Raw genomic sequence first — 115,343 nt, forward strand, 5'->3', positions numbered from 1 at the left:
CCGGGACCGACGAGAGTCCCGGCGATCTGGTTCTGGTCGGAGGGCGGCGGTACAAGGAGTACCGCGGGATGGGCTCGACCGACGCCATGCGCGAGGGGTCGGCCGACCGATACTTCCAGCGCGACGAGGAGCCGACCAAGCTGGTGCCCGAAGGGGTGTCCGGGCTGTTGCCCTACCGCGGGTCGGTGGGTGAGGTCATCGACCAGCTGGCCGGCGGCCTGCGCTCCGGGATGGGGTACGTCGGGGCGCCCAACCTGCGTGAGCTCTCCACCCGAGCGCGATTCGTCAAGCAGTCCGCGGCCGGAGCCCGGGAGTCCCACGTGCACGACCTCGACGTGGTGCACGAAGCACCCAACTACCAGGTGCCCGGCAAGAGCTAGGCGCACCGGGCCTCGGAACCGGGATGGACTTCCCGACCCACGTCGCAGACGAATCGGCACGATTCGAGGCGGTCTTGCGTGACGCCGTGCCGACCACCGCAGTGCCGACGTGCCCCGACTGGACCGCAGCCGATCTGCTGTGGCACCTGACCGAGGTCCAGCTGTTCTGGGGTGCGATCGTGCGGGACCGCCTCGACGATCCCCAGGCCGCCGAACGCGCCAAGCCCGGCCGGCCGAGTGACCCGGACGAGCTGGCCAACCTCTTCTCCACCGCATCGGCGACCCTGGTGGAGGTGCTGTCGACGACGCCGGCGGCGACACCGATGTGGATGTGGAACGCCGACGGTCGGCACGCCGGCTACATCGCTCGCCGGCAGGCGCACGAGGCCCTGATCCATCGAGTGGACGCCGAGATGACCGTTGGGCGGCCCTCACCGCTCGATCCGGAACTCGCAACGGACGGGATCGATGAGGTGCTGTCGATCATGTACGGCCCCGCTGACTGGGGGACCGTCCTGCCGTCCGGTCCCACCGGCCAGATCCTCACGACGGACACAGAAACCAGCTGGACCTTCCGAGTTGCGCAGTTCCGCGGCACCGACCCAGATTCGGGCAAGACCTACTTCGAGCCGGTCGTCGAGTTGCTCGATGGGCGGTCTGCACCGTCATCGATCGACTTCACGGTTCGTGGAACGGCCGGTCAGCTGGATACGGCGCTGTGGAATCGGGCGCCGCTGGCCGACCTCGACGTGCGCGGCGACAACGCCGCCTTCACCGCCCTGGCCGACGTGATCGGGCAGGGCATCGACTAGCGGTGCGTCTACCTCTCATCGCCCGTGCAAGTCTCACGTCAGGGGCGGTCGGCGACCCAGCCGGCGATCCGCCGGCCCGCCTCGGCGATGACGTCGGGAGACTCCGAGACGCTGAACCGCATCCACCGGTGACCCTGCTCGGGGTCGAAGTCGATGCCCGGCGTCGCGGCCACGCCGATGTCGTGGAGCCACGCCGTCGACAGCTGTCGAGAATCGTCGGTCAGATCGCTCACGTCGACCCAGAGGTAGAACGCGCCGTCCGTCGGTGCCATCCGGTCCAGGCCGCACGCCTCCAGCGACGCCCGGAGCGTTGCGATGTTGGCGGAGTAGCGCGCGACGTTCGACTCCAACTCCTCCCGACAGTCGAAAGCGGCGATGCCGGCGACCTGCGACAGGGCCGGCGGGCAGATGAACAGGTTCTGGCTGAGGCGTTCGGTCGCGACACGCAGATCGGCCGGAACCACGTTCCAGCCCAGCCGCCAGCCGGTCATCGAGAAGTACTTGCTGAAGCTCTGCACCACGATCGCGCGGTCCGTGTGGGCCAGCGCCGTGGGGGCGTCGTGGGCCGTGGTGATGCCGTGGTAGATCTCGTCGGAGATCATCCGGACGTCGTTCCTGTCGCACCAACTGCCGACCGTCGCCATCTCCTCCGCCGTCATCGTCGTCCCGGTGGGGTTGGACGGGGAGGCAACGACCACACCGTCAAGCGGTCCCGCGGCCTCCAGGGCGTCCGCCGCTGCGACCCAACGGGTGGTCTCGTCGACCCGAATGGGGACGACCTCCAGGCCCAGGGCATCCAGGATGTTGCGGTAGGCGGCGTAGCCGGGGAACGTCATCGCCACGCGGTCGCCGACGTCGAAGGCGGCCAGAAGGGCAATCACGAACCCGCCGGACGCGCCCACCGTTGCGACGACCCGATCGGGGTCGACGTCCACGCCGTACTGCTCGGCGTAGAAGGCGGCGATCCGCCCACGCAACTCCGGGATGCCGGTGGCACCCGTGTACCCCAGTCTCTCGGTCTCCAGGGCTCGAGCGGCTGACGTGAGCACGCCCGAGGGGGCCGGAGTCATCGGCTGGCCGACCTCGAGGTGCAGGACGTCCCCTCCGGCGGCCTCGCGCTCCTCGGCCGCCCGCATCACCTCCATCACGACGAAGGGGGAGACACCGCCGCGGTCTGATGGGCCCATGGTCGGCAACGCTACCTGGCCATCGGGCCGACAACGCCTACGGGCCGGAGCGGAGCAGACGCCAGATCCCGACGGCGGGACCGTGGCCGGGGAGGGTGAGGAGTCCGGCCACAAGGTCAGGTTCCCCGCCAGAGTCAGGTTCCCCACCAGGGAGGTCAGGTTCCCCACCAGAGTCAGGTTCCCCACCAGAGTCAGGTTCCCCACCAGGGAGGCCAGGTTCACCGGCGAGCAGGTCGACCAGCCCGGAGGTGTCCAGGTCGGCGGCCCGGACGGAGACCGGTGAGACCGCGGCGCGGCGCAGGTGGACCAGGACGCGCTCGTCGGGGTGCTCCCGCAGGAAGGTCACCGAGTCCGCCGTCGCGTCCAGCGGTCGGAACCCGCCGTGCAGCAGCGCCGGGCTTGCTCGCCGGACGGCCAGCGCCTGCCGGTAGGTCTCGACCAACGACGGGTCCGGCTCCTGACCGCCATCAGTGGACTGGTCCCAGGGCATGGGCACCCGCGACTCCTCGCCGTCCCAGCCCTGCAGGCCCCACTCGTCACCGGCGAAGACCACCGGGACCCCGGGCAGCGTGACCAGGCACCACACCGCGAGCCGATGCACCTCCGGGTCGCCGGTCAGGGTCGCCGTGCGCATGGTGTCGTGTGAGGCGAGTTGGTTCCACTGGCGGGTGGCCACGGACCAGGGGATGGCCCCGAGGAAGGCTCGCAGACCGGCCAGCATCTCGACCCCGCCGTGGGGATCCAGCCAGGGCATGCTCTGCTCCGGCCCGAAGGCCTCCGTGCCGGTGACCGGGTGGGTCAGGTCCTCCGCCCGCAACCAGCCCCACACCGGCCCGGCGAACCCGGCGTAGTTCATCGCCGCATCCCACCCGTCGCCCTGCAGCGATGACGACGCGTCGTAGCCGTGTTCAGCTACGACGACGGCGTCCGGATCCGCGGCGCGAACGGTCGCCTGCAACCCCCGTGCCACGTCCGCGTTGTGATCAGCGGCACCAAACCGACCGGTCTGGTTGGCAACGTCGACCCGCCAGCCGTGGAAGCCGTCCGGTCCGATCCACCGGGCCGCCACCGATCCGGGACCGTCCCACAGGCGCTGACGCAGCGCAGCCGAGCCGTGGTCGAGCTTCGGCAGCGACGGCACCCCGAACCAGCGGGCGAAGCCGTCCGGATGTGCCTCGGCAGCGGTGTCCCGGACGTAGTAGTCGGCTTCCTCACTGGTGGGATCGGTCACGGCGGCGGCGAACCACTCGTGCGCGCTGCCCGTGTGGTTGGCCGTCAGGTCGCCGATCAGTCGGACGCCGGCCGCGTCGCAGGCTCGTCGCAGTCGTCGCAGCGCGTCATCCCCGCCGAGGAGCGGATCGACGGTGTCGAAGGAGGCTGCGTCGTAGCGGTGGTTCGACTCCGCCGGGAAGATCGGGGTCAGCCAGATGGTGTCGACGCCGAGTCCGGTGATGTGGTCCAGGTGGTCCGCAATCCCATCCAGGTCGCCGCCGAAGAGCTGCTGGGACCGGCCGGGCTGCTCTCGCTCGACCGGGTCTCCCCACGTGGCGGGAATCGCCCACTCCGGCCAGGAGCGGTGCGCCGCGAGGGCTGAGCGAGCGAAGCGATCCGGGAAGACCTGGTACACCGCCGCCTCGGCCGTCCAGGCTGCGGGTGGCGCGTGAGTGCTGATGACGAAGTCGGTGGCGTCGGTCGGGGTGTGACCCACCTCACCGATCGCCGTCACCCACGTGGTCCGACGACGACCACCCCGTGGGCGCCGCAGCTGCCAGCGGTAGCGCACGACCGGGTTGTGGACGGGCAGGTCGGCAGACCACCACGCCGTGTGCCCCTGCGACCGGTGAGGATCCTCGGTCGCTCTGACGACGGACCCCTCACCGTCGTGGGTGTAGCGCAGCAGGACCTCGGCCACGGCAGCCGACCGCGGCACGGTCAGCCAGACGGTGAGCCTGTCCCCGAGCTGGGGTGACCCCTCCGGCACGTACATCGGCGAGCCGTCGTGGTGTGGTTCCACCACGACGGTCCGCCCACCCGTCGACCGAGGAGCCACGCCGTCAGCCCATCACCCGGTCAGCCCTTCACCGAGCCCTGGGTGAGCCCACTGACGATGTACTTCTGCAGGAACATGAACAGGAACACGGTGGGGATCGAGCCGATCACGGCACCGGCGCTGAACGGGCCCCAACGCGCGCCATAGCGGTCGTCGATGTAGCGGAACAGCCCGATCGAGAGGGTCCACGAGTCGGAGTTCTGGCTCAGCACGGCGTTGGCGATGACGAAGTCGTTCAGGATCGCCACGAATGCCAACAGCCCGACGACGGCCAGGATCGGCGCGGCCAACGGCATGATGATCCTCGAGTACACCTGCCAGTGGGTTGCCCCGTCGACCAGCGCCGACTCGTCGAGGTCCTTGGGGATGGTGTCGAAGAACCCCTTGATGAGCCAGGTGTTCACACCCATCGCCCCGCCCAGGTAGACCAGGATGAGGCCGGCGATCGTGCCGGTCCCGATGGCAGGAGCGACGTCCCCGATGGCGATCATCATGAGGAAGATCGCCACGAAGGCCAACAGCTGCGGGAACATCTGCACCAGCAGCAGGGACAGCAGTCCCGTCCGGCGACCCCGAAAGCGCAGCCGCGAGAAGGCGTAGGCGGCCAGCGCCGCCAGCAGTACGGTGCCGAGCGCCCCGGTGCCCGCGACGATCAGCGAGTTCCGGAACCACAACCAGAAGTCGGTCGCGAAGAGGGCTCGGAAGTTCTCCAGCGTCGGTTCGGCGGGGATGAGCTGCTGCCCGGCCAGGGTCCCGGTCGGGTTGACCGAGGCGGACAGCACCCAGGCGACGGGGAAGAGTGCGAACAGCAGCGCCACGACCCCGACGAGGTGTCGCCAACCGATGTCTTGGAACCAGCGGGTCATGCGATCTCCTCCAGTGCCTGGGTGTAGCGGAAGCTGTAGGCCGAGATGCCGGCGACCATGATGAAGATGAGGACCGCGATGGCGGCGGCGAAGCCGTAGTCGGCGCCTCGTCCGGACTCGAAGGCGATCCGGTAGACGTAGCTGACGAGGATGTCGGTGTGGCCGGCTGGCGTCTGGGCGCCCTGGATCGGCGGCCCACCTCGTGTCACCAGGTAGACGGTGTTGAAGTTGTTGAAGTTGAAGGCGAACGAGGCGATCAGCAGCGGGGCGACGGTGATCATCAGGTTGGGCAGCGTGATCCTGGAGAACTTCTGCCACACCCCTGCCCCGTCGACGGAGGCCGCCTCGAGCATGTCACTCGGGATCGCTTGCAGCGCCCCGGTCGTGACGAGGAACATGTAGGGGAACCCGAGCCACAGGTTGACGAGCAGGATCGAGATCTTGGCCAGCCACGGATCCGTGAGCCACGGCAGGTCCGCGCCGAGCAGCCCGTTGACGGCCCCGAACTCGGTGTTCAGCAGGCCGGTCCACACCAGGGCGGTGAGGAACGAGGGCAGGGCGTAGGGGATGACCAGCAGCGAGCGGTAGAGCCGGCGGCTGCGCATCCGCGGCTCGTTCAGCGCGAGCGCGAGCCCGAGCCCGAGGACGAAGGTCAGGAAGACCGACCCGATGGCGAAGGCGTAGTTCCAGATGAAGACCCGGATGAACGGGCCGCGGATCAGCGGGGACGTGAAGGCGCGGGTGAAGTTCTCCGTCCCCTTGATGGCCACCCAGCCGGGCGTCAGCACATCACCATCGTCGGAGACGAAGTTGCCTTCGACGGGCCGGTACTCAACGCCGGTGACCGTGTCGGTCACCAGGTCTTGCTCCTCGTCGTAGACCCGGGTGCTCTCGGCGCGAGCGGCCGTGGTCAGCGACTGCAGTTGGATCGCGCCGTCGTCGGTCGGGACTCGGAGCTCCTGCAGTTCGGACGCGAACTCCTGCGCGTCCACCAGGCTGAGGCGCTCGAAGGCGCCGACAGCAGTCACCTGCTCACCCTCGGTCGTGACATCGCCCAGGTCGTCGAGCGGTGTCAACTCCTCCGACGTGCCGAACAGCTGCTCGCCGTCGGGGTCGGTGAGCAGCAGGGCCAGTGCACCGGTCTCATCGGCGAAGGCGGTGCTGTCGTAGCGAATGGCATCGGGGGGGACCCGTGTGGCCTGCGCCTGGAGCTGCTCGATGGCCGTGGGCTTGTCCAGGACGTTGCCGGTCCCGAAGTTGGTGAAGGCGATGTAGCCGGTGTAGAGCACCGGGTAGATCTGGAAGACCAGCAGGAAGATGGTGCCGGGGACGATGAACTTGGCCGGGATCCGACCGGGCCGCGTGAACAGCCAGACCAGACCCACGGTGGCCAACCACATGGCCCCGAGCGCCAGCCACGCGCGCTCGTCGACCAGCCGCGCGGTGAAGACGACGGCGTTGTAGACGACCAGTCCGAGCAGGCTGATGCGGAGCAGGACGACCAGGGGGGACCCGCCGCCGGTGATCCGCTCCAACCAGCTGGGATCGGACCCGTCGCCGGACCCCCGGCCGGGGGAGCGCGATGCTCCCCCGGCGGGGTCGACCTTGGTGTCGGTTGTCGACATGTCGAGGAGCTCCTCGATCGTCAGCGGTGGCCGATCAACCTTCCGCGATGAGGTTGCGGATCTGGGCGGCAGCGGCCTCGAAGTTCTCCGTCGGCGTACCTTCCTGGTCGTAGATCAGCTCGTAGGCGTCGGTCCAGGCCGTCCAGACCGACCCCATCTCGGGGATGGCGGGCAGCGGCTGACCGTTCTGGCCGGCTTCACCGAACCCTTGGACGTCGGGGTCGTCGGAGACCTGCTCGAACGCGGACAGCAGTGCCGGCGGGCGACCGCCGTTCTCGAAGAGCGCGAGCTGGACCTCCTCGGTCCCGATGAAGTCCTGGACGAATGTCTGGGCCAGCAGGCCCTGCTCGGAGAAGGAGGAGATCATCAGACCCTGGACACCGACGAACGGAGCGGGTGTGCCGCCGTCCACGGGGGGAATCGGGGTGATCTCGTAGTTGACGCCCTGGGCGCGGAACCCGGGCGGGTCCTCCTGGCTGACCGCCCAGGGGCCGGTGATGGCGAAGGCGGCGTTGCCGGAGGCGAAGGACTCGACCATCACGTCGTAGGTGACGGACGGATTGATGAGGCCGGACTCGACCCACTCGCCGAACTTCTGAGCCGACTCGAGGGCCTCGGGGGAGTCGATGCCGAGCTCGTCCGGGTTGTAGGTCCCGTCGTCGTTGATGCCGAACACGCTGGCGCCGGTGGAGGTGAAGAGCGGGTAGTTGTGGAAGGGGTCGGCGGGGTCGGCCTGCAGCGCGAGACCGATCTCGACCTCACCGCTCTCCTGCAGCTCGAGCGCGGTCTGCTCCAACTCCTCGAAGGTGGCGGGCACCTCCGGCACCAGGTCGGTGTTGCGGACCAGTGCGATGTTCTCGATCGCGTAGGGAACGCCGTAGAGCTGACCCTCGTAGGTCATGGCCTCGATGGCCACGTCGGCGTAGTCGTCGGGGTTGGCCAGGTCGACGGGAGCAACGAGGCCGTTGGTGACCAGCTGGCCAAGCCAGTCGTGGGCGCCGACGATGATGTCCGGGCCCTCACCAGCCGGCCCGGCGGTGGAGAACTGGTCGCGGATCTCGTCGAAGGCGAGCTCCTGCAGGGCGACGGTGATGCCGTTCTCCTCACCGAACTGGTCGACGAAGGGCTGGAGGGCATCCACGCGGGTGTCGTCGGCCCAGATGACAAGGTCGGCGTCGGCGCGGACGACGGCCTCGGTGGCCTCCTCCTCAGGAGCGGCCTCCTCCTCAGCGGCCTCCGCTTCGGTGGCCTCTGCCTCGGTCGCCTCCTCGTCCATCGCCTCGCCGTCGGCTTCGGCGTCCTCGGTCCCCTCGTCCTCGGCGGCCGACTCCTCGGTGGCCTCAGCCCCGGTGTCGGCGTCGTCGGTGCTGTCCTCTGTGTCTCCCCCACTGCAGGCGCCCGCGAACAACGCGAGGACCAACAGCAGGGCGGCGAGTGTGCGCGTGCGCATCGTAGTGGCTCGTCTCCTAGGTGGTTGTGAGTAGTACGTCGGCGCACCATAACCCAAGAAAGAACAAACGTAAACAAGAACTGCAAGAAATTTCAGGTTAGACTGCACTGTATGCGACCCAGGCTGAAGGATGTTGCAGCGCTTGCGGATGTGAGCACTGCGACGGTGAGCCGTGTCGTCAACGACCGCCCGGGAGTCAGTGACACGGTCCGGGACCGGGTGACCGATGCCCTCCGCCAACTGCGCTGGGAGCCATCCGGCATCAAGGGCGGACGACAGGCACGATCGGTCGGACTGCTGTTCCCCGAGTTGACCAACCCCATCTTCCCGATCTTCGCACAGGGCATCGAGTGGCGTCTGGGGCTTGGCGGGATGATCACCGTCCTGTGCACGTCCTCACCCGACGGGGTCAACGAGCAGGAGCACGTGGACGAACTGCTCGACATGGGCATCGCGGCGCTGGTGTTCGTCGCCGGGAGTCACGCCGACAACTCCGCGGATCACGGGATGTACACCTCGATCGTCGAGCGGGGTGTCCCGACCATCGTCGTCAACGGTCGAGCTGACGGGCTCGAGCACGTCGCCAGCGTCACCTGTGACGACGTCGAGTCCGGCCGGATGGCGACCGAGCACCTGACTCGGCTGGGGCACCGCCGCGTCGGCCTGGCGGCGGGTCGGCTCGACTACGTCGCGGGGCGAAACCGCCGCGCAGGCTGGGAGCGGGCGCTGGAGCAGGCCGACGTGACGGTGGATGGTCGGACCCCGGTGCATGAGGACTCCTACACCGTCGATGGGGGTCGGCGGGCGGGAGAGGCGCTCCTCGATCAGGGCGTGACCGGCGTCGTGTGTGCCTCCGACGTCATCGCCATCGGTGTGATGGAGGCCGCCCAGGCTCGAGGTCTGCGAATCCCCGAGGACATCTCCGTGGTCGGGTATGACGACAGCATGCTGATGCGTTACCTGAACCCTCCACTGACCACGGTGCGACAGCCGATCGACGCGATGTGCAGCGCGATCGCGCGGCTGTGCACGGACGCCACCGAGGGCCGTGACCTGGCCACGCAAGAGTTTGCGTACCTGCCCGAGTTGATCGCCCGCAGTTCGACCGGCCCGGTGCAAGCGGTGGTCAGCTGAGGTACTTCCCGGCGAGGCGCACGACGGTGTTCCTGGTGCGGACGGTGCAGGGTCCGATGATGGCATCGAGCGCCGTGAGGTCGAGCGAACTGGTCGAGATGCCGCTCTGAGGTAGCCAGTGGAGGTGACGACCGTCTGGGACGAGCAGCTCCCCGGCAGGTGTCAGCTCGGCAAGCCGGTCGTGGTGATCCTCGCGGATCGGAGACGTCAGGAACATGACCTGTGGCTTGCCCTCGGGACTGCCGCCACGCCCCTGGAACGGCGTCGCGGCCGACAGCTCGCGCACCTCGGCAGCGGGACGGACGAACGCCGGGACCTCATACCCCAGCGAGCCCTCTAGCCCCTCCTCCAGTGCCGCGACGACGTCCTCCTCGTCACGGACATCCGAGCCGAAGACCACGTTGCCGCTGGCCAGGAACGTCCGGACGTCACGCATCCCGCAGGCCCCGACGGCCTCGGCCAGCTGCTGGTTGGTCAACCGACGACCACCCACGTTGAGCGCCCGCAGGAACGCAACCCAGGTGGTCATGTCGAGAGGGTAGGGCCTCGGTCAACGCTTGGCGGGTTTCGATCCCAGGGGCGGCGGGTTGCAGCCGCCGTCGTCGTCACTCACCGGCTGCGCGAGCCGCCACCCACTCGTCCAGGTCCATGACCTGTCCCGCAGGCTCTGAGGCGTCGACGTCGACGACGTAGTCGATGTCGAAGAGTCGGAGATCATCGATGTCGACCAGGTCCGCGTCGCCGATCTTGCCGAGGTAGGCGCAGTCGGCACGAACGCACACCGCCAGCGTCTCGGCCCAGGCGTCGGTGGCGACGACCCGTGCCCCGTCGAGTTGGGTGTGCTCGGCCGCGATCGCATCCAGCTCCTGATGGTCGCCGAGGCGTGTGAGCATGGCCTGACCCGACCCGAGCCACGACGTCGCGATCACGCCGGTCAGGAGTGTCATCGTCAGCGCGCGACGTCGTCGTTCTGCGTCCGCGGGAACCAGGCTGGCGCCGAAGGTCGCCACCAGGGTGAGCGCGATCATCGTGAACCAGAGATAGCGCTCGATGACCAGGACGACCGCATAGCCGGCCGTCGTGCCGGCGGCGAGCAGGACCACGGAGACGAGCACCGGGGGGAGCCGTCTCCACGCCAACAGGACGGTGGCGGCAGCGAGCACCAGCGCGACGGGAACGCGTCTGCCCAGGCTGCCGAGGGCGACGCGGACGCTGTCGACCAATCGCTCGGGGCGGGTGCGCTGCTCTGCGGGCAGGTCCAGGTCCCCCGGCGGCGCCCACCGCGTGGCGTCGATGGTCTCCGTTGGGTCGTCCCACGCGCTGCGGGCGTCGTCGAACGGGAGCGGGTATAGGCCGGCATAGAGCAGGGGGTTCCCTCGTGAGCCGACCAGGTCATCGTTGAACCCGACGGCCGTGGAGAAGGTGGGACGGTCGTAGGTGGCGGACAGGACGCCGATCCATGGTCCGGCGACGACGGCCAGGCCGACGAGGGCGGCCAGGAGACGTCGGACGGCCGTCGTCCGGCGGGTCACGGCGGCCACGAGCAGCACGAGGATCAGATGGCCGGTGATGAGCGGCAACGCCGCCGCCTTGCACAGGTAGGCGATGCCGCCCAGTGCGCCCGCCGCGGCCAACCGTCGCGCTGATGCCTGCATCGGGTCCCCCAGGGCCAGGCAGTAGGCCAGCAACGCGGCGATGAGGAGCGTCTCCGGGTAAGCCCCGAAGCTCGCGCTCCAGACCGCGACCGGTGCCACCGCCAGCGTGCCCGCGCCCGCCCAGGCCGGTCGCAGGCCAGCCCGGTCCAGCAGTCGACGACTGATGACGACGACCAGGACGGCTGCCAGGCCGAGGACGACGCGGACGGCCACGAGTGGCTCGACGCCGATCCGGAGGACCGGAACGAGCAGCCAGGAGTACAGCGGACCCCAGTAGCCGCTGACGGCATCGTCGAAGGCTCCGGCGGCCCACTGGTCGGCCAGTGACAGGTATGCCGCACCGTCCGGGTTGAGGTACTCACCGGCGACGAGGCCGGCCGCGATGAGGGCTGCGAGTGTGACGAGCGGGGCCGTGCCCGGCGCCGCAACGACCCCTACCACACCGCCCCGAGGCACCACTGACCATCCCGCCGGTTGCGGTGCAGGGCCGAGCCGGCGATGCTCTGTGCTCAAGATCGCCACGCTAGGGGTGTTCCGTCAGGGTCGCAAAGGACCCTGCCGGACAGCGTCGGCCAGACCCGGGAGAGCACCGTCTGGCGTCACCGTTGGGCCTCCCACGCGTCGGAGTGCCCCTCCACTACGTTCAAATCCTTCCCCATCACAAGGATTCATCCATGCGCCAGCACCTGGCCCCCGTCCGCAGCCGCATCGTGGACATGGGGTCCCGCCGTCCCCGTGTTGTCATCGCATCGCGTCAGGGTCGCGCCGGTCTCGAGCGACACGGTCTGTCCGACCTCGAGGCCGTTGCCGACCTGCGGTTCCTCAGCGCCGAGTCGACGATCCCGACCGAGGAGGCGATCTTCGGCCTCCGCGACGCGGAGATCGTGGCCGTCACACCACTGGTGTCCCCCGACTGGAACGACCGGCTGCTCGGTGCGCTTCCGAACTTGCGGGCGATCAGCCTCCACGCCACGGGTTATGACTTCATCGACATCGCCCGGCTGTCCGAGTACGACGTCAAGCTCACCGTTCTGGGGGAGTACTCCACACGCGCCGTCGCCGAACACACCATCGGGATGCTCCTGGCGTTGGCGCGCCGGATCCACTTGGCCAACGATCGGTCCCGCGGGCTGGTCGCCCACGAGGTCAGTCTTCGCGGCTTCGAGTTGGCCGGCCGGACACTCGGCGTCATCGGACTCGGACGAATCGGCTCCGTCGTCGCCCGCCTGGCCCTGGCCTTCGACATGGAGGTGGTGGCCACGGACCGGCACGAGCGGACCGTCGACGGGGTCACCATGGTCGACTTCGACGAGCTGCTCTCCCGATCGCACTGCGTCGCCATCACGGCGTCGATGGACCATGACGCCCAGCCGATCATCGGTCGAGCCGAGCTGTCGCGGCTGCCGAAGGGCGCGGTCGTCGTGAACACCAGCCGGTCCGGCCTGGTCGACACCGAGGCCATCGCGGGCGCTCTGCGGTCGCGGCACCTGCGTGGGTACGCCGTGGACGATGCCATCTTCGACCCCCTCGAGCACGGCGACCTGCTCAGGGAAGGGCGTGTCATGCAGACGGGTCACAGCGCCTGGTGGGCGGACGAAGCCCTGGATCGCGGGTCGCGCCACTGGGTCGAGAGTCTGTGCGCACTCGCGGAGGGTCGTCCTGTCCCGGTCATCGACGGCCGGCCCAGGTCTGCGGCCAGCAACACCGCCTGACGCGTGCGAGAGTCCTGACGCGGGCGAGGTCAGTCGGTCGGGTGCGGTGAGCCGTTGGCGACGAAGACCTCGATGGCATCCACGGTCCGCTGGGCTGCACGTCCGTCCCACAGCGCTGGTCGCCGCGGCTCGCCTGGGTTCTTCAGACGGGCCTCGATGACGGCGCGGACGACGGTTGGACGTGTTCCCGCGATCTGGTTGGTGCCGTCGGTCACCGTGATCGGCCGCTCCGTGCTCGGCCGAACGGTGACGCAGGGCACGCCGAGAGCGGTGGTCTCCTCCTGGATTCCGCCGGAGTCCGTCACCACGATCGTCGCGGCCGCCTGCAGCGCGAGGGAGTCGAGGTAGCCGACGGGCTCGAGCACCGTGAGTCGCGACACGGTCGACACCAGCGCGCTGTTCGGCGGCTGTGCAGCGACGATGGCCCGCACCCGCGGGTGCATCGGGAACACCACATCGCGACCTGCGGCCGCGTCGGCTACGGCCGCTAGCAGGTCGGCGAGGTGAGCCGGGTCATCGACGTTGGCCGGCCGGTGCATGGTCAACAGGACGAAGCCATCTGCCAATCCCAGGTCGGCCACCACGGGTCGGCGGACGGCCCGGTCGCGCTGCTGCAGCAGCGTGTCGATCATGACGTTGCCGACCAGATGGATCCGTGAGGCCGCCATCCCCTCGGCCCGCAGGTTATCCACCGCATCGGCCGACGGTGCGAACAGCAGGCTGGACAGGCGGTCCGTCACGACGCGATTGACCTCCTCCGGCATGGCCCAGTCCCGGCTGCGCAGGCCGGCTTCCACATGACCGACCGGGATGGTCAGCTTCGCGGCCGTCAGCGCTGCCGCCACCGTGGAGTTGACGTCGCCCACGACGATCAGCACATCCGGCGACTCGGCTCTGAGGAGCGGGTCGAGCGCGAGCATGACGCCGGCCGTCTGCGCTGCGTGGCTTCCCGATCCCACGACCAGGTGGTGGTCGGGCTCAGCGATGCCCAGCTCGTCGAAGAAGACCTCGCTCATGGCATCGTCGTAGTGCTGACCGGTGTGGACCAGCGACGCCGCGTGCTCGCGCTCACGCAGCGCCCGGAGGACCGGTGCGACCTTCATGAAGTTCGGACGTGCTCCGGCGACGACCATCGTCGACAGCCGCGACGCGGGCACTCGCCGGCTCATGGCTGGCGCACGTGGTCGAGCGCCCTGGTCACCGTCGCGCGGGTCACGCCGACGGCCACTGCGGCCTGGCTGAGCACGACACGCGCGGACAGCCCCGCACCGCCGCTCCGCCAGGCCGTGCGGAGCATGCGTGCCCGGTCGGATGCCGACATGCGACGAGCGTCGGCAGCATCGTCGTCGAGTGCGGCGGCGGCACGGCCGAACCGCTGGTGCTGCCGCCAGAAGCCACGCAGATCGAGCTGATGGGCATGCCGGACGACGGCGTCGGGGCACCGCACGATCGCTCCACCGGCTGCGACGAACGCGGCTGCCAGTGCGCGGTCCTCTCCCGCGGGTCCGTCGAACGCCTCGTCGAAGCCGCCGATGTCGACCAGTCGCTGTCGCGCGGCGGCTGCATTGTTCGATGTGACGAAGTTGGTTGCCACCTCCGCTGATTCGGCGATGAGCTCACTGGCTGCAGACCAGTCGTTGTCCGCGAGGACGTTGATGCAGCGACCTCCGAGGAGCGCATCCGGATGGGCGGCCGCACACCGGTCGAGGGCCATCAACCAGCCGGGGGCTGGCGCACAGTCATCATCGGTGAAGGCGATCCAGGTACCCCGACTGGCGCGCAGCCCGGTGTTCCTCGCCGCCGCGGGCCCTCGATTGACCTGCTGCTCCAGTCGAAGGTCGAGCAGCCCGGCGAACTCCAGGATGCGGTCGGCGTAGGGCTGTTCGCTGCCATCGTCGACGACGATGACCTCGAAGGACCCAGGTGCGGGATCCAGCCGGGTGAGCGCATCCAGCAGTCGGCAGATCTGCGCGGGACGATCCTTGGTCGGGACGACGACGGACCACCGGATGGGAGCGGCGGCGCTCAAGCCCGCCATCCGTCGGGACGGTCATCCGGGTCGATGCCGAAGAGCCGGCAGGGGGTGTACCACCCGATCTGCTCCAGGAGCGCGTCGTCCTGCACCGCGACACGGAGGTGATGCCAGGCCACGAGCGGATGGGTGAGGGGCGCGTCGGAGCCGAACACCAGCTTCTCGCCGACCTTCTCGGCCGCGTAGGTGAGGAACGCCGCCAGCCACACGCCGGAGGTGTCGAGGTACACCCGCTCGTGGCGGCGCGCGACCGTGACGGCCTGCACGAGTTCGTGGTCACCGGCCGGGAAGGCGCCGAGGTGTGCGATGATCACAGGCCCGGTGGTCCGCGACACGACCTCGGACTCGATCCACTCGGCGGTCACGTGGATGCCGCCGTGGACGATGATCGGGAGGCCGAGCTCGTTGATCCGGTTGAACGTCGCATCGTCGGGCAGACCGTCGAGGTGGGGCAGCAGCTTGACGCCGGCGAAGCGGGACAGGTCGCCGACATCGGGCCGTCGGATGCTGAGCTTGCCGCGCAGCTTGCGGCGGAGCTGCCAGAGCTGGTGTGTCGTCCACGGGATCTCCCCGCCCAGTCGGGCCACGGGGAGGACCGCCCCACCGGTACCGGCAGCCCAGTCAGCCAACGCCTCGTTCGCCCGGAGGTAGGAGTCACGCAACGGCGGGAAGACACACGATCGGGCCACCCCGCCGGAGGCGATGATGGTCTCCCACTCCGAGGGCTGCATGTTGGGGTAGAAGAGCTCACCGGTGTCGCTCGGACCGACGTGGACGTGGACGTCGAACAGCGGCGTGGCCGGTGGTGCCAGGTCGGGACGGAGGACGGTGACGGCTGGCGGCTCAGACATGGCTCGTCTCCCACCGTTTCGCCGCAGCACGGTAGACCTCCTCGTACCGCGGGATCTCACGTCTCCAGGACCGTTCGAGCTGCTCTGGCCGGCTACGGGGCAGGGGGTCGTCGACGGCGGCGGCGATGGCGGCGGCCAGCCCCTCGGTGGTCGGCGGGCAGAACCGGACAGCGGGATTGTCGCCCAGCAACTCGCGGAGTGCAGGAAGGTCGGTGGAGAGGACGGGAACGCCGCACGCCAGTGCCTCGAGCGGCTTCAGCGGCGTCGTGTCCTGGGCCACGGCTGCGTGGCGACGCGGCACGACGAACAGGTCGAGGTCTGCCAGCAGCTCCGGCATCTGGTGGTAGGGCACGAATCCGGGTAGCGAGAGCCACGACTCCGCAGAAAGGTCACGACGCAGCTGCTCGATGGCTGGCCACTCTCGTCCCGTTCCGGCCAGGACGACGTCGGGACGTGATGCCTCCGGCAGTCGCGACCGGGCCAGGTCGAGCGCCCGCACCAGACCATCGAGTGCCTCGATCGGCTCGAAGCGGGTGGCGTACCCGATCCGCAACCGGCCGGCATCGGGTGCGGTCGCCGGCGGACGGAAGCGGGTGACGTCCACGGAGTTGCGCACGACGTGGACCTGGCTGATGCCCTGGCCACGGATGCGGCGGGCCAACCCCTGGGAGATGGTGACCACGGCATCGGCTTCCTGACAGCGGCGGTACTCGAGCTGGTTGTACCGAGGGCCGCGCACCGACCGGAACCAGGGATGACGCCGATCCAGGTCGTAGTCGCCGTTGAAGCAGCGGACCTCATAGACCCAGGGGACCTCCAGTTCGGCGGCAGCATCGCGTGCAGCGGCCCCGATGACGTGGGGATGGTGGGCGTGGATGACGTCTGGCCGCCACGTCCGTCCCAGCGTCACGAGATCGTCGACCATGCTCCGGTGTGCGTGTGGCGCCAGGCCGATCCCGGGTCGCTCGATGACCAGCGCCTCACCGATCGGGATCTGCTCCGGACCCCACGCAGCCGTCCTGAACTGCGGGTCGACCGCGTCGGTGAATGGTGGGAAGGGCCCGACGGCGACACGGGTGTCGTAGCCGAGGTGGCGGCTCTGCGCGTCGACCAGACCCGAGGTTCGGACGGTGTATCCGTCGATGGCCGGCCAGCCGTAGTTGACGACGTGCAGGACCCTCATCGGTGCATCACCTCGCCGAAGGTGACCCGGTCGTCGGCCTCATCGACCCAAGGACAGCGGCGGTGGGAGATCACCAGCGTCACCCTACGTCGACACCACTCCATCAGCGCAGCCTGCACTCGAGCCTCGCTCGGCATGTCCAAGGCCGACGTCGCTTCGTCGAAGATGACGAACCCCGGGTTCCGGACCCAGGCCCTGGCCACCCCCACGAGTTGGGCCTGCCCGGAGGAGAGCCCGGTCCCGTTCGGTCCGATCAGCGGCGCAGCGAGGTCCAGCGGGTCACCGTCGAGCAGCCCGAAGAGGTCCTCGAGCGCCGCGAGGTCCAGCCGGTCCGTGGGGCGGAACAGATTGTCCAGGATGGATCCCTCCATCAGCGTCGGCCGGGATCCGATGTAGAGGCAGTCGGGACGCTGCCCTGGCTCGAGGCCGGTTCCATCGACGACCACCTGACCCGAACCTGGCTGCAGGATGCCGGCGAGCACCAGAGCCAGCGTGCTCTTGCCTGCGCCGCTGGCCCCGGTCATGGTCGTCACCGAGTCGGACCGCACCGTCAGTGACGCGTCCTGCAGGACGTCGTGCGTTCCGTCGTAGGAGAAGCTCAGCCCCACGCCCTCGACACGATCCTGGGGGCGCCGCACCAGGCCGTCATCGAGCCGAACAGGGTCGGCGTCCCAGTAGGCCAGCAGCCGACGCCCCGCCTTGGCGGTCTCGGCCGCACGATAGGAGAACTCACCCAACTGCTGCACGGCGACCAGCAACTGCGAGACGACGTAGAGGACGACGATGAGCTCGGCCACACCCAGCCCACCGCCGGAGAGTTCGGCAGCCCCGACCACGATCGTGATGAGGAAGGCAACACCGTTCAGGCCGAGCAGCGACGCCCGAAGGGTTGCGGTGATCCGCTCCTGCGCCAGGCTGACGTCGACGTAGGTGTGGTGTGCGCGGAGGAAGGTGTCGACGAAGCGTTCGCCCAACCCCAACTGTCGCGCCAGGATGACACGCTCGACCTCCACCACCTCGCGGGCGCGCTGGGACAGGTCCGCAAGAGCCGCGAATCGATCTCCCGCGAGATCCAGGTGGCGACGCACCGACCGGGCCATGACCGTGCCGATGACCAGGGCCGCAAGCGCGAGGACCGCCAGGAGGGGAGGGCTCAACACAGCGGTGACGACCACCGATGCCGCCATCCAGGCGCCGATGACCACGGTGCTCGCCACCAGGTCGACCCCGAACCGATAGGCGAAGTCGACGTCGGTCATCAGGATCTCTCTTAGTGCGGCCATGGGCACCGCCATGAGATCCTCGGCCGGAGCGCCGTTGATGCGCCGGGCCAGCCGGTCGACGGCACGCTGTCGACAGGCGAAGACGATGCGCTGCTGGGTGAGGTGCCGCTGCCGTGCAGCCGCGAAGGACCCGACCGCGGCCACCGCGGCGATGCCGACCCACGCCCACGCCACGCCCGGAGCCCCGTCCGTCGCTCGACCGATGAGCACACGTGCGGAGAGTGCGACGACGATCCCGGCACCGACCTCGGCCGCAGTCAGCGCGACGATGGTCCCGATCGCGCGACGAGCCTGCGGGACCTCCTCACGCAGTGCCAGCAGGATGATTCGCAGGTCCCCCAGGCTCGGTCTGCCGCGCAGCACCTCTTCGATGGTGATCGCTCGGCGTGAGGTGCGGTTCACAGTTGCTCAGCCCAGTGATCATCGGTCGTGTAGCCCCAGTGCCGACAAGCGCTCAGCACCTCGGGAGCCCGTCGGACGACCTCCCGCATTCGCTCCCGGTGGGACGCTGCGGCCCATCTGCCGGTCGGGGGCGGCTGGAGCGGACGCACACCGCCCAGGGCGCCGACGTCGATGGCAGGCAGCTCGGTCGAGGCACGGGCTCGCTCGTGGAACCGCTCGAAGGGGATGGAGAGCGACCAGCCGAGCTCGGCACCGAGCCGAGCCTCGACGTCCGAGGGCTGGCCGGTGAGCTCTTCGTACGACACGACCACGACGTCGGGGTCCGCCTCGATCGCGCGGATACGCCGATGCACGTCCTGCCAACGCTCGATCTCGCAGTAGTAGCCCCGGCTGGGCGGGTAGCCCTTGTGGGTGGACGTGAGCACCTCACGCGGGTCCCGCACGGTGACGAGGAACACGGCCCGGCCCGGGTTGCGGGTGTACCAGCAGCGGACATCGTCGACGGCGGTGATGTCAGCTGGGCGCTTGGTCAACAACCAGCGGTGGTTGCGGTTGGCGAACTGCGCAGCCCACCGCGCCTCCACCTCACCGACGAAGGAGCAGACGTCGTGGACGCAGGCGTCCACCACCAGCTGCAGCAGCGTGGATCCCGAGCGCGGAAAGCCACAGATGACGAGATGGGCGTCGAGGGGGGTGGTCCCGGGCAGGCCGCGATCGACGGCGGCGCGGAGCAGTCGCTTGGCCACCCGTCGGTGGACTGGTGTGGGGGGCGCCACCCCGACCGGTCCCGCGTCCGTCGCCCGTAGATCACCCGGCCACTCACCCATCTAGTGGTCTCCAACGACCCGCGACGCCAGCCTCCGCTGACCGGCGAGGCGTGGCGGTGGGCAGCGGCATCGGCGAGGCGCTGATCATGCGGACCAGTAGGTTACCGTCCGCCATGGCCGCTCCCCGACCCACCCCGATCAACGACGCTGCCGCCCCTGCGCCGGCCCTGATCTCTCCCGACCGGACCGGTGCCGTGGCTCGTGCGGTGTCCGGCGTCGTCCGCGTGACCGATGATGTGCTCGTCAGGGCGACGGGCCGCCGTCCCCTCGCCTCAGCGTTGATCGATCGGACCCTGTGGGGTCCGCTCCAACGGGGCGAGCCCGTGATCCGGCCCGCCCGGCCGCTGCTCGGGCTGTCGTTCGACTGCGACTACCAGGAGGACACCGATGCGCTCCCGCTGCTCGGGGAGGTGCTGGCCGAGGTCGGCGTCACCGCGAGCATCTGCGCCATCGGCAAGCTCGTGGAGCGCGACCCGAATCCGTATGGTGCGCTGGTGGCCGCTGGCCACGAGTTGGTGAACCACACCCACACGCACCCGGACAATCCGGTGCTGAACCCCGACCGGGAGTTCTGGGATCTCTCGGAGGCCGAGATGGCCGAGGAGATCGGCACGGCCCAGGACGCCTTCGAACGGCAGGTGGGAATCCGTCCGACGGGCTTCCGCTCGCCGCACTTCAAGGACGCACACCGCATGCTCGCCGCGATCGAGCGGTTCGAGGAGATGGCGTATCTGAGCACGGTGCTGCAGGGCAAGACCCCCAGCGGTCTGCCCTACCGACCGGCACGTGACGCTGCCGTCCTGTCTGACCGCTCACACTTCGTCAGCTCACCGGACCCCGCAGGCAACTCCCGACTGGTCCAGCTGCCGCTCACACCATGTCCGGACCACCGGTGGTCGCCGCTGTGCTCCTACCACACGATCCGTCGTCCGCGGCTTGACGCCACCGGGCAGGGCATGCATCCGGCCGAGCAGTTCCCGCAGCTGTGGGAGCGGATGCTCGACCGGGCCGCGTCCGACCGCTACGCACTCGTCTACTTCGACCCCAAGGACGTGGCCGGATCCGCCGAGGCCGCCAGCGTGTTCGGCGAGATGCTCCGCATTGCCGTCGCAGCGGGTTGGCAGGTCACGACGATGGCTGCCGTGGCAGACCTCTGGCCTCTGCCGTGACCACCAACCGCGTCCTGCACGTGGTGGAGAGCTGGCCCCCGGTCCCCTCGGGCTACGCCCGGCGCAGTCACGCGCTGGTCGCTGCGCAGTCCCGCCAGGCGGCCATCGATCCCGCTGTCCTCGTGACCTCCCGTCAGTGGGTCTACACCGACGACGTGACCAGCACGCCGGACCACGACCTCGTCGTCTGCCGGTCGTCGCCGAGCGAAGATCGGTGGCGTCGCATCCGGCCCTTCCACGTCGATGTCGCGCGACTACGAGACGAGGTCGTGTCGGCAGCCAGGGCTCACGATGCGACGATCGTGCACGTGCACTGGTCCAGTGGGATCGGTCGGGCCGCAGCCATGGCAGCGACGAGGCTGGGGCTGCCCCTGGTGGCCGAGGTGCGCTTCGACCTCGCCGGCGCTGTCGTGGCCCAGGGAGCGGTGACGCCGGAGGTCATCGAGTCCGCCCTTCGACGCCGCTTCGAGTCCCACCTCGACGACGCGGCGGTGGTGATCGCTGCCTCGCATCCGACCGCCGAACTCGTGCGACGGACCACAGGCCTCGCCGTCGAGGTCGTGGAGAACGCGGTCGAACCGGGGGGCTTCGAGGCCCCCGACGGGGCGGGCGCTGCAGAGCGCCAGGACCTCGGCATACGGCCTGAGCGGGTCGTTGTCGGCTCCACCGCCAAGCAGTTGCGCTACGAGGGCCTGGATCTGCTGCTCAGCGCTGCCGCGGCCTGCGAGTCCCCGCCGGTCGTCCTGTTGATCGGCACCGGTCCGGAGGCGTCTCGCCTGCGCCGGGAAGCGGCGACGACCGGCATCGACGTCCGGCTCACGGGTGCGGTGCCGGCCGCCAGGATTCCGGGTCTGCTTGCTGCCATGGATCTCTTCGTGGCCCCTCGACGCGACACGTCCATCACGCGCTGGGCCAGCCCCCTCAAGGTCCTCGAGGCCATGGACGCCGGCGTGGCCGTCGTCGGCAGTGCGGTCGGCGACATTCCGCGCCTCCTCGCAGGTGGACGGGGGTTCATCGTGGCAGCTGGTGCCGTGCACGAGCTAACGGCCGTGCTCGACGAGGCGATGACGCGACCCGACCTGCGTCAGGGTCGTGCGACCGCCGCCCAGGCCTGGATTCGTCAGCAGGGTGACTGGGACGCCGCCGCCGCCCGATACGCCGAGATCTACCGCACGGTGCCGCGCGTCCAGCGTTGATGTCCTCGCCGGCTCCGAACACCGGTCGGCAGATTCAGATTGGCACGACGGGGTAAGGCCAGGTGTGTGCCGACGCCATCGCCCGCCGTAGTTGACACACCAGCACCGCCCGATCGACGACCCCGCATCGCAGTCGTCATGCCGGCCCATCGCGCCGGACCAGAACTCGACATGTGCCTGGCACACCTGCACGCGCTCGACCCCGCGCCCGATGAGATCCGCATCGCGGTCGATGGTGCCAACTCCGCCGTCGTCCACGCCGCGGCCCGGGTCACCAACCGGATTGTGACGCTCCCGCAGCAGTCAGGACCTGCCGCGGCACGCAACCTGGCCGCGTCCGGGTCGAGCGCCGACGTGCTGCTGTTCGTCGACGCAGACGTGGCGGTCCCACGCGATCTCGTCGCCCGTGTCGCCGCGGCGTTCTCCGACGATCCCACGCTGGATGCCCTGGTGGGGAGCTACGACGCCGCACCGACCGCTCCCAACCTGCTCTCCCAGTACAAGAACCTGCAGCACCACTACACCCACCAGCACGCGTCTGAGGATGCCCAGACGTTCTGGGGTGCGTGTGGGGCCATCCGTCGCCAGATCTTCGAGTCCCTCGACGGCTTCGACGCCGAGCGCTACCGGCATCCTTCCGTGGAGGACATCGAGCTCGGCTACCGGCTCCACGCGGCCGGGGGGCGCATCCGGCTGGACCCCTCCATCCAGGTCACGCACCTCAAGACCTGGCGGGCGTGGGACCTCCTCCGCACCGAGGTGCTGCGGCGGGCGATCCCGTGGAGTCGGCTCATGCTGGAACGAGGTGAGCTCCAGTCCGACCTCGGCGTCGGAGCGGCAGGCCGTGCCAGGGTGGGCGCCGCCTGGGTGCTGACACTCAGCGCTCCGGCCGCGCTCCGCTCACGCCAAGCACGCCGCATCGCGGCCGCGGCCGTGCTGGCCCTGGTGGGGCTGGACTGGCAGCTGGCCCGATTCCTCTCCGCTCACCTCTCGCCGACCAGGCTCGCCGCCAGCCTGGCGTGGCACTGGTTCGCCCATCTCTACAGCGGAGTCGGGTTTGCCTGGGCGGTGGGCGAACGCCTGTGGGGAGCAACCCAATCGACGTCCGGACGCCGCAGTGGGTGAGTCCGCGGACCGTCGTCCGGCGAGGCTCGAGGAGTCCGTGATCGTCGACCGACGCACAGACCGACCTCCGGTGCAGGCACCCGACGTGTCGGTCATCATCCCGACGCGAAACCGGCCGCAGTGGCTGGGACGATGCCTGACCGCACTGGCTGACGCGACGGCGCCCTCCACGAGCGTGGAGGTCATCGTGGTCGACGACGCGGGCGAGCACCCCCTGGCCCCCGTGCTCGATCGGGTGAGCGACGGGTTGGACATCACGCTCCTGCGCCGGCCCTCCAGCGGAGGTGCATCGCTGGCATGCAACACGGGGGCATCGTTTGCCCGAGGCGAGGTCCTGGCATTCACCAGTGCCGACTGTGCACCACAACGCGGGTGGGTCGAGGCCCTCAATCTTGCGGCCACCCAGTACCCGGGCAGCCTGATCGCCGGTCGGACGGAGACGGCGAAGACGGCCCACCGGTGGGTCCTGGTGAGCGACGCCATCACCCAACACCTGCAGCGCTGGTCGGCCGTCCACAACGTCCCACCGTTTGCTCCGATCCACAACATGGCCCTTCCCCGCCGACGGTTCGAGGCGATCGGCGGCTTCGCCGGGACCGCTGACACGCCCCGCGGCGAGGACCGCGACCTGGTGGCGCGGTGGGCCGAGAAGGGCTGGGAGACTGCCGTCGCCGAGCAGGCACTGGTGGTCCACGACCGGGACCTCTCCTACCGCGACTTCCTTCGGCAACACCATCGATATGGCCGTGCGAGCTTCCACTTCTCCGAACAGCTTCGACGGCGCCAGCAGGACCCCCGACTCTTCAAGGGCATCTGGTTCTACCTGGTGATGCTCTACCGTGCGTATCGGGCCGCCGGATGGCTGGGACTGCCGGCCGTCGCCGTGGCCCAGATCGCCACCGCGGTCGGCTACCTGCGGGAGCGTGTCTCGCAACGGACCTGACCGGCCACGATGGCCTCCGCTGTGGCAAGGTCCCGCGCCGATAGGGTCGTGTGGACGTCCTTCCCGTGGGACCGACGCCGACCGGAGGATGGCGTGCCGAACAAGACGAGAACTGCCGCCGTGATCGGGGCCGGGCCCGCCGGCCTGACGGCCGCCCACGAACTGCTCTCGCGGACGGACGTGGTGCCCGTGGTGTTCGAGGCGACCGACCGCATCGGGGGCATCTCCTGCACGGTCGAGCACAACGGCAATCGGCTCGACATCGGCGGCCACCGCTTCTTCTCCAAGTCCGATCGGGTCATGTCGTGGTGGCTGGAGCGAATGCCGCTGCAGAAGCTTCCCGAGGACCACATCGACATCGCCTACCAGGGTCAGCAGCGCGGTCTTGCCGTTCCCGACGCCGGGGTGGATCCGCACACGACGGACCGCGTCATGCTGCTTCGAGAGCGGACGTCGCGGATCTTCTGGCATGACCGGCTCTTCGAGTATCCCCTCAGTCTGAGCGGGTCGACGATGCGAAACCTCGGGCCGGAACGGCTCTTCCGGTCGGCGGTGAGCTATCTGCGGTCCATGTCAGCACCCATCCGGGATGAGGACACCCTCGAGGACTTCTTGATCAACCGGTTCGGCCGTGAGCTCTACCAGACCTTCTTCCAGAGCTACACCGAGAAGGTCTGGGGCGTGGCCTGCGACGAGATCCCCGCGGAGTGGGGTGCGCAGCGCATCAAGGGACTGAGCATCCGGAAGGCACTGCTGCACGCGGTCGACAAGGCCCGCGGCGGCGTCGCCTCGGATGCGGTCGCGCAGCGGGAGGTCGAGACGTCACTCATCGAGCGGTTCCTCTACCCCAAGTTCGGGCCCGGCCAGATGTGGGAGGTCGTGGCCCAGGAGGTCCGCGATCGTGGCGGCGAGGTCCTGATGAACCAGCGGGTGGTGGGCGTCCGGACGACCGAGGGACACGTCACCGCCGTCGTCTCGGCGGACACCCGAACCGGGGAGCAGACGACCACCGCGGTCGACATGGCGGTGTCGTCGATGCCGATCCCCGCACTGGTGGACGCCATCGACATCGCGGCACCACGCTCAGTTGCGGACGTCGCCCGGGGCCTGCCCTTCCGTGACTTCTTCACCGTGGGACTGTTGGTCGACGGCCTGCGGCTGCCGCCAGCACCCGGCGACGACCTGATCAAGGACAACTGGATCTACATCCAGGAACCCGGGGTGCAGATCGGGCGCCTGCAGATCTTCAACAACTGGAGTCCGTGGATGGTGGCTGACCCGTCCACGGTGTGGCTGGGGCTGGAGTACTTCTGCTACGACACCGATCCGATCTGGCGTCAGCCCGATGCGGAGCTGACCAGGCTGGGCGTCACGGAGCTGAGCAAGATCGGCATCATCGAGCGCGAGTCGGTCCTCGACAGCTGTGTCGTCCGGGTCCCCAAGACCTACCCCGCCTACTTCGGCAGCTATGGCGACTTCGACGTGGTGCGGGGGTGGCTGCAGGAGATCCCGAACCTGCACTGCGTCGGCCGCAACGGTCAGCACCGCTACAACAACCAGGACCACTCGATGCTGACGGCCATGCTGATGGTCGATCAGCTGACCGGCGAGGACCCGACAGCAGACATCTGGGACGTCAACACCGAAGAGGAGTACCACGAGCAGCGCTCGTCATGACCCCCGATCCCGCTTGACCAACCACACCCCACCCAGTATGGCGAACCCGCCGATGACCTGGATCAGTCCGAGTCGTTGGTCGAGGAGGACCCAGGCGAAGACGACGGCGAAGACCACCTCGGACAGGCCGACGAACGAGGCGACCCGCGCCCCCAGCCGCTTCGCCGCGGCGATGCCGAAGGTGTAGGCGGCCACCGTGGAGATGAGGATCATGGCGGCCGCCGCCCAGGGCCAGGTCATCGTCACGCCACCGAGCTCGACCGGCGCCTCCGAAGCAGCCAACGGGAGCACCTCAGCGACCCCGAGGATCGCCAGGACCAGGCTGCCGACGAGGAGTCCGGTGCCGGCCAACGTGAGCGCCGACATGGTCGGCAGCTCGCGAGCCGACAGCGTGTAGTAGGCCGCCAGACCCACCGCCGCAGCGAGCGCCCAGGCCAGGCCGCTGGCGCTGATGGACGCGACCCCCGTCAGGTCGAGGACCAGCACCAGACCGACGAGGGAGAGAGCGGTGCCGGCCACGGTGGGGGAGGCGGGCGGCTTCCTCGTGCGAGCCCACGTGGCCAGCACGATCAGCGTCGGTGCCAGGTACTCGATCAGCAGGGCGATGCCGACGGGCAGTGTGGCGATGGCGTTGAAGAACGCGAACTGCACGCCGGCCACCGCCACCACCCCGTAGACCATCGCGACCCGCAGGTCGGTCGCGCTCGGTCGTCGGCGGGCGAAGCCGATGACGGTGACGGGCAGCATGACGACGGCGCCACCGCCAAGCCGAAGCAGTGCGGTGGCCGACGGCGACCAGCCCGCCTCGAGCAGGGCCGCCGCGATCGGACCCGAGCTGGCGAAGGCGGCTGCTGACACGACCGCCATGAGCAGGCCGGCACGCGTCGTCCTGCGGTCCTCGAACACAAGAGATCCGGGGATGTTCTCGACGGTCACGGTCGGCCGACTTCCCGCGTGAGGATCCGATGCCGGATCCCCGATGTGTGGGCCCATCCCGGAAGCATACGAAGACGACGATCCTCTATGCCATGATGCGACCGATGGCGCAGGGATCGACGCATCGTGGAGGGCCGGACCGGGGCGTGGTGTTCGCCCGGGATGGGAACGGGCGCAGGAGCACATCAGCCGTCGGGCAGACCGTGGTCTCGACGGCGTTGGCTGAGGTGGATTCGACGGGCGCCGAGGCCGCCCGCCGCGAGACCAGCTGGCGATCCGGGTACCTGCCGCACATCCGTCGGCTGACACTGGCAGGCCTTGGGTCCCGACCTGACGCGGAGCAGTTCGCCCGCGACGGTCTGGCCGCCTTGGATCTGGGGATGGCCTGGGCGGCGCCGGACGGTGATCGGCCCATCACCGACCTGCTGTCGGCCGAGCCCGACGTGGGGGTGGCCCAGTCCGAGGTCGCCGGGTCTGGGGATCCGGAGGGTGAGCTCACGGTGCCCTACCGCGGCACCCGTCTGGCGGGGACGTCGTTGCGCGACCGACTGGAGAGTTGGGTCGCCGATGGGATCGTCGAGCCGTCCTTCGCCGACGCCATCACCACCGTCATGGACAACCCCGCGTGGCTGCGGTTGGACGGTCGGACCGTTGCCGTCCTCGGTGCCGGTGCCGAGATGGGGCCCGCCCAGGCGCTGTTGCGGTGGGGTGCCAGTGTGGCGGCGCTGGACCTGCCCGGGGCGCCCGGTTGGGAGCCGCTGATCGAGCACGCGCGGCGCTCGGGCGGGCGGCTGCTGGTCCCCACGGCGGAGGGGGCCTCCGGTCCTGGTCTGGACCTGATCGAGCACGTTCCGGCCATTGCGAGTTGGCTGGTCGACATCGATGACGACCTGGTGATCAGCAACGACGTCTACGCGCCGGGATCGGCGTTCGTCAGGGTGGCCCTGGCCGCGGACGCCGTCAGCCGCCGGGTCGCCACGGCCAGGCCGACGACCGCGCTCGCCTTCCTGGCCACACCGACCGACACCTACGGGGTGCCGGAGCGGGTCGTCGAGTCGGCGGTGGCGGAGTACCGCGGCCGGTCGCGCTGGGCCAAGCTACTCGGTCGACCACTGCGGACGCTCAGCGGCGGGCGACTGCTGCGGCGTCCGTATGCGGAGTCGGTCAAGCCGGGCATCTGCGACGCGCTGGTCCCGCAGCAGGGCCCGAACTACGCACTGGCGAAGCGCCTGCAGCGGTGGCGTGCGACGGAGGCTCGGCGATCGGGAACGGTGGTCTCGCTGCACGTCGCGCCGGCCACGCGGACCCGGTCGGTGACGAGGAATCGGGCCTTGGCGGCGGCGTATGCCGGGGCGCACCGCTTCGGCGTAGAGGTCTTCGAGCCCGGTACGACCAACACGTTGATGGCGGCGTTGCTGGTCCACGACCTGCATGCAGGGCCATTGTCGCAGGGGCGATCCAGTCTCGATCAGGTGTGGCAGGACGAGGCGTACGCGGCGGCGCACGGCGGGATCTGGACGTGCCGGTACGCCCCGCGGAGCGTCCTGGGCATGGCCGCACTGCTGGGCCTGGGCGGCGCCCGGGGCTGAGGATCAGGCGGAGCGGCGGGCCGCCGCACCGGACCGCGGGTCGAAGCCGAGCGGGAGCTCCAGCCGGTTGGCGTGCAGCAGCGCCTCGTCCGACAGCACCTCGACCACGGCGTCGTCCGCCACCACCCGCCCATCGTTGACCACAACAGCGCGGTCGCAGAGTTCCAGCGCGAACGGCAGGTCGTGCGTGATCAACACCTGGGTGATGTCGAGGGAGTCCAGGACCGCGGCGACCTCGCGTCGGCCGGCCGGGTCGAGGCCGGACGTGGGCTCATCGAGGACGAGCACGTCCGGCCGCATGGCCAGAACCGTCGCGAGCGCCACCCGACGTCGCTCGCCACCGCTGAGGTGGTGGGGCGTTCGGTCGATCAGCGCTAGGGCGCCGACCTGCTCCAGGGCCTCGGCCACTCGCTGGTCCAACGCCGCGCCCTCGACGCCGAGGTTGGCGGGTCCGAACTCGACGTCCTCTCGGACGGTGCCCATGAACAGCTGGTCGTCGGTGTTCTGGAACACCAGGCCGACCCGCCGCCGGATGTCCCGAAGGTTCCGGTCGGTGACGGCGAGTCCGGAGACGTGGACCGAGCCCTCCTGGACCTCGTGGATTCCGTTGAGGTGCAGCGCCAACGTGGTCTTCCCGGCCCCGTTCGGGCCCAGCAGCGCCACCCGTTCACCCTCTTCGATGGAGAGGTCGACCCCGTCCAGCGCCGTGTGGCCATCGGGGTAGGTGAACCGCAAGCCGGTCACCAGGAGCGTCGGGGTCGCGGTCACGACACCACCACCCCGATGAGGAGTGCGACGAGCGCCGCGACAGGCAGGGCCAGCGCTGCCAGCCACTCCCGAGGTGTCGCCGTCGGGTGTCGTGAGGCCGGCATCTGACCGGTGAACCCACGCGCCAGCATGGCGTTGTGGACTCGCTCGCTGCGCTCGTAGGAGCGGATGAACAGCGTCCCTGCCGACTGGGCGATCGGCTTGGCCTGCCACAGCCACCGGGGGTCGTAGGCCCGGGCGGTCATGGCCGTCCGCATGCGGCCGAGCTCCGCGGTGAGGGTCTCGAGGTAGCGAAGCATGAACATCGCGATCGTCGTGAGCAGCGAGGGGACCTTGAGTCGGTTCAGCCCGCGCATGATGGCCGGTAACTCGGTCGTGGCTGCCAGGATGATCGAGACGGTCACACCGATGAGCGAGCGGATCAGGATGGTCCGAGCCGCCGCGAGACCTTCAGCCGACACCGAGAGACCGAGGATCTCGGTCCGCTCCCCACTGGCCACGAACGGGATCAGCACGATGAATGCGATGAAGGGCAGCACAACAACGGCACGTTTGAGGACGAAGAGCGGTCGGAGGCGGGCCACCACGACCACGGCCACGAGCAACCCGGCATGCGCAGCGAAGACCCAGAGCCGGTCTGCAGGGGTCACCGCTACCACGGCGACGAACGCAAACGCTGCCGCCAGCTTCGCTTCGGGTGCCAGGCGATGGACGGGGGAGTGCCCGTGGACGAACAGTGGGTGGGCATGACCCGCGGCCATGTGTGCGGGCCCTACGAGGCGGGGGTGACCGACTCGTCAGGCAGGTCGGCCGGCTCGGCAGCCCGCCGGTCACGCACGGCGATCGCCAGGCCGAGGCCCACGGCGCCCGTCACGATGACACCCACCAGACCCGCCAGGGCGAGGCTCAGGGTCTCGTTACCGACACCGGCCGTCGCGTAGTCCGAGAAGATGAAGGAGTCGAGCGCGTGGTCCTCGCCCGCCTCGATGAAGCCCTCATCCTCCGCGACCCGCTCCAACCCGTCCGGGTTGTCGACCGCGAACTGGCTGACCACGGTGGCGAACAGCACGCTGACCAGAACCCCCGCGATGATGAACGCCTTGGCTCCGACCTTGGGTCGGTCGGCCATCTGCGTCCGGTCCAGGTCGCGGGCGCCGTAGACCAGATCGGGCCGAGCCGCCATCACGGCGCCGATGGCCAGCCCGGTGATGATCCCCTCGCCGATGCCGATGAGCAGGTGGACCCCGACCATCGCCCCGAAGACGGTGTCGAAGGGCACCGGAGCCGAGGCGCCGAACAGCCACTGGATGCTGAAGGCCATCGCGGAGAACACCACGCTCAGGCCTGCGGCGATGCCCGAGGCGGCGATCACGCCGGCGGCGTTGGCGGGGAAGACCCGACGCAGCAGACGGAAGGCGGCGTAGCCTCCGAAGGCCGTGACGATGGCCATGTTGAAGACGTTGTAGCCCAGAGCCGTCAACCCGCCGTCGGCGAAGCCGAGCGCTTGGACGATCACCACGACGCTGACGACGATCGCCCCCATCGAGGGGCCGAGGAGGATGGCGGCGAGAGCCCCGCCGAGCAGATGCCCGGTCGTCCCGGCCGCCACCGGGAAGTTGAACATCTGGGCGGCGAAGATGAAGGCTGCGGCGATTCCGGCGAGCGGGACCTGCTTGTCCTTGATCGTCTCCTTGGCCTTCGCCACCGAGACCCCGATCGCAGAGGTAGAGATCACGCCCGTCGCAACGGCCGTCCCGGCGGTCAGGAACCCATCTGGTGCATGCATGGGCCGCAGCTTACTGCGACCTGTTCGCAATTACGAGGCAACGACGCACCGCGTGCACAGGCCAGTGACGATCAGCTCCACCTGTTCGGCTTGGAACCCATGCCCCGCAAGGTGGTCCGTCACCGCCTGAACCAGGCTGCCGCGGTGGTGGTCGACGGTGCCGCACGCCCGGCACACCATGTGGAAGTGCTCGTCAGGATGCGCGATCTCCCAGCGCGCACCACCGTCGCCGAGCTGGCTCTGTCGGGCGATGCCGAGCTCCTCGAACAGCCCCAGGGACCGGTAGACCGATGCCACGTTGACCGTCGGGTCGATGGCCTCGACGTGGCCGGCCAGCTCCTCCGCGGTGAGGTGCCCATCGGATTCGGTCAGCGCGCGCCAGACAGCCAACCGGGGCCCGGTGACCCGGTGTCCCTCGGACCGCAGGGCGGACTCCACGTCGGATGCGCTCACAGCCTCACCCTATGACCTCCACCCAGCGGGCGTCCCATGGCCACCTCCGCTCTCGCAGCGGTCCATAGGTGTTGCGAACTGTTGACGGCCCACCCCTACGGTCCCGCGTCCGCCATGTCCAGAGGAGGACGACGACATGTCCATCGCGAGAGCCATCAGAACCAGCCCATGGTGGCGGGCGGTGTCCGCCGCGCTTGTCCTGGCCCTAGCCGCCGCGCTGCTGAGCTTCGGCGCTGCCGAGGCGCAGGAGATCTCCTGCGACGTCCAGATCACGGACCCGATCGAGGGCTCCAGCACATCCAGCAATGACATCGCCGAGGCCTGTGGACTGGTCGAGGACGGGGAACTCAGCCTCGCCATCCGCACCCAGGACCGCGTCGAGCGTGGCTGGGAGGCCTACGTCAACGCCGACGGCCGCGAGTACGACGTCGCCGTCGAAGCCGACGGCGCCACCTTCCGCTCGGTCGTCACCTCGCGGGACAGCGGGGCGTTGACCTGCACCGGCGATGCGACGTTCGGCGGCGACACGTGGCGCTACAGCACGGGTCTGGTCCTTGAGGAGTGCTTCGGCGGCGAGGACACGACCCCGCTGTCCGTGGTCTGGAGGTCGGGCAGCGACTCCGCCCCGGACGACGCGGCCGAGGAGGTTGCGGCCGGGGACGGCGACGACGACGGCAACCCCGACGGGGACGGACCGCTCTCGGGTGGCTGTACCACCCGGGTCGCCGACCCGATCGAGGGCTCCAGCACGGCTAGCAACGACATCGCCGAGGCCTGTGCGGAGTACGACGGAACAACCCTCGACCTCTCGATCCGCACGCAGGGGTACGTGCGCCGCGAGTGGTCGGTGCAACTGCAGGTCGACTCGCAACCCTTCACCGCCGCGGTGCAGGTGGCCAGAGAGACACCGGCTCGGGCCATCCTCACCAACGCGGCTGGCGACGTCATCTGCGAAGCCGACGTCGCGTGGGGGCCAGGAGACGAGTTCCGCCACATCCGAAACATCGATCTGCAGTCCTGCTTCGGGGCGACCGACCTGCCCATCTCCGCCCGGTGGGTGTCGGGTAATGACACGGCCCCGGACGGTGAGCAGGACGAACCGATCGAGGGTGGGGACGGCACCGGCTCGCTGCCAGGCGGCCCGGGCGACCCGGGCGACCCGGGTGACCCGGGTGACCCTGGCGATCCCGGTGATCCCGGCAGCCCCGGCGACAACCCGAACCCGTCATCGCCCACGCTGCCCGCGGCGCCTGACGGACTGCGGCTGTCCGGCGCGAGCCGCTTCGAGACATCGGCCAACGTGGCCCTGTACGCCTGGCCCGACGGCGCGGCCGAGGTCTACCTGGCCCGGGCCGACAATCCGGCCGACGCCCTTTCCGGGGGATCCCTGCCCTACGGGCCGGTCCTGCTGGTACCGACCTGCGACGGCATCCCCGACCCGATCGCGGCTGCCATCACACAACTCGGACCTGAGCGAGTCATCGCCCTGGGCGGCGAGGCAGCGGTGTGCCAGGCAACCCTGGACGCGGCCAACGCACTCTGACCGAGATGCCTTGAGCGTCGGCGGAGGGGCCTGCTGAGCTGCACGTCAGCAGGTTCCTCCAGCTACCGGAGCGGTCGGGCGGTCGGCGGGATCGGGAACGGGAGCGCCGTCGTGCCCATGAGGTGCTCATCCACGGCCGAGGCGCAGGCCCGGCCCTCTGCGATGGCCCAGACGATCAGGGACTGACCGCGACCCATGTCGCCGGCTACGAAGACGTTCTCGACGTTCGTGGCGTACTGCTCGTCCCTGACCGCATTGGACCTGCCGTCACGCTCGACGCCGAACTCGTCCAGCACGCCTCCCTCGTCGGGCCCGAGGAAGCCCATCGCGAGGAGGACCAGGTCCGCGTCGTAGGTGAAGTCGGTCCCCTCGACCTTGTGGAACCGGCCATCGCGGAACTCGACCTCGTGGCCCTTCAAGGCCGTCACGCGACCGTCCTCGCCGATGAACTCCTCGGTGTTGACCGAGTACACTCGTTCCCCACCCTCGTCGTGGGCTGAGGTGACCTTGTACGTCATCGCATAGGTGGGCCACGGCTGGGAGCTCGGCCGCTCGTCCGGTGGGCGAGGCATGATCTCGAACTGTCGGATCGACGCGGCCCCCTGCCGGTGGGACGTTCCCAGGCAGTCTGCGCCCGTGTCGCCGCCGCCGATGATGATGACGTGCTTGCCCTCAGCGGTGATGGGCACGTCGCGGGGGTCGAGGTCGCCCTCTTGGGCCTTGTTCGCCCATGGCAGGAACTCCATCGCCTGGTGGATGCCGTCGAGCTCCCGACCGGGGACGGGCAGGTCACGCCAGTTGGTGGCACCCCCGGCCAGGACGATGGCGTCGAAGCTCTCCTGGAGCGAGCTGACCGAGACGTTGCCTCCGATGTCGGCGTTGGTCCGGAAGACCGTCCCCTCCTCGGTCATCTGCTCCAGCCGCCGGTCCAGGTGGCGCTTCTCCATCTTGAACTCGGGGATCCCGTAGCGGAGCAGGCCCCCGATGCGGTCGGCTCGCTCGAACACGGTGACGTCGTGGCCGGCCCGGGTCAGTTGCTGGGCAGCTGCCAGGCCCGCTGGCCCCGATCCGACGACAGCGACGGACTTGCCGGTCCTGATCGACGGGGGCAGGGGCTTGACCCAGCCCTCTTCCCAGGCCCGGTCGATGATCTCGACCTCGACCTGCTTGATCGTGACGGGCGGCTGGTTGATGCCGAGCACACACGCCTGCTCACACGGTGCGGGACAGAGGCGACCGGTGAACTCCGGGAAGTTGTTGGTTGCGTGCAGACGGTCGATCGCCTTGTGCCACTGGTCCCGGTAGACCAGGTCGTTCCAGTCGGGGATCAGGTTGCCGAGGGGACAGCCGTTGTTGCAGAAGGGGATGCCACAGTCCATGCAGCGGCTGGCCTGCTCCTTCAGCACCTCCTCGTCGTGGTCGGTGTAGACCTCATTCCAGTCGTTCACGCGTTCGTTGCGTGCCCGATAGATCGGGAGCCGGCGCTCGCGGACCTTCAAAAACCCTCGTGTGTCACCCATTGGTCGTCTCTCCTATCCGTGCGCCGACGCCATGATCGCCTCATCGACGTCGCGGCCTTGCTCTTCTGCGAGGGCGGCTGCGTCCAGCACCCGGCGGTAGTCGGCCGGCATCACCTTGCGGAAGTGCCGCACGTTGGTGCGCCAGCGGTCCAGGATCTTCGCCGCCACCAATGAGTTGGTCTCGCGGAGGTGACTGCGCACCACGTCGCGGAGGAACTCGATGTCGTCCTCCTCCATCGACTCCAGGTTCACCATGTCGGTGTTGACGTCCTTCTCGAAGTTGTTCGACGGGTCGTAGACGTAGGCGATCCCGCCGCTCATCCCGGCCGCGAAGTTCCGCCCGGTGTCGCCGAGCACCACCACACGTCCGCCGGTCATGTACTCGCACCCGTGGTCACCGATCCCCTCCACCACGGCCAGCGCACCCGAGTTGCGGACGCAGAACCGCTCGCCGACGACGCCGCGGATGAACATCTCTCCACCAGTGGCGCCGTAGCCGATCACGTTGCCGGCGATGATGTTCTCGGACGCGACGAAGTCCTCGTGCCGGTCATCGGGGGGCCGGACGATCACACGACCGCCGGAGAGGCCCTTGCCGACGTAGTCGTTGGCGTCACCCTCCAGCCGCAGGGTCACGCCCTTCGGCAGGAAGGCACCGAACGACTGGCCGGCCGAGCCGGTCAGGTTCACCTCGATGGTGTCGTCTGGCAGGCCAAGGGAGCCGTACCGCTTGGAGATCTCATGCCCCAGCATCGTCCCAACCGTCCGGTTGAGGTTGCGGATGGGCAGGTCGATCTGGACGCGCTGCCCCCGTTCCAGCGCCGGCTCGGACGTGCGGATCAACTCCACGTCCATCGCCTTGTCCAAGCCGTGGTCCTGCCCCGTGGAGCAGAACGAGTTCTGTTCCCACGGGGACTCGGGCCTCGCCAGGATGGGGGAGAGGTCGAGGCCGGATGCCTTCCAGTGGTCCTCAGCAGCGGAGGTGTCGAGGGCGTCGACCTGCCCGATGGCCTCCTCCAGCGTCCGGAAGCCGAGCTGGGCCAGATACTCCCGGACCTCCTCGGCGATGTAGGTGAAGAACGTCTCGACGAACTCCGGCTTGCCGGTGAAGCGCGCCCGGAGCTCCGGGTTCTGCGTGGCCACGCCCACCGGACAGGTGTCGAGGTGGCAGACCCGCATCATGATGCAGCCGGACACGACCAGCGGCGCTGTCGCGAAGCCGTACTCCTCCGCCCCCAGCAGCGCCGCGATCATCACGTCCCGGCCGGTCTTCAGCTGCCCGTCGGTCTGGACCACGATCCGGTCGCGCAGTCCGTTGATCATCAGGGTCTGCTGCGTCTCGGCGAGGCCCAGCTCCCACGGCGTCCCGGCGTGCTTGAGGGAGTTCAGTGGCGACGCGCCGGTCCCACCGTCGTGTCCAGAGATCAGGACCACATCGGCCTTGGCCTTGGAGACCCCGGCCGCGACCGTCCCCACGCCGACCTCACTGACCAGCTTCACGTGGACCCGCGCCTTGGGGTTGGCGTTCTTCAGATCATGGATCAGCTGCTTCAGATCCTCGATCGAGTAGATGTCGTGGTGCGGCGGCGGCGAGATCAACCCTACGCCCGGGGTCGAGTGCCGGGTCTTGGCGATCCACGGCCACACCTTCTGCCCGGGTAGCTGGCCGCCCTCGCCGGGCTTGGCGCCCTGGGCCATCTTGATCTGGATGTCGTCGGAGTTGGTCAGGTAGTTGGAGGTCACCCCGAACCGGCCGGAGGCCACCTGCTTGATGGCGCTGCGCCGCAGGTCACCGTTGGAGTCGGGGACGTAGCGCTCCTCGTCCTCCCCGCCCTCCCCGGTGTTCGACTTGGCACCCAACCGGTTCATGGCGATGGCCAGGGTCTCGTGCGCCTCCGCGGAGATGGACCCGTAGCTCATCGCGCCCGTCGAGAACCGGGCGATGATGCTGGAAGCCGACTCGACCTCCTCCAGCGGGATCGGCGGGCGCACCCCCTCGGCGAAGCCGAAGAGCCCACGGAGGGTCGCGAGCTTCTCGGCCTGCCCATCGACCAGGGCGGTGTACTCCTTGAAGATCTCGTACTGCTTGGACCGGGTGGCGTGCTGCAGCTTGAACACGGTCTCGGGGTTGAACAGGTGGTACTCGCCTTCGCGGCGCCACTGGTACTCGCCACCCACCCACAGGTCGCGGTGGGCGGCCTCCGTCGGGTTGTCCAGGTAGGCGAAGCTGTGCCGGGCCGCGACCTCCTCCGCGATGAGGTCCAGGTCGATGCCGCCGAGCTTGGTCGAGGTGCCGGTGAAGTAGGCGTCCACGACGCCCGTCGAGAGCCCGACGCACTCGAAGACCTGCGCACCGCGGTACGACGCGACGGTCGAGATCCCCATCTTCGACATGACCTTGAGCACGCCCTTGGTCATCGCCTTGATGTAGTTGCGCACCGCCTTCTTGACCGGCAGTCCGCCGAGTTGGTTCTCGTCGGCCAGCACCTGGATCGACTCGAACGCCAGATACGGGTTGATCGCAGCGGCGCCGTAGCCGATCAGCAGCGCCATGTGCTGGACCTCGCGCGCGTCGCCGCACTCGATGACCAGCCCGCAGCGGCTGCGAAGCTTCTCCCGGACCAGATGGTGGTGGACTGCTCCGGTGAGGAGCAGGGAGGGGATCGGAGCCAACTCCTCGGTGGAGTACCGGTCGGAGAGGATCACGGTCGCGGCCCCGTCACGGACGGCCTGGGCGACCGTGTCACAGATCTCAGTCAGTGCCTTCTCCATGGCGTCGCCGCCACCCTCGACCGGGAAGAGGCCGTCGATGGCGAAGACCTCGAAGCCGGGCCGGTCACCATCGTCGTTGATGTAGGCGATCTTGGCGAACTCGGAGTTGGAGATGATCGGCGTCGACAGCACGATCTGCTGGCAGGCCTCGGGGCCCGGCTCGAGGAGGTTCGACTGCGGCCCCAGCGTGGTCATCATCGAGGTGACCATCTCCTCCCGGATCGCGTCGAGCGGCGGGTTGGTGACCTGCGCGAACATCTGCTTGAAGTAGTCGAAGAGCATGCGCGGCCGCTCGGAGAGCACCGCGATCGGGGTGTCCGTTCCCATCGAGCCGATGGGCTCGGCGCCCGTCCGCGCCTCCGGACCGAGCAGGATCTTGAGATCCTCGTTGGTCCACCCGAACGTCCGCTGGTGGGTGATGACGGAGGAGTGCTGCGGCGTCAGCATGAAGCGAGGCGGGAGGTCCTCCAGGTAGACCGACCCGGCCTCCAACCAGTCGCCGTACGGCTCGGCATCGGCCAGGGAGCGCTTGATCTCCTCGTCCTCGACGATCCGGCCTTGTGCGGTGTCGACCAGGAACATCCGCCCCGGCTGCAATCGACCCTTGCGGATGACCGTCGACTGATCGATGTCGAGCACGCCGACCTCGGAGGCCATGACGACCAGCCCGTCCTCGGTGACCCAGTAGCGGGAGGGGCGTAGACCGTTGCGGTCCAGCACCGCACCGACGACCGTGCCATCGGTGAAGGTGATGGAGGCCGGGCCGTCCCAGGGCTCGATGAGCGCGGCGTGGTAGCGGTAGAAGTCGCGCTTCCAGTCCGGCATCGCGGGCTGGTTCTCCCACGCCTCCGGCACCATCATCAGGACGGCGTGCGGCAGGCTGCGACCGGCCAGGTGCAGCAACTCGAGCGCCTCGTCGAAGCTCGCGGTGTCGCTGGCGTCGGGCGTCATGATCGGGAACGCCTGCTCGAGTTGCTCGCCGAAGACCTTCGACTTGAAGCGCCCCTCGCGACTGCGCATCCAGTTGCGGTTGCCCATGACGGTGTTGATCTCACCGTTGTGGGCGACCATCCGGTAGGGGTGGGCCAGCGGCCAGCTCGGGAAGGTGTTGGTGGAGAAGCGGGAGTGCACCAGTGCCAGGCCCGTCTCGTACCGCTCGTCGGAGAGGTCATCGAAGAACTCGCGGAGCTGCTGCGTCGTCAGCATGCCCTTGTAGACCAGCGTGCGGCAGGACAGCGACGGGAAGTAGACGTCCACCTCGTGCTCGATGCGCTTCCGGGCGACGAAGGTGAGCCGGTCGAGGTCGATCCCGCCTGCCCCGTTCTCGGCGGCCAGGAAGAGCTGGCGGAACACCGGCTGGGCGTTGCTGGCGAACGACCCGATCCCACTGTCGTCGATCGGCACCTCCCGCCAGCCGAGGACCTCGAGTTCCTGCTCGGCGGCGATGGTCTCGATAGCCGCTGCGGCCTCGTCGGTGCCCTCCGTGGGCAGGAAGGCCATTCCCACGGCGTACGACCCGGGGCCGGGCAGCTCGAAGTCGCAGACCTCGGCGAACATCCGATGGGGGATCTGGGTGAGGATCCCCGCGCCGTCGCCGACGTTCTCCTCCGCGCCGGTCGCCCCGCGGTGGTCCAGGTTGTGCAACGCGGTCAGCGCCTTGACCACCATGTCGTGGCTCGCGGTGCCGTTCAGGTCGGCGACGAAGGCCACCCCACAGGCGTCGTGCTCGTATGCGGGGTCGTACAGGCCGAAGGTCGGGTGGGTCATGTCCACATCCAGTGCAGTAGTCGAACGTTGCGGTTCAGGCTCTTGCAGTGTGGGACATCGTTGGCCCAACAGCGCACCGAATCACAACCGTAGCGCACACCGGAAAATCGGGCCAATCGACCCGCTCCGGAGGTTGTCCACAGGTGGGAACCTCGTGGGTCGCGGCGACGTCCTACGGTGTGTCATGCTGGATTCGAGCGCGCGACCGCGCCCGCAACGGACGGAGAAGATGATGGGGCAGTCGGCGAGGAACGGGACACGAGCGGGGGTAGTAGTCCTGCTCATCGTGGCCATGATCATGACCCTTCCTGGTGGTGTGGAGGCTGCGGACGGTGAACGCGCGGGCGGCATCGATCGGGTTGCGACGGCGGTCCGGATCGCTACCGAGGCGTTCCCCGACGGGTCGGCCAATGTCGTCCTCGCGCGGGCCGACGACTACCCCGACGCGCTGACGGCCACCTCGCTGGCCGGGGTGCTGGACGCCCCCGTGCTGCTGACCTACGGCGACAGCCTGCCCAGCGACACGCTGCAAGCCATCCAGCGACTGCGGCCCCAGGAGATCTTCCTGCTCGGCGGGTCCGGGGCCGTCAGCCTGACCGTCGAGAACGTGCTCCTGCGGAACTACATCGTCCGGCGGGTGTCCGGGGGCGATCGGTACGGCACCGCCGCGGCGATCGCGCGCGACACCATCAGCAGGAACGGTGGCGAGGTGGGGACCTATCAGGGCAGGACCACGGTCCTCATGGCATCGGCCGAGAGCTTCGCCGACACGCTGACCGGTGCGCCCCTGGCCTACGGCAACAACCTGCCGGTCCTGCTCACCCGCGCCGAGGCCATGCCGACGAGCACCAGGGCGGCGCTGACGGCCGCAGACCCCGAGGCCGTGATCATCCTGGGCGGCACCGCCGCGATCTCCGGTGACGTGGCCACTTCGATCCAGGCCATGGGCATCGAGGTGAGCCGCATCGGCGGCAACAACCGGTCAGAGACGTCACTGCAGTTCAACGAGTTCGTCTCGGCGACGTTCGATCAGGAACGGCCCAACGTGATCGTCGCACGGGGCGACAACTTCCCCGACGCGCTCGTGGGGGCAACCCTGGCCGGCCGAGCATCCACGCCGATCATCCTCGCCGACTCCCCGGCCGTGCTCGGACGCTCAGCCGAGACCTACCTGCGGGACCGGTGCGGACGGATCGAACAGGTGCAGGCACTTGGTGGGAACCTCGCCGTTTCCGAGAGCGTGCTGAACCGGGCCGTCGGGTTGGCGACGGACTGCCCCTAGGTCACGCACTTACCCCGGGTTCGTGATCGCTCAGCGCTCCAGGGCCAGGGCGCTCATGATCGCCGTTGCCGCGTCCGGGCCGTAGGAGGCTTCCAGCCGTTCGTCCAAGGCCTGGGGCTTGACCTGGTAGCCCTGCGGACCGGGGGTCTCCAGGGCCATCGTGGCGATCGCACAGCCCAGGTGCGCCGAGCGGACGTCGTCCATGCCCGCCGCAAGGCCGGAGAGGAACCCTGCGCGGAAGGCATCCCCTGCACCGGTCGGCTCGAGCACGGCGTCCTCGGCCGGGGCCACCGCCGGGATCGTCGTGGTCTCCACGCCCGCCACCGTCACCCCCTTGGCACCGTGCGTGGTGATGAGTGTGGTCACCCGGGCGCGGAGCTCGTTGTGATTCCAGCCGGTCTTGCCCACGATCAGCTCCCGCTCGTAGTCGTTGCAGACCAGGTACGCCGCCCCCTCGATCAGCGGTCGGATCTCGGGCCCACTCATCCGCGAGAGCTGCTGCGACGGGTCGGCCACGAGGGGGACGTCGAACTCGTGAGCCTGCCGGGTGTGGTGGAGCATCCCCTCGGGGTTGGCGGGTGAGACGATGAGCAGGTCGGCTCGATCCTGACCCGTCAACACCGGCTCCAGGTCGATGAGGTGGGAGTCCCCCATCGCGCCGGCGTAGAAGGTCGCGATCTGGCTCTGGGCGTCGTCCGTGGTGCACATGAACCGGGCCGTCGCCTTGTCGGAGATGTACACACCCGAGCAGTCGACGTCGTGCTGCTCGAGCCACTGCCGGTAGCCGTCGCCGAAGTCCCGGCCGACGGCGCCCAGAAGACGGGGCCGGGCCCCGAGTTGACCCATGCCGAACGCGATGTTCGCGCCGATGCCACCGCGGTGGTGGGTCAGGTCGTCGGCCAGGAAGCTGAGGCTGAGCCGGTCGAGCTGATCGGGGATGATCATGTCGGCGAAGCGCCCGGGGAAGGTCAGCAGGTAATCATCGGCGATCGAACCGCTCACGGCGATGCGCATCAGGTGTCCTCGAGGGGTGGGTCTGCGGGCGGAACAGCAACAGCATAGGTCGATGGTTGCCGTGGTGACCCGACTCCCCGATCAGGTGCCGCCCTCCCCCCAGCGCCACGCGACCGTGACGATCACGACGACGATCATGGCCTCGGCGGCGAGGAACAGGATGTCGTCGGCGTCGTGCACCCCACCGGCGATGACGCCGGCCAGCGTGAGCGGGCCGACGACGAGGCTGGCGAGCCGAGCCGCTGCGCGCGGTGCGGACCTGGTGACGGGCAACATCCCGATGCCGAGGAGCACACCGATGCCGCCGGCCACGAGTACGCCGTCACCGATGGCCGTCCCGTTCACGACACCGGCCCGGATCTGGTCGATCAGCCCTGGGCGGAAGAACTCGTGGACGTCCCGGAAGAGGACGGCGAGGAGCAGAGCCGTCCACAGCGTGACCAGCGTGCTGCGGGTCGTGCTGCGGGCGGAGTGATCCGGCACGGCTGCCGGCGCTGCGCTCGAGCCGCTCACGACCGGGTTCCCGCCATGATCGACGGCGTCTCCGCGCGGAGGTCCGCGGCTGGCCGGTCAGATCGGCCACGCCGCAGCCAGAGCTCCGCAAGCAGGAGGTTGAGGACCCAGGCCGCGCCCATGCCGACGGTCCTCGGCAGCGGATCCATGTCGGTCGGGCTCTGCCCGGCCAGGAGCAGCGGTGCCAGCGTCAGGGGCTGAGTGGCTGCGCCCATGCCGAGCGCCCACCCACGCGTGATCCACCGACGGTGGGATGCCAGGTCACCCCGTCGCGCGGCCGCCACCCCGAGCACCAGTGCCGTGCCCATGGCAGACGACACGATGACCCGGATGGCGTTGAGCGCATCGCTGTCGTGCTCCGGCAGGTCATACCGCAACGCCATCCAGGCGCCGCTGACCGCCAGCGCCAGCCCCGAGACGACGACGGCCCGGCCCAGACGGCGGTGCAGTCGGGGCCAGCGCCGGCGCACCCCAGGATGGAACTTCCCCACGCCGCCGAAGACGAAGATCGGGACCCCGACCAGGTGGGTGGCGATGGGCCATGGGGACCGCACGAACCGCGCAAGCTCCTCGGGGGCAACGATGCCGCTCCCCGTTCCCGCAGCGATCAGCTGCGTTGCCCGAATGGCACCGGCACCGACCGGGATCAGGCTCAACAGCACGATCGTTCCCAGGGCAACGGTGTGGCGGGACCACCGGTCGTGGCGCCTCGACCGGGCGGCTGGCCTTACAGTGTAAGTCTTCATGGTGCCGAACTTACGCTGTATGCTGATCGGCGTCAAGTCCAAGCGCTGGGGAGTCATGGCGAACGAGGAGGTACGGCCGCCGCTGTCCCGGCAGCGCGTCATCGATGCCGGTCTCGCGACCGTGGAGGAACGGGGTTTGCCGGGCTTGTCCATGCGCGAGGTGGCCGCACGGCTCGGGTGCGAGGCCATGTCGCTGTACAACCACGTGGCATCGAAGTCCGATCTGCTGGACGGCATGGTCGACGCCGTGGCGGGACACGTCAGCCTTCCGGATCCCGCCGCGTCCTGGGACGTCGCGCTGGCAGAGACCTCCCGCTCGACCCGTGGCGTGCTGCGAGCCAATCCGTGGGCGGCGGGCCTGTGGCTGGGCCGGACACCTGGCCCGGCCCGACTCCGCCACACCGAAGCCGTTCTCGAGACACTGCACCGCAGTGGGCTGCCGCAGGCTGACATCGACCGTGGCTTTCACGCCCTCACCAACCATGTGGTCGGTCACGCGATCCAGACTGCGACGGCGGACCAGGGCGACCCCATGGCCGCCGAGACCTTCCTGGCGCAGATGGATCGCAACCGCTTCCCCCGCTTCGCCGAACACGTGGAGTGGCACGTGACCGGGCAGGTTGACCCGGACGATGCCTTCGAGTTCACACTTGCGGCCATCCTCGAGGGCTTGCGACGCACGGCTGCCGGAGCCGAGGCCTGACCTCAGCCGGCGGGCCCGACGTCGCTGTCCCGACGCGGCCGAGTCGATCGAGCCAGCGCCGTCAGCCGTCCCTGTGCGACGAGCGCGAACGGATCACGGTGCACCGCACCGGCCCGGCGGAGCGCTGCAGCCGGGAGCGGCGCCGCGGAGGCCAGCAGGAAGACGTTCCCCGGGTCGACCAGCCGTGCGACACCGCGTGAGCCGACTGCCGCGATGTGGTCGAAGACCGTCTCTGCAGCGGCCGCGTGCGCGCCGAGTCGGGACCACGGCTGCTCGTCGACGATGTTGACCACGTAGATGCCGCGTGCCCCGACTGCCCGTCGGACCTCGGTCAGGAACTCCACCGTCATCAGCGGCGGCGGCGTCTGCTGGCCCACGAAGGCATCCCCGACGACGACATCGACCGCGTCGTCGGGAAGTCGACGCACGGCCGCGCGACCGTCGCCCTTGCGGACGACGAGGGTCGGTGATCGCCGGAGACCCAGCGACCGCTCCGCCAGACGGATGATGGCTCCGGACCGCTCGACCACGGTCTGGGTCAGGTCGGGTCGGTGGACCTGGAGCGCACGGGGCACGGCGAAGGCACCGCCGCCGATGTGGAGAACACGGCCACCATGTGGCACCTCGAGGGCCACCAGGATCTGGCAGAGACGCGACTGGTAGTCGACAGCCAATCGGGTCGGGTTCTCGAGATTCACCTGCCCGTGGATCTCCTCATCCAGCGTCAGACGGCGCTCACCCCCACCCAGGTCGACGACCTCGGCACGGCCCACACCGGTCTCGACGGTCAAGACGTTCGACGACACCGACCCGGATGACCTCTCATGCCGTCGTCGACCCATCAGATCGAGTGTGGAAGAAATCAGTCGAACCGACCAATCCACATCACTTTCAGTCGCGAACTAGACACAAGTAGTCACAAGCACCAGTGGCTCACATCATCGAAAGGGACCCGTCATGCAGACCATCGCTCGCACCATCATCCGGATGACGCTCCTCAGCGGACTGCTCTCCGCCACCCTGGCCCTCACGGCCATGACGTTGCTGGCGTAGTGGTCGACGTGAGCGCCCGGGCCTACCAGGGCGCATGAGCGAAGTGGGCCGTGCCCCGGCCCGACACGGTGACGGTGTCCTCCGCACCAACCAGGACGGCCTCTCCCGTCCTGACCTCACGAGCGGTGTCCTCATCGGACGTCTGCAGCCTCGCCTCGGTGACGAGCAAGATCCCAGGCCCCCGAAGGACGACCGGCGAGGCATCGTCGACGAGCTCCAGGCGGGTCAGTCCGAAGACCCCGCCAGGGACCTGATAGCTGTGCACTCGACCCGCGGGGGTCTGCACGTCGGGCAGCGACGGCTGGGTGTCCAGCAGCGCCAGCAGCTCGGCGGTGTCGATGTGCTTGGACGTGAGCCCCGCCCGAACCACGTTGTCGCTCGGACCCATGACCTCCACCCCGACACCGTCCAGGTAGCTGTGGATGGTCCCGGCACCGAGGAAGAGCGCCTGGCCAGGCTGCAACACGATCAGATTCAACAACAGCCCGACGATGACTCCCACATCGCCCGGGTACGCCGCCGCCAGACGAGTTGTCCAGCGCAGGACCTCGTCGAAATCGGTCCCCGGACCGACTGACTCGGCAGCCGCTGCAACGGCGTCCGACAGCTCGGCAACCTCGTCTGGCGGCGAGGAGAACAAGCCCTTCAGAGCCGTCCGGTAGACGGTGGCTGCCCCGCCATCGCTGGCCAGGACCGCTCGCAGCCCATCAAGTCGGGGCGTTGGCAGCAGTGCCAGCAGCGCTCGCGCATCGGCAAGCTCCCTGAAGCCGCACAGCGCGGAGAAGGGCGTGAGGGCACAGATCAACTCCGGCTTGGCATGGGGATCCCGGTAGGTGCGCTCCGATGCGTCGCGAGGGATTTCGGCCGCGTTCTCGCGCTCGAATCCAGCTGCCGCCTGCGCATCGTCGGGGTGGACCTGGATCGACAGCGGTCCACCTGCGGCGAGGATCTTGGCCAGGAACGGGAACGCCTCATCCTGCGGGCGGAGCAGTGACGGGTCGGCCGCCACGGCCGCGTCCAACGCCTGGCCGGTGGCGGCGATGACCGAAGGGCCGCCCGAGTGCGCGCCGAACCAGAGCTCAGCATGAGGGGTGCCATCGGGTTCGCGACCCAGCCACCGGGGGATGAAGTCGGGCCGCCCCCAGTGGTAGGTCTTGATCGCGCCGTCGAGGAGGTCCATCCGGAGCCCGCTACTTCTTCTGCCGTCGGCTGCCGCCGTGCCAATCCTCGGTCTTGCCGACGTCCGACTCGCTCACACCCAGGGCCGGCAGCTGCGGCAATTCCCGAAGCGACCGCTTCATCTCGGCGAAGCCCGGGAAGGCCGCGAGAGCCACGACGTGGTCCCACAACTCGGCGGCCTGCGCCGGGCTCGGCATCCGACTGATCACGGGGCCGAAGAAGGCCACCGATGTGCTAGCGCCATCGGTGTCGGTCGGGTGGAAGTTGATGATCGGCGTCCCCACGTCTTTGCCGGTCAGCGCCAACGCCTCATCGGTCTCGGCCTGGATGGTGGCGTCGTAGGAGGTGTCGTCCAACGCGGTGGCGAAGGAGCCGTCCAATCCGGCCGCCGAGAGGATCGGTGTGACGTGCGCCGGTCGCCCCATCTGGTCGCGCTGCTCGCGATCCGGGGGAGGGATCTCGAAGATGTGATCCCCGAAGGCTCGCTGCAGTCGATCCGTCGCCTCCTGCCCCTCGGCCTCGCGCACCGCCGCCGCCATCCGGAGCATGCGGAGTCCGGCACTGTGTCCGGCCTCGTACTCCGGCGGGAAGTGGGCGTCGTAGTCGATGTGGCTGTTCAGCAGCCGGAGCGAGATGAAGCGCCACTCGACCTCGTACTCCCGCTCCTCCTGGACCTGGCGGACCCACTTGCTGGTCATCCACGCGAAGGGGCAGACCGGGTCGAAGTAGAAGGTGATGTCGCTCATTGACTCAGGATACGGTCGCTGATGTGTTGCGGCTGTCCCGGTCCGACATGGCCTGGTTGGCTGGCCAGGTCGTCCTCTTCCTGCTCGCGTTCGTGATCCTGCCGCGCCTCGACGGCGGACCGGGCCGCGTCGCGCTGGACGCTGCCCGGCCGATCGGTGTGGCGATCATGGGCCTGGGGGTGGTCGTGTTGGTGATCGCGTTCGCCACGCTCGGCCGGCAGTTGGTCCCTCAGCCGACACCCATCGAGGGTGGTGAGCTCGTGGATCACGGGATCTACGGACTGGTTCGCCATCCGATCTACACCGGAGTCCTGCTGCTCATCGTCGGTGGCCTGGTCCGCACGCCGAGCATCTCCGGGTTGCTGGTGATCGTCGCGTCGTGGGCGTTCTTCGATGCCAAGTCCGCACACGAGGAGCGTCTGCTCAGTGACCGGTACCCGACCTACCAGGCCTACCGTCAGCGCACCCGCTACAAGGTGATGCCCGGCATCCGCTAGTTGACCAGGGTGGTCAACCAGCCCAACCCGACGAGGACCGCGACGGTCAGCAGGAGCACGACCACGCCGACGAGGCCGGTTCGCTTGAACACGACCCACTCCTACCCTGTTCAGCGGCGCGTCGATGCGTTACAATCTGTTCCGCTTTGTAACATTGCTGTTGTGCCAGTTCGATGGAGCCGAACCATGACCGACGACGCACCGCTCACCCTGCGCAAACTGCCGAAGCCGGACGTCCCACGCCCTGCAGTTGCGTGGCCGACGGTGGGGCTGGCCGTCGTCAGCATCGGAGTGTGGGTAGCGGTCGCAACGCTGGTCGTGAGCGGGGCGGTCCCGACCGCGCTGGCCATCGTCATCAACACGGCGTGTTCGTTCGCGCTGTTCACCGTGCTGCACGACTCGGCGCACCGAGGCCTGGGCCGTCTTCGGGTCGCAAACGAGGTCCTGGGACGGCTGGCCGCCCCGTTCGTGACGCTGTACGCGTCGTTCCCGATGTTCCGGCACATCCACCTCACCCATCACCGATTCGTCAACGAAGGTCCGGACGTGGACCCCGACGACTGGATGGCGCACGGTCCGGTCTGGCAGTTGCCACTGCGGTGGATGATCGTGGACCTGCACTATCTCCGGTGGTACCTGCCGCGAGCGTCACGCCGACCTCGTGCGGAGCGGCTCGAGTCGTTGCTCGTCCCCGGCCTCACCTTCGGTGTGATCGCGGCGCTCACTGCGGCAGGGTTCGGCGGCGCGTTCCTCGTGGCCTTCCTCATCCCGCAGCGACTGGCCCTGATCGTGCTGGCGTGGTGGTTCGACTACCTGCCGCACCACAACCTGGAGGGCACGAACCGCCACAACCGCACCCGGTCGACCCGGAACATCATCGGCCTGGAGTGGCTGCTGACCCCCCTGATGTTCGGTCAGAACTACCACCTGGTCCACCACCTCCACCCGATCATCCCGTTCTACCGGTACGTCTCGGCGTGGCGACAGAACGAGGAGGCCTACCTGACACATGATCCGGCGCTCTCCACGATCTCGGGCAGACCGGTCAGCCCCGAGGAGTACCGGGCCATCAGGGGTCTGGCGGAGACGACCTAGCCCAACCTCGGCCAGAGCACCGCGCCGACCGTCTCGTCGTGTGATCGCGTCGGTGATCGGCCCTGGCCGAGGAACTCCACGATCGCGCACCATCAGCGACGGCAGGACGTGACGTGGCACTGTGTGCGGCGTGCTGGACGTGGTCGAACGCCGGGCGCTGCGGGCGGTCGCCGCGCAGTTCTTCGTCAACGGCTTCATCTACGCATCGTTCGTCCCCCGACTGCCCGAGATCCGAGACCGGATCGGGGTCGATCTGGCGGGAATCGGGGTGCTGCTGACCGTCGGCGGACTGGCCGGCTTTGCCTCGAGCGTCCTGGTGGGACGGCTGGTGACCCGGTTCGGGACACGCCGACTGCTGATGGGCGCAGGTGTCGCCCTGTCCCTGAGCCTGCCGGTCATGGGGTTCGCAACCACACCGGCCGTCTTCCTCGTGGGCGCTGCAGCCCTGGGCGCCAGCGATGTCATCGTCGATGTCGCGATGAACGTGCAGGGTTCACGATTGTCGGAGAAGCGGCACACCCCGGTCATGAACCGCCTCCACGCCCTGTGGAGCGTCGGAACGGTCCTGGGTGGGCTGCTCGCCTCGTGGCTGGCTGGCCAGGACGTCCCCCTGGAGGCGCATCTGCTGACCGTCGGCCTGGCGTTCACCGCACTGGTCCTCCTGCTGGGTCGGCTGCTGCTGGCCAACGACGACCCCCTGGTGGAGCAGGTGGACGTGAAGGCACCCGGCTCCCCCCCGACCTCAAGGCGTCGAGTCGCCATCGTCTTCGGGCTGCTGGGATTCGCCGCGATCATGCCGGAGATGGGAACCAGCGACTGGGTGTCCTTCCGCCTGACCGATGACCTCGGCCTGGCCGCTGGCCAGGCCGGCCTGGGCTTCGTGGCCTTCACGACCGGGATGGTCGTCGGACGGTTCAGCGGGGACACCGCGCAGCTCCGCTGGGGCCGGGAGCGCGTCTCGGATGTGAGCCTCGGGCTGGCGGTGGTCGGCATCATCACGTTGGCGGTCGTGCCGGCGTTCCCCGCAGTGCTGGCCGGAGCGGCGCTGAGCGGGCTCGGCATCTCCGTCCTGTTCCCGTTGCTCTACGACGACGCTGCGCGAGCTGGCGGCAGCAACGCCGGTGCGCTCGGTGCCATGACGGCCGGCAGTCGGGTGGCCGTCCTGGTCCTGCCCTTCGCGGTCGGCGGTCTGGCGAGCACATCGGTTGTTGGCGTCGGCGGGGCGATGGCCGCGGTGTCCCTCCCGGCGATCGCGATCATCTTCGTGCTCCAGCGTCGGTTCCGCTGAGCCGAATCCGCGCGGGCCAGATCTGCTATGAACGGATGAAGCGCGGTTCCGGTTATTTGGAACCCTGACGTCAACGTTGACGCAATCTCAGCCGCTTTTAGCCTGTTGACACTCCGTTCCGGCCGGACCTAGGTTCTTTTGCCTAGCCATTCGTCGATGGTCCCAGGTGACCTGGATAGACGTTCGCCTGGACCGGTAGGAGCCTGTGAATGTTCAGTTCGCGTCGGTTGATGTCAGCAGTGGTTGTCCTGGGGGTCGTCCTCGCAGGGTGTTCCGTGAACGTCTACGAAGCTGGTTCGGGGGGAGCCGCCGGCGGAGGCGGGGGCGGTGGCGGTGGCGGAGTCGCACAGGAAGAGAACACCGGGGCGGTGTCGATCGCCGGGGCTGCTACCGGTGTTGACGCCGAAGCCATCCAGGCCGTGATCGATCAGGGCGTCAACGAGGCGCAGGACGAGTTCACCGCCACCTACACCGGATCGGACTCCTTCGAGCAGAACATCGTCATCCAGATCGAGGGCGGCACGCCGCCTGACATCGGCTTCTACCCCCAGCCCGGCGCCGTCATCGATCAGGCGGAGCAGGGCAACCTGGTGTCACTCGAGGACCTGGGCTTCGACATCGCCGATCTCGAGGCGCGCTTCGGGTCCTACCTGATGTCGCTCGGCGAGTTCGACGGGCAGCACTACGGGTTCCCCGACACCATCAACTTCAAGAGCGCCATCTGGTACAACGTGCCGGAGTTCGAGGCGGCTGGCTACGAGATCCCCGAGACCTGGGAGGAACTGATCGCCCTGTCGGACCAGATGGTGTCCGACGGCAACACCCCGTGGTGCATTGGCACCGGGTCGGAAGCCGCCACCGGCTGGCCGGCGACCGACTGGATGGAGGACATCGTCCTGCGGCAGGCCGGCACCGAGGCGTACGACAACTGGGTGGCCGGGACGCTGCCCTTCGACTCCGAGGAGATCCGAGGCGCAGCCGAGACCTTCGGGCAGATCGTCTTCACCGACGGGTATGTCTTCGGTGGATCCGACAACATCACCGGCACCGACTTCCGTGACGCACCGGACCCGATGTTCAACGACCCGCCGAACTGCTACCTGCACCGGCAGGCAACCTTCATCACCAACTTCTTCCCCGAAGGTCTGACGCCGCTCGAGGACTACGACTTCTTCCCGTTCCCGACCATCGACGGGAACAGCGGGACCCTGATGGCCGGTGGACTGTCGGCCGTGTTCAGCAACCGCCCGGAGGTCCGGGACTTCCTGGAGCTCTACAGCTCCCAGGAGTCGCAGTGCCGCTACGGCTCCGTCGTGGAGGGGGTCAGCCTGATCTCAGCCAACCTCGAGGTCGAGGGTGACTGCTACGACAACCAGCTCATCGCCCAGGCGGCAGACACACTGATCGCCGACCTCCGGGACGAGGTGGCCCGCTTCGACGCCTCGGACCTGATGCCCCCGGCCGTGGGGTCCGGTGAGTTCTGGAACGGCATGAACAACTACACCAACAACGGGCCGGACAACCTCGACGAGGTGATGTCATCGATCGACGCGGCGTTCCCCGCTCCCGGCGAGGAGGCGGCGCCAGAGGAGGAGGCGTCAGAGTGAGCGATTCCAGCATGACCCATAGCCCCTGGGACAGGCCACGCGATGAGTGAAACGACGGTCGCCGAGGCCCCGGTATCGGAGGACGAGGAGCCGACCCGCCGTGGTGTCGCCTCGACGTCGGACAAGATCATCGGCGGGATCCTCGCCGTGGTCGCCGCGTTCGCCGTCCCGGCCCTGACCTACCTGCTGCTGAACGCCACCTTCGAGACGCTGAACAACCGCGTCCCGGACATCGTGGTCGGCCTGGTCGCCATCCTGATCGGCGTCGTCGGCGTCTTCCTCATGTACACCGTGGTGGACTTCGGGATCAAGGCGCTACCGGTCGGCATCGGCAACATCATCCAGCCGTACGCCTGGGCGGGACCGGCGGTGATCGTACTGGGCGTCTTCCTGGTCTATCCGGCCGTCAACACGGTCCAGCTCTCGTTCCTCGACGCCCGCGGGGAGAACTTCGTCGGCTGGGACAACTACCAGTACGTCTTCACCGACCCGGCGATGCTGCGCTCCCTGCGCAACACCGTCATCTGGATCTTCGTCGTCCCGGTGGCGGCGGTGGCCATCGGTCTTGGCTTCGCCGTCCTCGCGGACAAGCTGAAGCGCACCGAGTCGCTGGCCAAGTCGATGATCTTCCTGCCCATGGCCATCTCCTTCGTCGGCGCCGGCATCGTGTGGCGCTTCGTCTACAGCTTCCGCGTCGAGGGTGGCGGTGAGCAGATCGGGATCCTGAACGCCATTCGTGTCGGATTGGGAAGTTCTCCCGTCGACTGGCTCGGCGTGGTCCCGTGGAACAACCTGCTGCTGATGGTCATCATGATCTGGCTGCAGACCGGCTTCGCGATGGTGATCCTGTCCTCGGCCATCAAGGGCGTGCCTGAGGACATGCTCGAGGCGGCCCGCCTCGACGGCGCCACCGAGATCCAGATCTTCTGGCGGATCATCGTCCCCTCGATCATGTCCTCGATCGTGGTCGTGTTCACCACGATGATCATCGCGGTCCTGAAGGTCTTCGACATCGTCTGGGTCATGACGGGCGGTCAGGACGGCACCGAGGTCATCGCCGAGCGAATGATCAGGAACATGTTCACCTTCAGGGACTTCGGGCGAGGAGCCGCCGTCGCGGTCTTCATGTTCCTCGCCGTGATCCCCGTGATGATCATCAACGTCCGACGGTTCCGCGAGGAGGAGTCCATCCGATGAGTGCAACTGCACCCCCCGCCGAGCTGTCCAAGGAGCAGATGGCAGCCAAGGCCAAGGGCTCCGAGGGCGGCGTGTCCGACCCAGCAAACCTGCGCATCGTGCGCATCATCGTCCTCGTGATCGTCGTCCTGTGGTTGATCCCGACCATCGGGCTGCTGATCACCTCCCTCCGGGAGCAGGGGGCAATCGAGTCCTCCGGCTGGTGGACGGTCTTCACCTCGCTGGGCGACACCTCGCAGTGGACGCTGGCCAACTATCGAGAGGTGCTCGGCTCTGGCGGCTTCGACAGCGCCTTCGTGAACACCCTGATCGTGAGCGTGCCAGCCACGGTGATGCCCATCACCATGGCAGCGTTCGCCGCGTACGCGTTCAGCTGGATGGAGTTCAGGGGCCGCTACTTCATGTTCGTCTTCGTGGTGGCGCTGCTGGTCGTGCCACTGCAGGTGGCCCTCATCCCGATCCTGCGGCTGTACGCCGGCGGGCCCGAGTTCGACATCAGCTTCCTCAGCGGCATCGCCGGGGCGCTGACGGGGCGTGAGATCGAGACGGTCACCACGGGGATACCCCTGTCGTTGAACGGGTCGTTCCTGGGGGTGTGGCTGGCCCACACCGGCTTCGGCCTGCCCCTCGCGATCTACCTGCTGCGCAACTTCATGGGGTCTTTGCCGTCAGAGCTGATCGAGTCGGCGCGCATCGACGGCGCCGACCACTACGCGATCTTCACGCGGCTGATCATCCCCCTCTCGGTCCCGGCGCTGGCCTCGTTCGCGATCTTCCAGTTCCTCTGGGTGTTCAACGACTTCCTGGTGGCGCTGGTGTTCTTGGGTGAGACACGGGATGTGCGAGTCCTCACGATTGCCCTGAACAGCCTGAATGGCTCGTTCGGCGAGGCCTGGCACCTGCTGACCGCCGGCGCGTTCATCTCGATGGTCCTCCCCGTTGCGGTGTTCTTCAGTCTGCAGCGGTTCTTCGTCCGTGGCCTCACAGCTGGGGCGGTCAAGGGATAAGACGGACCGAAGACGCCACCAGCGCAGTCGACCCGGGGCTTGACCGTTAGGCTCCGGGTCGACGTATGTGACCAGCCCGCGTCCTGACGGGACGCGCGTGATCAGGAGGTGATGGCATGGCCGAGGCAACCAAGACGACCGCGCCGAACCGTCAGTGGCTGGCCATCGGCATCGGAACGTTCTTCGTCACGGTGAGCTTCTGGGCGATGGCCTACGGGCTGGCCGTGGCGTCAGCTGGCACCCCAGCCGATCCAGGTGCCGACGGAGCAAGCATCGCCACCGCGGGCGTTGCCCTGTCCGTGGCGCTGATGCCACTCGGTTTCGGCGTGACCGCCTGGGTCTCCAAGCGACCGGATTGGCCGATCGCCGTGCTGAGTGCCATGGGTCTGGCCCTTGCGGTCGGTCTTCCGACCCTCATCTTCCGCAACCCCCTCGCCTCACTCATGGCCGGCTACGCAGCTGGCGCCGTGGTTGCGCTGGCGCGGCCACTGGGCACCACCTGGCACAACCGGGCCATTGCGGCGGCGATCGCCACGACGGTGGTGCTCATCGGCATGTCCATGCTGTTCCTGCCCACTGCGATCATCGCACCGGCCTTGCCGTTCACCGCGATGGGGCTCGCTGATCTCTTCACCGACCAGGACAAGGCAATCAGGCCTGCCCCGACACCCTCCATCGAGTAGTTCGTGACCGACTCCACCTGGTGGCGCCACTCCGTCACCTATCAGATCTACATCCGCAGCTTCGCCGACGGGAACGGGGACGGCCTTGGTGACATCGCCGGGATCCGCAGCCGACTGCCGTACCTGGAAGAGCTCGGCGTCGACGCCATCTGGATCAACCCCTGGTACCCCTCGCCCATGGCGGACGGCGGGTACGACGTGGCCGACTACCGGGCGGTCGAGCCCACCTTCGGCACCATGGCGGAGGCGGAGGCGATGATCGCCGAGGCGCACGAGCACGACATCCGGGTGATGCTGGACGTGGTCCCGAACCACTCCTCCGACGAGCACCGCTGGTTCGTCGAGGCGGTGGCGGCCGAGCCCGGCTCACCGGAGCGGGATCGCTACTTCTTCCGCGAGGGCACCGGTCCCGACGGCGCCGAGCCACCCAACAACTGGCTCAGCTTCTTCGGTGGCCCAGCCTGGACGCGGCTGGAGGACGGGTGGTGGTACCTGCACCTGTTCGACGCGAAGCAACCTGATCTCAACTGGTCGAATCCCGAGGTGTGGGCGGAGTTCGACGACATGTTCCGCTTCTGGTTCGACCGGGACGTGGACGGCTTCCGCATCGATGTCGCCCACTCGCTGATGAAGGACTGGGATCTGCCGGACGTCGACGACCCGGTCGCTGCCCCGGACCCCGACTCCCACGACGATCATCCGTACCTCGACCGCGATCAGGTCCACGACGTCTACCGACGGTGGCGGAAGCTGGCGGACAGCTACGACCCGCCGCGTGTGTTCGTCGCCGAGGCGTGGGTGCCCGACCCGGTGCGTCTGGCCGACTACGTCCGCAGCGACGAGTTGCACACGACGTTCAACTTCCCGTTCCTGGAGTCGCGCTGGACCGCCGCCGACATGCGAACGGCCATCGACCGGACCACCGCGGCACTCCGTGATGTGGGCGCGCCCGCCACGTGGGTGCTGTCGAACCACGATGTGGCGCGGACGGTCTCCCGCTACGCCCGTGAGCAGGCCGATGTCGACGGGCACAACCTGGATTCGATCCTCGGCAAGCCGGCCGACTTCGCGGTCGGGGTTCGTCGTGCCCGAGCGGCAGCGCTGCTGATGCTCGGCCTGCCCGGTGCGGTGTACCTCTACCAGGGCGAGGAGTTGGGTCTTCCGGAGGTGGAGGACCTCCCTACGGAGCTGCTCGCCGACCCGACGTGGGAGCGTTCCGGTCGCGAACTCCGAGGCCGTGACGGCTGTCGGGTCCCCCTGCCGTGGGCCGACGAGACCCCCTCCCTGGGCTTCGGGCCACGCGACGGTGCGGCGCCCTGGCTGCCGCAGCCCGAGGCCTGGGGTCCGCTGTCCGCGGCCGAGCAGGCGGAGGACCCCGACTCGATGTTGTCGCTGTATCGCGACGCGCTCCGGATCCGAGGAACGGACGAGCGGTTCTCCGGCGACTCGATGTCCTGGCTTCCGGCCGACGAGCAGGTCCTGCTGTTCTCCCGGACCGACACCCTCGCATGTCTGGTGAACTTCGGCCCGGAACCGGTCGACGTGCCAGACGACTGGTCGGTGCTCCTGTCCAGCTCCCCGGTCGTGGATGACGTCGTCCCAGCCGACACGGCGGTGTGGCTCGGCCGCTGAGTGGGGGCCGGGTCAGCGATCTCCTGCGTCGAGGCCGGGCAGCCAGCGCGTGACCTCCGCGCGCACGGGGACGGTGGCCCGCAGCTGACACAGCACGCCGACGACGCCCAGCCACACCCGGTGCGTGAACAGGTGCTCTGGCGGCATCCGGAGTTGGAGTGCGACGGCGAAGTCGGGATTCCGAGGGTCACCCAGCCGGCCGAAGTGGGTGCTCAACCACTCGGGCGTGAACGTGAACGTCTCGTGCCGGCTGGGTTCGGTGAACGGGGAGAGGTAGTCCCGGAGCTTCACGGCATCGACGCGCGAGCCGGGGCTGATGAACCCCTCCCGCTCCAGCGCGTCTCGAAGGTCCGCGTCGATGCCGGTTGTGCCGACGCCGCGAGCGGAGGACGGGGTGGATCCGGCCTCCTGCAGCAGACGGATGAGCGTGCCAAACGTCGCCGGCATCCCGTCCGGCATGGGCAACGCAGAGCCGAAGTCCAGCACACCCAGCTGGCCGTCGGGCGTCCAGCGGAAGTTGCCGGGGTGGGGGTCGGTGTGCAGCCAGCCGGAGCGCTCGGGGCCCGAGACGGCGAAGCGCATATAGGCCAGCGCGGCCGCGTCTCGCGTTGACTGGTCGGCCTGGCCGGGCGACCCGTCCGCCGGGTTGCGGGGAGCGAGGTCGGTGAACGGGGTGCCATCCAGCCACTCGGTCACCAGCACCCGCTCGGTGGCGTGGACCACCTTGGGTACGATGACGTCGTCGTCGGCGTAGGCGCGGACGAACGCGCGCTGGACCGTGGCCTCCCGCCGGTAGTCAAGCTCTTCGGAGAGCCGGTCGCGCATCTCTGCGACCAGTGGCGGGAGGGCCATACCCGGTGCGATCAGGGCGGCGAAGCGGGTGAACACCGAGACGGCGGCGATGTCGACGCGCAGGGCCTCAGCGATCCCGGGGTACTGGATCTTGACGGCCACGTCGCGGCCATCGTTCCAGCGGGCTCGATGCACCTGGCCGAGGGAGGCGGCTGCGGCGGCGGCGGTGGAGAACTCGGTGAAGTGCTGGCGCCAGTCCTGGCCGAGCTCGTCGATGAGCGTCGGCTCCAGATCGGCGAATGGCATGGCCGGGTTGTCGGCCGGCAAGGTCGCCAGCGCCGACTGCCAGGTGGCCTCCGGGTCGGCGGGGAAGAGCGCGTCGACGGTCGCCAGGAGTTGGCCGGCCTTGAGTGCCCCGCCCTTGGCCTCGCCCAGGACGCTGCGGGTGCGGTCCGCGCCGCGCCGGCGAAGATCGGCGGTCACCGCACCAGGGGCTTCGCCCCGCCAGCGTCGGACGGCGCCCTCTGCCGCGTCGCGCAGGGAGCCGAGCGGCAGCCGGCTCAGGCGCGCTATCCGGCCCACTACCAGAATGGTTGCACGGGCCATTCGAGCAAACCGTGCCGTTAGTGCTCGAGCGAGTCGCCCTTCGCCATCATCCCGTGGACCTGCCGTCACGCAGCGGGGTGGTCCTGGTCGGCCGCGCGGTCGCGGTCGGTCGACCGGGCGAGGGCCGGCAGCACCTCGCTGAGGCTGGCATCCACCTTCACGGTGGCCAGGTGGTCCCCGCGGCTCTGGCCACGGGTGACGATGGCGATGGGCAGTTCGGCCTTGTCGGCTTGGAGCACGAGGCGATAGCCACTCATGACCGTCAGGCTGGACCCGAGCACCAGCAGGCCGGCCGACTCGGCCAGCAGGGCCGATGCGTGGTCCCGCCGAACGCGTGGCATCGACTCGCCGAAGAAGACGACATCCGGTTTGAGGACCCCACCGCAGTTCAAGCACGGGGGGACCCGGAAGGTCTCCACCTCGTCGTCGGGCAGGTCGGCGTCGCCGTCCGGTGCGATGGTTGCGCTGCGGGTGTGGAAGTCCGGGTTCAGCTCCGCCAGTCGCGCCGCGAAGGATCGGCGCGTGGTCAACTGCCCACACGAGGTGCAAATCACCCGGTCGACGCTGCCATGCAGTTCGACGACGTCCTCGGCGCCAGCCCGCTGGTGCAGCCCATCGACGTTCTGGGTGAGGACCGGCCCGACCAAACCCTCGGTCTGCAGTGCCGCCACGGCGCGGTGGCCGTCGTTGGGCTCTGCTGCTGCCATCCAGCGGTAGCCGACGTGGCTACGGGCCCAGTACCGCCGTCGGGTGTGCGGCTCGCGCATGAACTCGCGGTAGCGGATGGAGGGGCGCCTCCGCTGATCCACACCGGAACCCCGGTAGTCGGGGATCCCGGAGTCGGTCGAGATCCCGGCGCCGGACAGGACGGTCCATGGCCTCGTCCCGGCCACCAGCTGCTCCAGGTCCACGACGCTCATCGACGTCCCACCGTAGCCAGGGACGCCGCACGCCGAACCAGGCCCGTGGTCAGAGTGCGAACCCGGCGACCTTGGTCTCGAGGTACTCCGCCAGGCCCTCGTGGCCACCCTCCCGACCGAGCCCCGAGTCGTTCATCCCACCGAACGGGACGGTGGCCGAGGTCGGGTTCACGTCGTTGACGCCGATGATCCCGAACTTCAGCCCCTCGACCGCTCGCATGGCCGTCTTCAGATCACTGGTGTACACGTAGGCCGCAAGGCCATAGTTGGTGTCGTTGGCCGCCTCGATCACCGTGTCCACGTCGTCGTAGGTGATGACGGGCGCAACCGGCCCGAAGGTCTCCTCGCGGTAGATGGCCATGTCGTCGGTGACGTTGTTGAGGATGGTCGGGGCGTAGAAGTGACCCGCTGCCAGATCACCATCCGTGACCCGTCGACCCCCGACCGGCACCGCGGCACCCTTGGCCCGGGCATCCTCCACCTGCGCCTCGACCTTGGCCACGGCGGCCTCGTTGATCAGCGGCCCGACCTTCACCCCATCGGTGGTGCCGACTCCGACCGAGATCTTCTCCACGCGCGGGACGATCGTGTCGATGAACGCCTGCTGGGCGGAGTCGTGGACGTAGAGCCGGTTGGGGCTGATGCACGCCTGCCCGGAGTTGAGGAACTTCAGGGCCGCGGCCCCCTTCGCAGCGTGGACGGGGTCGGCGTCGGGGAAGACGATGAAGGGCGCGTGACCGCCGAGTTCGACCGACACCCGCTGGAGGTTGGACGCGGCCTTGCCGGCCAGGACCCGCCCCACCGCTGTCGAGCCCGTGAAGGTCAGCTTGCGGACGCGAGGGTCGCCGGTGAAGACGTCGCCGACGGGCTTCGGGTCGCCCGTGGTCACCAGGTTCACCACACCCGGCGGGAACCCGGCGTCCTCGAAGACGTCGATGACGGCCTGGGCGCACAGCGGCGTCGCCTCGGCGGGCTTGAGCACCATGGTGCAGCCGGCTGCGAGCGCCGGCCCCATCTTCCTCGTGAGCATCGAGATCGGGTAGTTCCACGGCGTGATGGCCGCGACGACCCCGACGGGTGCGTGGGTCTGCAGGAACCGTTGGTCGGCTCGTCCACTGGTCAGCCACGCGCCCTCGATGCGGCGGGCCTCCTCGGCGAACCACCGGAGGAAGTCGGCGCCGTAGATGACCTCCGCCTTGCTCGCACGGAGGGGCTTGCCCTGCTCGGTCGTCATCAGTCCGGCCAGGTCGTCAGCCCGGTCGAGCATCAGCTGCCAGGCCGTGTGGAGCAGGTCGGCTCGCGCGAACGGCGGGGTCCCCGCCCAGGCCGTCGCCGCATCAGCGGCCGCGTCGATCGCCGCGGTGGCGTCAGACGCCGCACCGTCCGGAACGCGACCGATCACCTCGCCCGTGGCTGGGTTCGTCACCTCGAAGGTGTCGCCGGATGCCGCGCTGACTCGCTCGCCGTTGATGTACATGGCCTGCAATCTAGTGGCTCCGGCTGTCCTCCGAGCCGGCGGGATAGGTTGTCGCGGTGCCCACCGACGTCGTTGCCCCGTTCGCCGCCACCGTCGCAGAGATCGCCGTCGAGGTGGGTGCCACCGTGGAGGAGGGGCAGACACTGCTGTTCCTCGAGATCATGAAGATGGAGCAGCCGGTCACGGCCGCGACCGCTGGTGCCGTCGACCGGATCTCGGTGGAGGTCGGTGACACGGTTGAGGCGGGGACCGTTCTGCTGGTCCTCGCGACCCCCGAACCCTCCGCCCTTGAGTCGGCCGCGCGCCAGGCCGACGATCCGGGGCCACGGGCCGATCCGGGGCCACGGGCCGATCGAGGTACCCGCGGCGACCTCGCCAGGGTCCACCGGCGACGCGCACAACTGGAGGACCAGGCCAGGCCAGAGGACATGGCCAAGCGACATGGTCGTGGCCACCGCACCGCTCGGGAGAACATCGCCGACCTGGTCGATGAGGGCAGCTTCAGCGAGTACGGGGGGCTGGTGATCGCAAGCCAACGCTCCCGACGGTCGCTCGAGGATCTGCAGGAGCGCACCCCGGCGGACGGCATGATCACCGGCACGGCCACGATCGGCGCCGCGGTCCACGGGGCGGAGCGGTCGCGGGTCGCAGTGGTCGCCTACGACTACACCGTCCTGGCCGGGACACAGGGCTGGGCCAATCACCGCAAGCTGGACCGCCTGCTGGACCTCGCGGACCGGGAGGCGTTGCCGCTGATCGTCTTCGCGGAGGGCGGCGGGGGACGACCGGGCGATGACTACCTCGGCGCCTCGCTGCTCGAGGCGCAGGCGTGGGAGCTGCTGTGCCGTCTGTCGGGCCGGGTGCCCCTGCTCGCCGTCGTGAACGGTCGGTGCTTCGCCGGCAACGCGGCCCTTGCCGGTGCGTGTGACGTGATCATCGCCACCGTGGGGTCGAGCCTCGGCATGGCCGGACCGGCGATGATCGAGGGCGGCGGGCTGGGGTCGGTCCACCCCGACGAGGTCGGGCCCATGCACGTCCAGACCGCCGGAGGTGTCGTGGATGTGCTGGTGGAGGATGAGGCGGCCGCCGTCGCCGAGGTCAAGCGGCTGCTCGGGTTCTGGCAGGGCCCGATCGATCACGGCCAGGATCCTGGTGCGGGCCCCGACCCCGAGGTGCTGCGCGACGCGGTTCCGGAGAACCGCAAGCGGGTGTACGACATGCGTGACCTGCTCGACGGGCTGGTGGACCCCGGCTCGATGCTGGAGCTTCGCGGGCCAGTCCGCGTCGGCGACGGGGCGGGGGGTTCATGGCAGGAGTACGCGCCGGGAATGGCCACCGGCTTCGCGCGCATCCAGGGACAGCCGGTCGGCATCCTCGCCAACGTCCCCACCCACCTCGGCGGGGCGATCGATGCCGAGGCTGCCGACAGCGCGACCCGCCACCTCCAGCTCTGCGACAGCTACCGACTGCCGCTGGTCGTGGTGTGCGACACCCCGGGGTTCATGGTCGGGCCGGACGCCGAGCGTGATGGCGGGGTTCGTCGGTTCTCGCAGATGTTCCTGGCCGGCTCGCGGCTGACCGTCCCGGTGATCGTCGTCATCGCCCGCAAGGGGTATGGCCTCGGCGCCCAGGCCATGATGGGGGGCCACCTGAACGTCCCCCTCCTCACGGTGGCCTGGCCGACGGCCGAGCTCGGCCCGATGGGCCTGGAGGGAGCGGTCTCGCTGGGGTACCGGCGCGAGTTGGAGGCGATCGAGGACCCGGTGGCCAGGGCGGCTCGTGAGGCGGAATTGATCGATGAGGCCTACGCCGCCGCGGGTGGTCTGAACGTCGCCAGCTTCGGCGAGATCGACGACGTGATCGACCCCGCCGACACCCGCCTGAGGATCGTGCAGGCACTCGCGGCCGCTCGTCCTCGGTAGACGTCAGGAGAGAGACTCTGCCAGCGCTGTGAGGTCCGCCGCGGCGCCCGTGACCGGGAAGCCGTGGAAGACGTTGATGGTCGAGACGTCGAACCCACCCAGCTTCGCAACGCTCTGGATGGCCGTCGGGAGGTCATCGGTGAACCGCTCCGAGGGCCCGGCCAATCTACCGTCGCCCCCGCCCACCAGGGCGTCGCCGGTGTAGAGGACACCGTCGTCCAACACGCTGATGTGGCCCGGCGTGTGGCCCGGGGTCTCGATGATGTCCATCCCGAACACCTGGTCGCCGTCCCCGACTGCGACGATCTCACGGCCCGCGTTCATCCGGTCCAGGTCCGCGGCGCCGGCCCAGATGGCCGCGTCGGGGGCCCGCTCGGCAACGGCAGCCAAGCTGCCCGCGTGGTCGCCGTGCGAGTGGGTGACGACGACGTCGCTGATGCTGGCCCACTCCAGCCCAAGACCGGCCAGGACCTCCTCGATCGCGCCGGCCGACCCCTCCACCCCGGTGTCGATGAGCGCGGCCTCACCAGCGCGGCTGACGATGTAGGCGGCGACGAAGCCCAACTCGACGATGGCACGTTCGGTTCCCGCTGCCGCCGTTGCGGCCGCGCTCGAGCTGTCGGTCGCCTCGGGGACCGGCTCGGACGGGCCGCCCGACTGGTCGGCACGATCGGGGGAGCCCGCCACCACGGGATCACTCCCGCTCTCGCAGCCGCCGAGGCCCGCGCCGACGACCAGCAGTCCGACGCTGGTGCGCCCGAGGTCGCGGAGCACGGCACGACGAGAGCGGCGTGATGGGGGTGACGGCGTCATCGGTCGAGTCCTCGCACGATTGACTCAACGACGCGACCCGCCCGATCAGTTCCCGCTGCTCGAAGAGGGCTGCACGAACGGGGGTTTCGCCGTACGGAGTGGGAATTGACACAGCGTGAGCAGCCGGTCTCAACGGGTGAGGCCGAGCGGGCACAACGCCACGCCCAGCCGGACTCCTACTGCTGAGCTCCCTGCACCGCGGGCCCCGGCCCCACGGTGCCAACCGGCTGCTGCAGCGGGCTGCCTCCTCCGACCCGCCGCACATCAACCGACACCTCGAGCGACGTCGTCTCCCCTTCGGTGAAGATCACACCCTTGAGTGGCGCGACATCGCCGTAGTCCCGGCCCCACGCCGTGGTGATGTACCGGTCGGTGACGAACTGGTCGTTGGTCGGGTCGACGTCCACCCACCCGATCTGGGGCACGTAGACCGACACCCAGGCGTGGCTGACGTCAGCACCCTGCAACTTGGGCTGGCCAGGCGGCGGGTCGGTCTCCAGGTAGCCGCTCACGTACCGGGCGGCCAAACCCATCGCTCGCAGCCCGGCGATCGTCAGGTGTGCGAAGTCCTGGCACACCCCGGCTCGTCTCGCCAGGACCTCGTCCACCGGTGTGCCGACCGTCGTCGCCCCGGCGTTGAACTCGAAGTCGGCGTGGATCCGGCTGGAGAACTCGGCGACGGCGTCGAGGATGGGTCGTCCGGGCTCGAAGGACGGCCACGCGTAGGCCGCCGCCGCAGCCGTCGTCATCGCCTGCGGTGAGTCGAGCAGGAAGTCCGCCACGCCATGCAAGCCGGTTCGGGACGTGGCGAACGCCGCGTCGCGCAGCAGGTCCCGGACGGCCTCCCAGGGCTGCGCCACCAGCAACTGCTCGGAGGGGTGCTGGCCGGCCGCCACCCGACCGCGAACCTCGACGGTGCTGGTCGCGGTGACCGTCAGGTCACGATGGCCTTCCTGCAGCACGAAGTGGGTCACTCGGTTGCCGAAGTAGTCCGCGCGGTCGACGCGCTCGGCCGGCTCGGGCGTGATGAGGAGTTCGGCCCCGAGCACTCGCTGACCGGGCAACTCGCGGGGCAGCAGGTGAGCTTCGCCATAGCTGGACGACACCTCCGACTCGTAGTCGTAGGCCGTGTGGTGGGTCACCTGGAAGCGCATCACCCGCTCCCGTCGACGCTCGGCACGTCCTCGCCGGCCAGCAGAGTTCGCTGGGGCTTCTGGTGGACGAAGTAGGTGGCGCTGATCTGCTCACCCGTGACCACCAGCAGGTTGTAGAGGTGGGCGAGGAACTCGTCCAGCTCGGCACGGAGTGCCCCATCGACCCCGGTCGCCAGCGACCTGGTGTCCGCCACCCGGAGGGCTGTCGACGCCTCCAGCACACCCCGTTCGGCCGCTCCGATCCGGCCCGAGCCCGGATGGCCGGGCAGCGCTCGCAGATCGGTGGCGAGCCGGTCGATCTGGTACGTCAGCGACCGTGGGTTGTCCGGGTCGACCAGCAGCAGATCGAGCAGGGTGCCGACCTGGCCTCGCGACCGGTAGCGGCGGCGATAGGTGATGATCGACTCCGACACGCGGAGCACCGACTCGAGCATCAGGCTGTCGGCTGGGGTGTCGCGCACGTACGTGGTCGTCGCACGGAGCAGCGCGATGACCTGGAGTGCCCGCTCCAAGCGCCGTCCGGCATCCATGAAGTGCCAGCCCACGTCACGCAGCATGTTCTCCGCCCCCAGCCCCTGGATGGCCAGCAGGCCGTGGAGGATCTGGGCGATGTCACCCGACGGCGTGCCGGTGAGCCCGCCCACCGCGAACCCGCTGCGATCTGCCGGGTCGGCGGGTCTGACACGACGTTGCAAATCGGTGACCACCAGCCAGGTGTCGCCGGACAGTTGGTCGCGGACGGCATCGACGCAGTCCAGCAGCTTGCTGATCGCATCGGCGAGCGTGCCGGGGCGGGTCTCGTCGGAGGCGATCATCTCCAACTCGTCGTCGGGGTCGGCCAGGCGTTCCTGGCCACCCTCGCCGATGAAGCCCGGGTAGGTCGTGGTGATCTGCGTGAGGGCCTGGAGCAGCCCATGGATGCCCGCGATGCCGGGGCCGTCGACGGCGTCGTTGAACTCGGTCCGGCGGTCCTCGACCTCGCGGAGGAGCCGTGCCACCCCCTCGGCCCGTTCGGCGTAGCGGCCCAACCAGAAGAGATTCTCGGCAGCACGGGCCGGCATGCCGGCGGCCGGGATCTCGAGGTCGTCGGACTCCGGCGCGATCCAGAACCCGGTCAGCGTCTCGGGCTTGCCGGCGAGGACCCAGGTGTCCTTGCTCAGGGCGGCGGCGAAGTCCGACGTGATGGCGTCCGTCGTCACACCGTCGTCGCCCGAGGCAACCCGGGTGAGGCCACCCGGCATCACGGTGTAGCCGGCACCGTCGGCCACGGCGAAGGTCCGCAGGACCGACTGCCGAGGCACCACCCCGATGTCGGTCAGCGACGGGGCGGTGGCCAGCGGTCGCCGTTCCTGGGCGACCCACCGGTGTGGTGCCGCGGCGATGGCTGCGCGCAATGCCAGCAGCTGCCGCTCGTCGAGCAACGCGCCGACCAGCGGAGCGTCGGTGGCGTGCTGGCGGGAGGTGCGCCGGAACACCCACTCACTCGGTTCGGCCAGCGCCTCGGCGCGGTGGGCCGAATCGCCGCACCACAGGGATCGGGGCGCCGGCAGCCGCAGCGACTGGCCCAGCACGCGCTGGGCGATCGTCGGCAGGTAGGCCTGAAGTGCCGGGTTCTCGAGGACGCCGCTGCCAAGCGTGTTGACCACGGAGACGCGACCGCTGCGCACCGCCTGTCCGAGACCCGGCACGCCGATCAGGGAGTCGGGTCGAAGCTCCAGCGGATCACACCACTCGGCGTCCATGCGGCGCAGGATCACGTCGACGGCTTCGAGGTTGCCCAGGGAGCGCAGCCACACCCGCCCGTCCCGCACCACCAGGTCCGAGCCTTCGACCAGGGAGAGACCCAGCCGCGCGGCCAGGAAGGCGTGCTCGAAGGCGGTCTCGTTCCGCGAACCAGGTGTCAGCAGGACCGTCCGTGGCAGTCGGGTCTGGGCCGGTGCCACCTCCGCCAGCCCCTGCCGCAACGCGCGGAAGTACGGCGCAAGTCGCTGCACCTGGCTCTGGCGGTGGAGCTTCGGAAACACCCGCGACGTGACCACGCGGTTCTGCAGGGCGTAGGCAGCCCCGCTGGGCGCCTGGGTGCGGTCACCCAGGACCACCATGGCACCGCTGGCGTCCCGAGCCAGGTCCACGGCGTAGCTGAAGAGCTGGTAGGAGCCGGGCAGTCGGACGTCGGACTGCTGACGCAGGTAGCCCGGGTGGTCCAGCACCAGGACCGGCGGGATCAGCCCCTCCTCCAGCAGCCGACGCGGCCCGTACAGATCGGTCAGGATCAGGTTCAGCAGCTCGGCCCGTTGGACGACGCCGGACTCGATCTCGGCCCACTCCGATGCGTCGATGAGCAGGGGGAGGGGGTCCAACTGCCATCGCAGCCGCTCACCCGTCCGGGGGACGTGGTAGGTGACGCCGTCGTCGTCGAGGAGGCGGGCGGCCTCGGCCCGGCGGGCCCGCAACTCACCGATGGAGAGATCGGCGAGCGCTCGTCCGAGGTGTTCCCAGGGGGGGCGGATCGACCCGTCGGGGGCGAGCATCTCGTCGTGACCAACCTGCGGCGGGGCGTACGCGACGGTGCTCACGGCCTCACCACGGTGCTCTCCACCTGCTCGATGGTAACCATCTGGGTAGGCGAAGCCGCCTCCCCGAGCTGACGATCACCGGGGTCGTCGCAGGTCCAGCGTCCGGGGATACTCCCCGCCCTGAGCGGCGGCCATGCGATCCAGGTCCTCGATGTCGACCGGGCCGGGGGTGTGCCCGCGGGTCTCGAACCGGTTGACGCGCCGGGAGTCCGCCTCGACGGCGTTCACGGGCGGGTGGTCGTAGGCCAGACCGCCCTGGTGGACCACATGGTAGGTCGCACCACCCAGTGACCGGCGGTTCCACCGGTCGACGAGGTCGAACGTCAGCGGCGACTGGACGCCGATCGTGGGGTGCAGTCCCGATGGCGGCTGCCACGCCTTGTAGCGCACCGCTCCGACGGCAACCCCGTCGGTCGAGGTGGCGGTGAGCGGGACCGGCACGCCGTTGCAGGTGACGATGTGCCGCTCTGCCGTCATTCCGGTGACCGTGACCTGCATCCGCTCGACCGAGCTGTCGACGTACCGGGCCGTGCCACTGCCAGTAGCCTCCTCACCCAGCACCTGCCAGGGCTCGACGGCCTTGCGCAACTCGATCTCGACGTCGTCGACGACGGCGGTGCCCATGCGGGGGAAGCGGAACTCCACGAACGGATCGAGCCACGCGGCATCGAACGCGTAGCCGTGGTCCTGCAGGTCGGCGGCGACCTCGGCGATGTCGGCCGAGGCGAAGTGGGGGAGCAGGAACCGGTCGTGCAGCAGCGAGCCCCAGCGGACCAGCGGTCCGGCGTACGGCGACTCCCAGAAGCGGCTGACCAGTGAGCGGACCAGCAGCGACTGGACCATCGCCATCTGGGGGTGAGGCGGCATCTCGAATCCCCGTAGCTCCAGCAGTCCCAACCGTCCTCGTTCGGAGTCGGGGCTGTACAGCTTGTCGATGCAGAACTCGGCCCGATGGGTGTTGCCGGTCAGGTCGGTCAGCAGGTGACGGAGGGAGCGGTCCACCGCCCAGGCGGGGGGCTGGCCGTCGTAGGTGTCGGCCAGGCGGTCCAGTTCGGCGAACGCGGTCTCGAGCTCGTGCAACGTCTCGACCCGCCCTTCGTCGACGCGCGGCGCCTGCGACGTGGGACCGACGAACTTCCCGCTGAACAGGTAGGACAGGGACGGGTGGTGCTGCCAGTAGGTGATCATGCTGCGCAGCAGGTCGGACCGCCGCAGCAGCGGCGAGTCCGCGGGCGTGACCCCACCCAGGGTCATGTGGTTGCCGCCGCCCGATCCGGTGTGTGAGCCGTCCAGGTCGAACTTCTCGGTCCCCAGGCGCGCCTGGTGCGCCTCGGCGTACACCCCGTCGGTGATGCTCTCGAGCTCCTCCCACGAGGCTGCGGGCTGGACGTTGACCTCGATCACGCCGGGGTCGGGGGTGACCATCAGTGTGCGGAGCCGGGGGTCGCCCGGTGGTTCGTAGCCCTCCAGCACGACCGGCGTTCCGAGGTCCGCGACGATGTCCTCCACGACCTCCAGCACGTCGAGGCTGTGCTCCAGGTGGGTCAGGGGCGGGAAGAACACGTGGAGGCGTCCGTCGCGCCGCTCGACGCAGACGGCACTGAACGGCCCGTCGTCGATCGCCACCTGGTCACGGACGATCTGCTTCTGGTCGAGCGGCGCAGTACCGCCGGTGGGCAGTCGCCGCAGGGCCTCGCGCGGCTCGAAGCTGGACCGCTCCGGCTGGATGACCCCGTCGGACCAGCTCAGGCCCGGAAGGGGCAGCCGGAGCCCCATCGGGGAGTCGCCGGGCATCAACATCAGCCGGCCACGCCGGAACCGCCACGTCGCGGTCGCCCACTCCTCGCCGGTGTGGTGCAGCGGCACGGCGTACCCGACCGGGTCGGTGGAGCGGCGATCCAGGGCCTCGACCAGCCGGCGCCGCTCATCGGCGGCCACCTGTGCCGGGTCGGTCGGGTCGACGTCCACCTCGGGCGGAACGCCGATCGGCAGCGTCGCCTCCTTCCAGGCGCGATACAGCTCGTCCTCGAAGGCGGGGTGGACGTTGTCCTCGGGGACGCCGAAGGCCGCCGCGAGTCGCTCGGCGAGGCGTCGGGCGTCATCGGCCGCGGCGGAACCCGTGGCCCACGGGTCAGCAAGCAGCTCAGGGTCGCGCCACAGCTGTCCGCCGTCGGCGCGCCAGTGGATGCTGGTCTGCCACCGTGGCAGTGGCTCCCCGGGATACCACTTGCCCTGCCCGTGGTGGATGACGCCGCCCTCGGCGAACCGGTCGAACAGCCGATGTGACAGATCCCAGGCGCGCGCCTGCTTGTGCGGCCCGTCAGCGGCGGTGTCCCACTCGGCCGACGTCTGGTCGTCGATCGACACGAACGTGGGCTCGCCGCCCTGGGTCAGCCGCACGTCCCCCGCTTCCAGTGCGGCGTCGACGCTGCGGCCGAGCGCATCGATCGACTGCCACTGCTCCGGGGTGTAGGGCCGGGTGACGCGAGGGTCCTCGTGGATCCGGGCGACGGTGTTGGAGTGCTCGAAGACGACCTCCGCGTCGTCGACGGCGCCCTCGACGGGTGCGGCGCTGCGAGGCTCAGGGGTGCACGCGAGCGGGATGTGCCCCTCACCGGCGAACAGCCCCGACGTCGGATCCAGACCGACCCAGCCAGCCCCGGGGAGGAACACCTCGGTCCAGGCGTGCAGGTCGGTGAAGTCCGCTGCGGGGCCGCTCGGCCCGTCCAGCGACTCGACGTCCGCGGCCAACTGGACCAGGTACCCGGACACGAACCGCGCAGCCAGTCCCAACCGACGCATGATCTGGACCAACAGCCACCCGGAGTCGCGACACGAACCGAGCGCCTTCTCCAGTGTGGTCTCGGGGTCCTGGACGCCGGGCTCCATCCGCGTGGTGTAGGCGATGTCCTGTTGCAGCCGGCTGTTGAGGGCGACGAGGACGTCGATGGTCCGCATGCCCTCGTCGGCGTTGACCAGATCACGGGTGCGATCGTTCAGCCACTCGGTGAGCAGCGGTCCCGGCTCGTCGGCCTCCAGGTAGATCGCCAGGTCCCGCTTCAGCGCCGGGTCGTAGGTGAACGGGTAGGTCTCGGCCGTCTCCTCGACGAAGAAGTCGAACGGGTTGATGGTGGTCATGTCGGCGACGAGGTCGACGGTGAACTCGAGGGTGTCGGCCTTCGACGGGAACACCAGCCGACCCAAGTAGTTGCCGAAGGTGTCCTGCTGCCAGTTCAGGAAGTGCTCCTCCGGCTGGACCGAGAGTGAGTAGGCCAGGATCGGCGTTCGGGTGTGCGGCGCCGGTCGAAGGCGGACGATGTGCGGTCCGAACGCGACGGCGCGGTCGTAGCGGTAGGTGGTGCGGTGGGTGAGGGCGACGTGAATGGCCACGGGTGGCTCCTAGCAGGGGTGTGGCGGCAGCTGGTGAGACGGGTCAGACGGCGGTCTGCGCCTGGGTACCGAGCGGCATGATCTTGGGCAGGTCGTCGGGATCTCCGCTGAACCAGGTCGTCTGTGCCGCGTCGTGGACTCGGGCGAGCTGCGTCTGCAGGGTGTCCATCAGGGCGTGCAGCTCTCGACCGGAGAGGTCGGTGATGACCGCGTTGACCAGCGATGACTGCGCGTCGGCGCACGCCGCCATGGTGAGTTCGTGACGTGGCAGCTCGAGCAGTTCCTGGCTGAGCGCCGTCAGGTTGAACTCGACCGAGCGGGGGAACTGGTGGTCGCTGAGCAGGAACGCCAGCGCATGGGGGCCGTTGACACCGGCTCGGGCAACCCGCCGGAACATCTGCATGGCGGACAACGACCTGAGGACCGCCATCCAGGTGATGTCGGCGTAGGGGTTCTTGCCGTCGCCCACGCGGTAGCCGAGCAGCGTGGTGGCCTGGACGTCGATCACCCGGGTCGTCATGTCGGCACGTTCGAGGTGCCGGCCCACCTGGAGGAACTTGTAGGCGTTGTCGTGGCTCATGGTGCCGTCGAGCACGCCGCTGAGGGTCTGGCACTTCTCGATGATGTCGGTCAGCCACTCCAGCCGTGAGCGGCGGGGGACGGCGAGATCCTTGCTCCCCTGGGCGAACAGGTGCAGTCGGTTGGCGACCTCCCAGCCGGACCGGGGGAGCAGGGCCCTGACCGATCGCAGGTTCTGGCGTGCGGCGGCGATGCACTGCAACACCGAGCCCGGGTGGTGGGAGGAGGTCGTGAGGAACCGGACGATCTGGTGCTCCTCGGTGGCGGAGACGCCGTCGTCGTACCACTCGTCCTCCTCGACGAATGCGTCGGCCGAGCCGGTGACGGCGAGCATCGGCCGGAACCCCACACCCGCGGAGCTCGGCAGGTCCAGGAACAGCTCCGTCTGCGCTCGCACGAGACGCGCCGTGGCCTCGGCACGCTCGAGGTATCGACCGGCCCAGTAGACGTGTTCTGCGAGTCGGGAGAGGAGCATGTCTGGCCTAGCAAGAAGTTGGGGCGCCATCAGGCGTCGATACCCGCTGAGCATAGACATCACGCGTGACCGGCATGTTTCGCGGGGAGTTGACAACCCCCGTGGACGGCGAGGAGCCCTCATCGCATCACCGCCCCGGTCGCACTCGTGCGAAACCGGGGCGGCATGGAGTGGGCGGCTGGTTACGACCCGATGGCCGCGTCGAGGATCGAGTTGCTGATGGCGTCCACGCCACCGAGCGCGATCACCTCATCGGGGTCCACCCGATCGATCTCTGCGTCGACGATTGCTGGCAGGTCACCGTCGCCGGGCACGAGCAGGACCGGGCCGTCGGTCAGCGTGCCGCCGGCGACGGCATCGACGAAGCTGTCGGCGTTGGCCAGGTACACCACGTCGGCACCGTCGGGGAAGGCCCGATTGCTGATGGCGATGGCGGTCTCGATTCGAGTCGCGCCGTCCAAGCGACTCCCCGTCCGCTCGCCGCTCTCCGCGGTGAGGGCGGTGATGGTGACACGGTTGACAGTACCGGAGGTGTCGTGGACGACGGCGTCCAGATCCGCATCGGCCGCACCGATGATCGGGTGCGGGGTGATCACGCCGCCCTCGGCCAGGTCGGGATTGGACTCGCCGGTGCCCTCGTCGTCGCTGGACAGCCCGGTCAGTGCCTGGCACGGCGGGACGATGTCGGCGAAGTCCTCGGTGTTGACCTCGGTGCCGGCGTCGTAGGCGATCGTGTCGACGGTGACGGTCTCACCGGCAGCGGGGAGCGCCACGGAGTTCGCCGCAGAGAAGCCGTCGTTGGTGCAGATCTGCATCCACACCAGGGAGATCACGTCGGCCTCGACCTCCGGCGCGAGGACGGTGGTCAGGCTGGAGGCGAACATCTCCTCGCCGGGGGTATCCGGTGCCGGGATGGGACGTGGGTCCTCGCCATCGGTCAGGACGCCGGCCCGCTGGACGGCGTCGATCCCGTCGAGTGCCTCGAGCAGCGGCGTGTTGTTGCCGTTCTCGGCGACCTGTGCGATGCCCTCTGTGGCGGTGTCGCCGACGCTGAAGAGGCTGACGGCGTCATCATGGAAGGCGTAGACCGGCGGGGTGTTGGGCTGCCCGGCCGTCAGGTTCTCGACCGTGATCTCATACCCGGTGATCTCATCGTCCTGGGCCAGTGCGGGGAGGGCCAGTGAGCCGAGGGCCAACAGGCTGACCATGAGCATGGTCAGACGGCGAACGAGGGGCATCTTCATTGGGTTCTCCTTGACGAGGGCACAGGTGCCGGCGATGCGGCGAGAGGGGTCCTGTGCGACTGATGAGTAGAACGCTAGGAACGCAATTCAGACATTTGTCTTACGCAAGAATTACGCCGATCACTCAGCCCGGTGTCCTGCTGATTTGCGCAAAAGTTCCCTGCTCAGAGGGTTTTTTGGGCTGCCTGTGAGCCGCTGCTGGCGTCGATGATCCAGGTGTCCTTGCTGCCACCCCCCTGTGATGAGTTGACCACCAGCGAGCCTTCGGTGAACGCCACACGGGTGAGTCCACCCTGGGTGACGTAGGGCGCCGGGCCCGAGAGGATGAAGGGTCGCAGGTCCAGATGGCGTGGGACCACCTTGCCGTCCCGGAGTGTCGGGGCGGTCGAGAGTTGGAGGGTGGGCTGGGCCACCCAGTTGCGAGGATCGGCCAGCACCTGCTCGCGGATCTCGATCTTCTGCCTGGCCGTCGCCCGGGGGCCGATGAACAGGCCGTACCCGCCCGACTCGTTGGCGGGCTTGAGCACCAGGTCGTCCAGGTTCGCCAGCACGTGGCTGCGCTGGTCCGGGTCCGAGCAGAGGAAGGTCGGGACGTTGGGGATCAGCGGGTCGGCATCCAGGTAGAAGCGGATGATGTCGGGGACGTAGGCGTAGACGACCTTGTCGTCGGCCACGCCGGCTCCGGGTGCGTTGGCAAGGGCCACGTTGCCGGCGTGCCAGGCCCGCATCAGACCCCGAACGCCCAGGGCCGAGTCCGGTCGGAACGCCTCGGGGTCCAGGAACGCGTCGTCGATGCGCCGGTAGATGACGTCAACGCGGACGGGCCCCTCCACCGTGCGCATGAAGACGACATCGCCGTCCACGAACAGGTCGTTGCCCTCGACCAGGTAGGCACCCATCTCCTGGGCCAGGAAGGCGTGCTCGAAGTAGGCGGAGTTGTAGATGCCGGGGGTCAACACCACGATGACAGGTCGTTCCCCGTCCTGAGGTGAGAGCCCGGCCAGGGTGTTCCTGAGTGCGTTCGGGTAGCCGTCGACCGGGTGGATGTTGAGATCGAAGAAGGCCTCGCCCAGCACCCGCTTGGTGATGGCCCGGTTCTCCAGCATGTAGCTGACGCCGGAGGGGACCCGGAGGTTGTCCTCCAGGACGTACATGGTTCCCTCGTTGTCGCGGACCAGGTCCGAGCCGGAGATGTGCGCCCACACCCCGCCCCTGGGCTTCGCTCCCACGCACTCCGGCCGGAAGTTGGTCGAGGACTCGAGCACCTCGCGGGGGAACACGCCGGCGTCGATGATCCGCTGCTCGTTGTACAGGTCGTCGATGAAGGCGTTCAGCGCGGTGAGGCGCTGGATCAGCCCGTCCGAGACGGCCGACCACTCCTCGGTGGTGATGACCCGCGGGATGATGTCGAAGGGCCAGGCCCGGTCGATGTTCTCACCCTCGGAGTACACGGTGAACGTGATCCCCATCGCCTGGATCGCGAGCTCAGCGGCGGCCTGCCGGTCCTCGATGTCCGGACCGAGACCTTGGATGATCTCGGCCACCCGCTCGCAGCCCGGCCGGGGACGGCCATCGGGGGTCAGCAGTTCGTCCCAGCACTCGGGGCTCGCGTAGGCGCTCAGCATGTCCACCAGGTCTACTCGAACTGGCCGGCGAAGGCCGTCATGCCCTCCATCAACGCGTCCTCCGCCGGAGCGTCGAGCGGCGTGCTCGCCGCTGCGAAGGTGCTGCCCGTGACCACGTTGCTGGCCGCGTAGACCATCTGCCCGGTGTTGGTGAGGCTGCCGGTTCCGATCACGATCCGGCCGGTGTAGGGCATCGTGAACTCGATGCGCGCGTTGGGGGCGCCGCCCTCGTCGTTGCTCTCGGCCAGCACCTGGAGATCCTCCTCGGTCTCCGCGTCGTTGAAGACGACCATGAACGGGTCGGTGTCGTCGAACGTCGTCTGGCGGAGCTCCAAGACCAATTGGTCGCCCTGCGTCCCGTCGTAGGTGAAGAACTCGAACTCCTCCCCCTGCTGGTCGAAGACCTCCACGTCCTGCACGAAGACCGGCCACGGGTCGACCGCGACGAGGTACTCACCGGTGGAGTCGCCGAAGCCCGAGACGCCGAGGCAGTACTCGCCGGCAGGCAGCGTTGCGTCGATCACGCTGCCCGTCAGCACGCCGAGTTGCTCGTCGTCGTTCTCCGCCAACTGATTGCCGTCGGAGTCGAACAGCGTGGCGACCGGGTCCAGACCGTCACTCGTCGGACCGAACGGGTTGTTGGCTCGAATCCGGACTCGCGTCTCCTCAGCCAGGCTGAAGGTGTGGTACGTCGTCGAGCCGGCTACTTCCACGGTGCCGCCACCCTGCATGCCGACGGTCAGCGGGGTGCTCAGCTCACAGACCTGCTGGCCGGGCGGCTCGGGCCGTGGGTTGGCCAGGATCTGCAGTGACACCAGCGTCGGCCGAGGGTCGGCCAGCGTCGTGAACTCGAGGTTCGCGGCACTGACCACGTCGACATCGGGCTGCACCAGCAGGTAGTTGACCGTGTTGGTCACCTCCTCGACGACGCAGCTGACGCCCGGTCCCGGCTGCGACGGCCCGGAGGGAAGGAGCTCCCCGTTGCAGACGATCGGCAGGCCGTCCCGGTTGACCACGACCCCTTCAGGACCGCCGAGGGGCGGCGGTGGCGCAATCGGGCGTTCGTCGGTGACCCGGAGCACCCACTGGATGGCCAGGTCGGACAGGTCGGCACCGGCGGCATCACCGAGTGCTGCGAGATCGAACGAGGCTTCCGTCCCGGTTCCCAGCGCGAGCGGGATCCGTAGCCCGGAGTCGGTCTGGGAGTACACACCCCAGAGCACCTGGCCGACGCCGGTCGGCGGGGTGATCGAAGCCTCGCAGACGGCGTCCCGTGTGGTGATCACCTGGTCGCTGCCGGCAACCAGCACGTCCAGCCCGGGTGCGTCCTCCTGCTGGTACTGAGCGGTCACCGCGAAGGCCTCACGGCTGACGGGGGAGCCGCCGGGGGGTGTGCAGGTGATCGTGTCGTTCACGTACACGGGGGTGCGGGGCACGATGTCGCCGTAGGGCACCACACCGGAGGAGAGGAGGACCTGATCGGCCGTCCGGAACGGCGCACCCTCGGTCACGTAGGCGGTGCTGGTTCGCAGGACGGCACCCGCCTCGCCCTCGTAGGTGATGTTCAGCACGCAGGTGCTGGGTGGGAGTTGACTGGCCGCCATCACCTGGGCCTGACCGGCGGCGGTGACCTGGACCAACTCGGAGGGGGCCTCGATGCAGTTGCCGTCGAACAGCACCTCGGAGTCCGCTGCCTCCGCCGCCGGCGTCAGCGTCGCGGTGATCGGCTGGCCCGGCCGGATCACCTGGCCTCGGAGGGGGGTCATGCTGAGCAGCGGGTAGTCCGAGAGGCCCAGGGCCCGTCGTCCTTCGGTGCACGCCAACGGGTGGACGACACAGGTCACCGACAGGCCGTTCTCCTGGGCGAAGCCACTGCGCGACCCGACCGGCTCCAGGAACTCGCGGGTCTCCGGGAGCAGCCGGACCCCATCCGCCAGCAGGATCGGGGCTTCCAGCAGCGCCGCGCGTCCGGCGGCCGCGAACCCGCCGGCCCAGCCGTTCTCGCTGGTGCCGTCGACCAGGATGATGTGGTTCACGTCGGTGGCGTCGTCGGCGCCCTGGGCCTTGGCGATCTCCAGCGCCGTCTCAGCGCGGTTCTCACCGGCGATCCGCTCGGTGGAGATCCCCATGCCGTTGATCTGCCCCTCCACCGTCTGGGACAGCGCCGCGGTCCCACCGACGATCTGCACCTCGGTGATGTCGGACTCGGCCAGGTAGTCCATCGTGGCCGCCGAGAGCTCCTCGGTCGAGGACAGCAGGATCGGCCAGCCGTTGCGTGCGGCCAGTGCGCCGGCCCCGAGCGCGTCGGCGAACGCTTGCGTCGGGTTGTCCGGGTCGGCGGCGAACGCCCGGGCCAGGATTGCGGTCGTGGCGTTCGGGGCCTCGTTGCGGGCGATGTCGATCGCCGTCTCGACTCGGCTGCCGCCCTCGCGGCGGTTGACGGTCAACCCCTCATCGGTGAGTTGTGTCGTCACCTCGTTGCCGACGGCAGCAACCCCGCCCAGGATGGTTGCCGAGTCCGCACCAAGCCGATCGATCTGGGCCAGCACCCGGTCGCTGACCGGGCCGGAGCTGGGCACCAGCAGCAGCGGTGAGTTCGACTGCATCAGCCCGCCCGCCAGTGCGTCGGCGAAGTTGTCATCCCGACTGATGAGCACTCGCTCGACGTTGGTGAACTCGGTCTCCTCGGTCAGCCGGGCTGCGATCTCAGCGTTGGAGGGTGCCTCGTTGTCCTTGATGACCGACAAGTTGTTGTCGGACTGTGCGGCTGCGGGGGAGGCCGGAATGGCGAGCAGCGCGAACACGAGTGCCACGACCAGCAACGCCAGCGGGCCAGCCCGGAGAGCCCGAGAAGAGGTGCGAATCATGCGCTGCAGCCTAATCCTGCCGCGAGGCGCAAACCACCCGAGGTCGGCAGGCGTTACCGGCCCGTTAGCAGTGGGCGACCTCAGCCGAACCGACCGGTGATGTACTGCTGGGTCCGGTCGTCCTCGGGGTTGCTGAACAGCGTCTGAGTCGGGGCGTACTCGACCAGCCGTCCGGACCGGTGGTCCTTGCCGCTGGTGTCCTCGACGACCTCGGTGGTGAAGAACGCGGTCCGATCGCTCGCTCGGGCCGCCTGTTGCATGTTGTGCGTGACGATCACGATGGTGTACTCGTCCTTGAGCTTGGCCATCAGATCCTCGATGCGATGCGTCGCCACCGGGTCGAGGGCCGAGCAGGGCTCGTCCATGAGGATCACGTCGGGCTCGACCGCGATCGCACGGGCGATGCACAGCCGCTGCTGCTGTCCACCGGAGAGGCTGTAGCCGCTCTCGTCCAGCTTGTCCTTGACCTCGTCCCACAGCGCCGCGCCCCGCAGCGACTTCTCGACGATGTCGTCCATGTTCTCCTTCATGCCCTGGGCACGAGGTCCGTAGGCGACGTTGTCGTAGATCGACTTGGGGAAGGGGTTGGGCTTCTGGAAGACCATGCCGACACGTCGCCGCACCTCGACCGGGTCGACCTCGTCGGCGTAGAGGTCGTTGCCGTGATAGGTGATCGTGCCCGTCATGTGCGAGGAGGGGATCAGGTCGTTGGTCCGGTTGTAGGCCCGCAACAGCGTCGACTTGCCACAGCCCGAGGGACCGATGAACGCCGTGATCTCGTTCTCGTAGATGGTGAAGTCCACCTCGCGGATGGCCGGTACGTCGCCGTAGAAGATCGTGACACCGGCGGTCTCGAAGACGGCAGGACGCTCAGGGAGCGGATCACGCTCGTCCAGGTCCAGCTCCGGCGCGAGATTGGTCGTGATCGCGGTCGACTGCTCGGTCTCCTGAGCTGCGGCCTGGTTGATGTCGGTCATGATCAGTATTCCTTGGTGTATCTGTTGCGGAGGTAGATGGCGATGGAGTTCATGCTGAGCAGCAGGACCATCAGGACGATGATGCCTGCGGCAGACACCTCGATCTGGAACTCCGGCTGGGGGCGCTTGACGAAGTCGAAGACCTGGATCGGCAGTGCGGTGTAGCGATCGGTGACGCCCCACGGCACGTTGTCTGCCCGGCGGCTGAACACCGCTCCCGCGACCAGGATAGGAGCGGTTTCGCCGATGGCTCGGGACAGCGCAAGAATCGTGCCGGTGAACACGCCGCTGATCGCGGCCGGCAAGGTGATCGTGAAGGCCACCTGGATCGGGGTGGCACCCAACGCGAGCCCACCATTGCGCATCTCCTGTGGGACCGCCCGCAGAGACTCCCGCGCGGCCACGATGATCACCGGGAGGATCAGCAGGCTCAGCGTGATCGCGCCGACGATGAGTGAGCGGTCGAAGCCGAGGATGCCGACGAAGATGCCGAAGCCCAGCAGCCCGTAGACCACGGAGGGGACGCCGGCGAGGTTGTTGATGTTGGCCTCGGCCGCCCGCGTCCAGCGGTTCTGCTCGGCGAACTCCTCCAGGTACAGCGCGGCCGCGACTCCGATGGGGAAGGCCATCAGTGCCACGAGCACCATGAGGGACAACGTTCCGGTGATGCCGGCCCGGACCCCGGTCTCCTCGGCGAATCGGGAGGTGTACTCGGTGAACAGGGTGGCGTTAACCCGTCCGGCGCCGTCGGAGACGATGTCGATGAGCAGCCAGGCCAGGACGATGACGCTGACGATGGTCGCGATCAGCAACCCGACTTCGAACCGCCGCGCTCGTGCGCGCTTCTTCGGGCTGGACTGCAGGTCGGGGCTGGTGTCGCTCTCGCGCTGCAGCAGGCTTGCGGGGCTTGACATCAGTACGCCTCCCGGAAGCGGCGGACGAAGCGTTGGGCGGCGATGTTCAGGCCCAACGTCATCAGGAACAGAGTGGCCCCGACCGCGAAGATGGACTCATACGTCACGGAGCCGCGTGGCGCCTCACCTTGTACGGCCTGGACGATGTAGGAGGTCATGGTCTGGACCTGCTCGAAGGGGTTCAGCAGGCCGAGGGCCCCGTCCGAGAGGTCCCGGGGGAGGTTGCCGGCCGCCAGCGCGACGATCATCGTCTCGCCCACCGCCCGGCCCATGGCGAGGATGATGGCCGCCACGATGCCGGAGAGGGCGGCGGGGAAGATCACCTGGGTGACGACCTGTCGCTTGGTGGCGCCCAAGCCGTAGGCGCCCATCCGAAGGCTGTCGGGGACGGCGCTCATCGCGTCCTCCGAGAGCGAGGCGATCGTGGGGACGATCATGATCCCCATCACGATCCCGGCGCTCATTGGGTTGAAGAAGTCGACCGTGCCCTCACCGAGGATGCTGCGGAGCAGCGGCGTCATCGCCGTCAGCGCGAAGTACCCGAGCACGACGGTGGGGACCCCGGCCAGGACCTCGAGCGTCGGCTTGAGGATCTTGCGGACCCGCGGCGCGGCGTAGTCGGCCAGGTAGACCGCCGAGGCCAGCCCCAGGGGGATGGCCACGACCATGGCCACGAGCGTCACGATCAGCGTTCCGTGGATCAGCGGGAAGATGCCGATCTGGAACGCGTCGCTCTCGGGGGAGCTGAACGGCCGCCACGCCGTGTCGGTCAGGAAGGACACGAACGACACCTCGGTGAAGAAGAAGAACGCCTCTTCGAAGAGGATGAAGACGATGCCGACGGTCGTGAGGATCGAGAGGTACCCAGCTGCTCGCAGCAGCCAGAAGATGATCGTCTCGCCGACCCGGGGTGACTGCTGTGTCAACGGGTTGGACTTGGTGACAGAACTCAACGGGTGTCCGCTCCTTCGGGTTGCCTGCCGTAACACGCGGCGACGCCCGGATCTTAGCCATCCGGGCGTCGTCGTAGTTGTCGGCGAGGTGAACTTTGGCTAGGCGCCCAGTTGCTCCTCGACGGTTGCGGTCGCCTCGTCGATCACCTCTTGCGGGGCCGGCACGTAGCCGACGTCCTCGATGACGTCGTTGACGGTGTCGAGGTAGAAGGTCACGAAGGCCTCGACCTCGGGGCGGGTCAGCGCCTCGTTGTTCACGTAGATGAACAGCGGGCGGGTCAGGCCGTAGCTGTCGTCCTGGGCCGTCTCGACGGACGGAGCGACGCATCCGTCGCCGGCGTCGTACTCGATGGCGGCCACGCCGTCGGGGTTGTTGGTGAAGTAGGCGAAGCCGAAGTAGCCCCAGCTGCCCGGCGTGCCCTGGACGCCCTGGGCGATGACGTTGTCGTCGGCCGAGGCGTTGTAGTCCTGACGGGGCTCCTCGATCTCGTTGGGCTCGAGGATCGTCTCGTTGAAGAAGTCGTAGGTGCCCGAGTCCGCGTCAGGCGCGAAGATCTCGATCGGCTCGTCGGGGAAGTCGGAGTTGACCTCGCTCCAGGAGCTGACGCCGTCGGGGCCCCAGACGCTGACCAGCTCATCGGTGGTCAGGCAGGTCAGGAACTCGGTGGCGGGGTTGGTCACCATGGTCAGGGCGTCGGTGCCGACGCGGACCTCGGTGAACTCGATGCCGTTCTCCTCGCAGAGCTCCACCTCATCGTCCTCGATGGGACGGGAGGCGTTTGAGATGTCGGTCGAGCCCTCACCGCAGAAGCGCTCGAAGCCACCACCGGTGCCGCTGACACCGAGGTTCACGGTGACGTCCGGCGCCTCAGAGGCGAACTCCTCGCTGATGGCATCGGTCAGGGGTGCGACGGTGGAGGAGCCGTCGATCTCGATGCTGCCGGAAGGCGCGTCGCCGCCGTCGTCGGCAGGCTCCTCGTCCGCCATGGCCTCGTCGTCCGTAGCTTCTTCATCCATGGCCTCGTCGTCGGCAGCTTCCTCGTCCGCGGCCGGCTCTTCGGCCTCCTCAGCGGTGTCGTCGGCTGCCGCCTCGTCGTCGCCGTCGTCGTCGGAAGCACAGGCGGTCGCCACCATGGCCAGCAGGGCCAAGATCGCAAGCAGCGTGCGAAGGTTCGTGCGCATGTTGTCGTCGTCTCCTAGGTCTGTGAAAGCCACTACCGATGTAGTTGGCTTGACTCCGAGCCTGCGGTGCTTGTCTGGCCGAACCCCGTCATCCAGGTTGATTGCGGATGAACAACGGTGACGGCGCCGGTTTCCCACCGCGGCTGGGCCACACCCTGGGGTGGGTACTTGGCCTTCGACGAACGAGCGAGTTAACGCCGGATGAACTCGAACCGGGCGATTGACTCATCGGTGACCACCCGGACAGGGCGGCGGAGACCTCAGCCGTCTGCCTCCGAGCCCTGGCGAGACCCGAGGATGCTGCCCGCGCCCCAGGCGTTGAAGATGCCGACGCCGGAGGCCCGCATGCCTCGTTTGCGGAGCGACGCGTCGTGTGCGTCGACGACGACCGTGCCGGCGACCAGATCGTGGAGAGCGCGACCCGTGGCGTCCCAGCCACTTGGCAGCAGGAGCACCACCCAGACCGCAATGGGGACCCAGAGCGGGAGCGCCAGCGCAGCAGTCAGGGCGACCGGTCCCCACCGGAGGGCCCAGCGAACGAGGGCTGAGCCCCATCCCACCTGACGTCGGCCCTCCTGAACCACTCGGAGGGAGGCCATGGCCTTGCCTGGCGTCCGCCCGATCGTGGCTTCCAGCGGCAGGTAGATGACGGCCGCCAGTCCGGCCGCGGTGGCCAGCCAGAGCGCCCAGCCCGACGCCAGTCCCAGACCTTCGGGAAGAGCTGCCAAGGCCGCCAGGATGAATACGTCAACGGCACCCGCGAGAAGACGAGCCATATCGTGACCGTCGCCGGGGCAAGGGGTGCCGCAAACCTCACGACGCGGGTCAGGCGCCGGGGGCGATGTGGGCGTCATCCGTCGATGGCGCCCCACCCTCCAAATCCCACGCCGCGGCGAGCGCGGCCCGTCGTCGTCGGTCGACGGCCAGCGCTCCACTGGCGCTCGCCAACTCGAGTGCGGCGATCAGCCACTCCCACCGCTGCTCGTGAGACAGGCCCGCTCGTGACCGTCGCTGTGCCTCGGCCAACCCGTCCCAATCCCAGGGCAGCCGCTCAGCCATCGGTGGCCTCCGTGTCGCGGGCACCGACCGCGGCCTCGAGGGCGGCAATGTCTGCCAAGTCCTGCGGGCGTGCGGCTGCCCGCTTCATGGTGATCAGGTGCTCTACCGAGGCGACAGGGACGGAGGTCGCTCTGACCACGATGTCATCGGCCTGCTCACTGAGCTCGGCCCACGTGATCGGCTCTTCCGCGAAGATGTCGACCTCTCGACGAGGATCCGACGGGTCGTGCAGGGAGAACACGGTCATGTTGCGGTCAGCCACCCAGCTTGCTCTCGTGGCATCGTCGGCAAACGACGCCGCCGGAACCGGAAGCCGAGGCACCAGCCCCTGATCCTCCAGGGCGGAGAGGGCTCGCAGGAGGTTTCTCTGTTCGAGCCGAGCGACCAAGTCCAGGTCCACGGTCATTCGCGGATGTCCCCGCAGGACAACCGCAACGCCTCCGACGACGACGAAATCCACGTCGGCGTCGCGGAGCGCCTGGACGATGGCGAGGAGCGGGTCCACGTCTGAAGCCTACGGGCTACGGCGTGGACCTGACGGCCAACCGGAGGGCTCAGGCGGAGATGCTCACGCGGAGATCGTCAGACCGTCCTCGCCGACGTCGACCGTCACCACCTGGCCGTCGTCGATGTGGCCGTCCAGCAGTGCCAGGGCCACCCGGTCCTCCAACTCCTTGCGCAGGACGCGCTTCAGCGGTCGCGCCCCGAACACGGGGTCGAAGCCGCGGTTCGCCAGCCAGTCCTTGGCAGCATCGCTGACCTCCAGGCCCAGGTCGCGCTGGGTGAAGCGCTCCCGCACGCGGTTCAGCTGCACGTCCACAATCCGGCGGAGCGACTCGCGGTCCAGACGGTCGAAGACCAGGATCTCGTCCAGGCGGTTGAGGAACTCGGGGCGGAAGTGCCCCCGAACCTCGGCCATGACCTTCTCGTTCCTGACCTCCTGGGTCTCGGTGGGGTCCAGGATGAACTGGCTGCCGAGGTTGGAGGTCATGATCACGACGGTGTTGCGGAAGTCAACGGTGCGACCCTGCCCGTCGGTCAGTCGACCGTCGTCCAACAGTTGCAGCAGTGCGTTGAAGACGTCGGGGTGGGCCTTCTCCACCTCATCGAGCAGGACGACGGAGTACGGCCGGCGCCGGACGGGCTCGGTCAGCTGACCCCCCTCGTCGTACCCGACGTAGCCAGGGGGCGCGCCGAGCAGACGGCTGACGGTGTGCTTCTCACCGAACTCACCCATGTCGATGCGGACCATGGCGCGCTCGTCGTCGAAGAGGAACTCGGCCAGCGCCCGCGCCAGCTCGGTCTTGCCCACACCGGTGGGGCCGAGGAAGAGGAAGGAGCCGAGGGGCTGGTCGGGGTCGGCCAGTCCGGCACGGGAGCGGCGCACCGCGTCGGCGACGGCCTGGACGGCCTCGTGCTGACCGACGACCCGCTGGCCCAGGTGCTCCTCGAGGTGGACCAGCCGCTCCTTCTCGCCCTCCATCAGGCGGTCGGTGGGGATCCCGGTCCACTTGCCGACGACCTGGGCGATGTCGCTGGCCTCCACCTCCTCCTTCAGCAGCCCTCCGTCGGCCTGCAGCTCGGCCAGGTCGGCGGCTGCCGCCTCGACCTCGGTGTTCAGCTGGGGCAGACGGCCGTACTCGAGCTCACCGGCGGTGGCGTAGTCACCCTCGCGCTTGGCCCGCTCGAGCTGGGTGCCAAGGTCCTCGATGGCCTTGTTCAGCTCACCCACCTTGGCGATGGCGGCCTTCTCTGCCTCCCACTTCGCAGTCAGGGTCCCGAGTTCACCCCGCAGGGACTCCAGCTCATCGGCGATCTCGGCCAGCCGGTCGGCGGCGGTCTCGTCTCCCTCCAGCGCCGCACGCTCGATCTCGAGCTGCTTGACCCGGCGGTCGAGCACGTCGATCTCGGCCGGCATCGAGTCGATCTCGATCCGCAGTCGGCTGGTGGCCTCGTCGATCAGGTCGATGGCCTTGTCGGGCAGGAACCGGTCGGTCAGGTAGCGGTCGGAGAGTCGGGCGGCTGCGACCAGCGCAGCGTCGGTGATCCGGACGCCGTGATGGACCTCGTAGCGCTCCTTCAGTCCGCGCAGGATGGCCACGGTGTCGTCGAGCGACGGCTCGCCGACGTGGACCGGCTGGAAGCGCCGCTCCAGGGCCTTGTCGCCTTCGATGTCGGCGTACTCGGCGAGGGTGGTTGCACCAACCATGCGCAGCTGCCCGCGCGCCAGCATGGGCTTGAGCATGTTGCCGGCGTCCATGGACCCCTCGGCCTTGCCGGCTCCGACGATGGTGTGGAGCTCGTCGATGAAGGTGATCAGCCGGCCCTCGGAGGCCTCGATCTCAGTCAGCACCGCCTTCAGGCGTTCCTCGAACTCGCCGCGGTACTTGGCGCCAGCGATCAGCGCCCCCATGTCGAGGGCGACCAGCCGCTTGTCCTTCAAGCCTTCGGGGACGTCACCGTCGACGATGCGCTGGGCAAGCCCTTCGACGATGGCGGTCTTGCCGACGCCTGGCTCGCCGATGAGGACCGGGTTGTTCTTGGTGCGACGGGACAGCACCTGGACGACGCGGCGTATCTCCTCGTCGCGGCCGATGACCGGGTCGAGTTTGCCGTCCTCGGCGGCAGAGGTGAGATCGGTGGCGTACTTCTCGAGCGCCTCGTAGGTCCCCTCGGGGGTGGCGGAGGTGACCCGCTGGTTGCCCCGCACCTCCTTCAGGGCACCGAGGAGGGCATCCCCCTCGATCCCGATCTCACGCAGTGCTTTGCCGGTCGGCCCCTTCTCGGCGGCCAGGGCGAGCAGGAGATGTTCGGTCGAGGTGTACTCATCCCCCATGGTCTGTGCAGTGGATTCGGCGGCGTCCAGCACCTTGACCAGCTGACGGCCGATGCTCGGGCGGGAGGTGGCACCACGGGCGGCCGGCATCGCGGCGATGCGCTCCTCGGCCAGTCGACGGACCTGGGTCGGCGTGATCTGCAGTCGGTCGAGGATCGGCGTGACCGGCCCTTCGGTCTGGCCGATGAGGGCAAAGAGGAGGTGGGCAGGGCCGACATCGGGGTTGCCTCGGTTGGCGGCATCTGCGGCGGCGGCCTCCAGAGCCTCACGAGACTTGAGTGTGAAGCGCTCAATGTTCATAGTGAGAATAGTAGCAGACCTGAGCGTGAGGCGCTCAGATCCGATAACTCATCCCGTGCGATGGCGTTGTTGCCCGTCGGGTACAGCTAGGGGGTATGGACGTCGTGCTCCCGGACCACATCAGTGCGCTGGCGGAGGAGGTGCTCTGGCCTGCCGCGGATGATGTCGATCGGGGTGTGCTCCCCGTCAGCAAGCAGCTCGACCGGTTGGCGTCGCAGGGGCTGTACGGTGCCGCGTTGCCGCTGCAGGCCGGCGGGCTGGGACTGTCCGAGCACGGGTTCAGGCGGACGGTCGAGGTCTTGGCAGGCGCGGATCTGACGGCCGCGTTCGTCTGGATCCAGCATCAGGGTGCGGCCAAGCGGGTCCTGCGCTCGTCCAACGAGGCGTTGCGAGACCGCTGGCTGGGAGACCTCGCCAGCGGGCGGGTTCGCGCAGGCGTCGCCGTCGGCGGGGTGCGTCCACCGACGCCCACCCTGGTCGCTCGCCGTGACGGGTCTGCGTGGGTGCTCGACGGGACGATTCCGTGGGTGACCGGCTGGGGCCTGATCGACGTCGTGCTGATCGCGGCGCGCGTGATCGATGACGCCGGTACCGGATCTGCCGAGCAGGACGTGGTGTGGCTGTTGGCGGATGCACCCCAGCCGGTTGGCGACACCACCACACAGATCGATCTCGACGTGCCGACGATGACGGCCAGCCGCTTCCAGTTGGTGGCGTTGGACCACACCCGTTCGGCGTCGGTGCAACTGGACGGCCATCGTGTTCCTGGGGACCGCCTCGTGGCTCGGCAAGGCCCCGAGGAGTGGGCGGCGGCCGACTCGGCTGGCTTGCGCACCAACGGCTCGCTCTCCCTGGGCTTGGCGGAGCGGTGCCGCCTGCTGTTGGAGGGGGAGGAGCCGGCGCTCAGCTCCGCGATCGAGCAGAGCCGGCACGCCCTCGATACGGCCGAGGTCGAGGACCTGCCTGCGGCTCGGGCGACCGCCGGCCTTGTGGCCTGGACGGCTGCCGGACGTCTGCTGGTGGCGCGTGGGGGACGAAGCGTTGCCCTGCAGGACTCCGCCCAGCGCTTGGCCCGCGAGGCGATGGTCCTGCAGGTCTTCGGCACCCGTCCGCCCATCACCCGGGCCCTGCTCGAGCAGTCAGCCGCCGCACTCGACGCGACCGTCAGCATCACCGGGTAGCGGCGGGCGTCCTCCCTCCTCAGATCCGGTCAGGCGATCCGCACCCGGAGGACGCCGTCGTCCGCGGCCACCAAGATCTCGCGCAGGTCGCTGACCCGTGCCACCGGAGTGGTGTCCCACTCCGCGGAACCGACGGCCAGGACCCGGGCGCCGGCTGCCGCTCCGGAGGCACCACCAGCTCGCGAGTCCTCCAGGACCAGACACCGGGCGGGGTCGCGACCCAGCGCTGCGGCCCCGGCCAGATAGGGCTCGGGATCGGGCTTGCCCCGCGTGACGTCATCAGCGGTGATGGTGCTGTCTGGCGCTGGGATTCCTGCCGCGGTCCATCGCGCCAGCGCGAGTCGTCGGGAGGCCGAGGTGACGATGGCCCAGCGGTCACCGGGGATCGAGTTGACCACGCTGGCGGCACCCGGAATGGCGGCGGTGTCGACGGCGCGCTCCACCTCGAGGTCCTCGAGCCGAGCCACTGCCCGCGACAGCCGCTGGCCGTCCAGATGCTGAGCCAGGGTCTGGGCCGCCGGCACCCCGGCGAGCTCCGGGGTGAGGGCCGCGAAGTCGAGAGCGAACTCGGCAGCCACCGCGGTCCAGGCCTCTCGGACCTGGGCGTGGGAGTCCACCAGCACGCCGTCGCTGTCGAACAGGACTGCGTCAACCGTGAGTTCGAGCACGGCCACACCGTACGGTCGGTCGACTCTCGGTACACGGGCGTGCTGGCTTCACACGGGCGCGTGTCCAGCTACCGGTACGCGCCGCGCCGAGCGTCCGGTGTACCGAAAGTCGCGGGGCACCGAGCTTCCCGTGCACCGAAAGTCGCGCTGTACCAAGAGTCCCCACCGACGCGGGGTCCGGCGCCGGGCGGAGCGCGCCCGGTGTGGTTGACTCCCGGCCATGACGGACTCCTCGCTCCTGGACGACCTGCGACCCGCGCTCGAGGACGGCTTCCCCTTCCTCACCAACATGGGGCTCCGACTCGATGCGATCGAGCCGGGCTACTGCAAGATGACGGCACCGCTCGAGCCCAACGTCAACCACATCGGCACGATGTACGCGGGCGCCCTGTTCACGCTGGCGGAGGTACCGGGCGGGGCGATCTTCCTCGCCACCTTCGACGCGCAGGCCTACTACCCGATCGTTCGCAGCATGGACATCCAGTTCCTCAAGATGGCGAGGACCGACATCTCCGTCGAGGTGCGGATCGGTCAGGACGAGGTCGACCGAATCCAGGCCGAGGCGAACGAGCACGGCAAGGCCAACTACGACTGGACCTGCGAACTGGTCGACACCGACGGCGTTGTCGTCGCGCGGACGACGAACCACTACCAGCTACGCCAGCACGGGATGTGACGGCTCGAGTTCCACCAGCGGTGTGTGCGCGAACTCGCCACCGCGGCGACACCACGACTCCGCGATCAGTCGCTCCGCCTGTGGCAAGCGCCCCAGACAGATCCGTGCTGGTCGGGCGGTCATCCCGTGCCGCATCTCGAAGCCGGAGGGCAGCGGTTCGAGGCGGACGTCCCGCTCCGGCAGCTCCGCCAGCTCGGGTGAGGTGATCGAACCGAGCACCAGGGTCCACGGTGCCGGTGCGGCGACGTCCGCCGTCATCACGCGGTTGCGGACGAGTCCGATCAACGCGATGACGAGCAGCGCCACGGCGGCGCCCCCGACCAGCGGGCCAACCGCGGGACCGTCCGCCACCAGGGGCAGACCGGCGACCGCCACGGCAGAGCCAGCGGCGCGGGCCGACGCGGACCACGCGAGAACACCGGTCACAGCGGTCGGGGCAGTGCGCTCGGCCAGGTCAGCGTCCATGACCCCCTCGAAGGCTGATAAGCCGACACCGGCCAGCAGTTGGGCGAGGAGGAGGCCGGCAAGGCTGTGCCCGGCCAGCGGCCAGCCGACGACCATGAGCGCGGCGACACCACACCAGACCACGACGGGTGACTGCCGGCGACCCGAGACCTGCCCGGCCAGGACCGGGCCGCAGAGCGAGCCGATGGTGTAGGCCAGCAGCGCCGGCCCCACGGCGGCCTGCCCATGCAGGACGGCGGCGAGTCCGACGGCCAGCAGGGTCGGCCCGGTGGCGAGCGCCGCCAACAGACCACCGGTCGCGAGCAGGCGACGGTGTGGCACACCACCCAGAGGCGCGCGCCGCTGCCGAGGCGTCCGAGCCCCGGACGCCACCACCATCGTGGGCACCAGGCTGAGGCTGTACACCAGCAGCACACCAGGGCCGAGCCACCCCCAGGGACCAACCCCCGGCGTCAGACCCAATCCCTCGACCTGGGGCAGGGCGGCGGCCAGGAAGGCACCGCCCGACTCCGCGGCGGCGATGCCGGCGGTGTAGAGCGAGAGACCTCGGGCGCCGTCTCCCGCCGCTCCGACCTCGGCACGCATACCGGCGAACCCGATCCACGCCACCACGCTGGACAGCCCTGCACACACCAAGATGACCACCAGTGGCGCCCCACCGATAACGGCAGCAAAAAGCAGCGTGCGGGTCAGCGCCTCGACCCCGGCCGTCCATCGCAGCAGCGCCCGTCCGTCGAGTCGGGAGCTCACGACACCCGTGAGGGGCGCGGCGGCGATGATCCCGACGAACATCGCGCCGTTGAGCAGACCCAGGGCGCCGAGGCCCTTGGTCGCCACCACGTGCAGCGACAACGTGGTCCAGCCGATCGCCAGGCCCAACGAGTCGACCAGCCCGGCAGCGAGGACCACCCGACCTCGACGCGACAGCGGCCCTGACCCACGCATGGCTACCCGACGAAGACCGTCGCGGGAGGTCCGAAGCCGTTGAAGCTGGACGCGTAGCTCAGGGAGTAGGCACCAGCACCGCCGATGTAGAGCTGATTGCCCGCCTCGATCGTCGAGGGGAGCATCTCCCCGTAGAACATCGTGTCCGAGCTGTCACAGCTCGGGCCCGTCACGGTGAAGGGGAGGCGTGGAACCACCCCGTGGTCGGGCCGCGAGCTCCAGATCGGGAACTTCCAGGCGTTGTTCGTCTGCAACGACTCCATCAGCCCGTTGTAGGCCCCGACGTCCAGGTACAGCCAGTTCTCGCCAGCCCGGACGTCGCGACCGAGGACGGTCGCCACCATGACGCCGGCCTCGGCGACGAGGTGTCGTCCGGGCTCAGCTGCGATCAACGTCGGCCGGTAGGGCAGGAGCTCGTCGATGGAGGAGGTGACCATGCGGCCGATGTCGCCGATGCTCGGGACGCCGTCGCCGTAGTCCGCCGGGAAGCCACCACCGATGTCCAGCATCTCGATCTGAATGCCCTCTGCCGCGAGGTCCGTCATCAGATCGCCGGTGACGCCGATGGCCGCGGCCCAGGCCAACGGGTTCACGCACTGCGATCCGACGTGGAACGTCAGTCCGTACGGCTGCAGCCCGACGCGCTGCGCCTCGCGCATCAGGATCAGGGCCTTGGCCGCCTCGGCACCGAACTTCCGGGACAGCGGGAACGAGGCCGAGGAGTCGTCGACGCGGAGACGGATGTAGACAGCCGCGCCCGGCGCCAGCGTGGCGAGCTTCTGGATCTCGCCACCGGAATCCGCGGCGAACCGCCACAGCCCCGCGGCGTGTGCCGCCTCGATGTGCGCCGGCGGCTTGACCGTGTTGGAGTACAGGACCCGTGCCGGGTCGATGCCCAGTCCGATGAGGGTCTGCAGTTCGGGGAACGACGCCACCTCGAAGGAGGATCCCTGGGCGGCGAGCGCCGAGATCACCTCCGGCGACGGGTTGCACTTCATGGCATAGAAGGGCTGCACGCCCGGCATCGCCTGGAGCAGCCGCGTGTACCGATCCCGAATCGTGTTCAGGTCGGTGGCCAGGAAGGGCGTGTCGCGGCCGAGCCCCTTGAGGACGCGGGGGCCGAGGTTTGCGGGCCATGGCGACGGTATGTCCTGGCGGCCGCGCCGAATGAGTGAGTGGGCGTCAGTACGGTCGCTGAAGAGGGTTCTCATCGAGGTGGTTTCCTGCACATAGGGCATGGCGGACTGCGGATGACCGACTACCTGGTGACTGCACACTCTGTAGTCGAACCCTCTGATTGTCGGAACACTCTCCGTGATCTTTAGCATCGATTCAGTGGGCTGAACCGAACCTCAAGGCCGCAGATCATGGGCCGATACTCGATTCCATGCAGTCACTGAAGGTAATGATGCGCGGGGGTCCACTTGAACGTCTGATTACTCTCTGCGCTGTCGCGTGGATTGTGGTCCTGTTGTCCGTCGATGATCCCGGCACCGCCCAGCTGATCAGCAACCTCGGGTTGGCCTCCGCTGCCCTGACCGCGGCGGCTGGAGCCGCCTGGACGGCGTCACGCTGTGACCGCGAGGTCAGGTCCTTCTGGGCCTTCCTCGCCGCATCTGCGTTCTCCTGGGGCGTCGGACAGTCGATCTGGACCTACTTCGAGTCGGTGTCGGGCCTCGAACTGCCCTTCCCCTCCCTCGCAGACGTGGGCTACCTGGGCGCCGTCCCGCTGGCCGTCATCGCCATGCTGTCGCTGCCCAGCGGCACACCGACGCTGGTCGGTCGCTGGCGGACGGTCATCGACGGGGCGATCGTGGCCCTCTCCCTGCTCGGCATCAGCTGGGAGCTGATCTTGGGCGACCTGTTCCGCTCCGCCAGCGGCACGCTGCTCGAGACCATCATCAGCCTTGCCTACCCCCTGGGCGACATCATCAGCGTGACCATCGTGGCCTACGTCATGTTGCGGGCCCGTGAGACCAACACCCACCCGCCGGTCCCACTCGGTCTGGTCGGCCTGGCGCTGATCGCGATCGGCGTGGCCGACAGCGGCTTCACCCTGATGACGGCCGCCGGGACCTACGCCTCGGGCTCGGCCATCGACATCGGCTGGTGCCTGGGGTACGTGCTGATCCTGATGGCCTCGCGTGTGGCACTGCACTCGACCACCACCGACGACGAGGTCAACTCCGAGCACGCCTACGACTCCGACAGCCCGGGCAGCATGCTGATGCCGTACGCAGCACTGCTGCTGCTGGTCCTGGTCGGCATTGTCTCGCTGATCGACACCGGTGCGCTATCGCCGTTCGTCACCTCGCTTCGGACCGGCATCCTGATCCTGATCATCGTCCGGCAGTTCCTGGCCAGCCGGGAGCTGAGCGTCGTGCGCCGCGCCATCAGGGAGCGCACCGACGAGCTGTACGCCATCCGGCACCGCTACGAAGGGCTGGCCCTGCACGCCAGCGACGTCGTCGCGATCGTCGATACGCGCACCCGGGTGTCCTACGTCAGCGGGTCCATCAAGACGGTCTTCGAACACGACCCCGACGAGGTGCTGGACCGGCCGCTCACGGACCTGCTCCGCGAGGACTACGCCCAGACGTTGACGGCCGCCGTGGGTCAGGCGGCGGCCGAGGCGCAGGGCACTCGGACGGTCGAGGTGGAGGTGGCCCACAGCCTGGGGACCCGATGGGCCGAGATGACCGTCACTAACCAGCTGGACAACCCCCACATCAATGGTCTGATCGTCAACTGTCACGACGTCAGTGAGCGCAAGATCCTCGAGGAGCAACTGCTCCACCTGGCCTTCCACGACTCCCTGACCGCGCTGGCCAACCGCCCGCTGTTCAAGGAACGGGTCGAGGAGGCGTTGAAGGCCGACTACGGCGGGAAGCGCGTCGCGGTGCTGTTCCTCGACCTGGACGGTTTCAAGCAGGTCAACGACTCGCTCGGCCACGCGGCTGGCGACCTGCTCCTGGTGATGGTGTCCGAGCGGCTGCGCACCTGCGTCCGCGCCTCTGACATCGTGGCCCGACTTGGCGGTGATGAGTTCGCCGTCCTGCTGCCCGACGTCGACAACGAGGCCGCGCCGCGGCGCACGGCGGAGCGGATCATCGGCGCCCTCGTCGAGCCCTTCGAGCTGAACGGGCGGAGCATCGTCGTCGGCGGCAGCATCGGCATCGCCCGGACCAAGGGCCACCCGATCACCTGCGACGAACTGCTCCGCAACGCTGACCTGGCCATGTATCGGGCGAAGAGCCGGGCGGGAAGTGCCATCGAGGTGTTCGAGCCGCAGATGCACACGCACCTGGTCCGCCAGCTGCAGACCGAGGGGGACCTGCGTGCAGCACTCGACAACGAGGAGTTCGAGCTGCACTACCAGCCGACGATCGAGCTCCGCACCGGTCGGATCATCGGGGTCGAGGCGCTCATCCGCTGGAGCCACCCCGACCGCGGGCTGATCCCACCCCTGAGCTTCATCCCGATCGCAGAGGCCACGGGCCTGATCCGCGACATCGGCCGCTGGGTGCTGACCACCGCCTGCCGGCAGATGGTCCACTGGCAGCAGGAGGTACCCGGCTACCGCGACCTGACCGTTGCGGTCAACCTGTCCGGCAAGGAGATCACCCGGCCCGGGCTGCTCTCCGACGTCGGTGAGGTGCTCCGGGAGACCGGGCTGGACCCGGCCTGCCTGATGCTCGAGATGACCGAGTCGGTCCTGTTCGAGCACGACGAGACGACCCTGAAGACCCTCGACGGAATCACCGCGATGGGCGTCCGCCTGGCCGTCGACGACTTCGGGACCGGCTACAGCTCCCTGGCCTACCTCCACCGCTTCCCGGCTGACGTCCTCAAGATCGATCGGTCGTTCGTCGAGCGGATCACCGGTCCCGCCCAGGACTCCGAACTGGTCAACACGATCGTTCGTCTCGGCCGAAGCCTTGACATGACCACGATCGCCGAGGGAATCGAGAACGCGTCACAGATGGAGGTGCTCCGCCAACTGGGCTGCGAGCACGGGCAGGGCTATCACCTGGCCCGGCCGCTCAGTGCCCAGGAGCTGACGACACGTCTGGTCCACACCGCCACCGGCGCCTCCACCGGGGAGGCGGAGCAGGTCTCCGAGGACGACCAGGACGACCTGCTGGTCACCTAGCGGTCAGTGGGGGCGGCGGTCTGGAGGGCGTGTCGTTCGACGTCGGAGCGCGGCCGGGGGACAGCTCCGGGCGTAGCGTCGCCTCGGGTAGCCTGGCCGCATGCCCCCGGGAGCGGTGGAGAACGCCTCGTCGTCGCCATGAGCAGCGACCCGGACCTCCGCCTCCTGCGCTACTTCGTCGCCGTCGCTGAGACCCTCCACTTCGGTCGCGCAGCCGAAACGCTGTTCGTGTCCCAACCGACCCTCTCCAGCCAGGTCCGCAAGCTGGAGGCGAACCTCGGCGTTGATCTGTTCCTTCGCGACCGGCGGCGCGTCGCGCTTACTGACGCCGGACGACTGCTCCTCCCCCCTGCCCGAGAGGTCCTCGCGGCCGGTGAGGGGTTCGGGGCCGCCGCGACACGGCTGCGACGTGTCGCACGCCGCGAACTCGTCGTCGGCTTCCACGTGCGCTGGCCCCATGACTTCCTTCCACGGGTTCTCCGCCGAGCCCGCGCCAGCCTGCCCGAGATGGAGGTGACGCTGGCCCAGCACGACTTCACCGACACCTCTGCAGGCCTGGCCAACGGCAGCAGCGATGTCGCGTTGCTACACCTGCCTCTCGATTTGGGCGGTTTGCAGGTCATCGAAGCCGCACAAGAACCCCGTGTCGCAATCGTCGCCGAGGACCATCCGCTTGCCATGGCGGGGCAGGTTCGTGTCGACGACCTGGCTGCCAGCGGCACGCCCTGGGCGGTGCCCCGATCAGAAGATCGAGCCTGGCGGGACTTCTGGGGCGCCGAGTCGGAGCTGCGCGCCGCGGGCATCCGTCGGGTCGGTCCGCTGGTCGAGATCGCCACGCAGGAGGCGTTGCTCCAACAGGTCGCCGGCGGGGCGGTGCTGGCACTGACCTACCGATCGCTGATCGCGACCTACCAACCCGGTGGTGTCCGCGCGTTGGACGTGGCAGGGCTCGCACCCGGCCGGCTGGGCATCGCCTGGGTCGAGGAGCCACCTGGCGCGCTTCTCGCGGGGTTCCTCGATGCAGTGCGCGAGGAGCTGCGAGGTCCCACGGCGTAGACCGCGGCACCGCCAGGCAGGCGGCCGTCGCGCCGCCGACCAGCGGTCATAGCTGCTGGCTATCACCCGACGGACATCAGCTCTTGGACGGCGAGGGGAGGGCAGGAGCAGGGTGAGGCCATCGAACCCGACCAACGGAGAGGACCACTCGTGCGCCCCCCGACCCCCGACCTCACTACTCCCGACCGGCCGATCGGCGGGCCGCGCAGCCCCCGACGCGCACTGGTGGGCCCGGTTTCCGATCATGACCCGATCGATCGCTGGGCGGTGGTCCGCATGACTGGGCCGGGCGCGTCGCCGCCGACCCCGACCGGGAGAGACCACACGGCCGACGACGCCCTGGCGAGTCGCGCGGCGACGGACGTCGGCAGGTGGACCCTCACCGCGTTTGCCTTTCCCCCGGCTGGGCTGCTCGCCATCACCGCCGTCAGCCGGGTCGATGACCCCGTCGCCGCGCTGCTGGGCGGGCTGATCGCGGGACTCGGCATCGGTGCGGGCCAGTGGCTGGCGCTCCGACGCTGGACCGGACATCCGGGGCGCCTGCTGATGTGGTGGGCCGGCGGGACCGGAGCCGGACTCGCGGCCGGTCTGACCGTGGGCGCTCACGTGGTGGGCTATGGCACCACCCCAGCCGATCTGGCCGTGGTCGGGCTCTGCTCTGGCGCCGCGGTGGGCCTCGCCCAAGGAGTCGCGCTCCTCCGGGCACAGGTCCTCCCTGCCCGCCTGGCGCTGCAGTGGGGTGCCGCACAGCCCGCCCTGTGGACACTCGGTTGGCTGGTGACCGAGGCCTTCGGGATCGAGGTCGAGCGGCAGTTCGCCGTCTTCGGTGCGACCGGGGCCCTAGCGTCCAGCCTGCTCGCCGGCGTTGTGTTGCGTTGGCTGCGGACCCGCTGATCGACCGCAGTCGACCGGGGCGATCCGAGGCGTCGTGCCATCAGGAGGGCAGCCTCGCCAGCACTCGCCGCTCGACCTCGGGGTCCAGGCCGTGGGACAGCTCCGGCCGCAGCGTCGGCGGTCCCTCCGCCCGCAGCCACGTCCAGGTGTCGCCGACCGTCTCGGTCAGTGGCCGATTCACCAGCCCGGCCGCGACCGCCCGGGCGACATCGAACTCGTGCATCGCATCGTGGAGCTCGCCTGGTGGCAGCCAGATGGGCAACTCCGTCCACGGCGTGATCCCGGCCGCCGCGATGGTCTCCGGCGACACCCAGCGGAGCGTCGCCGACGACCCTGTCGCATCGATGCAGGCCCCGAGCAGCTGCCGCGTCGTCACCGAGCCGGCAGGCGAGATGACCGTGTAGGCCTCGCGGTCGCCCGCCTCCGCGCGCTCGAGGCAGAACGCGGCCAGGTCCCGGCTGTCGACGTACTGGAAGGACTGACCGGGTGGACCTGGTGCCAGGACGTCACCGCCGCGCGCGATCCGCTCCAGCCACCACTGCAGCCGGCCGACGTCGGAGCGTGGCCCCAGTATCAACCCGGCACGGGCCGCCACGACCGGTCCGTCGTGCCGGAAGGCGGCCAGCTCCCCGCCGCGCTTGCGTGCTGCGTACTCGGTCTGGGGGTCGGCGTCGTCGGCGTCGCCCTCGACCAGTGGTGCGGACTCGTCCGACCCTGACGGCGCCGGGAAGGTGTAGACCGAGGCGCTGGAGACGTACACGTAGGTCCTCGCTCGTCCGGCCAGGGCCCGGACCGCCTCCGAGACGGCCGCCGGTGGCCCGGCCCAGGTGTCCACGACGATGTCCCACCGGTCAGGACCTGTCCCTGCGTGGGCATCCGCCCGAGCTGAGCCGCGGAGCGCCGCCAGGTCACCGGTCACCCGATCACCGCGGAGCTGGGTCACGCCGGGAGGCGTTGGCTGGGACCCGCGATTGAAGACCGAGACCTCGTGGCCACGGTCGAGCGCCGCCTCGACGACGGCCGGCCCCACGAAGCCCGAACCGCCGAGGACCAGCGTCCGGGTGGTCATCGCGACATCAGGCGGCCTGCCCGGCCGTGGTGGCGACCAGCTCCAGGAAGGTGTCCACCTCGTCGGTGGTCGTGGTGAACGAGCAGACCAGGCGGACGAACGCCTCGTCAGGACCGATCGAATCCGTTCCAGGGCCGTTGCCGGGCCACTCGTAGAACGCGGCACCGGACTGGTGCAGCCGCTCCATGACGGACCGGGGCATGATCGGGAACACCTCGTTGGCCGGGGTTGGCAACGGCAGGCGGACGCCCTCGGTCTCAGCGAGCCCGTTGGCCAGCCGTGTCGCCATCGCGTTGGCGTGCCGCGCGTTGGCCAGCCACAGGTCATCAGCCAGATACGCCGTGAGCTGGGCACCCAGGTAGCGGCCCTTGCTCAGCAGCTGGCCCGCCTTCATCCGGCGGTAGTTGAAGTCGGTCGCCAGTTGCGGGTCGAAGATGGTCACGACCTCGAGGGTCATCGCCCCGTTCTTGGTCCCGCCGAAGGAGAGGATGTCCACGCCTGCCTGCCACGTCATCTCCGCCGCAGAGCAGCCGAGGGAGACCAGCGCGTTGGCGAACCGGGCACCGTCCATGTGCAGACCCATGTCGTGGGCGTGGGCCAGGTCGGCCAGCGCCCTGATCTCGGCTGGGGTGTACAGCGTGCCGAGCTCGGTGGCCTGCGTGATCGAGATCGCAGCGGGCATCGGGTCGTGGACGCCCTTGACGAACCCGTCGAGTGTGGCAGTGACCGTCTCGGGGGTGATCTTGCCTGTCGGCCCAGGGAGCCCGAAGAGCTTGGCGCCGCCGGTGAAGAACTCGGGCGCGCCGCACTCGTCGACGGCGATGTGCGCGTCCTCGTGGCAGAAGACGGCGCCGAACGGTGGTGCCATGGCGGCCAGCGACAGGGAGTTGGCCGCGGTCCCCGTGGTGACCAGGAAGGCCTCGAGGTCGGTCTCGAACACCGCGGAGAGGTCAGCAACGGCCTGCCCCGTGTGCTCGTCCTCCCCGTAGGCCGCCTGCGGGCCTGCGTTGGCGTCGATCAGGGCTTGGAGGATCGCGGGGTGGACGCCGACGATGTTGTCACTTGCGAAGTTCACCCTCGGCAGCCTAGTGGGCCGCGATGACCGAGCACCGCGCGCTACGGGTCGTCGGCTTGGATCGGTGCCGGGGGTTCGGCCAGGAGATCCCCACCGTCGTCGCTGAAGATCTGGTCGAAGAAGGCCTGGGCCAGACGGTCGACGGCGTCGTGGATCTCCGCGTCATCACCCGGTCCGCTGAGGCCCAACGGGCCCGCCAGTGGGGAGAGGAACGGCTGCAGCGTGAAGTCCTGGTGGTTGGCGCCCGGGATGACGAACAGGCCGCGGTCGCCGGGTGAGCCCTCGTGCAACGCGCGCAGCACCTGGTCGTTGTCGTTGCCATCCCACTCCTCGCTGCGCAGGGACACGAGCGGGTCGTCGAGCCCCTCCGACAGCAGCTCACCCGGCACCGGCTCGACCCAGGGGTCCAGGCCGAACACCCCAGCGCAACGATCGTCGGTCAGGCAGAGGCGCACCATTGCGCCACCGCCGGTGGAGTGGCCGGTCAGGCCAACCTGGCTGGTGTCGAGGGTCCCGAGGAGGTCGGGATGGTCGCCTTCGGCGATCTGGTCCAGGACCACGGCGACGTCCTCGGCGAAGGTCTGCTCCAGCAGGGTCGTGGCGGCGACGTAGGCGTCCCCGCCCACATCCTCCAACTCGGGGAGCGCGGCCGGGTTCTGCCCGATGACCTGTCCGGCCAGGTCGGACTCGTCGGCACCGAAGACCGGCCCGGACGGGAAGATCGAGGCGTTGGAGCCGTAGGTGTGGTCCAGGGAGATGACCACGTACCCGTGGCTGGCCAGGTGTTCGGCCAGGTCGGACTGCACGGTCCGGAACCCACCCCAGCCGTGGCTGTAGACCACGATCGGCCACTGGCCCGGCGCGATCGGCACGTCCGCCGTGGCACCCATGCGGGTGTGGGAGAGGTGGCCGAGCGTGAAGACCGGCAAACCCACCTCCGGCGCGAGTTGCTCGGCGAAGGCCGCCGCGTCGGCCACCCAGGGTGCCGGGTCCCCGTCGACGGCCGTTGGATACCAGGCCTGAACCACGACCTCACGCTGTGCAGGCGGTGGTTGTGATGCGGTGAAGGCCGGGCTCAGCCGATCAGGGCGAGCGGTGTCGACCGCGATCCAGGCGGTGGTGCCGACCAGGTTGGGACCCTCGGGCTGGGGGAGCGCAGGGACCGGGAGCGCCGCCATGAGCAGGGCGGCCAGCGCCAGCACCACCGCTCCGCCAGCAATTGACACGATCCGGGGACCGGCCGTCTTGTCGCCTCCGATCCTGGCCACGCGCCACCCGAGGACCACGGCCAACAGGGCGTAGATCGGCGCGACCTGCCAGCGGGCGCCTTCGATGACGGCTTGGAGGACCGCAACCGCCACACCACCGAACGCGACGGCTGCTCCGATGATCCGGCTGGTCCGAACCAGTGGCCAGAGCACCACAACGGCCGTGACGACGACCAGACCCACTTCCAGGGGACGCACCAGCGAAACCCTAGTGTCTGGCGGCCCCTCGCGGCGCGATCGGTTCCGTCGTCACTCGGCGGCCCTCGACTCCCAGGCCGGGCTCACGCGATGTCGCAGCCGGGGAAGGTCGCCTCACAGCCTTCCGCCAACTCCTGCACAGCCGCCTCGAGGTCGGTGACGGCGTCGTCGTGGTGGGCCTCGACGACGAAGAGGGCCGAGGTGGTGTCCGACGACACCGCGCCCTCGCTGGTCTGTCGCCAGCACCACCGTCGCGCGAGCAGTCGCCGGTCGGCGTCGGTGAAGATGACCTCACCGGGCTTCGCGATCGTGCTCGTGCCCGCGAGGTCCCGGCCCTCCTCGCCGCCGCGAGCGATCGTGACCAGGATCGGCGTGCGCACGCGGTCCAGATCGAACACGGCGACGGGCAGGGCGTGCCGCAGCGACACGACGTTGCCCACGTCGACCAGTGGGTTGATGCTCGGCAGCGACCCGGTGCTGCGGTAGCGGCGACGGACCGCCTCTGCCGCGGACCGGTACGTGGTCGGATCCAGCCCCATGCGTCGGAACACGCCCCGCCATGCCGTCAGCGACGGCGTCAACGGCTCCAAGCTTCCGGGGGAGGGGAGGGGAGTGGCGTCGAGCCAGCCGGCATCAGTGGCATCGTCGGACCGCCGAACCGTGAGCGTTCTCCAGGCGAGGTCGGTGAACGTGTCCGTGATCGTCGTGTCGTGGCCGAAGACGGCCGGGATGGCGTCGGGTGCGGTCATGGGGAAACGGTACGGGGCACGTGGACCTCCGAGGAGAACCGATGAAGGCCTGCGCAGCGGGACCAATCAGGTGCGATGTCGGCGCGTGCCGGCCCCCGAGGTTCTAGGAGGCCGTCTGCGGTCGGGCGCTGCCGGTGACCGAGATCGGCGCGGTGGTTACCGTCGGAGGCACCCTTTACCCGTGCATTCATTGTCGAGACGAATTGTCTCGACCATTGTCCCGGGGCTGACGACCCCGACCGGCAGCGGTCATGCTCCAGCGGGCCGTGGGGAGCCCCACCAGGATCGCTTTAGGAGGACCGCGAGGTCGCCCTCGAATCGACGTGGACCGCGGCGAGCTCGGGGGCAGCGGCGAGGGTCGCGACGACCGAGCTCGGACGCCGCGTCGGACTGGCCGAGCGAATACGCCCCGCTCTTCGACCCGTTCACCTCTGTCCAGCACTCACTAGGCGGGTCGGCACCGGACGGTGTCGCCCAGGCCATCTGGACCGCCGTGACCGACGGCAACCCCGACAAGGTCCGGTACTTCGCCGGTCCTGATGCGACGGGCATCCCCACGATGAAGCGGCTGCTCGGCGACGACCGACATTTTGCGACGGTCAAGAACGCCACGCTGCGCGAGCCATCCCGCGTCACCCGGGTCCTCGGCCGGCCGTTGAGCCGCTCCGGCGACCAGACGGTCGACATCGACCTGCCAGAGATCGGGCACGCGGCGTAGGGCGGCCAGCCCCCTTACAAAGGCCCGCCGTCCCCGAACCGGCCGCCGGTCGGATTCAGACGTCTGAGGGTCGGCGAGAGGACTCGGCGAGCGCCACGACGGCACGCCGGGTCATGGTGATGAGGTCCGCCGGTGTGCACGGCAGCCCGGAGGTGGCGATCTGCGGGTCGGCGAGGACCGCCGCGTGACCCTGTGCAATGGCGTAGGCGGACACCATCAGCGTCGGTGCGTCCTCGCCAGCGATCTCGTCCGCAGCGCCAAGGATCAGGGCGGTCGCCCTAGTGCCGAGCGCGTCGAGGTCGGGGGCTTCGTGTTTGTCGATGCCCGGTGAGAACACGATGGCGTGGGCGGCGGGCTCGGCGGCCGCCCAGGCCACGAACGCCGCCATCATCCCGCCCAGGCGCTGCACCGGGTCGTGGTCCTGCACGGCGTCGAAGGCCTCGACGAGTCGGGCGTAGGGGGCGACCGCGGCGGATCGGAGGAGATCCTCGCGGTCGGAGAAGTGACGGTAGGGCGCGGCCGCGGACACGCCGGCGAGGACCGCGGCGTCCTTCATCGTGAAGCCGGTGACGCCAGCTTCGGCGACGAGCTCGAGCGTCGCCGAGCGCAGCGCGTTAGCGAGATCGCCGTGGTGGTAGCGACCGCTCGGCTTGGTGGACGTCGGGTCGGCCTGGGCGGACATCTGTGCCGATGTTAGCGACGGCAGTCGCCTTATGTTATGGTTCTTCACATCCGTAAGTTACGACCATTCACATAAGGGTTCCCATCATGGCCACCACCACCAAGACCGCCCTCGTCACCGGCGCCACGACCGGCATCGGCGCCGCCGCCGCATCCGCCCTGGCCGTCCGCGGCTACACCGTCTATGGCACCGGCCGCGATTCCGGCCGCGTCCCAACCGATGGCGGCATCCGCCCGCTGGAGCTCGATGTGACCGACGAGGACTCCATGGTCAGCGCCGCGAAGGCCGTCCTCGCCGAGCGACCGGCCATCGACCTGCTGGTCAACAACGCCGGATACGGGCTCAACGGCTTCCTCGAGGACCTGCCCATCGACGAAATCCGCCGGCAGTTCGAGACCAACGTCTTCGGGCTGATCCGCATGACCCAACTCGCCGTCCCCTCGATGCGCGCCGCCGGCGGCGGCAGGGTGATCCACGTCGGATCCGTCGGCGGGATCATCACCGCACCCGGAGCGGGCGCTTATCACGCCTCCAAATTCGCCGTGGAGGCGATCAGCGACGTCCACCGCATGGAACTGCGGCCCTTCGGCATCCGCGTGACCCTCATCCAGCCCACCGGCGTCCACACCCCCTTCCTCACCAAACTCGACGACACCTACCCCGGCACCGGACCCGACAGCGCCTACGCCCACCTCCTCGAAGGCCACAAACAATCGGTCGCAGACCTCCACGCCAACGGCCCCAACTTCCTCGTCATCCCTGCAGAGAAGGTCGGTGAGGAGATCGCCAAGCAGGCCGACGCCCGGCGCCCCAAGTCCCGCGTTCGGGTCGGCGCATCGGCCAAGATGTTCGCCACGCTCCGCCGCAACGTCCCCGACAACGTCTGGGACCGCATGGCCACCAGCGCTATTTGAGCGTCGAGCCCCCGCGCTGAAGGAGCCGGGCTCCACGTGCAGATGGTGCGCTCCGGATGAGCCGGCCTTAGGGGGTTGGCCGACATTGGATGGCCGGGGCCCTTGGAGCGATCGCGCGTGAAGACCGGCGTCGATCCGTCGATGGTGTGGACGGCTGGGCAGGCGCCCTTGTTCTCGGAGGAACTCCAGTGTCACGTACGCCTCTTCCTCACTGACCGACAGCGCAGCCGCGAGTTCGGCCGCGGTCGCGGAGCGGGCGGACCGCAGATATGCCCATGCCTCTGTTACCCCCGGGAAGCCGCACGACCACCATCTTTGCCGACTGGGTATTCGCCCAGCCCTCGGGGATCGGGAACGACGGCCTGGCCCGCGTCGTCGGTCACGAACTGTTCCATGCGGTTGTGAACGGCCGAGGCGAGCAGGAGTCATCCTGGGTTTGCTCTCAGGATTGTCATGACATGCCGTGGTGGTTGCGGACTGACGGGAAACCGGACTGGGAACGGGAGCAGCGCATTAACGCCTCCCTTCTTCTTGATGAGGTCCGGGTCGAGCGGGCGCCGCACGAGACCGGGTGGTATCTCGATCCGCCCCGGGCCGGGGGCATAGTGGGTATCTTGGCCGACGCACGCCTTGCAATCCGAGACGGTCTGAGACTGCGCTCTTCGGGCGATTCAGTGTCGGCGCCTATCGGCTCACGAGGTTCTAGGAGGCCGTCTGCGGTCGGGCGCTGCCGGTGACCGAGATCGGCGCGGTGGTCGCCCCGACCATGCGCAGGAGGAGGAACTGGTACTGACCCTCCACCGTGACGGTGACGATGTCGGGGCTGGCGCTGACCGACCGGCCCGTGACCAGCCCCGACTGCGGGTGTGCGTCCACGGCGGCGAGGGCTCGGGCTTGCGCATGATGTGGGTCGAGGACCGGGGCCTGATCGCCGAGGTCGTCGCGCAGTTCGGTCACCGCCACGGCCGTCGCGCCCGCGATGGCGGCGTCATCGGCGATGGCAGCGATCCGGCCCCGCGCCGATAACGCGGCCCAGAGATCCAGGCTCATCCCGCCCAGCAGCAGGACCAGCAGCGGCGTGAGGACCATCCAGACCGTGACCGATCCGGACTCACCCATCGCGTCGGCGGGCCGTCGTCCGTCAGTGGGCCGTCGTCGTGGAGTCCGGAAGCGGTTCATGGCTGGCTGCGGAACGGGTTGAGCCTCCGGCGATGCTCAGCGCTTACCGTCGGTGGGGAGAACTCGCCGAGGAACGGCACCACGAGCGGGTCGCCGGTGATGCCGACCTGTGCACGGACCTCGCCCTCTCGGGGGGCCTGGCCATCCACCGGGGGTGGCAGGTGGATCTCGACGACGATGCCGTGGGGGCCGATGCCACGACCCGCGAGGAGCGATCGCGCGGCCTCGCTGCCCGCGTGCTCGGCCTGACCACTGTCGATGGCCAACGCCGCCGCGCGGGCCGCCTCACGGGCTGCCGCCCCCGCAGCATCGTGCTGGGCCGCCCAGCCGGGGAGGAGCCCCGCAAGCACCATGATCGGCAGCAGGATGGTCGCGATTCCGACAGCCCACTCGGTGGTGACGAAGCCACCGTCGTCCCGCCGCTGGTCGGCGGCCGGCAAGCTCGTCACTCGGCGACCTCAGCCCGCACGTGGCCCGACACCTCGACACGCCGCTCCGGCAGGCCTGGGACCCAGGGCGTGAAGGCTGCGGTCACGCGGGCGACCGCTCCACCCGGCCCCAGCGAACAGCCGACCTCCGACACCGAGTCCGCCATGCCCCCCAGCCCAGCCCCGATGGCGGCGTCGATCCGGGCCACGCAGATCGCCTCGGACCGTGCGGCCACAGCCTGCCTGGCCCCCTCCTCTGCGGCCGACTGCAGCACACCGGTCGCATAGTGCACCACGAGTGCGTTGGCGAAGACGCTGAGCAGCGTCATCGTCAGCCCCACCATCGCGATGAAGGCGGGCGTGATGTACCCCGCCTCGCCGCTGATGCTGCGAGCCGCGCGGATCATCCGGCGGTGTCCTGGCGCCGCTACAGGCCGAGCGCGTTGGTGATCTGGTTGACCACACCCTCGCCGACGCCGCTGAGCAGTCCCCAGATCACGACCAGCGCAGCAACGCCCAGTGCCGCGTTGGCGAGCAACTCCGCCGTGGAGAAGCCATCCTCGTCCTCGAGCCGGTCTTGCAGCGCACTCAGGAGCGTGGTCCAGAGCGTGATGATCGTGCTGTTCATTCCCTTGCCTTTCGTGTTGCCATGGTGGTGATGCGGGGATCGGGGCGGCTCAGAGGCCGAGCAGTCCGGGTAGTGGCGCCGCGATGAAGAGCAGCATGAGCGGGGCCAGCAGTCCGATGATGGGCAGGAGGATCGCGGCACGCTTTGCCGTGGCCTCACGGCGGAGGCGGGTGAGCTGGTTCGCACGAGCATCGCGGGCCAGGCGGAGCAGCTCGGGAGCGGCGTCGATGCCGTGTCGGATCGCGCTGGCCAGCAGCCGATGGACCCTGGCAGCCTCTGGCTCAGGTGTGGTGCGGGCGACGGCGTCGAGCGCCGCTTCCAGCGGCTGACCAGCTCGGTGCTGGGCGAGTGCTTCCCGCAACTCGTCGGCCAGGTCACCCTGCGTGCGCTCGAGCGTGGCCGAGAGGCTCACCACCACCGAGCCGGTAGCGCGAAGGCGCATCGCCAGCAGCTGACACAGTGGCGGGATGGCCGCGCGCAGTTGCTGCCGTCGGTGGTCGATCGCACGGTCGACCGCACCCGTGGGGCGGAGCACCTGCGTCGCGCCGGCGAGGAGCCCGACGGCCAGCGACGCGAGTGGGGCCAGCCCGACAGAAGCCCCGACCCCGACCCCCAGGGCCCCGCCGCCCGCCGCGAAGAGCAGTTGGCGAACGCGGTACTCGCCGACCATCTGTCCCGGGGTGCCCTGATACAGACCGGACTGCGCCAGTCGCGCCTCGAGTTGCGGGTCCGAGCGACCGCCGTGGAGGGTGCCCGCCAGGCGCTGCCGCCAGGTGGCCGGCTGGCCGGCCCTCCGGGCCACCGGTGGGGCGACCACGGGTTGTCCCAGCGCGGAGAGCCCCGGTGCCGCGTACGGCCGGACCCGGCCTGCCAGCCGCCGCATCGGTCGGCGGTAGAGCACCAGGGCCGTGAGGACGAAGGTGGCCGTCGAGGCGGAGGCGATGAGGACGAGGATGGCCGTCACGACGCCGCCCCCTCGGGTATCAGGACCCGCACGGGGTCCGGGGTCCGGGACAGTCGTGAGGAGATCGCCACGCCCGCCAGGCTCATCACCGTCCCGATCCCGATGACCAGTGCTCCGGCACCGCTGGCGTAGAAGTCCTGGAACGGGCCTGGCCGTGCGGTGAGGACGACCAGCACCAGCCAGGGCAACGCGAAAACCAGCCGCGCGTTCAGCTTGCCCTCGAGGGCCAGGGTCTCGGTCTCCTCGGCGACGGCCAACTCGTCCTCCACCGCTCGGGACAGATCGTCGATGATGTCCAGCACGATCCGGCCCCCTTCGACGTGGGCGACGGTCAGCACCTCGACGATCCGGTCCGTCAGCGGCTCGGACAACTCGTCTCGCGCAGCTTCCAGGGCCGGCACCAAGCCGACGGTCTGGATCCGGGCGGCCAGGCCGGATAGCGGCTCGGTCAGCGCCGGAGGCCCGTTCAGGGAGACGTCGATGAGGGCGTGGGAGAGCGGGCGGCCGGCGCGCAGGCTGCCCGCGATCTGCGCCAGGGCATCGGGCCACGCGCTGCGGATGGCCCGGAGACGTCCCCTCGCTCTCGTGCGGAGCATGACGATCGGTGCGGCAGCGGCGACGACGACCGGAACGCCCGCCAGCGCCCAGATCGGGGTCAGCGACGTGATGACCACACCAACTGCCAGGGCGGCCGCGAGACAGCCGGCGACGACCTGCGACGGTGACCAGCCAAGCCCCGCCGCCGCGATGAGATCCTGCAGCGCAGGGGTCTTCTCCCGACGCGGGCGACCAGCTCGCCGAACGGGCAGCTGGCCTCGGACGGCCGCCACCGCCAGCGCCGCGAAGAGACCGGAGCAGACGACGGCGAGCCCGATCACGACAGCACCGCCGTGTCCGTCATCAGGTGCCCGGACAGGACGTCGCGGAGTCGTCGGCCCGCTGGGAGGAGCCGCTCGAACCGGTCGATGCCGGGCGGCACCACGCCGGTCCACTGCAACGGTGTCCCCGGTCCATCGGGTCGGGTGAAGATCGGCTCGGTTGCGAAGACGTCCCCGACGTTGGGCATGACCGCCACGATCTCGCGCACCTCACGCCGAGCGCCCCCATCGCTGCGATCGTGCAGGTCGACGTGGACCACCAGGTCGATCGAGGAGGCGAAGATCTTGCGGACCATCGTCTCCGGGACGTGCTCGCCGGCCATGATCGCCGCGTTCGTGATGGCCTCGAGGGCATCCTGACCCGAGTTGGCGTGGACCGTGCACGCAAACCCGCACCCCGCATTGACCGCTCTCGTCAGCTCGAACGCCTCGGCTCCCCGGACCTCGCCGACGACCAGCAACTCGCAGCGCATGCCCAGGCAGAACTTCAGCAGATCGCGCATCGTGATGGCCGACTCGCCGGAGGGCGAGGGGGCCCGGGTCTCGTAGTAGGAGCCGTGGGTGAGCGGGACGGTCAGCTCACGGATCTCCTCGCAGACCCGAACGCACCGGCCGGCTGGCGCCGCACCGAGCAGGGCGGTCAACAACGACGTCTTGCCGGCGCCGGGCTGCCCGCTCACCAGAACGCTGGACCAGCCGCGCATCACCAGCTTGAGCAGCTCGGCCGCCTCGGCTGAGAGCGAGCCGGCGTCGACCAGACTGTCCATCGTGTGGCGGCGAGACGAGTGTCGTCTGATCGTCGCCGAGAGCTGCTCGGCCACGGGGGGAATCGCGGCCGACAGCCGGGCCTTGCCGTCGAGGATCCGTGCCTGGACCAGTGGGCTGCGGGTGTCCAGGGTCCGCGTGGTGGGGGCCAGCAGCCGTGCGACGACCGCTCTGTTCTCCTCCTCCGTCGTGGGGGCATCGAGCCCGTGGAGTCGACCGGTCCGGTCGAGGTAGGTGACCCGAGGCCCCTCGATGAAGACCTCCTCGACCTCGGGGCGCGAGAGGATGTCGGTCAGCGGGCCGAACGCCGTGATCGCCGCCACCAGGCGGCTGGCCATCTCGGTTGCGTCACGCAACCGAGGCGTGCTCCCCGTCTCGGCCGAGCGCTGGTACTCGCGCACGGTGGCCGCCACGAGAGCACGGACACGCTCGGGATCCGTCTGTGGATCGAGGCGCTCGTTGTCCATGCGGGTCAGGACGTCGGCGCGGAGCCGGCCGTATGCCGTCGCCGTCATCGGGCAACCCCCAACTGCCCCACCAGCGCCCGGACGTCGCGGCGGAAGGGCCCGCGGGTCACCCGACCGCCCTGCCAGGCAGCCCGGCCGACGCCGGCGTGCTCGGCGATGGTGTGGACACCCACCCCGCCGACCGCTCGTGACAACTCCATCATCGCCTCGTCGCGGACGTACCGGTCTCGCGTCACGCGGTTGAGGACCAGGTGGGTCCGCTGGCGGACGGTGTCCAGAGCCGCGAGCAGCGACATCGTCCGGGCGATCGCGACCGGTGTCGGAGCGGTGACCACCAGCACGACGTCACAGCGGTGCGCCAGCACACGAGCGTGTCCGAACCGCAGCCCGGTGGCTCCCTCGACCGTGGCCGGCAGGTGGCCGAGATCCGTCACCACGACCTGATGGTCGTGGCGCAGCTGGTCGGTGACGCGCTCGATGGCCCCGGGCCGGATGGTCTCCCAGTCCTCACCCGACGGCATGCCGGTCAGGACGTTCAGCTGCTGCCGATTGGTGAGCGGCTGGACGACTCCACGCATGGGCTCGGATTGCTCGAGCAGGGTGGTTGCCGTGTGCAGGTTGGGGTGCAGCGCCAGGCCGAGCCGTTGCGCCAGGCTGGGGCCGGACTCGTCGAGGTCCACCAAGGCCGTGCGACGGTTCGTCGCCGCCAGGGTTGCCGCCACCTCGACCGCGACCTCGGTCACACCGACCCCACCGGCGGGGCCGGTGACGCCGATCAGCCGGCCGTCAGCCCGGGGCCGCTGGATCGGCTCCGGCCGGGGCGGCCGGTCGTCCGGGTGGACGGCAGCGAGACGACTGAGTTGCGCGACGAACGCCGTCGTGTCGGCGTCGATCTCGATGACCGCGTCGACCCCGGCATCGATCAGCTCACCCTTGCCGTGGGTGTCCCCTGGGTCGTAGACGCCGAGGACGGAGCGGCCCGAGTCGTGCAGGTCCCGCACGAACCGGCGGGTCAGGAAGGACGTGATGTCGTCGACGACGACCACGTCGCACTGCTCGGCCCGGGCATCCTCGGGGGTCAGAACGGTCGCCCGGACCAGCAGCCCTCCGTGGTCGGCCGCGTGGGCCCGAAGCCGCCCGGCCCACCCGCGGGGTGTGGCGGCGAAGACGACGACGGGGTCGGGCGTCACGGGCCCTCGCCCCGCGCGGTCCGGACCACATCCAGTGACCCGCCCTCGATCGCGGCCGAGATGAGCAGCGCCTGGTCGGCGTTGACCTCGACGGTGACGGCGTAGGCGGTCCCGGTCGCGCCCAACCCCTCGCCTGAGCTCGAGACGCCGAGCACGGTGACGTCCGTCACCACGTACTCCACACCGCCCGCGTCTCCACCGTCCTGCCGGGGCGCGATCACGTCGACGCGGTCGCCGGGCACCAGCAGACCACCGGCTGCCCGCGACTGCGACACGGGGATGCTCATCGCGCCGGCGACCGACCCGACGGCGGTTCGCAGGTCCGAGGTCCGCAGAATCACGCCGGCCTCGAGTGGCACTGCCGTGACCAGATCGCCGTCAGGCAGGGTCGAGCCCGCCAGGAGGTACTGCTCGGGGTTGTCCAGTTGGATCTGCTCGACGGTGGTGGCCAGGTCCGACAGCGGCGTCCCGGCAGGCGCGGCTGCGGTGACGACCCGCACCTCGGAGGGTGACTCGTCGATGGTCAGCAGCGCGAAGTTGGTGACCGCGGCAACCAGGCCGGCCGCGATCATGAGGACCCATCCGCCGTTGAGGGGTCGCCGGCCAGGTGCTCGGATCCGTCCCGTCGCAGTCACCGGCTGCTGGCCGACCGGTTCCGCAGCCGCAGCAAACCCATCACTCACCGTCTGCCCCGTCTGCATGTCCCGTCTCCCGTCTTCCTGCCTCATCCCGCGAGCACTGCTCTCTGCGGTTGTCCCGACTGTGTCCCGTAGTCGGAGGCACTGAGACTAGTCAGTCCCCGCGGTCCTCCACAAGGTTTTCTGTGACGCACAGGGTTGCACGGATCGGCGTGAGCGATCGAGCGCCCTGTGGACAACCGCCGAACCGGACCCCGATTGAGCCGTCACCTGTGGAAACCCGTTCAAACTCACGCTGATTCGTCGTATCCTTCGCCAAGCATCACCGACTGGAGCCGCCGTGGCAGAGAACCGCTCGCTTGACGACTACCCCGACATCATGACCGCCGCGCTGGTGGCCGAGATGCTGGACATGAACCTCGACTACGTCCGCAAGCTCTCCCGCGAGGGCACGATCCCGGCACACAAGATGCCCGGCGGCCGGGTGTTCCGGTACTTCAAGGAAGAGGTCGTGACCTGGCTGAAGGATCTCCCGTCGCACGACCAGCAGGGCGCCTCCTCGTCGACCTCATGAACCGGGCCGGCCGCGGCTACAACTGCGGTGTCGGCCAGGTGGCCACGACGGCCGCCCAGGGCGTCACGATGTCCCCTCTGCGGGTTGCGAGCAGCAGATGATCCGGGGCGGCTGCCTGCACCGAGCCGCTGACCATGGTCTCGTCCCGGAGGAGCACCTCCAACTGGGTCAGCATCGTCTGGTGCTCCGTCAGGCGGGCCCGGAACGTCTTCGCACCACGGCCCGGGGGTGAGCCGCCGGAGCGAACCCGCTCCACGGTCCGCAGCAGATCCATGTGGGCCAGGACCAGGTCGACCGAACCGCGGGCGGCGTCGATGACGCCGTAGTCCTCACCGACGTGGCTGACCGTGCCGACCACGACCTGACCAGCGGCCCGAACCTCGACGCGGTCCCCGCGGATCATCATCTCGCGGGCCACCCCGGGGAGGGTCCGCGCCCGGAGTTCCGCCTGGAGCGCGAGCGCCTCGTACTCGGCCTGCTCGGCGCGGATCTCGGCACTCATCTGCGCGTCGAGCTGGCCCAGCAGGGGGTCGGTCTCCGGGTTGTCCACAGCCAGCGGAATGCTACAGGCCAAGGCCCGCGCACAGAGTTACGGTTGTGGGTATGGCACTGGGTCGGTTTGGCACACGCGCGGTTCTGGCACTCGTCCTGCTCGTGGGCGCTGCCGTGCTGCCCGCCGGCATCAGCCCGGCTGGGGCCACCGTGAGCCAACTCTCGGCGGCAGCGCATGCGGCCACAGCTGGCGTGGACGACGTCGATCAGGCCGTGGTGGACCGCCTCACGCAGCTGCATGCGATCCGCGGAGCCGGGACTGACGCGACGCTGTCAGGTGGCACCCCACTGGTGGAGGGCCCCTCCGCACCCACGGACCCGCTGACCCGGTCCCCTGTCATCCCGGGCTCCTACCTGGTGACGACGAACGGCGTGTACGACCGGCGCGCGTACACCGCGGCCGGCTTCGACGACGCCACCTGGATCGGCTCCGGGGTCGTCCACGTGACGGTTGATCCGGCCATGGCTGACCAGGCCGTCGCGGGACTGCGAGGCCAGCCGGGTGTGGTCTCGGTCGAGCCCAACCGGCAGCGTCAGTTCCACGCCGTGCCGAACGACCCCGGCTACGTCGACCAGTGGTCGCACCAGATCACCCAGATCGAACGCGCCTGGGACGAGACGACCGGCAACGCCGACGTCCTGGTGGCCGTCGCCGACTCGGGCATCGTCGCCTCCCACCCCGACCTTGCCGGGGTCGTCACCGAGCAAGTCGATGCCGGCACCGGGCAGATCATGCAGGGGGCGACCGACAACGACATCTGCCGGGTCGGACACGGCACCTGGGTGGCCGGGGTGCTGGCCGGTGTAGGGGACAACGCGACCGGGATTGCTGGCGTCAACTGGGACCTGTCGATCCTCGACATCAACACCGCCGACCCGAGCCTCGGCTGCAGCGGGCCCAGCGACGTCGGCACCATCGCGGCCATCGACTACGCCGCCCGCCAGGGCGCCGACGTGGTGAACCTGAGCCTGGGTGGCCCCGAGACGGAGTGCCCGCGCGCGCTGCAGCAGGCCATCACCAGCGCGATCGAGCAGGGCACCATCGTGGTGGCCTCGAGTGGGAACGGCGGACCCAGTGGGGCGGCCAACACCCCGGGCAGCTGCAACGGCGTCATCTCCGTCGGGTCCGTCACGCCGACCAGTTCGATCTCCGGCTTCTCGACCACCAACCCCTACGTCGACCTGGTCGGGCCCGGTGGGACGGGCGGCCAGCCCAGTTCGGCCGCCGACGTCCTGACCACCAGCTTCTACGCCAACGGTGCGCAGACCGGCGAGTACGTCGCGGTCGCGGGCACCTCCTTCTCCGCCCCCTACGTCTCGGGCGTCGCGGCCCTCATCCGCGCGGTCAACCCCGCCCTGACGCCGACGCAGGTCGAGTCGCTGCTCGAGTCCACGGCGACCGACCTGGGACCCACAGGACGGGACGACCAGTACGGCTGGGGTCTGGTCAATGCCGACGCGGTGGTCGCGGCGGCGTCGGGAGATCCCGTCGGCGAGCCGGAGCCCGATCCGAACTTCCCGACACCGAGCCCGGGCGATGACGACGACCCCATCCGACCCGGCGGCAATGTCAACGTCATCCGCATCGCGTCCGGGCCGACCACTGAGCCCATCCCGCAAGCCGTCCAGGTTTCTGAGAGTGTCTTCGCGAGTGTCGGGGAGAGCCCCGGTCCCGCGACCGGCGTCCGCGCCCAGTGGGGTGTGATCGCTCGAGAGGACGACTACGCCGACGCCTTGGCCGGGTCGACACTGACGCTCGGTCAGGCGCCGCTGCTCTTCACGACGCAGACCGGACCCCTCGCTGAGGAGACGTCAGGCGAGTTGCGGCGGGTGCTGGAGCCCGGCTCGACGGTCTACCTGCTGGGTGGGGTCAACGCGCTCCCAGCGGGACTCGAGGCGGAGGTCACGGCCCTCGGCTTCGACCCCGTGCGACTGGCCGGTCCGATCCGCGAGTCGACGGCTGCCGCGGTCGCGGACGAGGTCGACGAGCTCCTCGTCAAGGACGGTCTCGAGCCGGCGAGCACCGTGGTGATCGCGACCCGCCAGAACTGGCCCGACGCGGTCGGTGGCGGGCCGCTCGGCTCCCAGTTCGGGATGCCGATCCTGCTCACGCCGACCGACTCGCTGGCCCGCGAGACCGCAGAGGCCCTCGCCGCTCGCGACCTCGAGCGGGTGTACGTCATCGGCGGCAATGCGGCCATCTCCGACGCGACGGAGGCCCTGATCGCTGAGCAGATCGATACCGCGACCATCACCCGACTCGGCGGTCTTGAGCGCGCCGAGACGCTGCTCGAGGTCTCCGGAGAGATCGAGCGCCTGTTCGGGTTGACCGCACTCGAGCGGCCGCGCAACGCGCTGGCCGTGAACCTCCGTCGGGACGACGGGTTCGCGCACGTGCTGTCCGCAACCGTGCCCGCCGCAGCCTTCACCGGGTTCTTCATCCCCATCGAGGGTGATGGCGGCACGATCCTGACCCAGCAGACCCAGGACTTCATCCTCGGGTTGGGTCTCGACACCTTCCTCATGGGCGGACCGGATCTCATCGCCGACGAGACCGGCCAGCAGATCCTGCAGCTGATCCGAGAGACACCCGACAGCACGTGACGAGCGCCGCCGAGCGCTGGACCCGGGAGCTGGCCGCCTGGGAGATTCCGCCGGCCATCCTCCAGGCGGCCCCACGCAACCCGTATGAGTTTCCACTGGCGCAGATCGCCTCGCCATCGGGCGACGCGCTGGCCAGCCCCACGGGACAGGCTGTCCTCGATGTGCTGCGGCCGGGCGAGACCCTGCTCGACGTCGGGTGTGGCGCGGGGCGCAACACGGGTGCCTTCACCGAGCAGTTCCGCGTCGTCGGGATCGAGCCCCGGCCGGCACTGGCCCAGTTGGCATCCGAGCGTGGCATCGACGTGCACGGTGGGCGCTGGCCCGAGGTAGCGGAGACGGTCGACGACGCGCCGGTCGTGGTCTCCCACCACGTGATGTACGACGTCCAGGCGCCTGTCCCCTTCCTGCAGGCGATGCACCGTCGAGCGACCCGGCGCGTGGTCATCGAAGTCACGGACCGTCACCCGTGGGTGTCGGTGGGGCCGCTGTACCAGGCGGTGCATGGGATCGATCGGCCGACCGGGCCCTCTGCTGACCTGCTGGCCGGTGTGGTCGAGGAGGCCGTGGGGGCGGTCCCCGAGCAGGTCACCTGGAAGCGGACCGGCTCCACCTACGACGACGTGGAGGCCTTCCTCGATCACCAACGGCGCATGCTCTGCATCGACCAGGCGCATCCACAGGCCACGGCACTCCGTGAGGCGGCCCTGGCCTCGGTTGAGGTGACGGACGACGGCGCCGTCCAACTGCCCGACGTCCACCAGACCTCGCTGTGGTGGGACGTCTAGGTGGCCCCGTTCATCCGGCCGGCCCTCCGTAACCCGCTCCGCGACCAGGGTGTGTCATGTTCCTATGCCGCGCCGCCCGAACACGACACACACCCGGCAGCCGGTCTGGCGTCGCCTGCAGGGACAGCAGCACGGCTCCTCGAGGGCTAACGAACCGTGATCCCTGCGGGCTGCAGCACCACACCCTGATGGTTGCCCTGACCCGGGAGGAGCGTCGAGCGCTGCGCTCGACACTGCTCGACCGGGCGCCATGGCTCGGCGACACGGATCGGGGCCCGCAGTCGGTGTCCGCCGGGGAGTGCGATCTCTGCGGGCAGGAGGCCCGCCTGGTCCAGCCGTGCGGACCCCCGCCCTCCGCCCTCGGCGCAGCGGCGGCACCCACCTGGGCGCTCGGGCGACGCTGCGCGGCCGAGCTCGGCGTGGCGGGCTGGTGCGACGGCCACGCGGAGGAGGCCAGGACCACGCTTGCCTGGTTGGCCGCGTTGCCGGCCAACGCCGACCTCGTCGCACGGCTGTGGTGGGTGGCGTGCGGAGAGGTCCGACCCGATCCGACGCTGTCGCGCACGGCCGTGGCGTTGATCGCCGCCGACACCGTCGGCAACGCCGGCCCGCCGGGTGCTGATGAGGCCCTACCCTGACGACGTGACCGTCCGCATCATCCAGCACCTGCCCCACGAACACGACGGCGTCCTGGGAGAGGTCCTCGAACTCGCCGGCGTCAGCCGCGAGACCATCCGTGCCTGGACCGGCCAGCCGGTCCCGACCACCATACTCGGCATCGACGCTCTGGTGGTGCTGGGCGGCGACATGAACACCGACGAGGAGGCGCAGTGGCCGCACCTGGCCGATGTCCGGACCGCCATGCGGGCTGCCGTTGATGCTGACGTCCCCACGCTGGGCCTGTGCCTGGGTGCGCAACTGCTGACCGAGGCCGTGGGCGGGACTGTCACCCACGGCACACCAGAGATCGGGTTCCCGCCCGTGTTCCTCACGCCTTCGGGGCGCGACCACGCCGTCCTCGGGGTCCTCCATCAGCTCACAGACCCGCTGGACCCGCAGGCCGGCGTCCCGCTGTTCAACGCCCACGCAGACCAGATCCACCCACCAGCACACGCAACCTTGCTGGCCTTCTCCGACGCCACGCCGGTGCACGCGTTCGCCGTGGGATCAGGTCTCGGCCTGCAGTTCCACGCCGAGATCGACGCGTCCTACGTCGCCTCCTACGTCGAAGCGGATGGCGTCGAGGCGTACCTCGAGGCCAATGGCTGGACCGGTGCGGAGCTCGTTGCCGCTGCCAGGCGCCACAACACTGCCCATCGCAGGGTCGGCCTGGCCCTCTTCGAGGCCTGGGCGCGACACGCCGGCGTGACCTGACCAGTTCCTGCAGCCCGCTCGCGGTTATCCACAGGTGGCCGCACTTTCCTCTCGGGGGCGGCGCCGAATGCAGAACTCTTGGTGCCGCACGTGACAGCACCACCCGAGAGGACCACAGCAATGACCACGCCCAACACGATCACGGTGGCCGGCAACCTGACGGCTGATCCCGACTACCGCGTCACCTCCGGCGAGATCCCCCTCGTCCGCATCCGCATGGCCGTCAGCCGTCGGACCTACAACAAGGCCAACGACTCCTGGGACGACCGACACGACGGCTTCTTCACCGTGGTCTGCTGGCGCGAGATGGCCCGCCATGCCAGCGCCTCCCTGCGCAAGGGTGACCGGGTCGTGGTCAGCGGCCGGCTGATCCACCGCGAGTACGAGGTCACACCCGACGGGGACGATGGCCCGCCGCAGACCCGGAGCGTCGTCGAGATCGAAGCTGACGAGATCGGCGGGTCGCTCCGCTGGTCGTCCTGGGCCCGGATGCAGACCCGGGCCATCGACGGCACAGACCACGAGACGGCCTCAACCGGTCAGGCCGCTGAGGACACGGCTGTCGCACCCGCCGCGTAACGTGCCGGCCACCACGACAAGACCGACATCAGGGAGACCGACGAGCAGACCGACGAGCAGGGAGTGAGCAAGCGGGTACGCTGATTGGTCCGTCCTGCCCTCCACGGGTGCAACCGCACGAGCGTGAGGGCCGCCCAAGACCGAAGGATGGTCAATTGCGCACGTATGAACTGATGATGATCTCCCGCGGCGACCTCGATGATGTCGCCGTGGACACCAACATCCGCCGCTTCACCGGGCTGATCGGTGAGCAAGGCGGCAAGGTGATCAACGTCGATCACTGGGGCAAGCGGCAGTTCGCCTACGAGATCGACCACCGGACCGAAGGCTTCTACACCGTCATCGATCTGGAGATCGACAGCGACGGTCTGAACGAGGTCGATCGCCAACTCGGCATCACCGACGAGGTCGTCCGGCACAAGTTCGTCCGCCCGCCGATCCGCCTGAAGAAGGTCAAGTAGCAGACCGCCCACGCGGAGGAGTAGGCCATGGCAGCGAACCAAGAGAACAACATCACCGTCGTCGGGAACCTGACGAAGGATCCCGAGTTGCGGTACACCCCGGGCGGTCACGCCGTGGCCAACCTGGCCGTGGCCGTCAACCGGCGTGTGAGGAACTCCCAGACCAACGAGTGGGAAGACAGGCTCGATGGGTTCTTCGACGTCAACATCTGGCGTGACTACGCTGAGAACGTCGCCGAGTCCCTGCACAAGGGCGACCGCGTCGTCGTCATCGGCCGCCTCACGAAGCGGTCCTGGGAGGACAAGGACGGCAACACCCGGTGGCAGACCGAGATCGAGGCCGATGAGATCTGCCCCAGCCTTCGTTGGGCTCGTGCATCGGTGACCCGCGCCACCGGCGGAAGCGGAGGCGGAGGCGGAGGCGGCAGCACCGCCAGCCGTCCGCCGATGCCCAGCGCGCCACCGGACGCCGACGACGTCCCCTTCTAGCCGGCCTTCTCGACCGGCCCGCCCGAACCGCATCATCACCACCTGACCAAAGGACTCATCTCATGGCCCGCCAACAGCCCCAGCGGCAACAGCGCCCCGCCAAGCGCAAGGAAGACTTCTTCAAGAAGAACAAGATCGAGTACATCGACTACAAGGACGTCGAGCTGCTCAGCCGGTTCGTCTCCGAACGCGGCAAGATCCGCTCCGCCCGCGTCACCGGTGTCAACCCCCAGCAGCAGCGACTGCTCGCACAGGCGATCAAGAACGCCCGCGAGATGGCGCTGATGCCCTACACCAGCCGGTAGACGGGCCCACGGCAGCGGCACCAAGGAGTAACTGACATGCAGGTCATCCTGAAGGGCTTCGTCGACAACCTCGGCGACGCCGGAGACATCGTGGACGTCGCCAACGGCTACGCCACGAACTTCCTGATCCCCCAGAACCTGGCGATGCGTGCCACCAAGGGCGCCGTCGCTGACGC

At 69.2% G+C, this 115,343-nt stretch carries 102 protein-coding genes (2 of these 102 cut by a window edge); 39 read left to right on the forward strand and 63 right to left on the reverse strand.

Annotation, left to right across the window (positions count from 1 at the left end; all coding sequences use genetic code 11):
* Both guaB and C1746_RS02745 read left to right on the forward strand, forming a co-directional pair.
* On the forward strand, window positions 1-380 hold the 3' end of the coding sequence (guaB, locus tag C1746_RS02740) for an IMP dehydrogenase (RefSeq protein WP_205711667.1). Its footprint begins 1,087 nt before the window's first position; the window shows 380 of its 1,467 coding nt (coding positions 1,088-1,467); its start codon lies off the left edge, out of view; it ends in the stop codon at window positions 378-380.
* A gap of 23 nt (window positions 381-403) precedes the next feature.
* Complete coding sequence (locus tag C1746_RS02745; protein ID WP_116713166.1) at window positions 404-1,192, forward strand: maleylpyruvate isomerase family mycothiol-dependent enzyme; 789 nt, start codon at window positions 404-406, stop codon at window positions 1,190-1,192.
* A gap of 38 nt (window positions 1,193-1,230) precedes the next feature.
* Here the strand turns inward: C1746_RS02745 and C1746_RS02750 are convergent, their stop codons facing one another.
* From C1746_RS02750 to C1746_RS02770, 5 genes are read right to left on the reverse strand one after another with little or no spacing between them, the layout of a single operon-like run.
* Complete coding sequence (locus C1746_RS02750; RefSeq protein WP_116713167.1) at window positions 1,231-2,379, reverse strand: pyridoxal phosphate-dependent aminotransferase; 1,149 nt, start codon at window positions 2,377-2,379, stop codon at window positions 1,231-1,233.
* Between the two features lie 37 nt (window positions 2,380-2,416).
* Window positions 2,417-4,393 carry a glycoside hydrolase family 13 protein gene (locus tag C1746_RS02755; RefSeq protein WP_162867301.1) on the reverse strand — a complete coding sequence of 659 codons (1,977 nt, stop codon included), beginning with the start codon at window positions 4,391-4,393 and terminating at the stop codon, window positions 2,417-2,419.
* A 56-nt stretch (window positions 4,394-4,449) separates the two neighbouring features.
* Window positions 4,450-5,295: a sugar ABC transporter permease gene (locus tag C1746_RS02760; protein WP_116713169.1), complete on the reverse strand. Its 846-nt coding sequence runs from the start codon at window positions 5,293-5,295 to the stop codon at window positions 4,450-4,452.
* Window positions 5,292-6,920, reverse strand: a complete 1,629-nt coding sequence (locus C1746_RS02765; RefSeq protein WP_116713170.1) for an ABC transporter permease subunit — start codon at window positions 6,918-6,920, stop codon at window positions 5,292-5,294. The genes C1746_RS02760 and C1746_RS02765 overlap by 4 nt, the downstream gene beginning before the upstream one ends.
* A gap of 34 nt (window positions 6,921-6,954) precedes the next feature.
* Window positions 6,955-8,370 carry a sugar ABC transporter substrate-binding protein gene (locus tag C1746_RS02770; RefSeq protein WP_116713171.1) on the reverse strand — a complete coding sequence of 472 codons (1,416 nt, stop codon included), beginning with the start codon at window positions 8,368-8,370 and terminating at the stop codon, window positions 6,955-6,957.
* A gap of 111 nt (window positions 8,371-8,481) precedes the next feature.
* Between C1746_RS02770 and C1746_RS02775 the strand changes: the two genes are divergently transcribed.
* On the forward strand, window positions 8,482-9,504 hold the full coding sequence (locus C1746_RS02775) for a LacI family DNA-binding transcriptional regulator (protein WP_116713172.1): 1,023 nt from the start codon (window positions 8,482-8,484) through the stop codon (window positions 9,502-9,504).
* Here C1746_RS02775 and C1746_RS02780 read toward each other — a convergent pair.
* Window positions 9,497-10,033 (reverse strand): DUF1697 domain-containing protein, encoded by a 537-nt coding sequence (locus C1746_RS02780; protein ID WP_116713173.1) that lies wholly within the window; start codon window positions 10,031-10,033, stop codon window positions 9,497-9,499. The genes C1746_RS02775 and C1746_RS02780 overlap by 8 nt on opposite strands.
* A gap of 76 nt (window positions 10,034-10,109) precedes the next feature.
* On the reverse strand, window positions 10,110-11,600 hold the full coding sequence (locus tag C1746_RS02785) for a glycosyltransferase family 39 protein (protein ID WP_162867302.1): 1,491 nt from the start codon (window positions 11,598-11,600) through the stop codon (window positions 10,110-10,112).
* A gap of 233 nt (window positions 11,601-11,833) precedes the next feature.
* Here C1746_RS02785 and C1746_RS02790 point away from each other — a divergent pair, with 233 nt between their 5' ends.
* A complete protein-coding gene (locus C1746_RS02790; RefSeq protein WP_116713175.1) occupies window positions 11,834-12,871 on the forward strand; it encodes an NAD(P)-dependent oxidoreductase in 1,038 nt (345 codons plus the stop codon).
* A gap of 29 nt (window positions 12,872-12,900) precedes the next feature.
* Here C1746_RS02790 and wecB read toward each other — a convergent pair whose 3' ends face one another.
* Genes wecB through C1746_RS02820 form a run of 6 tightly spaced genes read right to left on the reverse strand, consistent with a single transcriptional unit; the run spans window position 12,901 to window position 19,449 of the window.
* The gene (gene wecB / locus C1746_RS02795) at window positions 12,901-14,040 is read right to left on the reverse strand and encodes a non-hydrolyzing UDP-N-acetylglucosamine 2-epimerase (protein ID WP_116713176.1); all 1,140 of its coding nucleotides are present in this window, start codon (window positions 14,038-14,040) and stop codon (window positions 12,901-12,903) included.
* Entirely contained in the window at window positions 14,037-14,900 is an 864-nt protein-coding gene (locus C1746_RS02800; RefSeq protein WP_162867303.1) for a glycosyltransferase, read from the reverse strand. Before C1746_RS02800 ends, wecB begins: the two co-directional genes overlap by 4 nt.
* Complete coding sequence (locus C1746_RS02805) at window positions 14,897-15,754, reverse strand: amidohydrolase family protein (protein WP_116713178.1); 858 nt, start codon at window positions 15,752-15,754, stop codon at window positions 14,897-14,899. The genes C1746_RS02800 and C1746_RS02805 overlap by 4 nt, the downstream gene beginning before the upstream one ends.
* A complete protein-coding gene (locus C1746_RS02810) occupies window positions 15,747-16,937 on the reverse strand; it encodes a glycosyltransferase (RefSeq protein WP_116713179.1) in 1,191 nt (396 codons plus the stop codon). The genes C1746_RS02805 and C1746_RS02810 overlap by 8 nt, the downstream gene beginning before the upstream one ends.
* Window positions 16,934-18,622, reverse strand: coding sequence for an ATP-binding cassette domain-containing protein (locus C1746_RS02815; protein ID WP_116713180.1), 1,689 nt, complete (start codon window positions 18,620-18,622; stop codon window positions 16,934-16,936). Before C1746_RS02815 ends, C1746_RS02810 begins: the two co-directional genes overlap by 4 nt.
* Window positions 18,619-19,449: a sulfotransferase family protein gene (locus C1746_RS02820; protein ID WP_116713181.1), complete on the reverse strand. Its 831-nt coding sequence runs from the start codon at window positions 19,447-19,449 to the stop codon at window positions 18,619-18,621. Before C1746_RS02820 ends, C1746_RS02815 begins: the two co-directional genes overlap by 4 nt.
* A 113-nt stretch (window positions 19,450-19,562) precedes the next feature.
* Between C1746_RS02820 and C1746_RS02825 the strand changes: the two genes are divergently transcribed.
* The 5 genes from C1746_RS02825 to C1746_RS02845 all read left to right on the forward strand — a co-directional run bounded on the left by C1746_RS02825 (window position 19,563) and on the right by C1746_RS02845 (window position 25,559).
* Entirely contained in the window at window positions 19,563-20,618 is a 1,056-nt protein-coding gene (locus tag C1746_RS02825) for a polysaccharide deacetylase family protein (protein ID WP_205711668.1), read from the forward strand.
* Window positions 20,615-21,814 (forward strand): glycosyltransferase family 4 protein, encoded by a 1,200-nt coding sequence (locus tag C1746_RS02830; RefSeq protein ID WP_162867305.1) that lies wholly within the window; start codon window positions 20,615-20,617, stop codon window positions 21,812-21,814. The genes C1746_RS02825 and C1746_RS02830 overlap by 4 nt, the downstream gene beginning before the upstream one ends.
* 66 nt (window positions 21,815-21,880) lie before the next feature.
* Entirely contained in the window at window positions 21,881-22,939 is a 1,059-nt protein-coding gene (locus C1746_RS02835) for a glycosyltransferase family 2 protein (RefSeq protein ID WP_276309947.1), read from the forward strand.
* A 37-nt stretch (window positions 22,940-22,976) separates the two neighbouring features.
* Window positions 22,977-23,882 carry a glycosyltransferase family 2 protein gene (locus C1746_RS02840; protein ID WP_162867306.1) on the forward strand — a complete coding sequence of 302 codons (906 nt, stop codon included), beginning with the start codon at window positions 22,977-22,979 and terminating at the stop codon, window positions 23,880-23,882.
* 93 nt (window positions 23,883-23,975) lie between these two features.
* Complete coding sequence (locus C1746_RS02845; RefSeq protein ID WP_205711669.1) at window positions 23,976-25,559, forward strand: NAD(P)/FAD-dependent oxidoreductase; 1,584 nt, start codon at window positions 23,976-23,978, stop codon at window positions 25,557-25,559.
* On the opposite strand, the gene C1746_RS21860 is transcribed toward C1746_RS02845, so the two are convergent.
* Window positions 25,554-26,552, reverse strand: coding sequence for an EamA family transporter (locus tag C1746_RS21860; RefSeq protein WP_162867307.1), 999 nt, complete (start codon window positions 26,550-26,552; stop codon window positions 25,554-25,556). The two genes, C1746_RS02845 and C1746_RS21860, sit on opposite strands and share 6 nt — an antisense overlap.
* 47 nt (window positions 26,553-26,599) lie before the next feature.
* On the opposite strand from C1746_RS21860, the gene C1746_RS02860 reads away from it, so the two are divergent.
* The gene (locus tag C1746_RS02860; protein ID WP_116715539.1) at window positions 26,600-28,084 is read left to right on the forward strand and encodes a hypothetical protein; all 1,485 of its coding nucleotides are present in this window, start codon (window positions 26,600-26,602) and stop codon (window positions 28,082-28,084) included.
* Window positions 28,085-28,087: 3 nt separating this feature from the next.
* Here C1746_RS02860 and C1746_RS02865 read toward each other — a convergent pair whose 3' ends face one another.
* Genes C1746_RS02865 through C1746_RS02880 form a run of 4 tightly spaced genes read right to left on the reverse strand, consistent with a single transcriptional unit; the run spans window position 28,088 to window position 31,091 of the window.
* A complete protein-coding gene (locus C1746_RS02865) occupies window positions 28,088-28,852 on the reverse strand; it encodes an energy-coupling factor ABC transporter ATP-binding protein (RefSeq protein ID WP_116713188.1) in 765 nt (254 codons plus the stop codon).
* Entirely contained in the window at window positions 28,849-29,613 is a 765-nt protein-coding gene (gene cbiQ, locus C1746_RS02870; RefSeq protein WP_116713189.1) for a cobalt ECF transporter T component CbiQ, read from the reverse strand. Before cbiQ ends, C1746_RS02865 begins: the two co-directional genes overlap by 4 nt.
* 11 nt (window positions 29,614-29,624) lie before the next feature.
* Window positions 29,625-30,638, reverse strand: coding sequence for an energy-coupling factor ABC transporter permease (locus C1746_RS02875; protein WP_116713190.1), 1,014 nt, complete (start codon window positions 30,636-30,638; stop codon window positions 29,625-29,627).
* A gap of 30 nt (window positions 30,639-30,668) precedes the next feature.
* Window positions 30,669-31,091 (reverse strand): Fur family transcriptional regulator, encoded by a 423-nt coding sequence (locus C1746_RS02880; RefSeq protein WP_116713191.1) that lies wholly within the window; start codon window positions 31,089-31,091, stop codon window positions 30,669-30,671.
* Window positions 31,092-31,272: 181 nt separating this feature from the next.
* Here C1746_RS02880 and C1746_RS02885 point away from each other — a divergent pair, with 181 nt between their 5' ends.
* Window positions 31,273-32,634, forward strand: coding sequence for a cell wall-binding repeat-containing protein (locus C1746_RS02885; protein WP_116713192.1), 1,362 nt, complete (start codon window positions 31,273-31,275; stop codon window positions 32,632-32,634).
* A gap of 62 nt (window positions 32,635-32,696) precedes the next feature.
* Here the strand turns inward: C1746_RS02885 and C1746_RS02890 are convergent, their stop codons facing one another.
* Both C1746_RS02890 and gltB read right to left on the reverse strand, forming a co-directional pair.
* The gene (locus tag C1746_RS02890; protein ID WP_116713193.1) at window positions 32,697-34,154 is read right to left on the reverse strand and encodes a glutamate synthase subunit beta; all 1,458 of its coding nucleotides are present in this window, start codon (window positions 34,152-34,154) and stop codon (window positions 32,697-32,699) included.
* A gap of 12 nt (window positions 34,155-34,166) precedes the next feature.
* The gene (gene gltB / locus C1746_RS02895) at window positions 34,167-38,693 is read right to left on the reverse strand and encodes a glutamate synthase large subunit (protein ID WP_116713194.1); all 4,527 of its coding nucleotides are present in this window, start codon (window positions 38,691-38,693) and stop codon (window positions 34,167-34,169) included.
* Between the two features lie 298 nt (window positions 38,694-38,991).
* Between gltB and C1746_RS02900 the strand changes: the two genes are divergently transcribed.
* On the forward strand, window positions 38,992-39,975 hold the full coding sequence (locus tag C1746_RS02900) for a cell wall-binding repeat-containing protein (protein ID WP_162867308.1): 984 nt from the start codon (window positions 38,992-38,994) through the stop codon (window positions 39,973-39,975).
* 30 nt (window positions 39,976-40,005) lie between these two features.
* On the opposite strand, the gene C1746_RS02905 is transcribed toward C1746_RS02900, so the two are convergent.
* The 3 genes from C1746_RS02905 to C1746_RS02915 all read right to left on the reverse strand — a co-directional run bounded on the left by C1746_RS02905 (window position 40,006) and on the right by C1746_RS02915 (window position 42,158).
* Complete coding sequence (locus tag C1746_RS02905; RefSeq protein ID WP_116713196.1) at window positions 40,006-40,989, reverse strand: carbohydrate kinase family protein; 984 nt, start codon at window positions 40,987-40,989, stop codon at window positions 40,006-40,008.
* An 81-nt stretch (window positions 40,990-41,070) separates the two neighbouring features.
* Complete coding sequence (locus C1746_RS02910; protein ID WP_116713197.1) at window positions 41,071-41,502, reverse strand: hypothetical protein; 432 nt, start codon at window positions 41,500-41,502, stop codon at window positions 41,071-41,073.
* Complete coding sequence (locus C1746_RS02915; RefSeq protein ID WP_162867309.1) at window positions 41,499-42,158, reverse strand: DUF2306 domain-containing protein; 660 nt, start codon at window positions 42,156-42,158, stop codon at window positions 41,499-41,501. The genes C1746_RS02910 and C1746_RS02915 overlap by 4 nt, the downstream gene beginning before the upstream one ends.
* 109 nt (window positions 42,159-42,267) lie before the next feature.
* Here C1746_RS02915 and C1746_RS02920 point away from each other — a divergent pair, with 109 nt between their 5' ends.
* Window positions 42,268-42,951 (forward strand): TetR/AcrR family transcriptional regulator, encoded by a 684-nt coding sequence (locus tag C1746_RS02920; RefSeq protein ID WP_162867310.1) that lies wholly within the window; start codon window positions 42,268-42,270, stop codon window positions 42,949-42,951.
* Window positions 42,952-42,953: 2 nt separating this feature from the next.
* On the opposite strand, the gene C1746_RS02925 is transcribed toward C1746_RS02920, so the two are convergent.
* The 3 genes from C1746_RS02925 to C1746_RS02935 form a co-directional block, all read right to left on the reverse strand.
* Entirely contained in the window at window positions 42,954-43,757 is an 804-nt protein-coding gene (locus C1746_RS02925) for a spermidine synthase (protein ID WP_116713199.1), read from the reverse strand.
* 269 nt (window positions 43,758-44,026) lie between these two features.
* Window positions 44,027-45,184, reverse strand: a complete 1,158-nt coding sequence (gene manA, locus C1746_RS02930) for a mannose-6-phosphate isomerase, class I (protein WP_116713200.1) — start codon at window positions 45,182-45,184, stop codon at window positions 44,027-44,029.
* A gap of 10 nt (window positions 45,185-45,194) precedes the next feature.
* Window positions 45,195-45,929 carry a DsbA family oxidoreductase gene (locus tag C1746_RS02935; RefSeq protein ID WP_116713201.1) on the reverse strand — a complete coding sequence of 245 codons (735 nt, stop codon included), beginning with the start codon at window positions 45,927-45,929 and terminating at the stop codon, window positions 45,195-45,197.
* 23 nt (window positions 45,930-45,952) lie between these two features.
* On the opposite strand from C1746_RS02935, the gene C1746_RS02940 reads away from it, so the two are divergent.
* From C1746_RS02940 to C1746_RS02975, 8 genes are all read left to right on the forward strand, one after another.
* Window positions 45,953-46,426, forward strand: a complete 474-nt coding sequence (locus tag C1746_RS02940) for a methyltransferase family protein (protein ID WP_116713202.1) — start codon at window positions 45,953-45,955, stop codon at window positions 46,424-46,426.
* A 186-nt stretch (window positions 46,427-46,612) separates the two neighbouring features.
* Window positions 46,613-47,521, forward strand: a complete 909-nt coding sequence (locus C1746_RS02945) for a fatty acid desaturase (RefSeq protein WP_116713203.1) — start codon at window positions 46,613-46,615, stop codon at window positions 47,519-47,521.
* A gap of 130 nt (window positions 47,522-47,651) precedes the next feature.
* A complete protein-coding gene (locus tag C1746_RS02950) occupies window positions 47,652-48,809 on the forward strand; it encodes an MFS transporter (RefSeq protein WP_162867311.1) in 1,158 nt (385 codons plus the stop codon).
* Between the two features lie 230 nt (window positions 48,810-49,039).
* A complete protein-coding gene (locus C1746_RS02955; RefSeq protein ID WP_162867312.1) occupies window positions 49,040-50,416 on the forward strand; it encodes an ABC transporter substrate-binding protein in 1,377 nt (458 codons plus the stop codon).
* 42 nt (window positions 50,417-50,458) lie between these two features.
* A complete protein-coding gene (locus C1746_RS02960; protein ID WP_116713206.1) occupies window positions 50,459-51,613 on the forward strand; it encodes a carbohydrate ABC transporter permease in 1,155 nt (384 codons plus the stop codon).
* Window positions 51,614-51,651: 38 nt separating this feature from the next.
* Window positions 51,652-52,620, forward strand: coding sequence for a carbohydrate ABC transporter permease (locus C1746_RS02965; protein WP_116715541.1), 969 nt, complete (start codon window positions 51,652-51,654; stop codon window positions 52,618-52,620).
* A gap of 116 nt (window positions 52,621-52,736) precedes the next feature.
* The gene (locus C1746_RS02970; protein ID WP_116713207.1) at window positions 52,737-53,303 is read left to right on the forward strand and encodes a hypothetical protein; all 567 of its coding nucleotides are present in this window, start codon (window positions 52,737-52,739) and stop codon (window positions 53,301-53,303) included.
* A gap of 3 nt (window positions 53,304-53,306) precedes the next feature.
* Window positions 53,307-54,935, forward strand: a complete 1,629-nt coding sequence (locus C1746_RS02975) for a glycoside hydrolase family 13 protein (protein WP_116713208.1) — start codon at window positions 53,307-53,309, stop codon at window positions 54,933-54,935.
* A 12-nt stretch (window positions 54,936-54,947) separates the two neighbouring features.
* Here the strand turns inward: C1746_RS02975 and C1746_RS02980 are convergent, their stop codons facing one another.
* The 3 genes from C1746_RS02980 to C1746_RS02990 form a co-directional block, all read right to left on the reverse strand.
* The gene (locus tag C1746_RS02980; protein WP_162867313.1) at window positions 54,948-56,309 is read right to left on the reverse strand and encodes an ABC1 kinase family protein; all 1,362 of its coding nucleotides are present in this window, start codon (window positions 56,307-56,309) and stop codon (window positions 54,948-54,950) included.
* An 89-nt stretch (window positions 56,310-56,398) separates the two neighbouring features.
* Window positions 56,399-57,253, reverse strand: coding sequence for an NAD-dependent protein deacetylase (locus C1746_RS02985; RefSeq protein ID WP_116713210.1), 855 nt, complete (start codon window positions 57,251-57,253; stop codon window positions 56,399-56,401).
* 49 nt (window positions 57,254-57,302) lie between these two features.
* A complete protein-coding gene (locus C1746_RS02990; protein ID WP_116713211.1) occupies window positions 57,303-58,730 on the reverse strand; it encodes an NAD-dependent succinate-semialdehyde dehydrogenase in 1,428 nt (475 codons plus the stop codon).
* A gap of 56 nt (window positions 58,731-58,786) precedes the next feature.
* Between C1746_RS02990 and C1746_RS02995 the strand changes: the two genes are divergently transcribed.
* Entirely contained in the window at window positions 58,787-60,652 is a 1,866-nt protein-coding gene (locus C1746_RS02995) for a carboxyl transferase domain-containing protein (protein WP_205711671.1), read from the forward strand.
* Window positions 60,653-60,655: 3 nt separating this feature from the next.
* Here the strand turns inward: C1746_RS02995 and C1746_RS03000 are convergent, their stop codons facing one another.
* The 16 genes from C1746_RS03000 to clpB form a co-directional block, all read right to left on the reverse strand.
* Window positions 60,656-61,465 (reverse strand): MBL fold metallo-hydrolase, encoded by an 810-nt coding sequence (locus C1746_RS03000; RefSeq protein ID WP_116713212.1) that lies wholly within the window; start codon window positions 61,463-61,465, stop codon window positions 60,656-60,658.
* Window positions 61,466-61,641: 176 nt separating this feature from the next.
* Window positions 61,642-62,619 carry a transglutaminase family protein gene (locus C1746_RS03005; protein WP_116713213.1) on the reverse strand — a complete coding sequence of 326 codons (978 nt, stop codon included), beginning with the start codon at window positions 62,617-62,619 and terminating at the stop codon, window positions 61,642-61,644.
* On the reverse strand, window positions 62,619-65,195 hold the full coding sequence (locus tag C1746_RS03010) for a circularly permuted type 2 ATP-grasp protein (protein WP_116713214.1): 2,577 nt from the start codon (window positions 65,193-65,195) through the stop codon (window positions 62,619-62,621). The genes C1746_RS03005 and C1746_RS03010 overlap by 1 nt, the downstream gene beginning before the upstream one ends.
* Window positions 65,196-65,270: 75 nt before the next feature.
* Window positions 65,271-68,585, reverse strand: coding sequence for a transglutaminase family protein (locus C1746_RS03015; RefSeq protein WP_116713215.1), 3,315 nt, complete (start codon window positions 68,583-68,585; stop codon window positions 65,271-65,273).
* A 43-nt stretch (window positions 68,586-68,628) separates the two neighbouring features.
* On the reverse strand, window positions 68,629-69,639 hold the full coding sequence (locus C1746_RS03020) for an alpha-E domain-containing protein (protein ID WP_205711672.1): 1,011 nt from the start codon (window positions 69,637-69,639) through the stop codon (window positions 68,629-68,631).
* A 182-nt stretch (window positions 69,640-69,821) separates the two neighbouring features.
* Entirely contained in the window at window positions 69,822-70,883 is a 1,062-nt protein-coding gene (locus C1746_RS03025; RefSeq protein WP_116713217.1) for a spondin domain-containing protein, read from the reverse strand.
* Window positions 70,884-71,047: 164 nt separating this feature from the next.
* Complete coding sequence (locus C1746_RS03030) at window positions 71,048-72,508, reverse strand: circularly permuted type 2 ATP-grasp protein (RefSeq protein ID WP_116715542.1); 1,461 nt, start codon at window positions 72,506-72,508, stop codon at window positions 71,048-71,050.
* A gap of 11 nt (window positions 72,509-72,519) precedes the next feature.
* Window positions 72,520-75,375 (reverse strand): DVUA0089 family protein, encoded by a 2,856-nt coding sequence (locus tag C1746_RS03035; protein ID WP_116713218.1) that lies wholly within the window; start codon window positions 75,373-75,375, stop codon window positions 72,520-72,522.
* Between the two features lie 80 nt (window positions 75,376-75,455).
* Window positions 75,456-76,352 carry a phosphate ABC transporter ATP-binding protein PstB gene (pstB, locus tag C1746_RS03040; RefSeq protein WP_116713219.1) on the reverse strand — a complete coding sequence of 299 codons (897 nt, stop codon included), beginning with the start codon at window positions 76,350-76,352 and terminating at the stop codon, window positions 75,456-75,458.
* Between the two features lie 2 nt (window positions 76,353-76,354).
* Window positions 76,355-77,266 (reverse strand): phosphate ABC transporter permease PstA, encoded by a 912-nt coding sequence (gene pstA / locus C1746_RS03045; RefSeq protein ID WP_116713220.1) that lies wholly within the window; start codon window positions 77,264-77,266, stop codon window positions 76,355-76,357.
* Entirely contained in the window at window positions 77,266-78,219 is a 954-nt protein-coding gene (pstC, locus tag C1746_RS03050) for a phosphate ABC transporter permease subunit PstC (protein ID WP_116713221.1), read from the reverse strand. Before pstC ends, pstA begins: the two co-directional genes overlap by 1 nt.
* Before the next feature lie 99 nt (window positions 78,220-78,318).
* Window positions 78,319-79,401: a PstS family phosphate ABC transporter substrate-binding protein gene (locus C1746_RS03055; RefSeq protein WP_116713222.1), complete on the reverse strand. Its 1,083-nt coding sequence runs from the start codon at window positions 79,399-79,401 to the stop codon at window positions 78,319-78,321.
* Window positions 79,402-79,661: 260 nt separating this feature from the next.
* Window positions 79,662-80,177, reverse strand: a complete 516-nt coding sequence (locus tag C1746_RS03060; protein WP_162867315.1) for an RDD family protein — start codon at window positions 80,175-80,177, stop codon at window positions 79,662-79,664.
* 49 nt (window positions 80,178-80,226) lie between these two features.
* Window positions 80,227-80,460 (reverse strand): hypothetical protein, encoded by a 234-nt coding sequence (locus C1746_RS03065; RefSeq protein ID WP_116713224.1) that lies wholly within the window; start codon window positions 80,458-80,460, stop codon window positions 80,227-80,229.
* Window positions 80,453-80,965 carry a nucleotidyl transferase AbiEii/AbiGii toxin family protein gene (locus C1746_RS03070; protein ID WP_116713225.1) on the reverse strand — a complete coding sequence of 171 codons (513 nt, stop codon included), beginning with the start codon at window positions 80,963-80,965 and terminating at the stop codon, window positions 80,453-80,455. The genes C1746_RS03065 and C1746_RS03070 overlap by 8 nt, the downstream gene beginning before the upstream one ends.
* A gap of 63 nt (window positions 80,966-81,028) precedes the next feature.
* Window positions 81,029-83,596, reverse strand: coding sequence for an ATP-dependent chaperone ClpB (gene clpB / locus C1746_RS03075; RefSeq protein WP_116713226.1), 2,568 nt, complete (start codon window positions 83,594-83,596; stop codon window positions 81,029-81,031).
* 95 nt (window positions 83,597-83,691) lie between these two features.
* Here clpB and C1746_RS03080 point away from each other — a divergent pair, with 95 nt between their 5' ends.
* On the forward strand, window positions 83,692-84,777 hold the full coding sequence (locus tag C1746_RS03080) for an acyl-CoA dehydrogenase family protein (RefSeq protein WP_116713227.1): 1,086 nt from the start codon (window positions 83,692-83,694) through the stop codon (window positions 84,775-84,777).
* 29 nt (window positions 84,778-84,806) lie between these two features.
* On the opposite strand, the gene C1746_RS03085 is transcribed toward C1746_RS03080, so the two are convergent.
* Window positions 84,807-85,445, reverse strand: coding sequence for an HAD-IA family hydrolase (locus C1746_RS03085; RefSeq protein WP_162867316.1), 639 nt, complete (start codon window positions 85,443-85,445; stop codon window positions 84,807-84,809).
* 220 nt (window positions 85,446-85,665) lie between these two features.
* Here C1746_RS03085 and C1746_RS03090 point away from each other — a divergent pair, with 220 nt between their 5' ends.
* Entirely contained in the window at window positions 85,666-86,121 is a 456-nt protein-coding gene (locus C1746_RS03090; protein WP_116713229.1) for a YiiD C-terminal domain-containing protein, read from the forward strand.
* Here C1746_RS03090 and C1746_RS03095 read toward each other — a convergent pair.
* Entirely contained in the window at window positions 86,101-87,495 is a 1,395-nt protein-coding gene (locus C1746_RS03095) for an MFS transporter (RefSeq protein WP_162867317.1), read from the reverse strand. The genes C1746_RS03090 and C1746_RS03095 overlap by 21 nt on opposite strands.
* 38 nt (window positions 87,496-87,533) lie before the next feature.
* Complete coding sequence (locus C1746_RS03100; RefSeq protein WP_116715543.1) at window positions 87,534-88,742, reverse strand: type III PLP-dependent enzyme; 1,209 nt, start codon at window positions 88,740-88,742, stop codon at window positions 87,534-87,536.
* 260 nt (window positions 88,743-89,002) lie between these two features.
* Here C1746_RS03100 and C1746_RS03105 point away from each other — a divergent pair, with 260 nt between their 5' ends.
* From C1746_RS03105 to C1746_RS03115, 3 genes are all read left to right on the forward strand, one after another.
* On the forward strand, window positions 89,003-91,684 hold the full coding sequence (locus C1746_RS03105) for a putative bifunctional diguanylate cyclase/phosphodiesterase (RefSeq protein ID WP_162867318.1): 2,682 nt from the start codon (window positions 89,003-89,005) through the stop codon (window positions 91,682-91,684).
* A 138-nt stretch (window positions 91,685-91,822) separates the two neighbouring features.
* Window positions 91,823-92,740 (forward strand): LysR family transcriptional regulator, encoded by a 918-nt coding sequence (locus C1746_RS03110; RefSeq protein ID WP_116713232.1) that lies wholly within the window; start codon window positions 91,823-91,825, stop codon window positions 92,738-92,740.
* A gap of 150 nt (window positions 92,741-92,890) precedes the next feature.
* On the forward strand, window positions 92,891-93,634 hold the full coding sequence (locus tag C1746_RS03115; RefSeq protein ID WP_162867319.1) for a hypothetical protein: 744 nt from the start codon (window positions 92,891-92,893) through the stop codon (window positions 93,632-93,634).
* Window positions 93,635-93,674: 40 nt separating this feature from the next.
* Here C1746_RS03115 and C1746_RS03120 read toward each other — a convergent pair whose 3' ends face one another.
* From C1746_RS03120 to C1746_RS03135, 4 genes are all read right to left on the reverse strand, one after another.
* On the reverse strand, window positions 93,675-94,703 hold the full coding sequence (locus C1746_RS03120; RefSeq protein WP_116713234.1) for an NAD-dependent epimerase/dehydratase family protein: 1,029 nt from the start codon (window positions 94,701-94,703) through the stop codon (window positions 93,675-93,677).
* Between the two features lie 7 nt (window positions 94,704-94,710).
* Complete coding sequence (locus C1746_RS03125; protein WP_116713235.1) at window positions 94,711-95,778, reverse strand: threonine aldolase family protein; 1,068 nt, start codon at window positions 95,776-95,778, stop codon at window positions 94,711-94,713.
* A gap of 41 nt (window positions 95,779-95,819) precedes the next feature.
* Window positions 95,820-97,244, reverse strand: a complete 1,425-nt coding sequence (locus C1746_RS03130; protein ID WP_162867320.1) for an alpha/beta hydrolase family protein — start codon at window positions 97,242-97,244, stop codon at window positions 95,820-95,822.
* Window positions 97,245-97,327: 83 nt separating this feature from the next.
* A complete protein-coding gene (locus C1746_RS03135; RefSeq protein ID WP_116713237.1) occupies window positions 97,328-97,993 on the reverse strand; it encodes a B3/B4 domain-containing protein in 666 nt (221 codons plus the stop codon).
* Between the two features lie 493 nt (window positions 97,994-98,486).
* Here C1746_RS03135 and C1746_RS03140 point away from each other — a divergent pair, with 493 nt between their 5' ends.
* Complete coding sequence (locus C1746_RS03140) at window positions 98,487-98,711, forward strand: hypothetical protein (RefSeq protein ID WP_116713238.1); 225 nt, start codon at window positions 98,487-98,489, stop codon at window positions 98,709-98,711.
* Between the two features lie 55 nt (window positions 98,712-98,766).
* Here C1746_RS03140 and C1746_RS03145 read toward each other — a convergent pair whose 3' ends face one another.
* A complete protein-coding gene (locus C1746_RS03145; protein WP_116713239.1) occupies window positions 98,767-99,393 on the reverse strand; it encodes a TetR/AcrR family transcriptional regulator in 627 nt (208 codons plus the stop codon).
* An 86-nt stretch (window positions 99,394-99,479) separates the two neighbouring features.
* Here C1746_RS03145 and C1746_RS03150 point away from each other — a divergent pair, with 86 nt between their 5' ends.
* Window positions 99,480-100,307, forward strand: coding sequence for an SDR family NAD(P)-dependent oxidoreductase (locus C1746_RS03150; RefSeq protein WP_116713240.1), 828 nt, complete (start codon window positions 99,480-99,482; stop codon window positions 100,305-100,307).
* A 702-nt stretch (window positions 100,308-101,009) separates the two neighbouring features.
* On the opposite strand, the gene C1746_RS03155 is transcribed toward C1746_RS03150, so the two are convergent.
* From C1746_RS03155 to C1746_RS03195, 9 genes are read right to left on the reverse strand one after another with little or no spacing between them, the layout of a single operon-like run.
* Window positions 101,010-101,486, reverse strand: coding sequence for a hypothetical protein (locus C1746_RS03155; RefSeq protein ID WP_162867321.1), 477 nt, complete (start codon window positions 101,484-101,486; stop codon window positions 101,010-101,012).
* Complete coding sequence (locus C1746_RS03160; RefSeq protein WP_116713242.1) at window positions 101,483-101,935, reverse strand: hypothetical protein; 453 nt, start codon at window positions 101,933-101,935, stop codon at window positions 101,483-101,485. Before C1746_RS03160 ends, C1746_RS03155 begins: the two co-directional genes overlap by 4 nt.
* Window positions 101,932-102,321 carry a hypothetical protein gene (locus C1746_RS03165; RefSeq protein ID WP_116713243.1) on the reverse strand — a complete coding sequence of 130 codons (390 nt, stop codon included), beginning with the start codon at window positions 102,319-102,321 and terminating at the stop codon, window positions 101,932-101,934. Before C1746_RS03165 ends, C1746_RS03160 begins: the two co-directional genes overlap by 4 nt.
* Window positions 102,322-102,341: 20 nt before the next feature.
* Entirely contained in the window at window positions 102,342-102,542 is a 201-nt protein-coding gene (locus C1746_RS03170; RefSeq protein ID WP_116713244.1) for a hypothetical protein, read from the reverse strand.
* Between the two features lie 49 nt (window positions 102,543-102,591).
* Window positions 102,592-103,506, reverse strand: coding sequence for a type II secretion system F family protein (locus C1746_RS03175; RefSeq protein ID WP_116713245.1), 915 nt, complete (start codon window positions 103,504-103,506; stop codon window positions 102,592-102,594).
* A complete protein-coding gene (locus C1746_RS03180; protein WP_116713246.1) occupies window positions 103,503-104,384 on the reverse strand; it encodes a type II secretion system F family protein in 882 nt (293 codons plus the stop codon). The genes C1746_RS03175 and C1746_RS03180 overlap by 4 nt, the downstream gene beginning before the upstream one ends.
* Window positions 104,381-105,664, reverse strand: coding sequence for a TadA family conjugal transfer-associated ATPase (locus tag C1746_RS03185; RefSeq protein ID WP_116713247.1), 1,284 nt, complete (start codon window positions 105,662-105,664; stop codon window positions 104,381-104,383). Before C1746_RS03185 ends, C1746_RS03180 begins: the two co-directional genes overlap by 4 nt.
* A complete protein-coding gene (locus C1746_RS03190; RefSeq protein WP_116713248.1) occupies window positions 105,661-106,806 on the reverse strand; it encodes a CpaE/TadZ family protein in 1,146 nt (381 codons plus the stop codon). Before C1746_RS03190 ends, C1746_RS03185 begins: the two co-directional genes overlap by 4 nt.
* A complete protein-coding gene (locus C1746_RS03195) occupies window positions 106,803-107,507 on the reverse strand; it encodes an RcpC/CpaB family pilus assembly protein (protein WP_162867322.1) in 705 nt (234 codons plus the stop codon). Before C1746_RS03195 ends, C1746_RS03190 begins: the two co-directional genes overlap by 4 nt.
* A gap of 277 nt (window positions 107,508-107,784) precedes the next feature.
* On the opposite strand from C1746_RS03195, the gene C1746_RS03200 reads away from it, so the two are divergent.
* Window positions 107,785-108,018, forward strand: coding sequence for a helix-turn-helix domain-containing protein (locus tag C1746_RS03200; RefSeq protein ID WP_116713250.1), 234 nt, complete (start codon window positions 107,785-107,787; stop codon window positions 108,016-108,018).
* A 16-nt stretch (window positions 108,019-108,034) separates the two neighbouring features.
* Here C1746_RS03200 and C1746_RS03205 read toward each other — a convergent pair whose 3' ends face one another.
* On the reverse strand, window positions 108,035-108,568 hold the full coding sequence (locus C1746_RS03205; protein ID WP_116713251.1) for a hypothetical protein: 534 nt from the start codon (window positions 108,566-108,568) through the stop codon (window positions 108,035-108,037).
* Between the two features lie 53 nt (window positions 108,569-108,621).
* Between C1746_RS03205 and C1746_RS03210 the strand changes: the two genes are divergently transcribed.
* From C1746_RS03210 to rplI, 9 genes are all read left to right on the forward strand, one after another.
* A complete protein-coding gene (locus tag C1746_RS03210; RefSeq protein WP_116713252.1) occupies window positions 108,622-111,174 on the forward strand; it encodes a S8 family serine peptidase in 2,553 nt (850 codons plus the stop codon).
* On the forward strand, window positions 111,171-111,959 hold the full coding sequence (locus C1746_RS03215) for a class I SAM-dependent methyltransferase (RefSeq protein ID WP_116713253.1): 789 nt from the start codon (window positions 111,171-111,173) through the stop codon (window positions 111,957-111,959). Before C1746_RS03210 ends, C1746_RS03215 begins: the two co-directional genes overlap by 4 nt.
* Before the next feature lie 188 nt (window positions 111,960-112,147).
* The gene (locus C1746_RS03220) at window positions 112,148-112,597 is read left to right on the forward strand and encodes a hypothetical protein (RefSeq protein ID WP_116713254.1); all 450 of its coding nucleotides are present in this window, start codon (window positions 112,148-112,150) and stop codon (window positions 112,595-112,597) included.
* Between the two features lie 4 nt (window positions 112,598-112,601).
* Window positions 112,602-113,333: a type 1 glutamine amidotransferase gene (locus C1746_RS03225; protein WP_162867323.1), complete on the forward strand. Its 732-nt coding sequence runs from the start codon at window positions 112,602-112,604 to the stop codon at window positions 113,331-113,333.
* 120 nt (window positions 113,334-113,453) lie between these two features.
* Window positions 113,454-113,912 carry a single-stranded DNA-binding protein gene (gene ssb, locus C1746_RS03230; RefSeq protein WP_116713256.1) on the forward strand — a complete coding sequence of 153 codons (459 nt, stop codon included), beginning with the start codon at window positions 113,454-113,456 and terminating at the stop codon, window positions 113,910-113,912.
* A gap of 155 nt (window positions 113,913-114,067) precedes the next feature.
* Complete coding sequence (rpsF, locus tag C1746_RS03235) at window positions 114,068-114,373, forward strand: 30S ribosomal protein S6 (RefSeq protein WP_162867324.1); 306 nt, start codon at window positions 114,068-114,070, stop codon at window positions 114,371-114,373.
* A gap of 27 nt (window positions 114,374-114,400) precedes the next feature.
* On the forward strand, window positions 114,401-114,862 hold the full coding sequence (ssb, locus tag C1746_RS03240; RefSeq protein WP_116713258.1) for a single-stranded DNA-binding protein: 462 nt from the start codon (window positions 114,401-114,403) through the stop codon (window positions 114,860-114,862).
* A gap of 62 nt (window positions 114,863-114,924) precedes the next feature.
* Entirely contained in the window at window positions 114,925-115,167 is a 243-nt protein-coding gene (gene rpsR, locus C1746_RS03245) for a 30S ribosomal protein S18 (RefSeq protein WP_116713259.1), read from the forward strand.
* Between the two features lie 36 nt (window positions 115,168-115,203).
* Window positions 115,204-115,343, forward strand: partial view of a 50S ribosomal protein L9 gene (rplI, locus tag C1746_RS03250; RefSeq protein WP_116713260.1) — the 5' portion only. Its footprint extends 484 nt past the window's final position; the window shows 140 of its 624 coding nt (coding positions 1-140); the start codon lies at window positions 115,204-115,206; the stop codon falls past the right edge of the window.

This window comes from Euzebya tangerina (assembly GCF_003074135.1).
GTDB classification, from domain to species: Bacteria; Actinomycetota; Nitriliruptoria; order Euzebyales; family Euzebyaceae; genus Euzebya; species Euzebya tangerina.

Bases quoted from the DNA above. Each gene is read 5' to 3' on its own strand.
- C1746_RS02825 (WP_205711668.1), top strand. From the start codon at position 19,563: ATGGCCGCTCCCCGACCCACCCCGATCAACGACGCTGCCGCCCCTGCG.
- C1746_RS03065 (WP_116713224.1), bottom strand. From the start codon at position 80,460: ATGGCTGAGCGGCTGCCCTGGGATTGGGACGGGTTGGCCGAGGCACAG.
- gltB (WP_116713194.1), bottom strand. From the start codon at position 38,693: ATGACCCACCCGACCTTCGGCCTGTACGACCCCGCATACGAGCACGAC.
- C1746_RS02905 (WP_116713196.1), bottom strand. From the start codon at position 40,989: ATGCGCATCGCCGTGAGCGGTTCGATCGCCGATGATTACCTGCTGACC.
- C1746_RS03120 (WP_116713234.1), bottom strand. From the start codon at position 94,703: ATGACCACCCGGACGCTGGTCCTCGGCGGTTCGGGCTTCGTGGGGCCG.
- C1746_RS02820 (WP_116713181.1), bottom strand. From the start codon at position 19,449: ATGGGTGAGTGGCCGGGTGATCTACGGGCGACGGACGCGGGACCGGTC.
- C1746_RS02810 (WP_116713179.1), bottom strand. From the start codon at position 16,937: ATGAGGGTCCTGCACGTCGTCAACTACGGCTGGCCGGCCATCGACGGA.
- C1746_RS03020 (WP_205711672.1), bottom strand. From the start codon at position 69,639: ATGCTCCTCTCCCGACTCGCAGAACACGTCTACTGGGCCGGTCGATAC.
- pstA (WP_116713220.1), bottom strand. From the start codon at position 77,266: ATGTCAAGCCCCGCAAGCCTGCTGCAGCGCGAGAGCGACACCAGCCCC.
- C1746_RS03110 (WP_116713232.1), top strand. From the start codon at position 91,823: ATGAGCAGCGACCCGGACCTCCGCCTCCTGCGCTACTTCGTCGCCGTC.
- pstB (WP_116713219.1), bottom strand. From the start codon at position 76,352: ATGACCGACATCAACCAGGCCGCAGCTCAGGAGACCGAGCAGTCGACC.
- C1746_RS02805 (WP_116713178.1), bottom strand. From the start codon at position 15,754: ATGTCTGAGCCGCCAGCCGTCACCGTCCTCCGTCCCGACCTGGCACCA.
- C1746_RS21860 (WP_162867307.1), bottom strand. From the start codon at position 26,552: ATGGGCCCACACATCGGGGATCCGGCATCGGATCCTCACGCGGGAAGT.
- C1746_RS02775 (WP_116713172.1), top strand. From the start codon at position 8,482: ATGCGACCCAGGCTGAAGGATGTTGCAGCGCTTGCGGATGTGAGCACT.
- C1746_RS03035 (WP_116713218.1), bottom strand. From the start codon at position 75,375: ATGATTCGCACCTCTTCTCGGGCTCTCCGGGCTGGCCCGCTGGCGTTG.
- C1746_RS02900 (WP_162867308.1), top strand. From the start codon at position 38,992: ATGACCCTTCCTGGTGGTGTGGAGGCTGCGGACGGTGAACGCGCGGGC.
- C1746_RS03090 (WP_116713229.1), top strand. From the start codon at position 85,666: ATGACGGACTCCTCGCTCCTGGACGACCTGCGACCCGCGCTCGAGGAC.
- C1746_RS03155 (WP_162867321.1), bottom strand. From the start codon at position 101,486: ATGAACCGCTTCCGGACTCCACGACGACGGCCCACTGACGGACGACGG.
- C1746_RS03055 (WP_116713222.1), bottom strand. From the start codon at position 79,401: ATGCGCACGAACCTTCGCACGCTGCTTGCGATCTTGGCCCTGCTGGCC.
- C1746_RS03210 (WP_116713252.1), top strand. From the start codon at position 108,622: ATGGCACTGGGTCGGTTTGGCACACGCGCGGTTCTGGCACTCGTCCTG.
- C1746_RS02985 (WP_116713210.1), bottom strand. From the start codon at position 57,253: ATGAGCGTCGTGGACCTGGAGCAGCTGGTGGCCGGGACGAGGCCATGG.
- C1746_RS02760 (WP_116713169.1), bottom strand. From the start codon at position 5,295: ATGACCCGCTGGTTCCAAGACATCGGTTGGCGACACCTCGTCGGGGTC.
- C1746_RS02790 (WP_116713175.1), top strand. From the start codon at position 11,834: ATGCGCCAGCACCTGGCCCCCGTCCGCAGCCGCATCGTGGACATGGGG.
- C1746_RS02860 (WP_116715539.1), top strand. From the start codon at position 26,600: ATGGCGCAGGGATCGACGCATCGTGGAGGGCCGGACCGGGGCGTGGTG.
- ssb (WP_116713256.1), top strand. From the start codon at position 113,454: ATGACCACGCCCAACACGATCACGGTGGCCGGCAACCTGACGGCTGAT.
- C1746_RS02970 (WP_116713207.1), top strand. From the start codon at position 52,737: ATGGCCGAGGCAACCAAGACGACCGCGCCGAACCGTCAGTGGCTGGCC.
- wecB (WP_116713176.1), bottom strand. From the start codon at position 14,040: ATGAGCCGGCGAGTGCCCGCGTCGCGGCTGTCGACGATGGTCGTCGCC.
- manA (WP_116713200.1), bottom strand. From the start codon at position 45,184: ATGGACCTCCTCGACGGCGCGATCAAGACCTACCACTGGGGGCGGCCC.
- C1746_RS02780 (WP_116713173.1), bottom strand. From the start codon at position 10,033: ATGACCACCTGGGTTGCGTTCCTGCGGGCGCTCAACGTGGGTGGTCGT.
- C1746_RS03145 (WP_116713239.1), bottom strand. From the start codon at position 99,393: ATGTCCGCCCAGGCCGACCCGACGTCCACCAAGCCGAGCGGTCGCTAC.
- C1746_RS02745 (WP_116713166.1), top strand. From the start codon at position 404: ATGGACTTCCCGACCCACGTCGCAGACGAATCGGCACGATTCGAGGCG.
- C1746_RS03135 (WP_116713237.1), bottom strand. From the start codon at position 97,993: ATGACCGCACCCGACGCCATCCCGGCCGTCTTCGGCCACGACACGACG.
- C1746_RS03170 (WP_116713244.1), bottom strand. From the start codon at position 102,542: ATGAACAGCACGATCATCACGCTCTGGACCACGCTCCTGAGTGCGCTG.
- C1746_RS03165 (WP_116713243.1), bottom strand. From the start codon at position 102,321: ATGATCCGCGCGGCTCGCAGCATCAGCGGCGAGGCGGGGTACATCACG.
- C1746_RS02770 (WP_116713171.1), bottom strand. From the start codon at position 8,370: ATGCGCACGCGCACACTCGCCGCCCTGCTGTTGGTCCTCGCGTTGTTC.
- clpB (WP_116713226.1), bottom strand. From the start codon at position 83,596: ATGAACATTGAGCGCTTCACACTCAAGTCTCGTGAGGCTCTGGAGGCC.
- C1746_RS03100 (WP_116715543.1), bottom strand. From the start codon at position 88,742: ATGAGAACCCTCTTCAGCGACCGTACTGACGCCCACTCACTCATTCGG.
- cbiQ (WP_116713189.1), bottom strand. From the start codon at position 29,613: ATGGCCGCGGGTCATGCCCACCCACTGTTCGTCCACGGGCACTCCCCC.
- C1746_RS02890 (WP_116713193.1), bottom strand. From the start codon at position 34,154: ATGGGTGACACACGAGGGTTTTTGAAGGTCCGCGAGCGCCGGCTCCCG.
- C1746_RS02965 (WP_116715541.1), top strand. From the start codon at position 51,652: ATGGCAGCCAAGGCCAAGGGCTCCGAGGGCGGCGTGTCCGACCCAGCA.
- C1746_RS02955 (WP_162867312.1), top strand. From the start codon at position 49,040: ATGTCAGCAGTGGTTGTCCTGGGGGTCGTCCTCGCAGGGTGTTCCGTG.
- C1746_RS03195 (WP_162867322.1), bottom strand. From the start codon at position 107,507: ATGCAGACGGGGCAGACGGTGAGTGATGGGTTTGCTGCGGCTGCGGAA.
- C1746_RS03150 (WP_116713240.1), top strand. From the start codon at position 99,480: ATGGCCACCACCACCAAGACCGCCCTCGTCACCGGCGCCACGACCGGC.
- C1746_RS03060 (WP_162867315.1), bottom strand. From the start codon at position 80,177: ATGGCTCGTCTTCTCGCGGGTGCCGTTGACGTATTCATCCTGGCGGCC.
- C1746_RS03080 (WP_116713227.1), top strand. From the start codon at position 83,692: ATGGACGTCGTGCTCCCGGACCACATCAGTGCGCTGGCGGAGGAGGTG.
- C1746_RS02750 (WP_116713167.1), bottom strand. From the start codon at position 2,379: ATGGGCCCATCAGACCGCGGCGGTGTCTCCCCCTTCGTCGTGATGGAG.
- C1746_RS02990 (WP_116713211.1), bottom strand. From the start codon at position 58,730: ATGTACATCAACGGCGAGCGAGTCAGCGCGGCATCCGGCGACACCTTC.
- C1746_RS02945 (WP_116713203.1), top strand. From the start codon at position 46,613: ATGACCGACGACGCACCGCTCACCCTGCGCAAACTGCCGAAGCCGGAC.
- C1746_RS02920 (WP_162867310.1), top strand. From the start codon at position 42,268: ATGCTGATCGGCGTCAAGTCCAAGCGCTGGGGAGTCATGGCGAACGAG.
- C1746_RS02935 (WP_116713201.1), bottom strand. From the start codon at position 45,929: ATGAGCGACATCACCTTCTACTTCGACCCGGTCTGCCCCTTCGCGTGG.
- C1746_RS02960 (WP_116713206.1), top strand. From the start codon at position 50,459: ATGAGTGAAACGACGGTCGCCGAGGCCCCGGTATCGGAGGACGAGGAG.
- C1746_RS03220 (WP_116713254.1), top strand. From the start codon at position 112,148: ATGGTTGCCCTGACCCGGGAGGAGCGTCGAGCGCTGCGCTCGACACTG.
- C1746_RS03030 (WP_116715542.1), bottom strand. From the start codon at position 72,508: ATGCTGAGCGCCTACGCGAGCCCCGAGTGCTGGGACGAACTGCTGACC.
- C1746_RS03185 (WP_116713247.1), bottom strand. From the start codon at position 105,664: ATGACGGCGACGGCATACGGCCGGCTCCGCGCCGACGTCCTGACCCGC.
- ssb (WP_116713258.1), top strand. From the start codon at position 114,401: ATGGCAGCGAACCAAGAGAACAACATCACCGTCGTCGGGAACCTGACG.
- C1746_RS03000 (WP_116713212.1), bottom strand. From the start codon at position 61,465: ATGACGCCGTCACCCCCATCACGCCGCTCTCGTCGTGCCGTGCTCCGC.
- rpsR (WP_116713259.1), top strand. From the start codon at position 114,925: ATGGCCCGCCAACAGCCCCAGCGGCAACAGCGCCCCGCCAAGCGCAAG.
- C1746_RS03005 (WP_116713213.1), bottom strand. From the start codon at position 62,619: ATGCGCTTCCAGGTGACCCACCACACGGCCTACGACTACGAGTCGGAG.
- C1746_RS02875 (WP_116713190.1), bottom strand. From the start codon at position 30,638: ATGCATGCACCAGATGGGTTCCTGACCGCCGGGACGGCCGTTGCGACG.
- C1746_RS03025 (WP_116713217.1), bottom strand. From the start codon at position 70,883: ATGAAGATGCCCCTCGTTCGCCGTCTGACCATGCTCATGGTCAGCCTG.
- C1746_RS02765 (WP_116713170.1), bottom strand. From the start codon at position 6,920: ATGTCGACAACCGACACCAAGGTCGACCCCGCCGGGGGAGCATCGCGC.